Raw genomic sequence first — 80844 nt, 5'->3', positions numbered from 1 at the left:
TTCACGCTCGAAACGTATACGTTTTCACCGCCAAACGTATACGTTTTGCTCGCAAGACCTATACGTTGCGGGCAGGAAGGGTATACGCTGGCTCGAAGGAGCGCCTTACTGCGGGGTGGACGGAAGGAACTTGCTTGCTTCGATAAGCATTCTTCCCGTACCTTTGCAGACAAGTAAACGTGCTCCGTGAGCCCTATGAACAAACGACCTGCCTTGCTCCTCATCCTCCTCTCGCTGGGGATCATCCTGACCTTCATCCTCGACATCATGTGGGGAAGCGTCTCCATACCCGTCCGTGAGGTCATCGACACCCTTCTCGGACGCGGTGGCGAACATACCAGCAGCTACGTCATCCTCCACTTCCGCCTGCCCAAGGCCTTGACCTCGCTCGTTGCTGGGGCAGGTATCGCTATCGCAGGGCTACAGATGCAGACGCTCTTCCGTAATCCCCTTGCGGATACCTCGATCCTCGGGATCAATAGCGGGGCGGGCGTCGGCGTGGCGATCTACACCATGGCCTACACGCTCATCCCAGGGCTTGCCTCTACGGGGATGGTCAATAGCTGGGGGATCATCCTCTCGGCTTGTATCGGAGCGATGGCCGTCCTCTTGCTGATCTCCGCCGTGGCGAGTCGCCTACAGGACATCATCTCCGTGCTGATCGTCGGGGTGATGGTCGGCTTCCTCGCCAGCAGCGTCATCTCCATACTTCAGTACTTCAGTTCGGAGGAGACCCTCAAGACCTACCTCCTCTGGTCCTTCGGCAGTGTCTCCACGACGACCTGGCGACAGCTCTCGCTCCTTCTCCCCATCGTCGGGGTGGGGCTCTTCCTCTCCCTCCTCATGCCGAAGCAGATGAATGCCCTGAACCTCGGGGAGAACTATGCCCGCTCCGTGGGAACGAACATTCGTCTGGTGCGTCGCTCGCTCATCCTCATCACCAGCCTCATCACGGGGTGCATCACCGCCTTCACCGGCCCTATTGCCTTCCTTGGGATGGCGGTACCGCACTTTGTCCGTCTGCTCTTCCGCACGGCCGATCATCGCATACTCATCCCTGCGACGATGCTCTCGGGTTCGCTCCTTCTGCTGGTGTGCGATATCCTAACCCAAGCCCCAGGGCATCAGTTCGTCCTACCGATCAATGCCATCACTTCGCTACTGGGTGCGCCCGTCGTCATCCTTGTAGTCCTCGGGGCAAGCCACAAGAACCAGATCTTCCGCTAAGATGAACCTTCCCCCTACGATCCAGCTACACGATCTCTCCACGGGTTACCGCTCCCGCCGTGAGGAGAAGGTCATCTCTCGGCACCTTGAGCTAGCTATCGCCCCAGGCGAAGTGGTTATGCTCATGGGACCCAACGGGAGCGGTAAGTCGACGCTCATGCACACCATGGCGGGGCTCCTTCCTCCTCTGTCGGGAGAAGTCATCATCTCGGGTAAGCCCCTCTCCAGCCTCAAGATGAAGGAGCTGGCTCGGCTACTGAGCCTCGTACTCACGGAGCGCATCCCTGCGGGCAACATGGCCATCTCAGACATTGTCGCCGTCGGACGCTACCCTTATACGGGCTTCCGTGGTAGCCTCCGCCCCGAAGACAAGGTCGTCATCCATGAAGCCCTCAGAGCCTGTCACCTCGACGGCATGCAGGAGCGTCTCTATTCGACCCTCAGTGATGGGGAGAAGCAACGAGTGATGATTGCCCGTGCCTTAGCCCAAGAGACTCCGCTCATCCTCCTCGATGAGCCGACGGCGCACCTTGACCTACCCTCTCGGCTCGAAGTCACAACGATGCTCCGCTCCCTTGCCCGCAGTCTCGGGAAAAGCATACTTATATCTACGCATGAGCTTGACCTAGCTCTGGGGTGGGCAGACACCATCTGGCTCATGGATCGGGCAGGGGAGATCGTCTCAGCTGTCCCCGAAGACTTGATCCTCGACGGACATATCGAACGTGTCTTCGGCGCACCGACCCTCAGCTACAATAGGGAGCGTGGGGAATTCTCCATCCGACAGAGCGGAGGAAGGAAGATCTGCCTTCGAGGCGAAGGGCTTCGCTACATCTGGACGAGCCGTGCCCTACAGCGCCTCGGCTACGAAGTCACCGCCAGCACGGGAGCTTATCCCGAGGTAGAGCTCACCGAAGGAGCATGGGAGCTCGTCCTTCCTTCGGGTGCAAGATCAGTCTACCCTTCGATCACGAAGCTCCTCGGGGGCCTGCCTTAGAGAAACCCGCTTTCCTACAAGAGATCGCACTAAACGACTACTCCCCCACGACTCAGCACTGAGTCGTGGGGGAGTAGTCGTTTGTAGGGATAGAGGGAAGACTAATTCTTCTTGCGCTTCTTCACGAGGCGACGCACGTAGTCGAAGGTCAGCATCAGACCTGTCAGCGAAGTGACAAGGCCGATCAGCATGAAGGTCCACATAGCGATCGTCCACGCACCTGGGGTATTGACGAGGAAGGTGAACTGTAGGCGGTGGAACTTCATGAACATCCAAGCATCGATCCGCTCATTGTCGGCATACATGTGGAAGGAGCCTGTCTTCGGATCGACGTAGTATGTATGATGATCCTTCGTATCTATAGCTACTCGCCATACGGGAAGCGGGCGCTTCCCTGCTCGATGGATATAGTAGGTATCGTATTTGGTCAGGAAGTCCGTCACGTAGTGGTGCTGAGCACCGAAGACCGAACGTAGCTCATGAAGGATCTCCGTACTATCGAGGCTCAGGAGCTTAGGCTCGGTGCTACGGGCATCATAGTAATGAGCGTCCTTCCCACCTTCAGCTCTTAGGATGGGGATCCCACCCAGCGAAGTGAAGGAGAGCGAACGAAGCTCAGGTTCGCCGAGACGGAGGGTAGTGAGGTCGGTCTTATACTCGCCGAGAGCAAGGGTCTTGCCCTCTAGGCGATCGACGGGATAATCCTTGGTCTCCGTGCGAGGATAGTGCACCACCGAGAGCAAGCCCGTCAGTACCCAAGCGATGATGAGCACCCCGCCGACCGTGCCGAAGAAATGGTGCCACTGATAGCGCTTGCGTGGGAAGGGGGAGAAGAGCTTCTTAGCCTTCTTCTTGGCACGGGTACGGTAGTGGACGATCCCTAGGTAGAAGCCTGTCAAAGCCATGAACGTACCGAACGCCCCGATGACAATGATGATCCAGCGCCAGAGCTCTACCTGCGAACGGATATAAGTGAAGTAGATCCAGTGGGGGATAGCACCTACCCATGACCAGAGGCGCTCACTGCGGGTCGACTCTTGGAGTACCTCTCCCGTCACGCTAGACACATAGACTTCGTGCCCTGTGCCCCCAGTGAGGTGTAGGCGGTAGAAGGGGAGATCATCCCGAAGGCGAGCAAAGGGTGTCCACTGGTCGAGGTCATCGAGGGTGTCGATGCGCTCGATACGCTGATCCCAGCGCCCTGCTATGCTCTCTAGATAAGCCCGATCCAGCACAAGAGCGTGGAGGCTATCACCGTCGAAGGCGAGCTCACGGCGCTCTCCCTCCTCGGGACTTACGATGAGGCGAGCACGAGGATCGGCATAGGTACCTCCCGTGAGCTCCAGCCCTTCGAGGGGAAGGGTATCCAGCGCCTGAGAGGCGAGGACTGTACGGAGGCTATCGACCGAAGGGAGTGCTTCGGGTAGGCGTGCGCTATGCTTCAGCTCCTCAGCCCCCGAGTACTTGGGGTACTTGTGATAGATGAGGACGAGGCCCGAGATGAACCAAGCGACGAAGAAGATACTGAGCACCGCTCCGAGGAAGCGATGCGTCTTGGTCATGAAGCTTTTGAACGTCATAGTTGTAGGAGATGGCAGAGGAGGAGCTCACACTCGCCCCCTAGAGTCTGTAATAGGAGAAGCCCCTGGATCCCGAGGCCACGAAGGGCACCTAGGATTCAGGGGCTTCTAGAGGTGTGAAGGTCGGAGTGGCTTAGCCGTTGACCTTAGCCATGTGAGCTACGAGGTCGAGGACCTTGTTGGAGTAACCGATTTCGTTGTCGTACCAGCTGACGAGCTTGACGAACTTGTCGGTCAGAGCGATACCTGCCTTAGCGTCGAAGATAGACGTGCGGGTGTCGCCGAGGAAGTCGCTAGATACGACATCTTCGTCGGTGTAGCCGAGGATACCCTTGAGTTCACCTTCGGAAGCCTTCTTGATAGCTTCGCAGATCTCAGCGTAGCTAGCGGGCTTAGCGAGGTTGACGGTGAGGTCAACGACAGATACATCGAGGGTAGGGACACGGAAGCTCATACCGGTGAGCTTGCCATTGAGTTCGGGGATGACCTTACCTACAGCCTTAGCAGCACCCGTAGAAGAAGGGATGATGTTGCCAGCAGCAGCACGGCCACCACGCCAGTCCTTGACAGAAGGACCGTCAACCGTCTTCTGGGTAGCGGTGGTAGCGTGTACGGTGGTCATGAGACCGTCGGTGATACCGAAGTTGTCGTGAAGTACCTTAGCAAGAGGAGCAAGGCAGTTCGTGGTGCAAGAAGCGTTGGATACGAACTGCGTACCCTTGACGTACTTGTCGGTGTTGACACCGCAGACGAACATAGGGGTGTCGTCCTTAGAAGGAGCAGACATCACGACGTACTTAGCACCAGCGTCGATGTGGCCCTGAGCCTTGTCCTTAGAGAGGAAGAGACCGGTAGATTCGACGACGTATTCAGCGCCGATTTCGCTCCACTTGAGGTCTGCAGGGTTACGCTCAGCCGTGACACGGATAGTCTTACCGTTGACGACGAGGTTACCGTCCTTGACTTCTACCGTACCGTCGAAGCGGCCGTGCATCGTGTCGTACTTGAGCATGTAAGCCATGTACTCTGCATCGAGGAGGTCATTGATACCTACGATCTCGATATCGCTACGCTTCTGGGCAGCACGGAAGACAAAACGGCCGATACGTCCGAAGCCGTTGATACCTACTTTAATCATCTTATTATTTCGTTTCGTTAAACTGATTTTCCTTTATCTGGTGGGTGCCGAGGTGTTCCCTTGGATGGAGGATTGTCCTCAACGCTACAAAATTACAGAAATTTATCCACACGAGCGACGCACTTCCGTAAATTCTTTCAGAAGCCCGTCTTTCCGCCCTATTTTACCCCCGCCACCTACCCTCCTGATGGACCGCGAAGGAGGGCTCCAAGCAGGGCTTCTGAGCCCGAGAAAAATTCGCCGAAAAACCGCTCTTTTTTCGCCTCTCGATCGGCGAACTTCCGACCCTCGCAAAGTCGCTTACAATAAGGCTTTGCGAGGGGTCACGAAGAGCATCCACCGACGAGGCCGAAAAAAACCTACTGTGGGTCGCCTTACCGACCCACGGTAGGTCGTGATGACGACCCACAGTAGGTTTTTTCGGCGACCTACCGTAGGTCGCTCTGAGGGGGTAGCTCAGGCATTTCGTGTAACTTTGCATCGTCGTGGCGGAAGGCTATACCTCCCTTCACCAGCTACGGCTCATTCACCCCCGCCCTAGATATGGGCTATAAACAAAAAGACCGCTTTGAATTACATCTTCAACTTGGACATGAAGGTCCGTGACTACGAATGCGACCTTCAGGGCGTAGTGAACAACGCCAACTACCAGCACTACATGGAGCACACACGTCATGAATTCCTCGAAAGCCTCGGTGCCAACTTCGGCCAGATGCACGAGGACGGCCTCGATGCCTTCGTCACCAAGGTCACCATCTCCTACAAGAAGAGCCTGCGCAGTGGCGACAGCTTCCGCTCCGCCATTCGCTGCTCGATGCGTGCCCCTAAGCTCATCTTCCATCAGGATATCCTTCATCTGGACGGCACACTAGCTGCCCGTGGCGAAGTCGAATGTGTCGTCGTCGATCACGGCCGCCTCACCCGTGGGGAGTTCTTCGCTGAGCTCCTCAAGGATGTCCTCTCCCCCGAAGGGAAGTAAGCCCCTCCTCACTCCTCCATCCCCTAGATACTATGGCAAAGAAAATCGCTGAGACCCCTCTGATGAAGCAGTACCTGGAGCTCAAGGGTAAGCACCCCGATGCGATCCTACTCTTTCGGGTCGGTGACTTCTATGAGACCTTCAGCGATGATGCCATCGCTGCCGCCGAGATCCTGGGGATCACCCTCACTCGCCGAGCCAATGGTTCGGCGATGCACATCGAGCTGGCGGGCTTCCCCCACCATGCCCTAGACAGCTACCTTCCCAAGCTCGTGCGTGCAGGTCGCCGTGTGGCCATCTGTGATCAGCTCGAGGATCCCAAGCTGACGAAGAAGCTCGTCAAGCGAGGTATCACCGAGCTCGTCACCCCAGGAGTCGTCCTCGGGGACAACGTGCTACGAAGCAAGGAGAACAACTATCTAGCAGCCGTCTACCTTCCCTCTGGGGAACAGGGTCCAGGGAGCATCGCCTTCCTCGACATCTCTACGGGTGAATTTGTCGTCTCCGAGGGAAGCCCCGAGCATCTAGAGAAGCTCCTGAGCTCCTACCAGCCCAAGGAAGTGCTCGTCGAGCGAAGCTGTCGCAGCCTCCTCGACCGCCTCTTCTCCTACCGAGGCTTCGTCTTCGAAGTCGAGGACTGGAGCTTCGCCGTCGAGAACAATCGCCGCAAGCTCACCGCCCACTTCGGCCTGCAGAGCCTCAAGGGGCTAGGCCTCGAGCAGCGCCCTGCCTCCATCGCCGTCGCAGGGGCTATCCTTAACTATCTAGAGCTGACGAGCCACACCGAGCTCGGGCACATCACTACCCTTCGGAGCATCGACCGTCTGAGCTACATGCGCCTAGACAGCTTCACCCTCCGAAGCCTTGAGATCCTAGCTCCGATGAACCGAGAGGAAGGGAAAAGCCTCCTCGACATCATCGACCGCACGGAGACCGCCATGGGGGGACGACTCCTCAGACACTGGCTCTCCTTCCCGCTGATCGACCTCGGCGAGATCCATCGCCGTCAGCGTATCGTCGGTGACCTCACACGAGGGCATGAGCTCCGCCGCACCTTCACCGAACTCCTCCTAGGCATCGGAGACCTTGAGCGCCTTGCTTCAAAGGCCGCCGTCGGACGCATCTCTCCTCGTGAAGTGCGCCAGCTAGCCGTCTCCCTCCGACAGATCAATCAGCTCGGAGCCCTTGCCTCCAGCTCCGACTCCACGGACCTAGCCCAGCTGGCTACCCGTCTTGCCCCTACCGAAGAGCTCATCGCCGACATCGAGCATACCCTCACCGAAGAGCCCCCTTCAGCCCTCGGCCGAGGTGCTACCATAGCCTCAGGCATCAACCCTGAGCTCGACGAACTACGTCAGCTCTCCACCCACGGCAAGGACTATCTCCTTCAGCTCCAGCGGCGAGAGAGCGAGCGCACCGGCATCACTTCGCTCAAGGTCGCCTTCAACAATGTCTTCGGCTACTATGTGGAGGTTCGCTCCACACACAAGGATAAGGTACCCGAGGACTGGACTCGTAAGCAGACTCTGGTCAATGCAGAGCGCTACATCTTCCCCGAACTGAAGGAATACGAGGAGAAGATCCTAGGTGCCGAAGAGCGTATCGCTAGCCTCGAGAGCCGACTCTATGCTGATCTCCTCGTGCGTCTATCCCGCTTCATCCGTGCCCTCCAGCAGAATGCCCGCATCATCGCCGAGGTAGACTGCCTCACCGCCCTCGCCGAGGTCGCCGTGCGTGATCGCTATGCTTGCCCCGTCGTCGATGATGGTCTCGCCATCGACATCCGTGCAGGGCGACACCCCGTCATCGAGCAGCAGCTCCCCTTCGGACAGAGCTATGTGCCCAACGATGTACACCTCGACGAAGACGAGACGCAGATCATGGTCATCACAGGGCCCAACATGAGTGGTAAGTCCGCCCTCCTACGCCAGACAGCTCTGATCATCCTGCTCGCTCAGATCGGCTCGTTCGTGCCCGCTGAAGCTGCTCACCTAGGGCTCACCGATGGGATCTTCACCCGTGTAGGAGCTTCGGACAATATCTCACGTGGCGAATCCACCTTCATGGTCGAGATGCAGGAGGCTTCCAGCATCCTCAATGCCCTTACCCCACGCTCCCTCGTCCTCTTCGACGAGCTCGGTCGTGGGACGAGCACCTACGACGGGATCTCGATAGCTTGGGCGATCATCGAGTACCTCCATGACAATCCCCATGGTCGCCCCAAGACGCTCTTTGCCACACACTACCATGAGCTCAACGACCTCGAAGCTCGCCTTCCCCGAGTGAAGAACTACAATGTCTCCGCCCGAGAGATCGAAGGGAAGATGCTCTTCCTTCGCAAGCTCGTACGGGGCGGGAGCGAACATAGCTTCGGGATCCAAGTAGCCCGCCTCGGAGGGATGCCTCAGAGCATCACGACTAGAGCCTCCGAGATCCTTACCCAGCTCGAGTCCGCTCATATCCATGAGGTCACAGGCCTCGGACAAGAGGTACAGGTTAGCCGAGCTGAAGCCCCCAAGACCCTGCCCACCGAACAGATCTCTACGGGGGTACAGATGAGCTTCTTCCAGCTCGATGATCCCGTACTCTCCGATATCCGTGAGCGTCTACTCTCCGTACAGATCGACAGCCTCACACCACTCGAAGCGCTGAACAAGCTGAGTGAGATCCAGAGCCTTCTGAAGACTCCCTAATCCTAGCTTCTACCTTCCCATCAAGTGCTACTCTGCGCCTCTTTTCGAGGCATAGAGTAGTGGGTGTGTACACTCTGTTTATTCGCTTTTTTCAGTAACTTTCGGGAGCATTTTAGTAGTTTCTTAACCTAAGAGCAGGCAGAGTATCGCCAGATAGATGTACTCTATCGCCATGCGCCGGAGAGACTCAACATATTTCGATAGAGATTACATATCTTTGCTGAAACTCTCTGAGGAGTGTATGGAAGAAGTTCGTGTAGACAAATGGCTCTGGGCCGTACGTATATTCAAGACCCGCTCTATAGCGACAGATGCCTGCAAGAAAGGTCGTGTCAGCATAGGGGGGACGAGCGTCAAGCCCTCTCGTCTCGTGCAGCGAGGAGAAGTCATCTCCGTCCGCAAACCTCCGATAGAGTACTCCTTCCGTGTGCTTGACCTCTTGGGTCACCGAGTGGGCGCCAAGCTCGTGCCCCAGTATATGGAGAATGTCACACCTCAGTCTCAGTATGAGATCCTTGAGCTCCAGCGTATCTCTGGCTTCGTCGACCGAGCTAAAGGCCTAGGTCGACCTACAAAAAAAGATCGCCGTGATCTCGATCAATTCGCAGAAGATCTTCCCGAGGATCTAGACTTCTTCGACTGGGACGAGGATTGGGACTGATGCTCCCCCACATCATATATTCGTGGGAAAGCTCAGCAACGACAAACAACAAATCACAACCATAGGATGAGAATCAAAGACCAAATCTCTCTACGTAAGATCGCCGATGAGTACATCATGATCGTGGGCTCTGGAGACAGCTTGGACTATACACAGGCCGTCAGCCTCAACGATAGTGCTGCCTATCTCATAGAGAGCGTACGAGGGAAGGACTTCACCCTAGAGGACTGGGTAGAACTCCTCACTAGTCGCTATGAAGTAAGCGGGGAGCAGGCACGCGCCGACATCGAACTCCTCGTCCAGATGCTCAAGGAAACAGAGATCATCTATTGAGTACTACCTCTACGCTCTCCCGTGACGAGGAGCTTTTCCTAGAGCTCCTGAGCTGTGCCTTACACAGCGAGCTTCCTAGACCTGAGTTATTCGCAGGCCTAGAGGAGAAGTCGTGGCGTAGGATCCACCGACTGGCGACCTCACATGCCGTGCCCGCCTTCGTCGGAGACCGGATCCTCACCTTGCCAAAGGGCTCCCTGCCCAACCGCAACATGTGCCTGATGATCTTCTCGGAGATCGAGCTGACCCGACGGGCAAACACCTACCTGATCGGTACCCTAGGCAAGCTCTCCAAGCTCTACGAAGATGCAGGTCTCCCCTTCATCCTCCTCAAGGGGCTGAGCCTAGGTCAGTACTATCCCGATCCATCCCTACGCTCTGGTGGTGACCTAGATGTACTCTTCACATCCAATAGCGACTACGAGCGAGCGAACGACCTACTGACCCAGCAGGGCTTCCACCTCCACGATGACTCAGAGGTGCGCTATGGACACACGGCCTTCTCCTATGGTCGTACCGTCATCGAGAACCATGCTCGAGCAGTCTTCTTCGACCACAAGCGCCACAATAGGACCTTCGACAAGCTACTCCGTGAAGCCATAGAGTCAAGAACTCTTCTCCCCCTATCCCTCGGAGACTACACCGTGCATACGCTCCCCAATGAGCTCAATGTCGTCTATGTCTTCATCCACCTCTTCTTCCATTGGCTTCATTGGGGGGTAGGCTTCCGTCAGTTCAGTGACTGGCTTCTGCTGATGACCCGACTGAAGGATCAGCTCGACAAGGAGAAGATCCTCTCCTATGCTCGTGACCTAGATATCCTCTATCCGATGCAGCTCTTTGCCCAAGCTGCGATCCGTCACCTTCGTGTCTCCCCAAGCATCTTCCCCTTCCCTCTGCTGGAGCGGGAGGATCCCAATACCGACCAAGTGATGCTCGATGTCCTCTACAGTGGCAACTTCGGCTTCGCTCAGCGCCCCGGCAAGTCCCAGAACGTGTGGGTATCCAACTGGCGTAAGCTTGTCTTCAAAGCCCGCCGATCACGCCGTCTCTATTCCATTACCCCCATCCATGCCTCCCGCATCATCTGGGGCTCGGTCTTGGGGCATCTCTTGCTCCTCGTACGCCATCGGAGATGATCGACCTAGTACGCTTCATCCTAAGAGGACACAAGTGGGGGATCATCTTGATCATCCTCTTCGGTCTGGGGACCGTCGCCACTAACCTGGTCTTCATCTGGCTCTCGAAGTGCGTCATCGACATCGCAGCACATCAGAGAGACGGCTCCATACACACCTTCTCGATAGCTCTAGTCGTGACACTCGGGCTACAGGTACTCTTCCGTGTCATCTCGGTGCGCCTGACGAACTATACCGGCGCCAAGATGAGCAATGCCGTACAATCCAAAGTCTTCTCCCACCTCCTCTACTCTCGCTGGTCTAGCCTCGGGCAGATGCACAGCGGGGACATGGTCCTGCGCATGCTCAAGGATACAGATGGATTGGTCACCTTCTTTGTCTCTTCGCTCCCAACAGCCTTCCTTGCAGCAGCTCAGCTCGTAGGGGCATTGTGCTTGCTCTACTACTTCAGTCCGACACTGGCCCTAATCCTTGGGGTAGGGATGCCTCTACTTGCGATCTTCAGCAAGGTGTACTACAAGCGCATGCGTCACTATACCGATGAGATGAAGCAAGCGGAGAGTGAGATCACAGCACAGATCCAAGAGACGCTGCTCAACCAGACTGTCATCCGCACCTTCGAGCGTCAGGCTACCTCCATCGACCATCTGCTGATGCGCCAAGGGAAGTACCTCCGTGCGGTGAAGCGCCAGACTCTTGTCTCGGTCTTTGCGAACCTCATCATGCAAGGGGCCTTCTCCAGCGGCTATATCGTTGCCTTCCTCTGGAGCGCACGTGGTCTCTATGGTGGGACGATCACCTTCGGGCTGATGACCTCCTTCCTTCAGCTCGTGGCACGCATACAGTCTCCACTGACTACACTCATCGGGATACTCCCCTCGCTCATTGCTTCGAAGTCTTCCCTTGACCGTCTGGTGAACCTCCTTGAGTTCAAGACTGAGCTCACGGGGCGCAGGGTACAGCTCACTGGTCCCATCCATCTTGAGGTCAAGGATATGAGCTTCCGCTATGGTGAAGAGGAAAGGTGGATCTACCAGAACTTCTCCCTAGAAGCCTCCTCGGGAGAGATGATCGCTCTGATGGGGCGCACGGGAGCGGGTAAGACGACTCTACTGCGTCTCCTCCTTGGGTTAGTCCCACCGACACAAGGGTCAATCAGCCTCTCTTCAGCGACGGGCTCTTACCCAGTGAATGAGGTCACTCGAGGCAACTTCGTCTATGTACCTCAAGGCGGATCCCTCTTCAGTGGTACCGTCCGTGAGAACCTCCTCATCGGGGACGAAGATGCGACAGATGCCGACCTCAAGCGCGTACTACGCCTAGCGGTAGCAGACTTTGTCTTCGATCTCCCCAAGGGGCTAGACACGCTCATCGGGGAGCGAGGTCTGGGGCTCTCCGAAGGGCAAGCACAGCGTATCGCCATCGCTCGTGCTCTACTGCGTCCTGGGAAGATCCTCCTGCTGGACGAAGCGACCTCAGCCCTAGACCAAGATACCGAAGCTCAGTTCCTCCAATACCTACGAGCTCATGCCTCCGATAGGCTTGTGATCTTCATCACGCATCATCCAGATGTAGCGGCCCAATGTGACCGCACGCTCCACCTCTAGCGAACCTACGGAGGGTTCTCCCTATTTCTCTCATTAGAGAGGGACTTCACCCTCCTCTATATCACCCATCTTATGGCAGAAGAACTAGAAAACGAATACCTCCGCATCGAGGAAGATATAGTAGCGGCACTACGCACCGTCTACGATCCTGAGATCCCCGTCAATGTGTATGATCTGGGGCTCATCTACTGCGTGGAACTTACGGACGAACGCTTCGTCACGATCACGATGACCCTCACGGCACCCAACTGCCCCGCCGCAGACTTCATCATCGAGGATGTGCGCATGAAGGTCGAGGATGTCCCTGGGGTCAGTGGGGTAGAGATCCAGCTGACCTTCGAGCCCGAATGGAACAAGGATATGATGAGCGAAGAAGCCATGCTTGAGCTCGGCTTCCTATAAGCGTATGGACGGACGAACGAAGGTCTACTTCACGAGCGATGCACATCTGGGGTCAGGCTACCATGCTGACCCTCGGGCGGTAGAGTGCCGTCTGGTGCGGTGGCTTCAGAGCATCGAGCAGGATGCTCGGGCGGTGTACTTCCTCGGGGACATGTTCGACTACTGGTTTGAATACCGCACGGTCGTCCCACGGGGGCATGTACGCTTCCTAGGTCAAGTCGCTCTAATGGCCGACCAAGGGATCGAGATCCACTTCTTTGTGGGCAATCATGATGTCTGGTTTGCCGACTATCTAGAGAAGGAGCTGGGAGCTCAGGTGCATCATGAGGAAGCGATAGTAGAGCTGGATGGGAAGACCTTCCGTCTAGCGCATGGAGACAAGGAATATCGTGCAGTCTCGTGGACGAATAAGCTACTCTACCACCTCTTCCGTCATCCCGTCGCTCGGTGCCTCTATGCTGCGATCCATCCTCGCTGGACGGTGGGCTTCGCCCTGAGCTGCTCGTTGAGAAGCCGCAAGAGAGGCCTACGTAAGGCCACCTTAGGAGAGGTACCTCATGCCTATCAGAATGATTACTTCGAGATCGAGAAGGAGTGGCTCGTTCGCTGGACGAAGGAGTATATCGAGGAGCATCCCGAGATCGACTATTACCTCTTCGGGCACCGGCATTTGCTGGTAGACCTCGCTCTAAGGGGAGAGAAGCGGATCATCATCCTCGGGGATTGGCTTCAGTACAATTCGTTCGCCGTGTGGGATGGTTCGGCGCTGTGGATCGACCAGTTCCTCGAGGAGGAAGCTTAGGCATCCCCCACCCTCATAGTAAAGAGATCGCCCCTGCAGTCTAGCGTAGACTGCAGGGGCGATTTGCTTTAGCGCCCAGAGGGAAGGCTCGGGCGACTTACCGCTTAGGAGAAGAGGGGAGGGAGCTGCTCGGTCAGCTTGTACGCCTCCTCGTAGTGGCGGTAGAAGTGCTTCCAGTCGGCACGGCGAGCCAGCTCATAGGCTAGACGACGCTGGGCCTTGGCCTCCTCGGGGCTCAGGTGAAGCTGCTCACGGATGAGGGAGGAGATCGTCTGGATGGTCTCGAGGATGTTGGTATCGGTACGCTCCACGACGTGCACGGGAGGGCAGGCTGCTTCTGCGAAGGGTGAAGAAGCTTCTTCCTCCTCAGCCCACAGCCCGAAGCCCGCGAGTGTCGTCGTGATCGTCGGCACACCATAGCGGATACTCTCCAGCGGGGTATAGCCCCAAGGCTCGTAGTAGCTGGGGTAGATCGTGAGGTCCATCCCTTGGAGCAGATCGTAGTAGGTCTGATCGAAGATGCCGTCGATACCATTGAGGTAGCAGGGCACGAAGATGACCTTCACATGCCCTTCGGGGCGATCAAGACCACGGTGGCGGATATGGGCCACGGCTCGGTCGTTCTCGGTATTGTAGAGCCAGTGGGAGAGGCAGGGGTACTGCAAGGGGCGCTCCTGCTCTTCGGCGGGGTGCCCTAGTAGATATTGCAGTTCCGAACGAGGACCTGCTTCCCAAGCGGGGACGAGGAGGAAGGCGACGATCTCCCGCTCAGCCGTATAGCTGGCTTGGAAGTGGTAGAGCGATTCGATGAAGAGGTCAATCCCCTTATTGCGGTACTCATAGCGACCACCGAGGGAGACGAAGAAGGCCTTCTCAGGATCAATAGGTCGGGCATAGAGGCGGGAAGCTACTCGAGCCAAGAGGCGACGCATCTTCTTGCGCTTGGACTGCATGGGGGCAGTGAAGGGGGAATTGCCGACGTGGAAGCCATTGGGTAGGACGACTGGTTCACGTCCAAGGAGCTGCTTAGCCTCACGAGCGGTGAGCTTGCTGACGGTAGCGAAGACCGAAGCCTCATGGGCTGCGCACTTCTCCACAGCGTGCTTAGCTTCTACCCCCAGCTCACGTGCCATCTGATCCCCATCGTACTGGTCCATGTAGGTATAGAGCTCCTTGTCATTGCCTGCGATGGAGCGCCCGATGGTCGTAGCGTGGGTGATGAAGAGGGTGCGCACCTCGGGAGCATAGAGGCGCAGGTAGAGCAGCCCCAAGGCTGTCTGCCATTCGTTGAAGATCGCCGTGGTGGGCTCTGCAGTCCAAGCAGCGATACTTGCCATAAGGCGAGCAGCAGCTACTGCGAAGAGACCACTCTCATCATAGTCTCCATAGCCCTTATCCCCCTGCAGACCATAGGCCTGCCAGAACTGGAAGTACAGATCATCCTTCTCCTCCCAGAGTGGAGAGAAGTCCACCAAGAGCACGGGGGGCTTACCCGAGACCGCCCAATGCCCCGTCTTGACACGAAGCCCCAGAGTCGGGAGGATCTCCTTCGTCCAGCCCTCGAGCTCGGGGATAGCTCCCGGGATGAAGTCTAAGGGAAGCGACTTGCCATCGCTCGCAAGCAGAGGGCCTATGAAGCATACCTTATCGGGGTGGCGCTGGGTCATCACATCTGCACGTGAGGAGAGGACGGTATAGATCCCTCCCATCTTATTGCAGACTTCCCAACTCGTCTCGAGGATCATGATCGTTCAGTAAAGTAAGGTGGTGAATGTATATGCTATCAAGCGAGCGAACGAGAGGCTTCTCCCGTCCGTCTGTATCAAAATTAAGCATAACTCTACAATTATACACATTGAGCCACCTAAGACAGGGCTCAGAGCGACCTACGGTAGATCGCCTCGACGACCTACGGTAGGTCGCTCCTCCGACCCACAGTGGGTCGTCGAGGCGATCCACTGTGGGTTTTTCTGACCCCCTCTGAGAGCGCCCTTGCCAAGCGGGATGTAAGCACCACCGAACCGCTCTACTCCAGAGACCTAGTGCGTCCAGATGGTTTAGGGCAAAATCCGTACCTTTGTGGGACGGCTAATAGCCGGAAGACACAGAGTCCAAAGCCCTACCGATTAGCTAGCTAAAATCTGTTCTATTGATGATATCCAAGATACGCAGCCTTGGCCGATGGGTCGTGGCATCCCTTGCGCTCCTCTCTTGCTCCGCAGGATGGGCTCAGCGCCAAGCAGACAGCGTCCACTTCATTGAGGGAGTGGTCGTCAGGGAGCGTTTTGTCTCAAAGGATGTCATCCCTGCCCAAACCCTCTCGGGGCGTGAGCTCCAGCGACTCAGTGCTGTGAGCGTGGCTGATGCTCTCCGCTACTTCGCAGGAGTCCAGATCAAGGACTACGGCGGTATCGGGGGACTCAAGACGGTGAATATCCGAAGCATGGGCTCCCAGCACGTCGGGGTCTTCTACGATGGCCTCCAGCTAGGCAATGCGCAGAACGGACAGATCGACCTCGGGCGCTTCTCCCTAGACAATATGGAGTCGGTCTCCATATATAATGGTCAGCGCAGCACCATCCTCCAGCCAGCGAAGAGCTTTGCCTCCGCTGCTGCGCTCTATATGACGACCCGACGGCCCGATGTCTCAGCCACCAAGCGAGATCATCTGAAGGCCTCCCTCAAGGCGGGCTCTTTCTCCACCATCAATCCCTCCATCCTCTGGGAGCGTCGTCTCAATCCCTCCCTTGACCTCTCCCTCTCCAGCGAATACCTCTACACCTCGGGACGATATAGCTTCTCCTACAAGAAGAAGAACGGCTACGACACTACCTCCATCCGTCACAATGGCGATGTGCGCTCCCTGCGCTTCGAGGCGGGACTCTTCGGCCGTATCGACGAGGGCGAATGGCGAGCCAAGGCCTATGTCTACAATTCGGAGCGAGGCTACCCTGGAGCCTTCGTTCGTGAAGAGCCAGGGAAGTTCAAGCACGAAGATCGTCAGTGGGACACCGACCTGATGGCTCAGGGCTCGCTGCGTAAGAGCTTCGGACGCTATACGCTTCTGGTCAATGGGAAGTTCGCCTACGACTACCTGCACTACCTCTCTGACCCTCGGCTGGATGTGACGACGATGTACGTCAACAATCACTACTACCAGCAAGAGGCTTACCTCTCCTCGGCACATCAGCTAGCCCTCTCCGACAGCTGGCGACTAGCTCTGTCTTCGGACCTGCAGTACAATACGCTCTCGGCCGACCTCTATGCCTTCGCCTACCCCACCCGCCTCACGGCACTCACCGCCCTCGCCTCCGACTTCACCTACCGAGGACTCAAGGCGCAGGCGAGCCTCCTCCACACCTACGTACACGACTGGACGAAGGCCAAGGACGGACAAGCCCCCGAGAAGAGCGAGTGGACTCCTACCTTCATCCTCAGCTACAAGCCGTGGGCTCATCGTGAGCTGAGCCTAAGAGGCTTCTACAAGCGGATATTCCGCATGCCCACCTTCAACGATCTCTACTATACCTTCATCGGGAATAAATACCTCCGCCCCGAGTACACGACCCAGTACGACCTCGGGTTGGTCTATACCAAGCCCTTCAGTCGTGGTGTGCTCCGTAGCCTCGAGGTGCAGGTGGATGGCTACCTCAACTATGTCGATGACAAGATCATCGCCATGCCCACCTCCAACCAGTTCCAGTGGACGATGGTCAACCTCGGGCATGTCCGCATCCGAGGGATAGATCTAGCCCTTGAGACAGGCTGGCGCTTCGGCAAAGTTCGTGCCTCCTCACGCCTCACATATACTTACCAGCGAGCCCAAGACCTTACCGATCCCTCCGACACCTATTATGGAGGGCAGATCCCCTATATCCCTTGGCATAGTGGCTCGGCCATCGTATCTCTTGCTTGGCAAGGGTGGGATCTCAACTACAGCTTCATCTATACGGGAGAGCGCTACGATGCCAGCGCCAACATCCGAGAGAACTATACCCGCCCTTGGTACACCAGCGATCTCTCCCTCTCCCGCCTCTTCTCTCTGAAGAAGCACAGCCTACGACTCACCGCCGAGGTCAACAACCTCCTCAACCAACAGTACGAAGTCGTGCGCTCCTATCCGATGCCTGGTATCAACACCAAGCTCAAGATCGACTACACACTATGACCTCCACCGCTATGAAGACTTCATCCATCACCCGCTTACTCCTCTGGGTAGGCATCTTTGCTCTCTCCCTCTCCTCCTGCCGCAAGGAGGATGAGATCATCCCCTCTACCGAAGAACAAGGGGGGAAGCCAGAACCTGCAGGCCCTATTAAGGGCTTCTTCCTCCTCAACGAGGCAAACATGGGCTCCAATAAGTCCACCCTCGACTACTACGACTACGAGACTGGTAAGTACACCCGCAATATCTATGCGGAGCGCAATCCCGGAGTCGTCAAGGAGCTCGGTGACGTAGGCAACGACCTGCAGATCTACGGCAACCGTCTCTACGCCGTCATCAACGTCTCTCACCTCATCGAGGTCATGGACGTGAATACAGCCAAGCACATCGGGAAGATCTCTATCCCTAACTGCCGCTACATCGTCTTCAAGGATGGCTTTGCCTATGTCAGCTCCTATGCTGGCCCCGTGAAGATCGACCCCAATGCACGACTAGGCTATGTCGCCAAGGTCGATACCGCTACCCTCAAAGTCGTAGCGGAGTGCCCCGTAGGCTACCAGCCCGACGAGATCGTCATCTACGGCGACAAGCTCTATGTCGCTAACTCGGGTGGCTACCGCGTCCCCAACTACGACAAGACCATCTCCATCATCGACCTGAAGACCTTCACCGAAGAGAAGAAGGTCGATGTGGCGATCAACCTCCACCGCCTAGAGCTCGACAACTACGGGAAGATCTGGGTATCTTCTCGTGGGGACTACTATCATGTCCCCTCGAAGATGTTCGTCTTCGACCCCAAGACCGAGAAGGTGACCAAGACCCTCGATGTCTCTTGCTCCAACATGACCCTCTCCGGAGACTCCCTCTTCGTCTACAGCACCGAGTGGAGCTACCTCACTGGGGAGAATACCATCAGCTATACCGTCATCGACACCAAGACCCAAAAGGTCATCGACCGAGACTTCATCAAGGACGGCACAGCTAAGGATATCAAGATCCCCTACGGCATCGCTACCAATCGGGAGCGTGGTGAATTCTATGTCACCGACGCTAAGAACTATGTCACCCCAGGCAGACTCCACTGCTATGATCTCAAGACCGGTACACGCAAGTGGTCCGTCAAGACGGGTGACATCCCTGCACACTTCGCCTTCACACGCAAACAACTTCAACCCAAAGACCCCAAATAGCTATGAAACCCATTCATTCCTGGAGCTCCCTCCTGATGGCGCTCCTAGCTCTAAGCTCTGTCGCCTTCGTATCCTGTAAGAAGGATGAGGCTCCCAAGCCTCCCGTCATCCCACCTGTCCCTGTCTTCCCTAAGCCAGAGGTCAATCCCAACGCTACGCCTTACATCACTCGAGTCCTCGAGTATATGCCAGCCGTTGGGCAGTTCACCAACAAGCTCCCCGAGTACGAAGACGGGGATACTCAGGAGAAGATGAACGAGAAGGCGCTTGAATACCTCGCCGACAACCAACGTAGCCTCGTCACCCTCGGTGGCTTTGGTGGTTACATCACCGTAGGCTTCGACCATACCATCCTCAATGTCCCAGGCAAACGTGACTTCCGTGTCCTAGGGAATGCCTTCTATGGTGACCAGAATGAGCAACCCTACGATGGTGGCAGCTGCGAACCAGGTGTGATCATGGTCGCCTACGACGTGAACCGCAACGGTAAGCCCGACGAAGACGAATGGTATGAGATCGAGGGTAGTGCCCACGTGGATCACACTAAGGAGCCTTGGTACAACCTCGTGAAGTCTGTCCCAGGCTCGGACATGAACTTCTACCGAGACTACGAGATGACCTACGAACGTCCTACCAAGGAAGAGATGTCTCCCGACACGGGTGTCCCCTTCGTCGGGATCGTGCAGTACGTACACTGGACGGACAATAAGGGGGGCTCCGGTTGGCTACCTAAGAATACCTTCCACAGCCAGTCCTATTACCCCAAGTGGATCAAGGGAGATAAGCTCACCCTCCGTGGTACACGCCTCCCACAGAACGCCCGAGACCAGAGTGGGGTAGGGCGCTACTATGTCCTCTTCAAGTTCCGCTACGGCTATGTAGACAATGAGAAGAACGACCTAGCCGACTCCGCTATCGATATTGACTGGGCCATCGACAAGTATGGTCGCAAGGTGCATCTCCCTGGCATTGATTTCATCCGCATCCACACGGGGATCAACCAAGTCAATGGTTGGCTCGGCGAATGCTCGACCGAAGTCGCAGGGGTCAATGACCTCCACCTCCTCAACGAGGACATCCCCACTAGATAGACAAGGCAAACCTAAATTCACCATAACATGAATAAGAAACTCCTCCTCGCTGGGATCGCTGGTATCCTCAGCCTAGCAACAGCTTGTAAGAAGGATGATCCTTCGCCCAAGCCTACCCCTACTCCCACTCCTCAGCCTGGATTTACGATCGAGGCTAAGACGACGAGCCTCCTGCAGTTCGACACAGTGCGCCTCTCTGCTCAGGGAGCTAAGGCTGATGCCAAGCTCACTTGGGTAGTCAATGGTAAGGAAGTCGCCGAAGGCAAGGACTATGCCTTCACTCAGCCCCGCACTGGAAGCTACAAGGTTGATCTTGTCGATAAGCGCAATGGGGGCAAGGTAAGCAAGGACTTCTCTGTCGCCGCTCGCTTCACCTCGGGAGCCTTCCTCCTCAACGAAGGGAACATGAGCAATGAGACGGGTACACTCACCTATATCGATGCCTCGAAGAAGTTCGTCCTCGATAGCGCCTACATCCGTGTCAATGGCACGAAGCTGGGTAATGTCTGTCAGGATATGGCTTTCGCCAATGGTAAGGTCTACATCCTCTCTCAGAATGGACCTAAGAATGGCGGCGAAGGGATGCTGACCATCGCTGATGCTAAGACGCTGGAGAAGATCAAGATCATCAACGATCCTAAAACCGCTGCCGACTGGCCTACACATATCGCGGTCGTCAATGGTCGCATCTACCTCAGAGGTAACAGCGGGATCTATAGCGGTACGGAGGATGGACGCTTCAACCTCATCCCTGGCACGGATAAGGCCAATAAACTCCGCATGGCTACCATCGGTGATCTCGTCGTAGCGACGACTTCGACTAAGAAGCTCCTTGTGCTCCAAGATGGGCAGGTGAAGCAGACATTCGCTCTTCCCGAAGGCTCTCCCTCGGGGCTTGCGCTTGCTCCTAATGGTCAGCTCTGGCTCTCTTACTCCGAGCCCAACACCCTTGCCAAGCTAAGCGTATCAGCTTCGGAGGTCAAGATCCTCGAGAAGCATACCACGACTCAGTCTCTATCTAAGGGATGGACGGCGACCTCAGCGATCTTCGCTCAAGACAATCAGATCTTCTTCACGGAGCAGAAGCCTGTCATCTACCGCCACGACTTCTCTAAGAATGAAACCAAGGAGATCGTGGATATCCTGAAGCTAGACTCTGAGGCGAAGATCTACTACAATAGCCTCGGTGTAGATCCCAAGACGGGACATATCTACTTCGCTTCCTTCGGGGACTGGGGCACCTACAAGAAGAACATTACCCTCGTCCTCAATCCCGACGGGAGTCTCCTCTTCAAGCGTGAGAAGGTGAATGCCTTCCCCGCAGGCTTCTACTTCATTCCCTAGCAACCCGCTCCCCTAGCGAGCGCTTGGCATAGAGCTTCGGTCTCTGTGGCGCAGCACTCGCCTAAAAGCAACAGAGTATTCACCGGACGCTTTGGCCTTATCCCTTTCGGGGGCTAAGGCCAGAGCGTGCCTTGAGTAATAATCGTTCACTAAATTATAATCACCTTTCGATGAAGAAAACTCTTCTATCTGCACTGACGCTCCTCGCCATCGGCACGGGGGTCTCCAGCTGTAGCAAGGGCGCACAGGATGCCCCACGCACAGAAGGACTCGCTGCTGAGACAGAGCTCTCTGCACCTCTCTCCGGCTCGCTCCAGACCGATAGCCTGGCGCTGGTCGATCTCTTCAACGCCCTCGACGGGATGAACTGGTCCAACTCCAACTACTGGGCGAGCGAACAGCCCGTAAGTAAGTGGTACGGTGTCCGTGTCTCCACTGTCGCTGGTCAGCCTCGTGTCACCGCCCTCTATCTCGGTGCGAATAAGCTCAAGGGCTCCATCCCTGCATCCATCGGTCAGCTGACGGCTCTTCGCACACTCCAGCTCCAGTACAACCGTGAGATCTCGGGAAGCATCCCCGAGGAGCTCTTCCAGCTCACTCGCCTGAACTCGCTACGTCTGCGCTTCACCAACCTCACGGGCGAACTGCCCGCTGCCATCGGGCAGCTTAAGGAGATCGATACCCTCGATCTAAGCAACAGCCGCTACGATCTCAGCCAGTGGTGGGATGGCAATCCTAAGACTGCTCGTGAGCATCGCCCCAACGGGTACACGCTCTCTGGTAAGCTCCCTCGTGAGATCGGTCAGCTGACTAAGGCTCGCTACATCGACCTCTCCTTCCAGGGCTTCACGGGCGAACTTCCCGCTGAGCTGGGCAACCTCTCGGCTCTGCGCTACCTCTCCATCTACGGCTGTCACTTCACTGGTGGCATCCCCGCAGAGCTTGGCAGACTGCAGCGTCTGGAGTACCTCTCCGCAGGACTCAATGAGCTCTCTAAGCCCCTGCCTGCAGAGCTAGGTAATCTCGCCAACCTCCGAGAGCTGATGATCAGCTACAACAAGCTCTCTGGTCAGATCCCCGCCTCTCTGGGTCGTCTGAAGAAGCTCAAGAACCTCAACCTCGAGCACAACAAGCTCTCGGGCCAGATCCCTGCTGAGCTTGCTGGACTTGAAGGGCTCTATCAGATCTACCTCAACGACAACCAGCTCACCGGTACGATACCCACTGACTTCGGTGGTGCACAGCAGAACAATCTCCTCTGGGTGGACCTCCGCAACAACCAGCTCACTGGTAGCATCCCCGCTCGCATCAAGCGCACGCTGCCTGATGCAGAGAAGTACGCCAACGTCCTAGGTCTCCCTAGCTACGGCTACACAATCTTTGCTCTCTCTGGCAACAAGCTCACGGGCGCTATCCCTGCTGAATACCTCGCCTATCCCAAGACGCTGAAGCACCTCGTGCCCCAGCAGGAGGGCTACGGCTTCACCAACGAGCCTAAGTAATTAGACCCGCACAGTCTCTCCCTCGGCGCAAGCTAGCCCTGAGGGGGAGACTGCCCCTTTACTTTTCCAACCAATTCATCACTATGATCAAGAAGTTTCTAACTCTGGCCTTAACGCTTACCCTAGGCCTTAGCTCATGTACCTCGGATGACGTGACTCCCGTCCTCCCCAAGAGCGGGATCAAGATCGACAAGGGTGTCCTCTCTGCTTATCCAGAGAAGGAGATCATGCCCTCGGAGCTTGTCTCTCTGCCTGAAGTCACCGAGATCGCAGATAAGGTCTTCGAAGGCTACAAGACCCTCAGAACTCTCAAGGCTCCTAAGCTCACCAAGATCGGAGCAGCAGCCTTCAAGGGCTCTTCGCTCAAGAGCCTTCACCTCGGTGCTACCGTGCCAACTGTCGGCGAAGGTGCCTTTGATGGTACTTCCGAAGAGAAGGATCTCGTCGTACCTGCAGAGAAGGTCGCTGACTTCATGGACTTCGCTAAGAAGTATCAGTTCATGACGATCAACGGCACTCCTCTCCCAGGCACTCAGATCGAGATCGAGAATGGTGTCCTCCTCAACTATCCTATTGACAAGACTCCTGCCGATGGCGTAGTCAAGCTCGAAGCTTCTGTCAAGGAGATCGCAGATAAGGTCTTCGAAGGGAACACTCGCCTCAAGGAGATCCATGCTCCTGGTATCAAGAAGATCGGTGCTGCTGCCTTCAAGGGCTGTATCGGTCTAGTTAAGGTAGACTTCGGTGGCGCTCAGCGTCCTCCCCTCGCTATCGACGAAACTGACAAGGACTTTGGCACAGCAGAAGATGCTTTCTGGAATACCCCAGAGGACAAGGTGCTCGTCTTCAACGAAGCTAACAACCCCAACTTCCTACAGTACTTCGAGTACATCGCTCGCCACCACTTCGCTAAGCTTGATGGTATCAAGATCCCAGCAGAACTCGATAGCAAGGCATTCAATGTCAAGGATGGTGTCCTCAAAGGCATCAAGAACCAATACTACCTCGCTGGTCAGGGTAAGAACGGTGTCCTCGTCCTTCCCTCCAGCATCAAGCGTATCGAGGGCGGAGTATTCGGTGACAAGTTCCAGAACTTCAAGGCCATCTATGCAGAAGGTGTAGAAGAAATCGGGAACTATGCCTTCAATGCTACGGCGAGCCTCAACTATGCTCACCTGCCCAAGCTGAAGAGAGTAGGAGAAGGTTGCTTCCTCGATAACGCTTCACTCGATGCTGTGAACTTCCCCAAGCTGGAAGAGATCGGGCATATCTGCTTCAATGGTGGCTCTAACATCAGTGGCAATGGTCTCAAGATCACCTACATCAGCCTACCTGCTGTAAAGAAGATCGGTCGCGGTGCTTTCCATGGCAATTATAAGAACTCTGGTGTTGCTGTCCTCCTTGGTGCTATGCCCGAGGTAGACTTCAACCCCTACAGCGACGATGATCCTTTCCATGATGGTCATGTGGCCTTCGGTCAGATGAAGGATCCCGTCCTCTACGTGACCCCTGCAAACAAGGAAACCTATCAGATCACCGACGGTAAGTGGAAGAACTTCACCGTCAAGGACCTGAAGTAAGTCCTTCATGAGGAAGGCGAGGTAGCCCACGAGCGTGGCTACCTCGCCTTCTTACTTTTCTTTCCTCTGTATATACCTCAGACTATGAACTACCGCATCTTTGGAGTGGTGCTTGCGCTCGGTCTGCTTACGGCTTGTGGCGACAAGTCCACACCCCTACCAGAGCCCCAGCCGAAGCCTACTCCTACCCCCACACCTACACCACCTCCCACACCACAGCCCCCCGCCTACGAGGGTTACCAAGGCTATACCATCCTCTTCAACCAAGGACTGGCCTCCGTCTTGACGAGCCAGCCTTCGGAAGTCGGGGTATCGCCCTCGCTTTTCCTCCTCGACCGGAAGGGCGAGCAGCTCACGAGCGTCTTCTCCGAGAAGGGGGCAGAAGGCAATAGTGACTTCGAGGGCAAGGGCGAGATCTGCGAAGGCACGCTGAGCCGTGCTGGAGACTATCTAGCTTATCTAGCGAAGTACGACTTCACGGGCTCCAAGCATGCTTCCCGTCTTTTCCTCTTCGACGCAAAGACGATGAAGATCGTCAAGAACCTCCTTATCCGCCAGCCTAACGACGGGGATGAATGGGTACGCCAATCCTTTACGCTTAGCGATGGATCTACCTATCTCTCCTTCGACAAGAAGCACTACTACCGCCTCGATGTCGAGACGGGTGAGATGAAGCCACTTACGGGGATCTGGGGCTTCGCTTCGGGCGGAGCGTCTTGGGAGGATCATGGGTACTTCTTCGTTCGCTACGGTACGGAAGCCTTTGCCTTCGATAAGGGGAGTCTTGCTGCCCGCAAGATCCCCATCGCCCTCTCGGGCGCTACGATCAAGGAGGTCCTGCGAGCAGGCGAAGAGTGGCTCGTTCTGAAAGACAGCTCCGCTCGCTACTACCTCTTCTCCATGAAGGAGGGGAAGGTCGTGGCTCGCTTCACCCTCACCGAGCAAGTCGGCCGAAGCATCTGCTATGATGCCCGCTCCCAGCGCCTCTATTATTCGGGGAGCACCTCGGACCAAGGGGGCTCCGATGCCAAGGAACGCAGTGTCTACACAGCGAAGCTCACGCTCCCGAGCGAAGAGAATAAAGTCCAGGGACTCGTGTCTACTCGCTACTACACCATCGCAGGGCGCACGGAGGCGGACAATAGGCAGGGCTACAAGATGCAAGTCGGGTTCAACCCCGACCTCGATCAGCTCTTCGTCTCCTACCTTGACCAAGGACGCTCGGGTCCTCTCCTGCATGACCTGACGAAGGTGCTGGTCTTCTCGCTCTTCAAGGAGGACAATGTCCCCGCTAAGAAGCTCCGTGAGCTTGATCTGCACTATGCAGCCGATGTGAATGCGATCTTCCTCAACGGTCGTCGCCCCTAGTTCATCCCAAGTCTTAGTGTCCTAAGACCAGCGAGGCTACGTCACAAGCACCCTTAGCTTGTGGCGTAGCCTCGCCTCTTTGATGCGGCAGTCTATCTCTCATACAGGTCATGGGGGGAAGCAGGGAGCTTCCAGAAGGATACCCTCGTCGATCTGGGAGATCCATCAGTAGGATAGCTTAGGCGGGAGCTAGTTACTTCTCTAGGACTAACCTCACTCCCCCGAGCCTATTATTTTGCGTATCTTGCCCCCGCTCTTGACTAAGCAGAGCACGCCTCACAAGATGCTTCTACGACTCCTCCTTCCCCTGCTCCTCCTCTGGAGCACGAGCCTCTCGGCTCAGGGCTTCGACTCGCTCATGCGTGCGCATGGCATGGTCGAGGTCACCCAGCTTGCCCCGCATATCCGTGTCGAACTGAAGTACGCTACCCGAGACAACTTCATCGGGGAAAATATGTACGGCACACTCAAGAAGGCTTACCTTCACCCCAACCTCGCTCGTGCCCTGGCCCGTGCTCAGCAAGCCCTCGAGGCAGAGCTCCCAGGCTACCGCTTCCTCATCTACGACGCTGCTCGCCCCCAGAGCGTCCAGCGACGGATGTACCAAGCTGTCGCTGGCACACCCAAGAAGATCTACGTAGCAGCACCCGAGCGAGGCGGACGGCACAACTATGGGGTCGCTGTCGACCTCACCATCATCGACGACAAGGGCAAGCCCCTAGATATGGGAAGCCCCTTCGATCACTTCGGTGAGGAGGCTCACCTTGGCAACGAAGAGGCTCGTGTACGTGCGGGGATCTTCTCCGAAGAAGTGCCACGCAATAGGGCGCTCATGCGCCGTCTGCTGGGGGCTGAAGGCCTGCGCCCCTATGACAAGGAGTGGTGGCACTATCAGGAGCGTATGTCTATGGGAGAGGTGCGCAAGCGCTATCGGCTCCTCGCCTTCTAGTCCCGCCGTGATGGCGGAGCTATGAGCGCTCCCCTATGGGAGCAATAGATAATAAAGAGCTAGCGCTCGGGATGGATCATCCTGAGCGCTAGCTGTACTGGGTAGCTGAGCATACAGCACCGAGCCGTAGGGGCTAAGCACATGCTCTGGGAGGCGCTACCTAAGAAAAAACCTATCCTTCGGAAGGCGAAGGCTCGGACTAGCCAAGGATCTCCTTCTGGAGACTGCCTACGAGACTACTTGCACCGATGCGGAAGAAGCGATTGTCGAGCCATTCCTTGCCGAGGATCGCTTCTACCAGCGTGTAGTACTTCACAGCCTCTTCGGCCGAACGGATACCCCCACTGAACTTCACCCCACGCTGCTCGCCATACTTCTCCTTGTACTCCTTGAGGACGGAGCAGAGGATGTAGGCAGCACGCAGATCCGCACCTGGATATTCCTTCCCCGTAGAAGTCTTGAGGAAGTCAGCCCCAGAGAAGAGGGCAAGGATGCTGGCTCGGCGAATAAGTTCGGGCTCCTTGAGCGCACCCGTCTCGAGGATGACCTTGAGGTGAGCACCTCGAGCCGTAGCCTTCTGTTCTTCGATCTCGGTAGAGGCTTCGAGGTAGTCGCCCGAGAGGAAAGCACCTAGATTGAGTACGATGTCGATCTCGTCGGCACCAGCAGCGACGGCAAGCGCCGTCTCGGCGATCTTCACTTCGGTGAAGCTCTGTGATGCGGGGAAGGCACCACTGACACAAGCGACTTGGACCCCCGAAGCAGTGAGCACCTCACGCACGGTCTTGACGAAGTTGGGGTAGACGCAGATAGCAGCGACCGAAGGGACATCCTCCGTCCCCTCGAAGTCATTGACAGAGCCGACGAGCTGAGCCACCTTCTCTTCGGTGTCTGCTCCTGCCAGCGTGGTGAGATCAATGGTGGAGTGAAGGAACTTCTTCACCTCACGGGTGTTGTTGCGCTCATAGCCCTCTTCGAGGATCTTAGCGATACGGCTGTCGATCTCCTCTAGGGAGAGAGCGGGGGCGAAGGCTTCAAAAGCCTCGGTGTACTTAGTTAAGTTTGTTTCTACCATGGAGTAAACTATTGCTTAGGTTCTATTTCTTCTTCGGTGGCGGCTAGCTTGGGGTTAGCACGATGGCGATCTCGGTCTCGCTGGGTCTTCTTCTCGATATTCTTCATCAGAGCGCTATGGAGATCGACTCCCGTCTGATTAGCGATGCAGAGGAGCACCCAGAGTACATCTGCCAGTTCATCATCGAGCGTCTTCCCCTCATCGCTCTTCTTGAAGCTCTGATCACCATAGAGGCGAGCCATAAGCCGGGCGACCTCACCCACTTCTTCGGTGAGAATAGCCATATTCGTCAGGGGGGAGAAGTAGCGTACGCCGTAGGTCTGTATCCATTCGTCGACGAGGCGCTGAGCATCAGAGAGGGTCAGTCTGCTGTCCATCGTGTAGGTATTGTCGAAGCTGTATGTCTAGCCGGAGGAGCCTTGCTCCTATCCCACAAAGATAAGGGAATACCAGCGAGTGGCTCTACCCGCCCCCGTGAGGAGCAGTCGTCCATCCTCTGGGAGGTCTCTAGACAAGGGCTCGAAGGCACTACTGTTTCCTCCTGAGAGGCACTACTGTTACCACTTCGGAGGCGCTACTGGTACTAGGTGGCTATCTCTAGGAGAATAGGGTCAGAAGAAAAGAGGTTTCGCTAAACGTCTCTATTCTAATAAATTTAAGTAATCTCACCTTGTAGCATATCGAGAAAAATACTCGTACATTTGTCCTAGAGATAGCCTCTATCTTCTAAGCCGTAGCCCATACACAGGAGCCTAACCCTCCTATCACCGACAGACGCTCGCTTACTGTAAGCACACGCCCGCCATAACACATCAAGCTCGTGTACCCAAGGCCCACCATCTTCACAGTAATAGTGATCTTCTCCTTATCACTCCTAGCGTTCTTCATTTCGCTCTCACTGCAAATGATGAACCACCTCTTCTTGGGGCATCGTCCAGGGATGATCGTCCTCTCCGTGGTCCTTCCTCTGGTCATCGTCTTCATCCTAGCACAGCTAGCATCTCGGCAGTATGGTCAGAGCGCCTGGATCATCACTCCTGCTGCCCTGCTGATCTCTACAGGGCTCATCTCCCTCCTTTTCTCCCTACTCCACTACTTCTGATCGGGAGAAGCCGGCTCCTAGGCAGCGAGGGTGACGAGCTAGGAGCTAAGCTATCGATCGGAGCGAGACGATCTCGGGAAGTTCGCAGAGTGAGGGAGCACAGCCCGTGCCTCCTAGCGGAGGCTCGTCTGTCTGGCTAGCTCCACGGGAGAGGAGTCCGTGCCCCTTGGGAGCGATTTCCCCGCCCGCTTGCTGGGGGCTCATGTCTGAATTATTCCCTATCTTCGTAAGTCAATAGATAGTGGTATAATCCTTTATATATTAGATCGAGATGCAAACAGTAGTTAGCGGTATTCGCCCCACAGGCAACCTTCACCTAGGAAATTACTTCGGTGCCGTACGTGCCTTCATCCAGATGCAAGAGGAGTACAAGTGCTTCTTCTTCATCGCTGACTGGCATTCGCTCACTACACATCCCCATCCCGACGATATCATCCGCAGTACCAACACGATCCTAGCAGAGTATCTGGCCTGCGGTATCGACCCAGAGAAGGCCACGATCTATGTACAGAGTGATGTACGTGAGGTGCTCGAGCTCTACCTCTACCTCAACATGAACGCCTATCTGGGCGAACTAGAGCGTACGACCTCCTTCAAGGACAAGGCTCGCCAGCAACCCGACAACGTCAACGCTGGTCTGCTGACCTATCCCTCTCTCATGGCTGCAGACATCCTCATGCACAAGGGCGACAAGGTACCCGTGGGCAAGGACCAAGAGCAGAATATGGAGATGGCACGTAAGTTCGCCCGTCGCTTCAACACGATCTACGGTGTGGACTTCTTCACCGAACCTCAGTCCTTCTCCCTCGGGGAGCGTGCACTGAAGGTGCCTGGGCTCGACGGCTCAGGGAAGATGGGTAAGAGCGAAGGCAATGCGATCTACCTCATCGACGACGAGAAGACCATCAGCAAGAAGGTCATGCGTGCCGTCACCGACGCAGGTCCTACGGAGCCCAACAGCGAGAAGCCCGAGCCCATCCAGAATCTCTTCACGCTCATGGAGATCGTCTCTGCCCCAGAGGTCTATCAGCACTTCGACGGGCTCTACAACGACTGCGCTATCCGCTACGGCGACATGAAGAAGCAGCTCGCCGCAGATATCAATGCCTTCTGCGCCCCTATCCGTGAGCGTATCCTCGACATCCGTGAGGACAAGGAGCTCCTCTCCCGTGTGGCTCGTATCGGTGCCGAGAAGGCCCGTGAATCCGCTGCCAAGACCATAGAAGAGATCCGCCACATCATCGGCTTCCGCCCCCGCTAAATCAGACTCATAAATAATAAGATCCTATACAGATGGAACTAATCGGAAAGATCGTCCAAGTGCTCCCCCTTCAAGAAGGAGTCTCCAAGGCCGGTAACCCCTGGAAAAAGCAGGAATACATCCTCGAAACCCTCGGCACGCAGTACCCCCGCAAGGTCTGCTTCAACCTCTTCGGAGACAATGTCGACAAGTTCCCCATGCAGGTGGGGCAAGACGTGACCGTCTCGATCGACATCGAGAGTCGTGAGTTCAACGGACGCTGGTACACGGATGTCCGTGCTTGGAATGTCCTCAACGGTGTCCAGCTCCCTGGTGCTCCCGTAGCGGCTCCTGCTCCTGCCCCAGGCTTCGGAGCGCCCGTAGCAGCACAGCCCGTCGCTGCTGCTCCTGCACCCGCAGCGACAGTCCCCACGGCGGCCGACGACCTCCCCTTCTAGCCGAAGCGTAGCTCGAGCTACCCTCGGTCAAGTATGACCCATTAGACTACATACAGCAGAGTGAAAGCGTAGTCTAATGGGTCTTCTTTGAGTGTACCCTCGAAGATCTGACTCTATCTCCCCTAGGCCCTCTATCCCCCACGCTCGCTGATGCACCTGATGCTCCTAGCCGTAGGCAAGACCGACAGCCGTCATATCGAAGAGCTCACCAAGCTCTATGCCGACCGCCTACGCCACTACCTCCCCTTCACCCTCCAGATCATCCCCGACATACGACGCTCCAGCAAACTCTCCCCCGAGCTCCAGAAGCAGGCCGAGGGAGCGGAGATCCTTCGTCTCGTGGCACCTACGGATCGTCTGGTACTCTTCGACGAGCGGGGACGGGAGTTCTCTAGCACGGCCTTCGCCTCCTACATCGAGCGGGTGATGGTCTCGGGGGAGCGTAGGATGATCTTCGTCATCGGTGGGCCTTACGGCTTCTCCGATGAGGTCTATGCACGAGCCAATGACCGAGTCTCCCTGAGTCAGATGACCTTCTCCCACCAGATGGTGCGCCTCTTCGCCGTGGAGCAGCTCTACCGAGCGCAGACGATCCTCCGTGGCGAGCCTTATCACCATGAGTAAGGCTCTCTATTAGCCCCTGATACTGACTACTTCGACCCCGACACACCATGCAGCTATGGGACCGACTTAGGAGTATGATCCGCTCCTTAGGCCAAGGCTTCTACTACTGGATCTTCGTCTTGGCCCTCCTCCTGCCGAACATCATCCTCTCGATCGTGATGCAGCAGCCGACCATCGGCCGTGTGCTCAACATCCTCTTGATGCTCCCCCTCTATATGCTTCTCCTCTTGATCGCTAAGCGACCAGGACGCATCTACTGGGGACTGGGCGTGCTCGTCCTCCTGCATGCCTTCCAGCTGGTACTGCTGACGATCTTCAGTGGCTCGGTAGTCGCCGTGGACATGATCCTCAATCTCTTCACCTCAGAGCCCGACGAAGCTGGAGAGCTACTCTCCAACATCCTCTGGCCCATCATCGGTGTCGGCGGGCTCTACCTCCTGACCTTCGTCCTAGCCTGGCTCTCGGCTCGTGACCGCAGAAGCCTCACCCCTCGCTTCCGCCGACGTACAGGACTCATCGCCCTCCTCTGCCTCCTCATCGCCCTACCTACCTACATCGGGGCTAAGAGACGCTTCCCCTATCTACACCTGCGGGCAGAGGTCTATCCCATGAGCGTCTTCTACAATATGTATCTGGCGACGAAGAAGCTTCATCAAGTCCTCCACTACGACCAGACGAGCGAAGACTTCACCTTCCGTGCCCAGTCGGAGCGCCCAGCAGAGGAGCGTGAGGTCTACGTCCTCATCCTCGGCGAGACCTCCCGTGCCCATAGCTGGAGCCTCTACGGCTATCCTCGCCCCACGACCCCTCGGCTCGACAGTCTGGACAAGAGCAGTCTCATTGCCTTCTCAGACGTGCTCACCCAGTCCAATACGACCTACAAGAGCATCCCCATCATCCTCTCCCATGTCAGCGCTTCTACCCCAGACGAACTGCCACGGGTGAAGGGCATCCTCGCTGCCTTCCGTGAAGCAGGCTTCTACACCGCCTACATCACCAACCAGCCAGGGAACCACAGCTATGTGGATTTCTTCGCCATGCAGGGCGACGAGCATCACCCCATACGCAAGGAGCTCCGCAAGACCAAGCGCCGACTCTACGACTCCGATATGCTGCCCTATCTGGGTCGCCTGCTCGCCAGTGATCACCCTAAGCTCTTCGTCGTACTCCACACCTACGGCAGCCACTTCAGCTATCGTGATCGCTACCCCGAGGAAGAGAACTTCTTCCCCATCAACCAGCGCTATTCGGGCTCGAAGGCCGACAGCCTCATGCTCCGCAATGCTTATGACAATGCGATCCGACAGACGGATAAGTTCGTCGCCTCGGTGATCCAAATGCTGGACTCTGGCGACCGAGCAGCATCTATGCTCTATATCTCCGACCACGGCGAAGATGTCTTCGACGATGATCGGGAGCGCTTCTTGCACTCATCGCCCGATGTCTCCTACTACCAGCTACACATCCCCCTCCTCCTATGGAGCTCAGACCGCTGGAGAGAGGCTCACCCCCAGCTCTTCGCCTCGGCACGAGCCAACGAGCGAGAAGCCATCTCCTCCAATGCCGTCTTCCATACCCTGCTGGAGCTAGCAGGCATCCGTACACCCTACCGAGACGATCAGCATTCGCTCGTCAGCTCTAAGTTCCGTGGGGGGACACGCTTCTACCTCAATGACCGCTACGAGTGCGTGCCCATCGAGGATCTAGACCTGCATGAGGAGGACCTACGGCTCTTCAAGGAGAAGGGACTGAAGATCACTCCCCGCCCCTGCCGCTAGCGCTGAGGAAGTAGGACTCCCTGATTATGAGTCAGGTGCTCTATAGCACCTCCAAAGAATAAGCACCGAGCAATGTATCGCTGAATACATTGCTCGGAGCTTATTTATATAGGTGTACTTCTTAGCCTGCTCTAGCCATTGTCTCGGAGACACTCCAGAGCGGACTACATCTCGGCACTTATCTCGCTACATTATATTACTCTTCGGAGGTAAAAAGAAAGAAAAAGAAAAGCCTTCTTTTCATCCCAAGTGAAGTGTAAATGTTATTTTATATAAATTTTTAAGAGATAGGCACTTAGCCCCTCCTTTGAGTGAAAGAAATACCTACCTTTATACACCCCTTTATCACTAACTAAATACAAACCTATGAAACGAATGAAGACTGTCAGTAGTCTACTCCTCCTAGGGAGTTTGCTACCTGGATTCGCCTCTACTGAGGCCAGCGCTTCGGAAGCACAGGCTCCTCGAGTCGAGGCACAAGCTCAGCAGACGAGTGCCCTCACAGGGACCGTCAAGGACTCCAAGGGCGAACCCATCATCGGGGCCTCGGTCCTCGTCAAGGGCGTAGGCAAGGGCGTACTTACCGATCCTAAGGGTCACTTCTCCCTCAAAGGCATTAAGCTAGGATCCGAAGTCACCATCTCCTGCGTCGGCTATAAAAGCCAAACTCTTCGCTGGACAGGCGCTGCCCTCGAAGTAGTACTAGAGGACACAGCTACCCAGCTCAGTGGTGTCGTCGTCACCGCCCTAGGGATACGCCGCGAACGTAAAGCCTTAGGCTATGCCATGCAAGAAGTCAAGGGCGATCAGCTCATGGCTGTACGCGAACCCAACATCACCAACGCTCTCTCCGGTAAGGTCTCCGGGATCCAGATCATCAAGGGATCCAGCGGCCCCGGCTCCTCCTCCAAGATCGTCCTCCGTGGGAGTAGCTCGCTCTCAGGGAGCAACCAGCCTCTGATCGTCGTCGACGGTGTCCCCTTGGACAACACCACCGGTACTACCAACAACGACTTCTGGAACCCCTCATCCGATATGGGTAACGGTCTCTCCGACATCAATGCCGACGATATCGAGAGCATGACCGTGCTCAAGGGTGCTTCTGCTGCTGCCCTCTACGGCTCACGTGCCGGTAATGGTGTCATCCAGATCATCACCAAGAGCGGGCGCAAGAACAAGGGCCTCGGTGTCACCTTCTCCTCCTCGGTAGGTATCGAACGTCTCTTCATGAGCCCCAAGCTCCAGAGCGAATTCGGTCAAGGTACCGAAGGGGCCTACAAGGACAATGTCTCCACCAGCTGGGGTCCCCGCATCGAAGGACAAGAGTACACGAAGTGGGACGGCACGAAGGCTCGCATGCAGGCCTTTGACAATGTCGCCAACTACTTCCGCTCAGGGGTAGACCTCACCGAGAACCTCGCCTTCTCTCAGATGTACGATCGCACCTCGATCTATTCGTCCGTGACGCGCACCGACAATCAGAGCCACATCCCAGGCTCTTCGCTCGGGCGTACGAACATGACGCTGCGTGCTACGACCAAGTTCGGCCCCAGTGATCGCTGGAGCACCGACACCAAGGTGCAGTACATCCGCTCCTTCGTGCAGAACCGTCCTCTCAATGGGCGCAATGCTTCGAATGCCTTCTATACCATGTATTCCCTACCCCGTAGTATGGATATCCGAGACTTCTCAGACGCTCGTACCCCTCAGGGTGCCATGCGCTGGTATGGTGTCGGTAGCCAAGTGAACCCCTACTGGGCAAGTAAGTATAACCTCAACAACGATACCCGTGACCGATTCCTACTCAGTGCTGCTCTGAAGTACAAGATCACCGACTGGCTCAATGCCGAGCTCCGCTTTGGCTCTGACCAGTACTCCACCCGCATCGAGCGTAAGACCTACTCGGGCTCTCCTATCGTAGGCGGTGGAGGTAAGTACGAGACGGAGCAGATCAAGTTCTACGAGAATAACTACAGCTTCCTCGTATCAGCGCACAAGGATAACCTCTTCGGTAAGCTCGGAGCATCTGCCTCTATCGGGGGTAACCTCATGGAGCGCAAACACCATGGCCTCAAAGCTAGTGTCGGTCAGCTCATCATCCCTGACCTCTTCTCCTTGACCAATGGGATCAATAAGCCCGACAACGTAGAGACCTTCAGTCACAAGAAGATCAACTCCCTCTACGGGACGATGCAGCTCAACTGGGATGGCTACTTCTTCGTCGATGGGACGCTGCGCAATGACTGGTCTTCCTCACTAGCTAAGGCCAACCGCTCCTTCCTCTATCCTTCGCTGAGCTCTTCGCTCGTCATCACCGACCTCCTACGCAAGCAGGACATCGAGCTCCCCGAGTGGATCTCCTTCGCCAAGGTCAGAGCTTCGATCGCACAGGTAGGTAATGACCTCGAGCCCTATCAGCTCTACAGTACCTACAAGATCGAGAAGGATCCCAACGGTGGGACGATGGCCAATGTCGATAACACCCTCTACAGCGACAAGGTCCGCAGCGAGCTCATCAAGTCTCGTGAAGTGGGCTTGGAGCTCCGACTCTTCGACAACCGTCTGGGCTTCGACTTCGCTTGGTATCGTAGCAATGCGACGAACCAGCTCATCCGCCTGCCTATGGACCCTGCCAGCGGCTACGATGCGAAGATCATCAACGCTGGGGACATCCAGAACGAGGGCTTCGAACTCATGATCAACGCTGACATCCTCCGCAGTGAAGCCTTCAAGTGGAACGCTCAGCTCAACCTCTCCCACAACGAGAACCGCATCATCAAGCTCTACCAAGGCAACGGACAGGATTCGCCCGTCACAGAGTACGACCTCGGTACCTATGACAACTTCCAGATCCTAGCTCGCGAAGGTGGTAAGTACGGGGAAATCTGGGGCTCGACCTTCAAGCGTGTCGAAGATCCCTCAAGCCCCCTCTACGGTAAGATCATCACCGATGCCGACGGTCTGCCTATAGCTGGCGAAAGGAAGAAGCTCGGTGATCAGCAGCCCGACCTACTAGCAGGGCTTACCAACACCTTCTCCTTCGCAGGCTTTGACCTGAGCTTCCTCATCGATGCTCGCATTGGCGGTAAGATGTTCTCTGGGACGAACCACGCCCTCCAAGCCAACGGTTCGTCTGCCAACACGGCGGTCAACGGGCGTAAGAAGTTCGTCGTCGATGGTGCCATCGAGAAGAACGTAGGTGGGAAGAAAGTCTATGAGAAGAACACGACCGAAGTCACTCCTGAGGACTACTGGGGTGCTATCTCTGGGCGTAGCGGTAACCTCGGGATCAACGAAGCCAATATCTTCGATGCTACCAACGTCCGTCTGCGCAACATCGCTCTCAGCTACACGCTCCCACAGAGCCTGCTGAAGAAGACCCCTATCACCAGAGCTAAGCTAGGCTTCTCCTGCAACAATGTCTGGATGATCAAGAGCTACATGAACGGTGTAGACCCTGAGTCCGTCTTCGCTACTGGATCGAACGCTACTGGGTATGAATTCGCTTCATCTCCTACGACTCGCTCCTTCCTCTTCAACATCACGCTTGGCTTCTAGCCGCCCTTATACGCATATAGATCATGAATAAGAAGAATATGCTCCTGGCGGGTCTAGCCTCTTGTGCTATGCTCAGCCTATCTACCTCCTGCCGAGACTTCGATGATGTCAACAACAACCCCGTGGCAGCCGATAGAGAGCAAGTCCTACCCGAATACCTCATCAACCGTGGGATCATGGCTGCTCAGCTCAATCCTCACGTGGCTGAGCGTGCCTTCGTCCTCTACTGGAAGACAGGGGGACACCAGCATCGCTCTGGTGGTCTCTCCCTCGGGGGATACAATGATGGCTGGAGCTGCGACTACTACAGCCGCGCGGCTACCCAAGGGCTCAAGCCTCTCTATGAAGCTATCCGCCTAGCAGAAGAGCGCATCAAGGATGGCTCTGCTCGCCCCTTCGAGAGCACCATCCTCTCAGCAGCTCGTATCTGGCGTGCCTACCAGCTCTCTGAGATCTGCGATATGTTTGGTGTCGTAGCTATCGATGGCTATCTGGGGAACAATCCTACCTATGTAGGAGCTAAGGAGGCCTACACCTTCATGCTCAAGGAGCTGAAGGAAGCCTCCGAGACGCTCAAGACTTCTCCTTCGCCCAAGCCTTCGGATCAGTCTCAAGTCACCTCTCTAGACTATGCCTACAGCTACAATGCAGCTAAGTGGCGCGCCTTCGCTAACTCGCTCCGTATGCGTCTAGCTATGCGCCTCTCTGAGGTAGACCCAGATATTGCTAAGTCGAACTTCGAGGAAGCAGCTGCCGCTGGTGGTATCCTCCAGGCTAGTGATCGCCTTGAGATCCAAGAAAAGGACGGCTGGGATGACCTCACAGGTGTCATGAGCCGTCAGTGGAATCATCAGATGATCTCTCCGACGTACAACAACCTCGTGCTCGGTCTCGGGGGTGTCACTTCAGAGAAGCAGCTCCCCGAAGAGCGCTACAAGAAGCACATCAAGGCTGCTAACTACCTCGGTATTCGCTACCAGTCCCACTTCCCTCTGACCACGACAGACCCCTCTCGAGGCTTCTACTTCGATGGGCTTCCTAACACGATCGACCCTCGTGCCTACAAGACCTTCATCATCACGGGCGATACGCTCAACTCTGAATTCTGCTTCTACCCATCTTGGGCACCTGATGCAGCTAAGAAGACAGAGTATAGCCTCAAGAAGGTCGGCGAAAGTGATCAGGAGCTCGAGAAGATCGATACTCGATTCACTTGGAACACTTGGGTCAGTGGCTCCTGGGGTACGCTCAGTGCTATCAATGACCTGCTGCAGGTCGGTACCATGCCTCGCCTAGCGAACAAGTACCGCAACAGCAAGAGCAAGCGTATCTTCTTCGCAGAATGGGAGACGTACTTCCTCCTAGCCGAAGCTTCCATCCGTGGCTGGCATGTCCCTATGTCCGCTAAGAATGCCTACGAGGCTGGTGTGAAGGCAAGCTTCGCCTACCACGGTGCAGGCTTCGTCAGCGAATACCTAGCGTCTACCGACTACAACCGTGTAGGTACCTCCGTCGCTTGGGATCATACCGCAGAGCCCAATGCTACGGTGGAGATGACGTACACCGACGGCTATACGAAGGCAAAGGGTAACTATACCTACCGCTACCCAGAGATGAAGAGCCGTCTCTATACCAAGGCTATGAATGACCATCTAACGAAGATCATCACGCAGAAGTTCATCGCCAATACTCCTTGGCTACCACTGGAGACTTGGAATGACTTCCGTCGCCTTGGCCTCCCCTTCTTCGAAACACCTGCTGTAGAGAAGCCTCTGGACAATATGCCTCAGCTCTCCTCGAGCAACTTCGAGACGGTCTCCATTGACTTCTTCCCTCAGCGCATCCCTCTGCCTAGCAATATCGCTAGTGGCAACAAGCAGGGACACGAGACTGCTGTCAAGGCTCTCGGTGGCGAGGATAAGGTCTTCACCCCCATCTACTGGGCTAAGAAGAAGTAATCGCTCTTCTCCCATCCCTAGTAGTTAGGACAAAGAGAAGCCCCCCTGAAGCTACGTGCTTCAGGGGGCTTCTTTCCTTATATAGCATCCTCAGCGAGTATCTCTTCTCTAGGGGAGCAGGAGCGAACTATCCCCGTAGCTTAGGAAGCGGAAATCATGCGTGAGGGCATAGTCATAGACACGATGCCAGTCCTCACCGATCAGTGCCGCGATGAGCAGAAGGAGCGTGCTGTGAGGCTGGTGGAAGTTCGTCACCATCCCTCGGATGATCCGGTAGGTATAGCTGGGTGCGATGATGATGCTCGTGGGGAAGACCAGTGTCTCCTCGCCATGTCTCTCGAGGTAGCTAAGGAGTGCACCGAGCGCTGCATCTGCCGTCAGCTCTTCCTTAGGCTCGTCACCATAGGGCTGCCACTGCTCCACATGAAGCTCCGCCATCGGAGTCTCGGGATAATGATGGAGGTAGACACCTAGATGATAGAGGCTCTCCAGCGTACGCACCGAGGTTGTGCCTACAGCGATGATATGCCCGAGGTTTCTTCGGAGCTCCTCGATGGTCTGACGACTAAGGCTGATGAGCTCTGCGTGCATCTCATGCTCCCCGATCTGCTCGGCCTTCACGGGACGGAAAGTCCCCGCCCCTACGTGTAGTGTCACATCTAGTACAGGTACGCCCCTTTGGCGAAGCTCTTCGAAGACCTCGGGAGTGAAGTGCAAGCCTGCCGTAGGAGCAGCTACCGAACCAGCATGCTGGGCATAGACCGTCTGATAGGTCTCTAGGTCCTTCGCCTCCGTCTCACGACCAAGGTAAGGAGGGATGGGAAGGATGCCCATGAGCTCCAGCAGTTCTCCGAAGGTATAGCGATCGTTATCCCAGGAGAAGCGCACTTCTGCCTCGCCCGTACGCTCAGCAGTGAGGAGCACTTCGCCTAGCTCATCGCTCTGGATAAGACGTGTTACACGGGAGCCGACCTTGAAGCGCTTAGCATTCCCCACAAGGCAATGCCATGAGCAGGCGTGACGCTCTGTGAGAGCTAGCTCATAGGAGGTAGGACTTGCTGGGTCAAGGCAGAAGATCTCGATACGAGCACCTGACTCCTTCTGGAAGAGGAGACGTGCACGGATGACCTTCGAATTGTTGCGCACCAGCACCGTCCCCTCGGGCAAGAGGCTGGGTAGATCACGAAAGGTAAACTCTTCGATCTCCCCCGAGCTATAGCGAAGGAGCTTAGAGCTACTTCTATCGGCAAGGGGGTACTTAGCTATGCGCTCATCTGGCAGGGGATAGTCGTAGTCGGCTATCTGAATATCTTGGGGTCGGATCTTCTTCTCGTTCATGCTTCTAAGGGGCTCATTAGAGTGGCACAAAAGTACACAAAAGAGAGGGGATGCTCCCCAGAGAGTGAGGGAGCCATACACTTACTCAGTCAAATGAAGTAGTAACTACTCTCATCTCTTACCCAAAAACATCAGAGCCCAAGCGAGTAGATCGCTTGGGCTCTGATAGAAGCTAATATACTTAAGAAAGGGCCTACGTTATTCTACGCTGAGATACCCCAACTCAAGTATAAAACGATAGAGGCTACGAGGAGATAAAAAGGCAAGGTAGAAGGAGAGTTCATTGCCTTAATAGTATTACACAGCTGAACAAATCGATCTCCTAGATCACCAACCTTGTACAGAAGGTCAATGTATTCCTCCGTCTCCTTTGAAAGGCTTTTAAGAAACTTATTCTGAACGCCGATGGTGATTCGCTCTAAGCCCAAGTAATAGCAGTCTAATAAGTATAGCAATATCACTGGTATTAAACAAAGCAGAGGATTAGGGAGCTGAATCTGCTTATCTACCAATAGTACTAACATGGCTGTAACAAGGGTGACAGTCCAAGTCTTACAGCTTGCACTATTTCCTGCCATACGGTTGAGGATCCCCTGGAGCATGGATATATACCCCTGTACTGCAGGGCTATCTAAGCGAGATAGTTTATTACTCATTTCTACTTAAGGGTTTAATGCATATAAGCGGTCTAAGTGCTTGTGAGGAGGGCTCACCTTAAATGAACGTGCAGCCCATTTCATCAAACTATCTGAGTCTATCTTCGTAAGATGGGCCACAGGTGCTTCATATGCGATCATAAAACCAAGACTCCTTCTTTCCGCAAGCTCTGACACTGGGCGCTTCCCTTCCTTTGGTCGTCTCCTTATTGTCCTAGCTATCTCGAGTTCTGACTGGATCCAATTAGATTGAGTCTTCCCATCACCATGTATGGAATTCGATGTATTCAAGAAGAACAGACACTCCGTCACGTCTATCATTTCCCTGATAGCACCATTCAGCATTGTATGGACATGGCTACGTATCGTATCCTCCAAAGCTTTATGTTCCTGTGGATCGTTAGCTTGTACAGCCCCTTTTAATAGCTGTTCTGAAAGCTTGTCGAAGTATCCCCAAGCACAAGAATCAACAAAGGGAACCAGTCTAAAGGTCTCATACAACCATCCAGCTAAAGCTAGAGCAAGTTTTTCATCTTGGTGAGAGTGTGATATAAACACATCAGCCTTGATTCTAGGAAACCAGTATTCTTGTAGTCTAGAACCATCAACAGAGCCGTCTTGTAAGATGAAATCAGACATCTGGAAATGATCTATAGCACGATTCATTCTGGTACGATTCGAACTAAAGAGATTATAGCCTCTATCTACGTACATAGAAAAACGATCGTTGAAGATACCCGCTTCTGTATCCAACGCTAATTGAAACCCTCTGTGCATACTGACTTATATGTTACTTTATGACTAGGTAAGGCAAAGTTAGCTATTTCACCCATTGAATACTAATAAGATTACACTACCAGCCTCTTCCATTTGGAGATCATACTAGCTCATTTCAGGATGTATAGGCTTCATCCCGAGCTGGGGCTAGCCAGCTTTGCTCCAGAGGGCTGGAGGCTTTTAGCTAACTTTGTGAGCAAGAGATCCAATCGAATATATAGACGAGATGAAGCAAAATCCAAACTATACATACCAAGAGGCTTCTCAGCGCCTTGATGCGATCGTCCGACGCATTGAGCAGGAGAGCCCCGATGTCGATGAACTTACAGGCCTCGTAGAGGAGGCGGTACAGCTCACGAAGTTCTGCCGAGAGAAGCTCACCAAAGCTGATAAGCAACTCTCTAAGCTCATGGCACAGCTCAGCGAAGAGCCTGAGGAAGGAACGAATGAATAAAGAGCGCTACGCCATCATCGTCGCTGGAGGTCGAGGCCTGCGCATGGGTGGGGAGCTGCCGAAGCAATTCCTTTCCCTCAGCGGGAAGCCCGTCCTCATGCGCACCCTAGAGCTCTTCGAGGGGGAGGTCAGTCGTATCATCTTGGTACTGCCCGAGGATCATATCCCCTTCTGGCAAGAGCTCTGCGAGCAATATCACTTCACCCTATCCCACACCGTAGCCCTCGGGGGAGAAACTCGCTTCCACTCCGTACGCTCGGGGCTTAGCCACCTGCCACAGGAGGGGCTAGTAGCCGTACATGATGGGGTACGTCCCTTAGTCAGTAGTGCACTCATCCGTCGCTCCTTCGAAGAGGCTGAGCGAAGTGGTGCTGCCCTACCCGCCTGCCCCGTAACAGATAGCCTAAGACTTCGCCAAGATGAGGGGAAGAGCGAAGCTGTCGATCGCTCCCGCTATGTGGCAGTACAGACCCCACAGACCTTCGACCTTGGGCGACTACAGCAAGCTTACCAGCAGGATTACTCTCCCCTCTTCACGGACGATGCTTCGGTCTACGAAGCTGCCTCACTTGGCTCCATCACCCTCATTGATGGCGAGGAGACAAACATCAAGCTCACGACCCCTCGTGATCTGCTCCTAGCCGAACTACTCCTTCGTGAGAAGTAGCCTTCTTCACTAGGAAGCTCCCTACTCTATCGATGCCTCAGGACTTCTTCCATACCCCGCTTACCTTCCTACCCAGTGTCGGTCCTCGACGAGCTAAGGTGCTCGCCGAAGAGCTCGACCTATATACCTATCTGGACCTGCTGCACTACTTCCCGACGAAGTACGTAGATCGCTCCCGTGTCTATACCATACGTGAGCTACGGGGGGAGATGCCCTATGTCCAGCTACAAGGCTATATCCGTGACTTCAAGGAGGTAGGTGAAGGGCGAAAGAAGCGCCTCGTGGGTTACTTCTCCGACGGTACGGGGACGATCGAGCTGGTATGGTTCCGCTCCCTCTCGGCCATTAGGCATCTCTATGCTGAGGGGCGTATGTACATCATCTTCGGCAAGCCCGTCTACTTCAACGGTGCCTACAGCATCACCCATCCCGAGATCGATGATGAGTCGAAGGCGGAGCAAGTCAGTGGAGGGCTCATGCCCGTCTATCCTCTCACAGAGAAGCTCCGTCGTGCTGGTATCGCCAGCCGTCAGATGCGCCAGCTCCTCTACATCCTCAAGGAAGCCTGCCTACCCCATATCAAGGAGACGCTCCCCGAAGAGGTGATCCAGCGAGCTCGACTGATGTCCTATGCCGAGGCGATTGATCAGATCCACTTCCCCCAGAGCAAGGAGGGGCTGGAGGCAGCACGTAGGCGACTGAAGTTCGACGAACTCTTCTTCATCCAGCTCCGCCTACTGAGTATGAAGCGGGAGCGTAAGACCTTAGTTCCTGGCCTTCCCTTCCCTCGGGTGGGCGAAGGAGTGAAGGGGCTCTATGCAAGCCTTCCCTTTGATCTGACGGGCGCACAGAAGCGAGTCATCCGAGAGATCCAGAGTGATCTCGTCGGAGGCAAACAGATGAATCGCCTTATTCAGGGGGATGTAGGTAGCGGTAAGACCCTCGTAGCACTCTTCTCCATGCTCCTTGCCCTAGATAATGGCTACCAAGCCTGCATGATGGCTCCTACCGAGATCCTCGCACGCCAGCACTATGCATCACTAAGGGAATATCTAGAGCCGCTAGGCATCGAAGTAGGCCTCCTCATCGGCAGTACAAAGAAGCGGGAGCGACGGGTACTCCTCGAGGGGCTGAGCGAAGGGAGCCTTCGCCTCATCGTCGGAACGCATGCTCTGCTGGAGCCCATCGTACAGTTCCACCACCTAGGTCTTGCTGTCATCGATGAGCAGCATCGCTTCGGGGTCGTCCAGCGCTCGGGGCTGTGGCAGAAGGGTGAGAGCTACCACCCACATATCCTCATCATGAGCGCTACGCCCATTCCCCGCACGCTGGCGATGACCCTCTATGGGGATCTAGATATCTCAGTGATCGACGAACTGCCACCAGGTCGCAAGCCCATCGAGACCTACCACCAGAGCGAGAGCCACATGTATGAGGTCTATCAGTTCCTCGGAGCGCAGATCGCCGAAGGGAGGCAAGCCTATGTCGTCTTCCCGATGATCGAAGAGAGCGAAGAAGCCTCTATGCGAGCTCTAGAAGAAGGGGTACGCAGGTACACGGAGCACTTCCCAGAGCTGAAGATCGTCCATGTGCATGGCAAGATGAAGCCCGAGGAGAAGGATGAGGCGATGCGAAGCTTCAGTTCGGGTGAAGCTCAACTGCTACTAGCTACGACGGTCATCGAAGTAGGTGTCAATGTGCCCAATGCCTCCGTCATGGTCATCGAAGGGGCTAATCGCTTCGGACTCTCTCAGCTCCATCAGCTCCGTGGCCGTGTAGGTCGTGGTGCTAGCCAGAGCTATTGTATCCTAGTCACGGGCAATGAGCTTGGCGAAGAGGCCAAGCGACGTATCGCCATCATGGTCGAGACAAATGATGGCTTTGAGATCGCCGAGGAGGATATGCGTCTCCGGGGATTTGGGGAGATCGATGGTACCCGTCAGAGTGGCCAGCAGCTCAGTCTACGCATTGCCAATCCCGCCCTTGATGGAGCGATGGTCCAGTACACCCGAGAGCTCGCCGAGAGCATCCTCACTGAAGACCCCGAACTGAGCCTTCCCAAGAACTCCCTCCTAAGGCATCGCCTCCAAGAGATCTACTACGAGCGCCCGAACTGGAGCCAGATCTCCTAACCCCCATCCTCAAGTCCCAGCAGGATCACTACCAATATCCCCTTAAGGGCGACCGCAGAAGTGCTAGCGGTTGCCCTCCTATCTATACGCCTTCTTTGCTAGAGACATACTCCTCTGTAGACTGGAGTAGGGAGGTAACTACATTCCTGAATAAGAGGCTAATTTATTCGACTGATGAACTAAATTTAGTAGCCTTGTTGAGTAGTAAACGGCACGAATGAAGACACTATTTCAATACAAGCTTTTAAAGGAAATTGATCTAGGAGATCATTTCTTTGATAGCCTACGTCAGGACTATGATGGTTTTGATGCTTGGTATAGGCGCAAAACTGACGAGGGCAGACAAGCTTTCGTCCTATATGGAGACCAAGGACTACAAGCTTTCATCTTCATCAAAAGCGAGATTAATCAGCTCATCAATGATGTCGAGCCTCCGATTGACCCTTGCCGTCTACTCAAAGTGGGGACACTTAAGATAGAAGCTCACCAAACAAAGCTGGGTGAACGTGCTCTGAAAATCATATTTGACCAAGCCCTTTCCTATAATCTTGAGGAGATCTATCTAACTACCTTCCCAAAGCACACACAGCTTATCCAACTCCTGCAGACCTATGGCTTTCAGATGTACGGACGGAAGAATGATGAAGTCGTGCTCATCAAGAAGATGAACTCTTCTACAGGAGATATCAAGCTTGATTACCCACGCTTTAGCTTAGACAGACGAGCATTCTTACTTTCAGTGATGCCTGAGTATCATACGAGACTATTCCCAGATTCTATATTGAACAACGAGCAGGCACGCTCAAAAGAGCTCATTCAAGATTGCTCACACACGAACAGCATACGAAAGGTCTACATCTCGTGGAATAAAGAGATCACAACTTTGAAGAGAGGTGACCTCCTCGCCATCTATCGAACGAGTGACCTGCAAGCTCCTACCCACTACAGAAGCGTAGTAACTTCCATCTGCACCGTAACCAGTGTAGTTGCAAAAGGTCACTGGCGCTCATGTGAGGACTTCCTCAAGGATGTGTATCCCTATAGCGTCTTCTCTAAGGAGGAATTGACACACTTCTTTGGGAGGCAGAACTTCTATATCATCCATATGCTTTATAATTGTGCCCTCCCTGAGAGAGTCACTAGAAAAAGCCTAATAGAGGAAGCTGGTATGGATGGACAGCTACGCTGGGGCTTCCTTCCTCTAGCAAACGAACAATTCAAGTATATTCTTAGCAAAGGAAATGTCAGTAAAGGTTTTATTATCGATTAAGCCAGAGTTCGTCGAGCAGATTGCTTCGGGAGCTAAGTGCTTTGAGTATCGCAGAGTCCTATACAAGCGAACAGGTATCAAACGTATCGTGGTCTATGCCTCAAGCCCCGTCTGTCGTATCGTCGGAGAGATAGAGGTAGGCGAACTATTAACTGATACGCCTGAGGCTCTCTGGGAGCGTACCAAAGAAAAGTCAGGTATTAGTGAAGACTTCTTCCTCTCATACTTCTCAGAGAGATCCCACGCTCACGCTATCGAGATAAAAGCATTCCATCCCTATCGTACTCCTAAAAGGCTAGCAGATAAGTATCCCAACACCACTCCTCCGCAATCCTTCTGTTACCTCTAAAGAAGATTAAGAGCAAGCCCCTAATGCTGATCAGCATTAGGGGCTTGCTGTTTGTAAGGACTTACTCCTAACTATTATACTTCGTCTTACTGAGAGCAAAATCATGGGGGTAAAAAGAGACCCATTCATGGGTCACCGGAGGGAGGCATGAATGGGTCACCTTGGCGACCCATGATGGGTCGTTAGTGGGGTATATGAATAGGGGAGGAGGTTCCTTCGTCTCAGAGGAGGGAGCGTAGGGTAGTAGCTAAGTAGTCGAGGGCCGAAGGATCAAAGCCCTTGGGAAGGGTAGGGTACTCCATCGGCGAACCTGTAGTCGAGGGGAGGAAGAGGTGATTGAGCTTGGGGAAGACCTTCACCTTGGCCTTGGGCTGGAGACGAAGGAGCTCCGTAGCATTGGAGGGTAAGACCTGCTTATCCATCTCCCCGAAGAGCCCGATGACGGGACAGCGAACAGAGCGCCATGTCCCCTCAATATCCAGCTGAAGAAGTTCCCGTAGATAGGGCGTGAACTGCCCCATGATCTGCGTGCGTATCGTAGCGTACATCGTTGTATCCGAAGTCATGACAGGGAGGAGTCGCTCGACGACCTTAGAGGCCTTCGCCTTCACTTCATCAAGCGAAAGGCGCTTGTCCTGCATTAGGCCGTAGACCTCAAGGTTCCCTTTGCGTAGGGTGGCACGCTCCTCGTCACTCTTTCCTCCCAGCAGGCTAAGGGCATCCATCTGATCAGCTAGGATCCGATCCATACCAAAGACTGGACCAGCGAGCGAGACAATACCAGCAAGCGAGCGGTCTTGGCTTGCCACCTTCGAGGCAATATAGCTCCCTTCGCTGTGGCCTAGGAGGAAGATTCGCTGAGGATTCACTGCCTTGTGCTCCTTCATAGCCTTGACCGCCGCCTCGGCATCCCGTACGAAGTCCTGCACATGCGAGGCCATGAAGATCCCCGTGCTCTTACCTACACCTCGGTCGTCGTAGCGGAAGACGGCAAAGCCCGCCTCCGTGAGCCTCCGTGTGATGTCTAGGAAGGGCTTATGACCGAAGACCGTCTCATCCCGATCCTGAGGACCACTGCCCGTGATGAGGATGAGCGTAGGGTAGGGGGCTTTACCCTCCTTCGGAAGGGCAAGCGAACCAGATAGGACGACGGAAGAGCCCGATACGGGGATCGTCAGTTCCTCCTCAGTGTACGTAGTGGGGGCGGACTTAGTATCCTCGGCCTTCGCCACCCGTCGAAGCGAGAGGGGAAGGCTCATACCGCCCTGCTCGAAGGTGCCCACCAGCTGATCCTCCCCGTCCCTCAGCGCCGTATAGCGAAGATGAAGGGCATTGAGTCGGAGGAATAGGCTATCTCCCCGCACCTCTACCTCATCGGCACGCAGGGCATAAGCACCTTGGTCGGGGCTATCCAGAGAAGCCGACCAGCGCCCCGCTTCTTCGGTAAGGTGAAGGATGAGTCGTAGCTTCCCCATAGGGAGGGATAGCTTCCCCTCCCAGTCTCCACTGAGGGAGGTCTGCGCTGCTAAAGCGAGGGGAAGGAAGAGGAGCACACAGAGTAGCTGAAAGATACGTCTCATTATTGCAAAAGAATAGGTGAATTAGGAGCGAGTCGACTGCCGTAGGTAGCGATTCATATAGTAGGTAAGGAAGAAGTTCTGCCACGCTATGTAGCCAGCGATCCCAGGAGCTACAAGGGGGTGCATGAAGGAGATGCAGAGCCAGAGGGTAAGGGCCGTGTTCTTCTGCCCCATAGCCTGTCTGCAGGCGACCTCCTCGACCCCTATCCACTTCGATAGGGGAGGGCCTAGGGTGAACTGTAAGGCGCAAGCAAGGAAGCCCACCCCAAACGAGGCTACGAGGAGTAGGGGATTACCTCCCCCTTCTTCGGAAACGAAGGCTACGGCCTTCCCGAGAATGAAGATGAGCGAAGAGAGCCAGAGCCAGTAGGTCAGGGTACGATGTGGCCCTGGCGTTCGCCCCCGACGCTTCATCAGATAGCGCACGAGCCAAGCGAGCGTGATGGGTAGGATGACCATACGTGCTACCAGAAGGGCTATCTGCCCCGAGAGCGTCCAGAAGGGGAGCTGGCTGTGATCATCCAGCAGAGGAAGTAGGAAGGGAGCGAGGAAGCAGATCAGCCCGTGCGTCAGTATCGTATAGCCCGTAGCGAAGCCCGTATCCCCCTCCATGAGGCTAGTCATCGCCCCCGCTGCCGTAGCTGCTGGAGCGAGGAAGCACATGAAGAGGCTCGTAGCTATGAGGGGATTCCAGAGGGAGAGCAGGAGATACAGCCCGCCCCCGAGCCCTAGGTGTAGCGCCAGCAGGACAAGGTGCTTCGGTCGGGGTGCCACGGCTCTCAGGGGCATATTGAGCACAGCGAAGAAGAGCATCGCCGAGATGATCCAAGGGAGGATCACCGCAAAGGGTGCTGTCACCCGCCAGAGCACGATCCCCAGCGTGATGAAGCAGAGTGGGGCATAGCCCTTGAGCCTGTGCCAATCGACCCGAAGCATTTACTTAACCTCTAGCAGTGAAGGATCAGCGATCACCCGCTCGATAGCGGTACGGATGGAGCGAAGACCGAAGTCCTCAGCTCGGAGCTCCTCAGGGCGGAGGAAGACCAGCTCGCCTACATCATCTAGGGCCTGAGCTCCCTCGAAGCTCACCACCTCTACACGGTAGAAGATATCTGCCGTATAGACATCGATGCCCGAGTAGGGGTAGATATTAGGTAGGGAGAAGAGCATACGCACCGACTTAGCCTCTAGAGCCGTCTCCTCACGCAGTTCTCTTACCACGGCGGACTCTACCCCTTCCTCGGGGTCTACGAAGCCTCCAGGGAGGTCTAGCGTGCCTCGTGCGGGCTCTCTAGAGCGACGTACGGTGAGTAGTCGCCCTTCCTCGTCGAGGATGAAGCAGGCGACGGCTGCTGCTACATTGTGGTAATAGGAGAGGTCACACTTCGGGCAGTGGATAGCACGCCCATGGATATGCTCTAGCCCTGATGCCCCACAGCGAGGGCAGAAAGTGAAGCTCGAGAGCGGATGCTGGATCATAGAGGTAAGGATGAAGGCTGAGCCTAGAGAGCGGATAGCTATTCGGAGGAAGCGAAGACAGCTCATCCAGCTGGACGAGTGTCGGTCTTTCGCTTGGGTGGGTACAGATCTTCCTACTTAGCGAGCGGTGAGTGCCCTACTTAGCGAGGGTACGGGGCTCAGTCTAGGCGAGCGGTGAAGGGGAGGGGAGTGGGTAAAAGTAAAAGAGCTAGTCGGGACTAGCTCTTCTACTTCATTCGTATTTCTATTCGGGATAGATCGGAGGCTTAGATCTACTTTGCTTCCCAGCCAAGGGCACTAGCCCCTAGGACTGCAGCATCGCTCTCCTTGAGCTGAGAGACGAGGAGCTTGGTCTTGCCTTGGTAGATCTTCAGGAGGTTCTTCTCCATGTGGTGACGGATGGGGTTCATCAGGAGGTCCCCAGCCTTGGTAAGCCCACCGAAGAAGATGATCGCTTCGGGAGAAGAGAAGGTGACGAAGTCAGCGCAAGCCTCACCAAGGATAGCCCCCGTTGATTCGAAGATCTCCAGAGCAAGCGCATCGCCTGCACTGGCTGCATCGAAGACATCCTTAGAGGTGATCTTGTCTATATCCAGCTCACGGAGCTTGCTCTCGTCGGAGCGGATGGTGAGGTACTCACGTGCCGTACGTGCTACACCCGTAGCGGAGGTATAGGTCTCGAGACAGCCCTGACGACCGCAGCCACACATACGACCGTTGCGTCGTACGATCATGTGACCGAGCTCTCCAGCGAAGCCGTCGTGCCCGTAGACGAGCTGTCCACCCACTACGATACCGCTACCGACACCTGTACCGAGGGTGATGACGATGAAGTCCTTCATCCCACGTGCAGCGCCATAGGTCATCTCCCCGATAGCAGCAGCGTTAGCATCATTGGTCAGAGCGACGGGGATACCCAGACGATCCTGAAGCATCTGAGCCAAGGGGATCTTTCCCTTCCAAGGGAGGTTAGGTGCGAACTCGATGCAGCCGTTGAAGTAGTTCCCATTAGGAGCTCCGACACCGATACCACGGATCTTGTCCTTGCCACCTACCTGCTCGATGAGCATGTTGATACCGGCGACGAGATCATTAAGGTAAAGTTCGATATCGATGTGCGTCCCCGTCTTGATCGAAGCATTGACGACGACGTTACCACGAGCGTCTACGACACCGAAGACCGTGTTGGTGCCTCCGAGGTCTACACCTATTACATAGGGTTTTTCCATGAGTTGATGATGTGTCTACTGTGAGATAAATAGTTTCTTCTTAGGAACAAAGATAGTAGTTTTCGCGGATCAGCCGTGAGGGAAGTACCTAGAGCTTCGGAGAGGCTCTTCCCCTTGGCCCAGCACTTATCCCCCGAGCTTAATATAAGGGTATAAAAGAGAGAAAGAATATATAATCTCTATATACCCTATTGTTAATATAGGCTGTGGAATCGTGGGTAAGCATGGTGGGGGATTCTGGGGAGGGGTAAGGGAATACACGTACTTATCCTAAAGCTATCCGTAGCCTACCCACAGACGATACACAGGAGACTTCGCCCTCTGTATCGGTGCTGGAGGGGAATAAGCGGAGATAGTCCACAGCTCGGGGGGAGGAAGAAGAGCTTGGAGTAGATAAGCTGCTGTGTATGTCGTTGGGATAAACGGGTGACTTATCTACACCCTCGAGGGTACGCCTAGGGAGGGGTCTTCCGACCTCTTGAGGGGGAGTGAATTTATCCCAAGGTTATCCCACGGCTATACACCCTCTAGAGCGACCTATACACCCCTACTTTTGGTCTCATCAAAAGACTCAGCCCACATCATGACAAGCACGATGTGGGCTGATAATTAGGGAGCGATAGGGCTCTAAAGCTAGAAGCGTTGTTTTCTTCATTCAGTTCTACCTAGAGTTCTATGGCTAGAGGTACTGATCTTTAGATCTAGTTCTAAGTGGAGCTCCAAAGCTAGAACTATGGAGCTTCTGAGCCGAGACTTAGGTAGTACTTTTAGGGAAGAAGTCCAGTATCCTATTGGTGGAGGAAATTGAGGATGGCTTCAGCTGCTCGGGGTGCACTCTTCTTTCGACCCATGAGGCTCTGGAGCTCCTTGAGATCATGAAGCATCGCCTCACGTGCAGGTGCCTCTTCGGGGAGGATACAGGTGAGGGTAGAGAGGATCTGAGCCGAATGCACTCGGTCGGCTAGAAGCTCGGGGACGACAGCTTTACCGAGGATGAGATTGACCAGCGAGAAGTAATCTACTTGGAAGTAGCGTTCGAAGATCCATCGAGCTATTCGCTTACCTCCCATCCGATAGCAGACGACCATGGGAAGACCCCAGAGTCCTGCCTCGAGAGTCGCTGTACCCGAGGTGACGAGGGCGGCATGAGCTCGCCTCATGAGCCCGTATGTGTCCCCGAAGAGAATGGGCGTATCGGGATAAGCACCGAGGTAGGGACGATAATCCTCCTCCGTAAGTCCTGGTGCTCCAGCGATGACGACCTGCCAGCCTGAGGAGGCATAGGGTGCTGTCGCTAGAAGCATCTCACTGAGGTTGTGCTGGAGTTCGGAGCGGCGACTCCCTGGTACGAGCAGGATCATCTGTTCCCGCCCGACGGGCTCGGGATGAGCCTCTAGATAGCTTAGCTGGGCATCGACACAAGGGTTACCTATATAGATCGTCCTTAGGCCACGCTCCTCGAAGTAGCTTACTTCGAAGGGAAGGATACTGAGGCTAAGATCTACGTAGCGCCGAAGGGTCTTCACCCGACTCGAGCGCCATGCCCACACCTTGGGGAGAATGTAGTAGACGATGGGGATGCCTAGCTGACGCTTCACAAAGGGCAGGATGAAGCGGAAGTTGAAGTCAGCGTAGTCTACGGGGATGACCACATCGGGCTGGAAGGAGCGGATCGCTTCCTGCACCCTATGACCTATACGGGTGAGCTTGCGGAGGTTCTTCAGCACGCTGACGATCCCCATGAAGGCTACCTCTCGGTAGTGAACGAGGGGAGCGACACCGGAGGCCTCCTGCATCTTGTCCCCACCCATGAAGGCAAACGAAGCCTCTGGATCACGCTCCCCCAGTGCTCGTATGAGCGCTGAAGCGTGCAGATCACCAGAGGCTTCGCCTGCGACTAAGAAGTAGCGCATAGTCTAGTGCTGTGTCTGTGCCAGCGTGGTCAGCTCCTCGATCCAGCGATGGTTCGTACAGTCGAGCTGCAGGGGCGTGAGCGTAGCCCAGCCTTCCTGGAGGTAGTGCCAATCGCCCGTACTGGGATCTTGACCTGGATCTTGGCGACCCGTGAGCCAGTGGATCTTCTTCCCCTTGCCATCCTCAGAGTGTACGAACTCTTCAACGAAGCGGCCTACGGTCATCGGGCAGACCTTGAGTCCTAGGGGCTCGGTCTTGGGTACGTTGAGTGAGAGCATCGTCTGCCAAGGCAGGCGGGTGTGCTGCATCAGCTCTACCACACGAAGCGTATAAGCGATGCTTGCGGTGAAGTCAGGCTTCCAAGCCGTGTCATCGAGCGATACTGCCAGCGAAGGGATACCGTAGATACAGCCCTCACGAGCAGCGCCTAGCGTGCCCGAATAGCTGACGCAGATGCCCTCGTTGCTCCCGTGGTTGATGCCCGAGATGATGAGGTCAGGACGCTGGTCGATGAAGAGGGTATTCAGAGCGAGCTTCACGCAGTCTACGGGAGTACCTTCGCAGCTGTAGATCTCGAGATCCCCGTCGCTGTGGCGGTGCTTGAGCCGTAGAGGTTGGGTCGTGGTGATAGCGCCAGAGAAACCCGACCGTGGTCCATCTGGAGCGACGATAGTGACTCTACCTAGGGAGAGCATAGCCGTAGCGAGCTCTTGGATCCCTGCGGCTCGGAAGCCATCGTCATTACTCAGAAGTATATGCATTCAGTGTTGATTAGGTCCTACTTAGTAGAGGGCTTGATGACCTTCTTCAGACGGACACGATAGTAGAGAGAAGTATAGCTGTCGGTACGCTCAGAGGTACTGGTCGTATTGTTGAGGTACCAAGGGATGACGATGGTGGCCTCAGCACCCTGGTGGAGGTTCTGCACGGCGATCTGTAGACCTACGGGTAGGTTCGCCACGGGTTCCTGATCGATAGCATTGAGGTCGAGGGTCTGACGCAGACGGGTAGCCTGGAGCTTGTCCTTGATCCAGTCGGTGGTACGGTAGGTATCACGGAAGAGCTGGACTGCATCCGTGTAGTCTACATCGATGCTCTTGTCGCCCTCCTTCTCTACCTTCATGTAGACGAAGGCGCTGCCTCCGATGCCGGGTACAGTGACACGTGTATAGGCACTGTCAGCGAAGCTACGGAAGGCCCGCTCATTCTCACTGCGTCGCTCTTGTTCCATATCGATGGTGCTATTGCAGCTCGAGAAGCCAACGAGGGACATGAGGGCGAGGCTCCCTAGGAGGAGGCTCTGTAAAGTCTTGCTAGTCATAGAGGCAGGTGATAGGGTGAGGGGGTTAGATCTTGCGAAGGAGACTCTTGAGGGAGGTCGCTTCGTGGAGGCGCTGGGAGAGGGCTTCGATAGCTACTCGCTCCTGCTGCATGCTGTCACGATGGCGCAGGGTGACGGTGCCGTCCTCCATCGTCTGATGGTCGATCGTCACGCAGAAGGGCGTACCGATGGCATCCTGACGGCGGTAGCGCTTACCGATAGAATCCTTTTCGTCGAGCTGGCAGTTGAAGTCGAACTTCAGTTCGTCGTAGATAGCACGAGCCTTGTCGTCAAGACCGTCCTTGCGCACGAGAGGCAGGATAGCGAGCTTGACGGGGGCAAGGGCTGCAGGCAGGCGAAGTACCGTGCGCTTCTCTCCACCCTCCAGAGCTTCCTCTTCGAAGGAGCCACAGAGGAGGCTGAGGAACATACGGTCTACCCCGATGGAAGTCTCTACGACGTAGGGCACGTAGCTCTCACCGAGTTCGGGATCGAAGTACTGCATCTTCTTGCCACTGAACTCCTCGTGACGCTTCAGGTCGAAGTCCGTACGGCTGTGGATACCTTCTACCTCCTTGAAGCCAAAGGGCATCTCAAATTCGATGTCGGTAGCAGCATTGGCATAGTGAGCCAGCTTCTCGTGGTCGTGGTAGCGATACTTCTTGTCGCCGAGACCGAGGGCCTTGTGCCAGCGCAGACGAAGATCCTTCCAGAACTCGAACCACTGGAGCTCCTCGCCAGGACGGACGAAGAACTGCATCTCCATCTGCTCGAACTCGCGCATGCGGAAGATGAACTGACGGGCGACGATCTCGTTGCGGAAGGCCTTCCCGATCTGAGCGATCCCGAAGGGCACCTTCATGCGACCCGTCTTCTGTACGTTGAGGAAGTTAACGAAGATCCCTTGAGCGGTCTCGGGGCGCAGGTAGACCTTCATCGAGCCTTCGGCCGTGGAGCCCATCTCGGTGGCGAACATCAGGTTGAACTGGCGCACCTCTGTCCAGTTGCGTGTACCGCTGACAGGGCAGACGATCTCGCAGTCGAGGATGATCTGGCGCAGACCCTCGAGGTCCGAAGCGTTCATCGCCTCGGCGAAGCGCGTGTGCACTTCATCCCACTTAGCCTGATACTCGAGGACACGGCCATTGGTCGAGCGGAACTGAGCCTCGTCGAAGCTCTCACCGAACTTCTTCGCTGCCTTGGCTACTTCCTTATTGATCTTCTCTTCGATCTTCGCTAGGTGATCCTCGATGAGTACATCGGCACGGTAGCGCTTCTTAGAGTCCTTGTTGTCAATGAGGGGGTCGTTGAAAGCATCTACATGGCCCGAGGCTTTCCAGATCTTGGGGTGCATGAAGATAGCTGAGTCGATCCCTACGACATTGGGAGCAAGGAGGGTCATGGCCTCCCACCAGTAGCGCTTGATATTGTTCTTGAGTTCGCTCCCGAGCTGACCGTAGTCATATACGGCTCCCAGACCGTCGTAGATCTCGGAGGAGGGGAAGACGAAACCATATTCCTTACAGTGGGCGATTACCTTCTTGAAGAGGTCTTCTTGCTGTGCCATGAGCAGATCGTTGTATTCTATTTAGCTATTGGATTGTACTAATGGATTTCTGTAGCGACCACGGAGGACGCACAGCCCACAAAGGTACATATTATCCACTACTTGCTTCGCTAGCGCCCGTGTAACGCTCCCATGAGCTCTGTGGGGGAAGCTTGTTCTCTCCTCGAGAGGCGCTACTGGTACTTCCCGAGAGGTGCTACTAGCGCCTCTTCAGGGGTACTACTGTTGCTCCTTGTGGGGTACTACTAGCGGCTCCTTGAGGGTATTATTTATCAGGCTGAAGACTATTGCTTCTCCAGACTTAGATGAAGGGACTATCAGTCTAAAAGGGGGATAGACGGCGATTCATGTCAAGAGGATTTGAGGCATGGACCTCCTTGCTGAGGAATAGCCTATCGAGTGGAGGGAGCATGTGTCTGGGAGAGATCTATTAGTAACACTTCTTATTATTTAGGAAACACATTACCTTTGAGTCATCTAATCCTTATAACATCATTACGCAATGGATCTCGTTACGTTCGGAGAGTATGCTCTCAAAGTACTTTTACCAGTTGGACTTCGGCTCAAGAAGCTCTACACCTCAGAAGTTGATAGTGGCATTACGGAGGCCTTTGATCTCGCACTTAGTGATTGGTCCGAGCACGACCCCACTACGAACGATAAGCTCCGTCTAAGGAATGCATTGGAGGAATATATCCAAAGTGCAACAAGCTACGAAGATCTTGATGAGGATACCAGAGCATTCATTGACTTCTTCCAGAGAAGACTGAGCGAGCAACCAGCTGCCCACAACTACCTGATGATGCTCAGAGCAGACAAGCTGGAAGAACAAGGGGTGCGGGATCTTCAAGAGCATCACAAGACACAAGACTTATTACAGAGCATCATGAGTACACTGAAGGAAGAGGACATGTCTCCCGAAGAACTTCAAGCTCTGCTCAAGGAACTTCCACTCAAGGAAGGACTTGAGCAGACAGAGTCGACACTCGGGGAGATGCTCAAGAAGAAACGTATTCCTTCAGAGAGAGTGAAGGGGCTCGTCTTAGAGTTTGTCCGATTTCTCTTCGAGTATACCGACAGGGTTGACGAAGAAGCTAGACATCTAAGAGAGGCCGGATATAACTATCTTGCTGAGACCCTAGAGGAGATTAAAAGAGTACTAACTGGCGAGAGCAAGCAAAGCCTAACTGCTGTCTACGAGAAGTACCAGGAGCAAGCACGAGAGGGCGAGATCAAAGTCCTCAAGGAGCTGATTGAGGGAGCTCAACTCCAGTTCTCCTTCGGGGAGGCTTGCAAGTTCTACAAGCGTCTGATTGAGCTGGCTCCTACGGTAGATCATCACTTCGAGTATGCTCACTTGCTTCAAAGCCTCAATAACTTCAACGAAGCTAGAAGCCACTACGAGGTGGCACTACAGGTCCTTCGCTCTTTGGCTGAACATGATCTCGAGGCCTACACTCCAGCAGTGGCTACAACCCTTAATAACTTGGGTACCTTACTCAAAGACACGAATGAGTTTGAGCAGTCTCAGACTTATTATGAGGAGGCCTTACAGCTCTATCGCTCTTTGGCCTCTCGTAATCCTGAGGCCTACATTCCAGATGTGGCGATGACCCTTAATAACTTGGGTATCTTACTCAGCGACACGAATGAGTTTGAGCAGTCGCTGACTTACTACGAGGAGGCCTTACAGCTCTATCGCTCTTTATCAGCTCGTAATCCCGAGGCGTACACTCCAGCAGTGGCGATGACCCTTAATAACTTGGGTGCCTTACTCAGAGACACGAATGAGTTTGAACAGTCTCAGACTTACTATGAGGAGGCTTTGCAGATTCGTCGCTCTTTGGCCTCTCGTAATCCCGAGGCGTACACTCCAGCAGTGGCTGCAACCCTTAATAACTTGGGTGCCTTACTCAGCGATACCCATAATTTTGAGCAGTCTCAGACTTACTTTGAGGAGGCTTTGCAGATTCGTCGCTCTTTGGCCTCTCGCAATCCCGAGGCGTACACTCCAGCAGTGGCGATGACCCTCTATAACCTTGTCTTCCTCTATATTAAACTCGAGAGAGAAAAGGATGCAGAGGGAGCTTACCAAGAGGCGTACGATATTTACCAGAGACTAGCTCATAGTCATCCCATCCCCTACGAAATCGACTATGCCGAGATCCTTGTAATGGGCGCTTATTTACTGGATAGGCAGAGGAAATATCTAGAGGAGGCAAAAGCAATCCTAGACAGATATCCCGAGCATCCCCGAGCTCGGAAGATTTTGAGCTCTATAGAGTAGTTTGTTAAGAGGTGATTGTCGCCTGCCGTTTGGGCTTCCTGTTTTATTGGATAGAACTTCCCCATAGGAAGTATAATGTCTTGCTTGTAGCTTTAGTATTTAGGTTAAGAGGCTTGTGAGGAGTACCGTAGATTAGGTTCTCTCCTCGTGCATTTGAGGGTGACATCTGTAAATCTTGTGGTATCATCTCTTAGCCCTGCATGGAGTGCTACATGAAGCTCTGGAGGAGATGCTCGTTCATCCCGTAAGGAGGCGCTAGTAGTGCTCCACGGGAGGTAACAATAGTAAGGGTAGGGGACGAATAACAAGTACTGAGGAGAAGGGCTAAGCTCTTCGCCCAAATACTTCTATATAAGCCTAGGTATCAGCGTGCTTGGAGAAGGAGAAAAGGCAAGGGGGATGCCTCGGACAGCTGTCGAAGCATCCCCCTTGATGAGGAACGGGTAGGAGGCAGTGGGTTTAGCCCGCCTTCACCCGAAAGGTCTTGAGTAGAGCCTTGACCTCGGGATCAATACGGCGGGACTCGCAGATCTTCTGGATGGCCTTGTTGTGCACCCAAGGGGTGAAGCGCCGATCAGCGAGGTAGGGGTGAGTCTCTTTGGGGTAGAAGGTGTAGCACTCCGCTAGAGCCCACGCTAGAGCCATCTGCACGTAGTAGCCTTCGTTCTTGACCGCTAAATAGAGGGGAAGGAGCTCGCCGATGTGCTCGGTATCTATGAAGTACTGCATGAGGGCTACCACGCCGAAACGCACCCGATACTCCTGGCTGTGCTGGAGGTAGGGGACGAAGAAATCCCAGAGCTCTCCTCCGTGCTCCCTGAGGAGCTTCTTCGACTGGGGTAGAGCGAAGGAGTCACAGACCGACCACGAGTGGATGACCTGCACCCAGCGCTCCAGATGCTCTAGATAGGCGGGGAAGTCATCCACGGGGAGCATCCCGAGGACAAAGCCATGGAGGATACGAGCCTCCATGAAGTCCTCTCTGGGGGAGCGCTCACCTCGCTCAGCCTCCTCAAGGTATGCCGAAGCGCTACCACTTCGCACGATGTGCTTGGCGAGTGCTCGGAGGTCAGGGAGCCTTACCCCTAGCACCCCAGGGATACCAGGATGGAGACGTTCGGTGAAGGGCTTATTGCCCCGCTGAGCGAGCTCGAGGAGATGCTCCGTGATGCTTCGATCATCGATCCGATAAACACTAGACATAAGACTGAGGAGAGGTGAAAGAGGAGGAAAAAGAAAACCCCACCTTTGGCTTCGCTGCCAGCGAGGTGGGGTGAGGATTAGTCGAGTAGTAGGTGATTGGAGTCTTCTATCCTAGAGATCGTGCCCTTGAGGGTGATGGTGCCTCTATCGCTCTCCTTGTCTGAGTAGAGGTGGGAAGTGAGGAAGGCTTGACAGGTGCGCTCCTTGAGATCCAAGACTTGACTGACGGTCGTCCCATCGTCTTCTACCCAGTTGACGAAGAAGACATGCGTGCCTATACGCACAGCATGATAGGTGTCCTCGCCCTCTTTGTAGCCGTGTACAGAGTCCTGACTACTCCAGAAGAGATAGCGGGGGGAGAGGTATTCGACGACCGAACTATTCGAGGCAAACTCCAGATAGAGACGCTTGCCTACAAGGGTCGTGTCTGTAGCTTGGATCTCCTTGCGCTGTACCTGACCCGTCCGATGCTTCTTCGAGCCTGAGCCCGAAGAGCAAGCAGCGAGGAGGCCCAAGAGGCTCATCCAGCAAAGTAAGAAACGGATACGCATAGTAGCAGGAGAAGTAGAGTCGTATAGTCTGTAGCCCGAGACTAGCGCCGAGAGAAGAGGCGGGCGAAGAAGCCCCGCTTATCCTCTTCCTCTTCGAGAGCTAAGAGATGCCAAGCCCCATCCAGCGCTTTCCCAGCGCGGATGCGGTGATAGATCGTGCCCCAATCGGGGAGACCTCCGAAGCTACGGTCATCGATGAAGAGATCGGCCTTGAGCTTACGAGAGAAGCCACTTCCCGTGGCATCTTCTTCGGGGAAGTCTCGATTGATGGCATAGAACTCCACTCCACGATCCCGGCACCATTCGACGGCTTCATCGAGGAGCTTACCCTCACGGACCGTCCAGAGAATGAGTCGATGACCCTCGCGGATGAGCATCCTAAGGGTCTCGGTAGCAAAGGGGAGTTCGTCACCTATCTTGGGGTATCGATGGCGTACGATCGTGCCATCGAAGTCTACAGCTATGATCATTGGTTAGTAGTAAAGTGAAGGAGTAGGGATCAGAAGCCAGAGAAGCGGATCACATTGTCCGCTGGTTCGTCTTCTTCCGTACCCTTGTCGGTGGGAGTAGCCTCCACACTGGGCGAAGGCTTGACCTCAGAGCTGGTCGTGAAGGTCGTAGGCGAGGTATAGCGCTGAGACTCCTCAGGCTGGGGAGTACGTAGCTCAAAGCTAGAGAGCTGACTACGCTCCTGACGATCACGGAGGCTATTTCCCGCCCCCTGATGAGCGATGCGGATGGCACGATCGGAGCTCTTCTCTAGACGCTTGCTCTCAAAGATCCGGTGATCACGGCGGTAGGAGGGAGTCTCCTCGATGATGATCAGCAGGTCTTCGTCATCAAGCTCGTCGATCATGAGGGCGACAGGCTCGGCCTTGCTTCGCTTGGTCGCTGCATGTCCGTAGACACGCTCGATGAGTCGCTGCTGCTCGTCCCGCTGCTTCTCCTCAGAGATCTTCGTCACCGGATCCTTGCGCTTAGCACTCGTGGGCATGAAGATGTCCTCGTCGAAACCAAAGCCCGAAGCAAGGATCGTCACGGCGATCTTACTACCCAGATCTTCCTTGAAGGCAGTACCGTAGATGGTCTTGACTTCGTCAGAGAACTCCTCTGTGAAGGCTTGTAGCTCCGTGAGTTCGGGGATCGTCAGCGGTGCATCAGGTCCCTCATAGACGTTGATCAGGAGCTGGCGAGCCTTGCTGATGTTATTGTTATTCAAGAGGGGCGAATTGAGCGCCTCTTGGATGGCTACGGTCATACGTTCGGGACCCTCAGCATAGCCCGTATTGATCACGGCCACGCCCCCATTGCGCAGGGTCGTATCGACATCGGCAAAGTCGAGGTTGATCTTACCGCTGATATTCACTAGGTCAGAGATACCACGGGCTGCATTGCTCAGGGTATCGTCGGCCTTGGAGAAAGCTTCGCTGACGGTGAAGTCCTTATATACCTCGATGAGACGCTGGTTGTTGATCACCAGCAGGGCATCTACGTTCTGGCGCATCTGCTTGACCCCTTCGAGGGCTTGGAGGATCTTTGCTGTCCCCTCGAAGAGGAAGGGGATGGTGACGATCCCGATGGTCAGTAGCCCTGCCTCCATCGCTATCTTGCCGATGACGGGAGCTGCACCAGTACCTGTACCACCACCCATACCAGCAGTGATGAAGACCATACGGGTCTCCCCAGAGGTAAGCGCTTCGCGGATGACTTCCTTACTCTCAAGCGCAGCCTCTCGGGCACGCTCGGGCTTAGCCCCTGCACCTAGCCCTTTGGTGACCGTAGGGCCGATGGTGATCTTGTCCTCTACGGGGCTGTGGTAGAGCGCCTGAGCATCGGTGTTGCATAGGAGGAAGGATACCCCAGGGACAGAGCCACTGGTGCACATCTTCCCGACGGCATTACCACCGCCGCCACCTACGCCCACGACCTTGATGAGCTGCTTGATCTCACTCTCGCTATACTGGAAGGCTAAACTTCCTCTTTCGATTGTATCCATTGTCGTCTGTAGAGTATGGGCTACTAATAGTCATCACCTGATTCTGCTCCGAAGAAATCCTTAAAGCCCTTGTTGAGGCGATCCAGAATAGAAGGGCCCTTGCTCTTATTGGGCTTCGTCTTCTGAGGCTGGGGATCATCGTACTCATCATAGTCATCCTCATCCTCCTCATCGAGGGGCTGAACTTGACTGATCGTCGTGTAGGTGTAAGTCTCTTCCTTGAAGATCTCCTGTGCAGGCTCGGGTTCGGCTACCTTGGCTGGCTCAGCAGCAGGCTTGCTAGGCTCTTCCTCCATAAGTGAAGAGAGCGAACGGAGCTCGAAGGAGACTCCTGGCTCCTTGGCTTGGAAGGCAAGGGCGATCTCCGTCATATAGCCCTCCACAAGCTCCTTGTCGCTGCCTTCCTCGTAGATATCTCGGCGGAGAGAGGCGGGGCGGTACTCGGGAGAGAGGCGACGCAGTGTCTCGTAGAAGTAATTAGTGCGGGTCACGCCACCGGCGAAGACAAAGCCCTTGGAGATACTCTCCGCACAGCCTGCTTCACGGATGATACTGACCACGTTGCTCAGGATCTCCAGCACTCGGGCGCTGACATACCTATTGACTTCGAGCTGGGAGAAGCGCTTGGTCGAGCTACCGTCCACAGAAACAGCTTCGATCTCCTGATTGTGCGGGATGGAGAGATTCATAGATCCACGCTCGATCTTGAGCCGCTCTGCATCGGACTCCAGCAAGGGGATCGAGAGCTGAGTGAGGTCGCGTGTCACATTGTTCCCACCCAGCGGTAGGACTAAGAGTGCCACAGGGAAGCGCTCCTGATAGATAGCTACTGAGGTCGTACCTCCACCGATATTGACATAGGCACAGCCCAGAGCCATCTCTTCCATCGTCATCGTAGCGGAGGCTTCGGCGATCGGAGTGGGGAGGATACCTAGGAGGCGTAGTTGCAAGCGGTCCTCGATCGTCTCACGTACATTGACGATGATATTCTGTCGGGCGACAATGAGCAGATACTGCGCCTCTAGACGGCTGCAGCGTACTCCTCGGGGATTAGGCTCACGCTTGCCATCACAGCGGTAGCGAGGATCGGTGACCGAGAGGATCGTCATGCCTGGATAGCTGGCATCGTTGACTTGATCCTTGAGCGTCTGGAGGTGCTCGGGAGTCACCACGCAGCCTTCGGGACCGAGGTCGATGAAGGCATTGTAGCGCTCGGAGCGCATGGAGCGGCACTCAAGCCCTACATAGACCCCTTCGATCCTAGCCTCTTCGGGGAGCGAAGCACTAAGCACATCGAGGAGCGAACCGATACGCTGTGCAGCCTCTTCGATGTTGTGAATAGAGCCCTGACGTACGCAGCCGTTGGTGGGGATACGGTGTGCCACGAGCGGGAGTACACGTCCCTGCTGTGACTTGGTGGCGAGCATCCCGGAGAGATAGGAGCTCCCTATGTTGATGACGGCATATATGCTATCCCTATGTTCGTTCATTTCTTTTGTGGATGGTTAGGTTTGCTCTTGGATGGCTCGGGTTTAGTGGGCTTCTTGGGAGAAGTAGGCTTAGGAGCTTGGGGCTTCTTTGCCTCTTTCTTTGGCTCCTTTTTAGGGTCTTTCTTTGGCTCTACGACCTTAGCTTTTGCCTTATCCTTGCCTTTGTCTTTCGTTTGCTCTTTGCCCTTGTCCTTGCTTGGAGTTTTTGCCTTCGCTGGGGTCTGAGTCTTCTCCTTCGCTTGGGGTGTAGGTGCTGGAGTCTTCTTAGGCTCGGCGCTTACCGCTGGCGAAGGAGTAGGCGAGGGAAGGGGAGGGCGGATAGCTTCGCCCTCGTCGTCGAGGAGCTCTCCTACGGGAGCATAGCGATCACGGGCGATGACTTGGTTGCTGTAGTCGAGGTTGACATAGGAGAAGGCATTCATCCCTCGTTTGGGGAGTACGCTCTCGGCGAAGATGCGCCACTTGCGGAGCTTCTCTGCCCAGTTGGGGCTTCGGCCGATGATGACCCGTGTCGTGCCTATACGAGGGATGAGTACGATCCCTTCGGTGCGATCCACATAGACCTGACCGAAGTAATTGGAGAAGTACTCATCCTCACGCAGTACCTGCATCAGATCATAGACGGAGCTGGTAGCCTGCTTGAGGTCTACATCACCCGAGACGATGGGTAGGTAAGCGGCGAAGGAAGGCTTGACGCTGATGGTACCCTTGCCCTGTGTGACGTAGTAGGTCTTACCCGAAGGCTCCTGCACGATGTACAGGGGGCACTTCTCCGTAAGGCGTATCTGCACCGAGGAGGAGGAAGGGGCTACGAAGGCCTCTGCCTTCTTGTAGATGGGGATGCTAAGCAGTGTGCGCTCGATGAGGCGAAGGTCGATGGAGTCAAGACGCTTGCCCTGCAGCTGAATCCCTCGACGTGCTAGTTCGTCAGCGATGCGGTCAGGGGTGAGGAAGAGCGGGTCGCCTCCGGTCTCACTCTTCACCTCGATAGCTACACGACGGCAGCGATCACTGGCTGTCACCTTCGGAGTGCTCAGTGCCAGATAGACCAAAGCTCCGAGCATAGCGAGTGCTAGGAGCGAGAGGAGGATATTACGAGCGAGGATCTTCTTGTTCATAGGCGCTGGCGGATCTCTTCGGCGACTTGAGGCACGAGACGATCGATGTCTCCTGCGCCTACCATCAGGATGACTTCAGGGAGCTCTTGACGGGAGCGTAAGTGGGGGAGGAGTCCTTCCTTGGGGAGGACAACGACATCTTGATGCTCCATGTGCTCAGCGATCAGATGGGAAGTGACTCCAGGGATCGGCAGTTCACGAGCAGGATAGATATCGAGCAGGATCACTTCGTCGAGCTGGTCGAGGCTACGGGCGAACTCTCGGTAGAAGTCCTGTGTACGGCTATAGAGATGGGGCTGGAAGATCCCGAGGATCTTGCGGTCGGGATAGAGCTGACGCACGGAGCGGATGCTGGGGTCAAGCTCATTGGGGTGATGCGCATAGTCATCGATGAGCACACATCTGGGATCATCGACGAGGCGGTCGAAGCGTCGGTAGACCCCACGGAAGGAGGCCACGCCTTGACTCAGTTCATCGAGATGAGCACCACAGAGGTAGGCCACAGCCATCGCCGCTACGGCATTCTCTACATTGATGAGCAGGGGTACACCGAGCTCTACGTGAAGCGTCCCCTCAGGCTGCCCGTCTAGAGCGGGATAGTGCCAGTCGAAGAAGAGGTGTCCGTCACGTATGTCGATATGATCTCCTCGGAAGTCTGCTTCTTCGTCACCTGTGGTATAGGTGAAGAGGCGTGTACCCTCCTTCAGCCTTGGAGTCACGGGGATGCCCTTCTTCATCACCAGCGCACCCTCGGAGGAGATGAGCGAGGTGAAGTGCTCGAAGCTCTCACGATAGGCTTCGGGGGTATGGTATATGTCGAGGTGGTCGGGGTCTGCCGAAGTGATGACTGCGATGTAGGGGGAGAGGTGATGGAAGGAGCGATCGAACTCATCCGCTTCGATCACCGCATAGTCACTCTTCTCAGAGATGAGGCAGTTGGTCTTGTAGTTGTTGGAGATCCCCCCGAGGAAGGCATGACAGTCTACGTGGCTCGAGCGCATGAGGTGAGCCAGCAGTGTAGAGGTTGTGGTCTTACCATGGGTACCAGCGACGCAGAGTCCACGCTCACGGCGGGTCAAGTCGCCTAGGAGCTCTGCTCGCTTGATCACCCTGTTACCTTGGTTGATGAAGAAGTTGAGCTCCCGATGATCTCGAGGTACAGCAGGGGTGAAGACGACCAAAGTATCTGGACTGCGGAAGGGCTCTGGGATGAGCTCGGGATCATCTTCGTAGTGGATCAGTGCACCCTCTTCGGTGAGTGCCTTGGTCAGAGGCGAAGGTGTCAAGTCATAGCCCGCTACGACATCCCCTTTGCTGAGGAAGTAGCGTACCAGCGCACTCATGCCTATGCCACCGATACCGACAAAGTATAGCTTCATGCTGTATCTCTATTTTACCATTTTACGCAAAGGTACAAAGAAAGTAACACTGAGCCTCAAGACCCTTATATTAAGCGTATAAGTGGCTCCTTGCGCATGGAGGGGGCATACCAATCGCTAAGGAGTACAAAGCCCAGAGGCATCAGCACAAGCTACGTGCTGATGCCTCTGGGCTTCTATCTGTACTCAGGATAGGGTGGGGGATTACTCCGCCTTACCCGAACCTAAGTGATAGTAGGCGCAGTGCGGGTATTCGTAGAGGTCGAGCCCGAGGTAGTTGATATTTGTTCGGTAGACACGGCTACCGTCTTCTGTATAGCTCTCTACTGGGAGCAATCGGAAGTAAACCCGTGCATAGAGCGTATGGACATTATGCCCCAGTGTCTCTGAGCGCTTCTCATAGCTTTCGGATCGCTCAGCAGGTACGTTGATGAAGGGGACGCTCTGCTGCGTGGCTAGGTAGAGAGAGACCTTATCGTCGCCCAGAGTGGAGAGGAAGGGGACTGCAGGCCCATGTAGCTCGCTCCAAGGGTAGCCAGAGCGTGTGAAGTCATATTCTTCAGTGACGAGCTGATGCCGTGCATAGTAGGTTCGGTTCAGATCGAACTTCTCCACGGCTTCCTTCAGCTTCTCCAGAAGAGTAGCCCGCTGTCGCTGGTACTCGAATGGATTGTTCGTAGCGCTATTCGATGACTCGCCATTCCCCAGGGATTGAGCGTATGCCTTGATCGCTACGTCCGTGTACGTCGTGTAGCCCGCCTTGATGAGTGCAGGGACATAGTCCTGAGGGAGAAGCTCCACGGCCTCTGGGTAGAGAGTCGTGTGCTCTACGGGAGCGGTCACGATTTCTCCCTTCTGCACGGCCTCATGGAGGTAAACGACGAGACTATCCTTCGGATACTGAGGGAGGCTCAAGAAGTACAGGGTATCTGGCTCGGCGATGATATCCCCGAACATATCCTTCTTCGAGGGAATGATGTGCTTCTCCAGTTTACCTTTCGCAAAGGCGGGTATCTTCATATCGCCCTTAGTCCAACCCATCGTTTGGTACCTCTCCCCTGGTGTATGGGGCAGGCCAATCGTGAGGCTATCTCCTAGATGGAAGGTCTGTCCTGCGGCGGTCGTGACGGCTGTCTGTGCTAAGCTACTACCGCCACCAAGCAGAAGAACCAAGAGTAAATAGAGGTAATTGCGCATAGCTGTATTGGGTTGGTTTACTTAATAGAAGCTTTACTACCACTCCCCTTCAAGATCTCCTTACGCACTTCAGGGTCAGTGATCTCTTTGATGAGTCGGTCCACATGCGTACAGGGATTGTGACTACTGTAGTCGGTATCTCGGTAACTATTCCGAAGCTTCTCAGCATTCTTTATCGCTTGCCCTTGATCGCCATGCTCAGCGAGGATGGAGTGCATGGGGGAGCTACCCTTGCCATACTTAAAGTCTGGCTTACACTTCTGTATTTCTGTCTCGAGGGTTGCCGTACACCTATCCCGTGGAATAGCGGTATTCTGATACCTGAAGTGGAGGAGGTACCAGAGTTCGAAGCTTTCATTTGACCAGGCAACATCAAACCCAGCGTCTGTTGCTTCTCTGATCGCTTTGTTGAAATCAGGGAAATCATCCTTATCGAAGACAAGCCAGCAACGGTCAAAGGGTATTTGCCTTCTAGCCCTGATACTTTTGGCTTCTTCTAGCAGGCGGGTCGTACTCATTCCACAGCCTTGGACTACCGAGTCTTTAGCTATACCTACGACTTCACTCCCTGAGCAGGCTGCTTGAACCTCCTTAATGAGGGCTTTGAAGTAGTCCGTAGAAGACTTCGTATCCTCGGATATGATAAGGAAGCGAATAGCGATCTCACGCGTGTCAATACTACGCCCTCTAGAGAATCCTCTACGAGGTTGATTATTCCGTCCCATACCTTATCGTTGCACTTTTATACGAGGTATTGCCCCGTAACGTCCATTCACATACTGCTCTGTGATGTCCATAGAGGGGTCGAAGTCCTTGAACTCGATGTGGGAGTACAATTCTGTAGCTTCAACGGGGCTCTTCTCTGTAAACCATATCTCATCTCGGCGTACGTAGTCTAGATGTAGCTGGTTGGTATCGTGTGTTGTGAAGACCAGTTGAGCTCCAAGAGGATTCATCTTAGGATTAGTGAAGAGCTGTACAATAGCTCTCGTTAGGAGAGGATGGAGCTTGGCATCCAGTTCATCGATCACTAAGAGTCTACCACTCCAGATGGTTGTGAAGATAAGTCCAAGAAGCTCTGTTATCTTCTGAGTCCCTTCGGACTCATTATGCTCTATGTTGAAGACCTCTTTTCCAATAATCTCTCCTTGTCTATTATATCTATTATGTGTGGATTCGACTTTGAGGGAAGTCTGCTCTTCCTTGAGGGAGGGCTTTTTGAGCCCTTCAGGTGTGTCTTTAGGCAAGGCAACAGATACCTCTTTTACTGATAGCTCCGTGATGCCCATATCTATATTTGAGAGGAACTCCAGAACCATATCTATGAAGAGACCCTTCTTTTCCTCTATTAGCTTTTCCTTATCCTTAAGTAGGGTGGAGATTACCTTTATATATTGTTTAATTTGTGAGGTGCTAACAAAGGTTCCCCGATTGAACCAAGAGATAATCTGTTTGGATTGTACCCCATTGAGCTGTGCTATGAGTGAGAGGAAGAGTCTATTGCTATTGAGCGTATTCTCTTTATCCTTTCCTTCAGGGAAAGACTTTCTATTGACTCGAACTTTATCCTCATGTCTGCTAAAGAGCTCTATTTCTCTGCCATCCCCCTTCTTTCTATAGAGCCACTCATCTATTATGATCTTGTCAGTGAAGGAGAAGCCATAGCGATAGTGTTGCCCTCGTCCATCTATCTCATTGATAAGAAATTCAACCTCAAACTCCGTGCTGTTATTCCTAGATTCTTCATCTAGTAGGAAGGGTTCATACTCATCCAGAGTATCGTCTGGGTTGAGACGCACTGAATTAAGTACCATCTGTCGCATCATCCCGAAGGCCCGAAGAATGTTACTCTTACCGCTGGCATTGGCACCAAAGAGAAGGGCTACAGGGAGGATGGGGATACCATACTTGCTACGTATCAATGACTCTTCATGGGGGAGACCTTCTACGGCCATCAGGCTGAATACCTGACGCTCTTTGATCGACCTGTAGTTAGTTACGGCAAAGTTGAGAAGCATAGTCTTTGTTTCTTTCTGTTGGGGGCACTATTCCCTGATGTTGCAAAGATACGATAAGCTACCTATCTGCATGCTCGGGGAGCGTGGTGGCGGAGGTCTAAAAATCGAGGCTCGGCGGAGGGCGGACATCCTATGGAAAACTTTGGGGAGATCTATGCAGAGAAAGGGGGTTGGAATTATCCATCAGGATAGAGCTCTGCGAGACCCCTCTTTTGCGACCTATGGTGGGTCGCTCCGAAAACCTACTGTGGGTCGGTCGGTCGACCTACCGTAGGTCGTCAAGGCGACCCACAGTAGGTTTTATTTTGGGGCTCCCTTGGGGCGGTTAGATAATTCTGTTTTGGGATAAGTCGGGAGGTAAGGTTCGGAGGCTACTTCTCTAGTAGAGAGATAGGTAATTTATTATCTGTACCTTTGCGCCCTAGAAATTAAGTCATTCACATAATATTTTATTGAAAGAAGCTTTAACTCATGATCGTAACCAAGCGAGCCAACGAGCCCGTATGGACTAATATCTACGCCTATGCACAGCTCCCCGAAGAGCTCCGTAGACTAGATGAACTGGCACACAACCTCTGGTGGGTATGGAACCCCAAGGCTCAAAACCTCTTCCGCCGTCTCTCCCCCGAACTCTGGGAGGCTACTGAAGGCAACCCCGTCACGCTCACGCGTCAGCTCTCCTCCGAAGAGATCGCTGCGCTCATCGCAGATAAGAGCTTCATGGCCGAGCTCGACGATGTATATACCGACTTCCGTGCCTATCTAGCTGAGCCCGCTGATACGAAGCGCCCCTCAGTAGCCTACTTCAGCATGGAGTATGGTCTGACGAACATCCTCAAGATCTATTCTGGTGGTCTGGGTGTCCTCGCAGGGGACTACCTCAAGGAGGCCAGCGATAGCAATGTCCGTCTGACGGCTGTGGGCTTCCTCTACCGCTATGGTTACTTCACCCAGACGCTTAGCCCCGAAGGCCAGCAGGAAGCTACCTACGAAGCTCAAGACTTCTCACAGCTCGCCATTGAGCAGGTCTTCGAAGCCGATGGCAAGACCCCTATGATCCTCGAGGTGCCCTACGCTACGCACATCGTCTTCTGTCACGTGTGGAAGGTCAATGTTGGGCGTATCAGCCTTTACCTCCTCGATACGGATCTTCCTCAGAACAGCGAATGGGATCGCCCCATCACCCACAAGCTCTATGGTGGTGATTGGGAGAACCGCCTGAAGCAGGAGTTCCTCCTCGGTATCGGTGGTGTCCTTCTGCTGAAGAAGCTCGGCATCTCGAAGGATGTCTACCACATGAACGAAGGGCATGCAGCCTTCATGAACGCTCAGCGCCTCGTGGACTATGTCGAGGGCGAAGGCCTTCCCTTCGACGAAGCTATGGAGCTCGTACGTGCTTCTTCTATCTACACCTGCCACACGCCCGTGCCTGCTGGTCATGACTACTTCGACGAGGAGCTCCTTGGCAAGTACCTTGGCCATCTGCCCGCCCGCCTCGGCATCTCGTGGCATGACTTCGTGAGCCTCGGCCGTGAGTGCCCCGAGAGCAATGAGAAGTTCTCCATGAGCGTCTTCGCTCTGAATACTTGCCAAGAAGCGAATGGCGTGAGCCTCCTACACGGCAAGGTCTCTCAGGAGATGTTCGCTCCCGTCTGGAAGGGCTTCTTCCCCGAAGAGCTCCATGTCGGCTACGTCACCAATGGGGTGCACCTTCCTACGTGGGCTTCAGCAGAGTGGCAGGAATTCTACCGCAAGCACTTCGGCGAAGATTACCTCAAGCACCAGACGAGCGAAGATACTTGGGCTAAGGTCCAGAATATCCCCAACGAAGAGATCTGGAACACCCATCAGACCATCAAGCTGCGCCTCGTCGAGCACATCCGCTCCTTCTATGGAGAGAAGTGGATCCGTAACAGCGGTGACCCCGAGACGACGGTCTCTGTCCTCGACGGGATCAACCCCAACGCTCTTCTCATCGGCTTCGGTCGTCGCTTCGCTACCTACAAGCGTGCACACCTGCTCTTCACCGATCTAGAGCGTCTGGAGCGCATCGTCAACAATCCTAAGTACCCCGTGCAGTTCCTCTTCACCGGTAAGGCTCACCCTGCCGATGGTGGTGGTCAGGGACTCATCAAGCACATCCTTGAGATCAGCCGTCGCCCAGAGTTCCTCGGTAAGATTATCTTCCTCGAGAACTACGATATGCGTCTGGCTAGCAAGCTGATAGCAGGGGTAGATATCTGGATGAATACACCTACTCGTCCTCTCGAAGCTTCTGGTACTTCAGGTGAAAAGGCAGAGATGAATGGTGTCCTCAACCTCTCCGTCCTCGACGGCTGGTGGTACGAAGGTTACCGCAAGGGTGCTGGCTGGGCGCTTACCGACAAGCGTACCTACAGCAATCAGACGCTGCAGGATAAGCTCGACGCTACGACCATCTATGACCTCCTCGAGAAGGAGATCGTACCTCTCTACTTCAACCGCGAAGGGAAGCCCTATTCTGACGCTTGGGTACAGACGATGAAGAACTCAATGAACTTCATCGCTCCTCACTACACCATGCGTCGTATGATGGACGATTACTTCGATCGCTTCTACACGGGTCTAGCTGCCCGCTCGGCTCATCTCCATGCCCATGGCAACAAGATCGCTCGTGAGCTCGTCCAGTGGAAGCGTGCCGTAGCTAGCGAATGGGATAGCCTCCGTATCGTCTCTGTTGAAGATTCGGCTAACTCCTCCAATGTCTCCAACGAGCGCTTGACGGGTACCAACGAGACTATCCGCCTCGTCCTTGACAAGGCTAATCTCACTTGTGACCTCGATGTAGAGCTCGTAGATGTTCGTGAAGAAGCCGATGGTAAGCTCCGTCTCGTGGCTAAGACTCCACTCCGCCTCGTAGAAAAGGAGGGCACGAAGGAGGTCTACGAACTTGCCTTCACGCAGTCTCGCCCAGGGCTCTACAAGCGTGCGCTACGTATCCTGCCTACGCACCCTGAGCTTCCTCACCGTATGGACTTCGCCCTTGTCCGCTGGGTGGCACTTCTGTAAGCGCTCAGACTAAGAGTAGTCACTTATAGCAAAGCCCCCACCTCATACCGAAGGGTATGGAGTGGGGGCTTGCTGTATTTATTCGGTTGGGCTTTACCGATCTATGCGGTAGAGGGCTCTCTATATCCCTTGGGATGAAGTTTTACTCGTGGCTCGCAGGGTCGATGGGGTGGGGGAGTGCTCTGTGGGCTTAGTAGAAGGCCTATGAGGTTCGTTCTTGGCTCGTGGGCTATCCTTCCTTGTCGGAAGCCTTCGGATAGAGCCCAAGGGCCTCTGCTTCACGGAGCATGAAGGCATAGGCGGGCTCGTACTCGTTGGGGATAGTCCCTTCGAGGATGGCATCCTTGATAGCATCCTTGATCAGACCTACTTCGCGGCAAGGGGTGAGCGCAAAAGTATCCATGATCATCTGCCCAGAGATGGGGGGCTGGAAGTTGCGTATGCGGTCCTTCTCTTCGATGTCTACGAGCTTCTGGCGCACCAGCTTGTAGTTGTCGAGGTACTTGCGTACACGCTGGGGATTCTTGCTGGTGATGTCTGCTTCTACGAGGAGCATCAGATCATCTATATCATCTCCAGCCTCGAAGAGCAGGCGACGAACAGCTGAGTCCGTCACTCCTTCGTCCACGAGTGTGGCAGGGCGCATGTGTAGATCTACGAGCTTCTCTACGTAGTGCATCTTGTGATCCAGCGGGAGGCGCAGGCGACGGAAGATCTTTGAGACCATCTTCATGCCGATGAAGTTGTGGTTGTGGAAGGTCCAGCCGAGTCGTCTGTCGAAGCGCTTCGTGCGTGGCTTACCGATGTCGTGTAGGAGAGCAGCCCAGAGTAGCCAGAGGTTCATCTCTTCTCCAGGGCGGGCGGTAGATAGAGCCTTGGCCATATTGTCTACGACCTTGTAGGTGTGGGTGAGGTTGTCCTTATGCCCGATGCCGTCACGTGTCTCTGCTCCCTTGAGCTCGAGGAGCTCGGGGAAGACTTCCGCCATGAGTCCCGTCTGCTCGAAAAGCTCCAGACCTATGGATGGGCGAGGGGAGAGGAGGATCTTATTGAATTCCGTAGAGATGCGTTCGGCTGAGACGATCTCGATACGCTTAGCATTGCGTCCGATGGCCGCGAAGGTGTCGGGATCAATGAAGAAGCCCAGCTGTGAGGCGAAGCGGATCGCTCGCATCATGCGAAGGGGGTCATCACTGAAGGTGATATCTGGATCGAGCGGAGTGCGAAGGGTCAGCTCTTCGAGGTCGGTAAGTCCGTCGAAGGGGTCAATCAAGGTGCCGAAGGTGTCTGCATTGAGGGAGATCGCCAGCGCATTGATCGTGAAGTCTCGGCGCTCTTGATCTTCTTGGAGCGTGCCATCTTCGACGAAGGGCTTGCGGCTGTCGGGGCTATAGCTCTCCCGTCGAGCTCCCACGAACTCTAGTTCGAGGTCTCCCTGCTTGACCTGTGCTGTACCAAAGCGAGCGAAGGTGGTGATGTGCGCCCCCCGTCCGAGTCGTCTTGCTACAGCCTGTGCTAGGTCGATACCTCGACCAATGGAGACGATGTCGATGTCCTTCGAGGGACGATAGAGGAGGAGGTCGCGTACATAGCCCCCGACGATGTAGGCATCTACCCCGAGTTCGTCTGCAGCTTCTCCTATGAGATGAAAGAGGGGAGTATCGACCTTGTCGTAAATCAAATCTTCGCTAAGCATCCGTGATCTTGTTCTTGTTCTTTTCGCCTGCAAAGATAGGCATTCTGCTACGTTGGTCGCTCGGGTGGATGCTCCACGTGGAACGGTTGCAACCCCTCGTCTACTTTCCTAGCTCATCGAGGACTCGGTCTTTCTCTGTGATGGGGCGAAGGGGGTGACAAGGATTGCCAACGGCGATGGTGTTTGCTGGAATATCTCGAGTCACTACGCTGCCGGCTCCGATCACTGCTCCTTCGCCGATCGTCACGCCTCCTAGGATGGTCACTGAACCACCGATCCAAACGTTGTCGCCAATGGTTACAGGTTTTCCTTGTTCGTAGCCGGTGTTTCGTTCTTCGGGGAGTAATGGATGGGTAGGGGTATAGATGCTGACGTTGGGTCCGATGAAGACGTGCTTACCTATCTCAATACGTCCTGCATCAAGGGCGGTGAAGTTGCTATTCACGAAGCTGTGGTCTCCTATGTGGATGTTCGATCCGTAGTCGAAGAAGATGGGTGGTACGAAGTGGCATCGCTCGCCCATGCTCCCTAGGAGTGAGCGGATAATCTCTTCGGCTTCCTCGTGTTTGTCTGGGGGGAGGGCATTGTAGCGCTGGATGAGCGTCTGTGCTCTGAGGCGTTCTTCGTGAATCTCGGGGTCGATGGCGCAGAAGTAGAGTCCTGCTTGACGGTGTTCTTTTTGGGTCATTGTTTGAGGGGAAGGGTGGGGGAGTGAGTACGCTTTCCGCAAAGATACGATAAGCTTTGGCTTTGCGTCGGGAGAGGGTGTTGGTCTTCACCCGTGATAATCCTCGGGTTTGCTTTGTGTGGTCTATTTATTCTGATGAAGAGAGAGCGGGGGTGTCGTGTACCCTCGCTCTCTCTTGTTTGTTGGCTTGGCGATCTTTTTGATTCCTACGGTTGCATCGTGAAGGATCCGAGGCGCCGTAGTGGCTCTTTCTTGAGCTTGATGATCTTGGTCTTCATGCCGGTATTCTCGATCATGTTGCCCGACGTGATGGACTTTTTGCCTGTGATGTAATTGATGCTCGTCTTTTCTCCTTCGCCAGTCATACGGTTGTGCCAACCTGTCTCTTCGCCGATGAGGTAGAAGTCTCCCGACTGGTAGCGGTATCTGTAGGTCGTACTACCCGTGTCGGCGGTGCCCATGCTCGACCAACTGCTGATGTTGAAGTCGACAGCGCCCTTGGGGGTGACAGAGAGTTCGACGCCGATCTCGGTATATTCGTCCTCACGATGTGGGACGGCCTCCTTCCATACATTGAATCTTTTGTAGACGCCTGTGGGTGATCCGAAGTAGACGGCAAGAATAGCGGGGTTGAAGTCGTACTCATATCCGTCGTCTCTCTTCTTGAAGTACTCGGGGTCATTGGGGTGGGCGATGAGGATAATATCCTCGATGCCGTCCTTGTTTAGGTCGCCGGTGGCACGTTGTGCCTCCCAGCCTTTCGGGAGTAGCTCTTCGAGGCTATGTCCTTCTCTTGCGAGCTCTGGCTTCTTGCTCTTCTGTGCCATTGAAGGGCTTGAGCTTAATGCGAGTAAGACTCCCATTGTCAGGGATAGTAGTAATGCTTTCCTTTTCATAGTGCGTGCTGCTTTGGCTAAGGGGTTAGAATTATTGCGTTGTTGAGTTGCTCTATGGTTGTGTGTGGGTGGGGCGGTGGTGGGATCTTCCTCCTTGCTGCTTTGCTTGGGTTGGGAAGGATCTGATTGCTTCAGTGTGAAGATAAATAGAAATTCCCGTATCCAGCTCTTTAGCTAGCAAAGAGGGATGCGGGAGGGAGGGAGAGGGCTGTGTTCCACGTGGAGCACATGCGTTCTTTTCCCAAGGGAATAGGGGTAGAGCGCTGGGGCTTACTCTCTGGCTTTGCTGTCGAGCCAGATCGTCACGGGGCCATCATTGATAAGGGAGACCTGCATATCTGCTCCGAAGCGACCTGTGCCCACCTTGCGTCCGAGACGAAGCTCAAGGGCTCGGATGACTTCATTGTATAGTGGTTCGGCGACCTCAGGGCGGGCAGCTCGGATGTAGGAGGGGCGGTTGCCTTTCTTCGTCTCGGCCATAAGGGTGAACTGTGATACGGCGGTGATATCCCCTTCTATGTCGAGGACGCTGCGGTTCATCACGCCTGCTTCGTCGTCGAAGATACGAAGTTGGGTTGCCTTCTTCACTAGGTATTCGATGTCTTCGGCAGTATCTTCGGGGGAGATTCCGATGAGAATGAGCATGCCGAGTCCGTTGCTTTGGGCTACTTCTTCGCCTCCGATATGGACGGCTGCAGAGCGTGTTCGCTGAATTAGGAAGCGCATGAGGGTGATGGTGGTTTATCCTTCGGGGTGGAAGGCGGTGTAGATGATGCGGGCTTTGGAGGGGCCGACGGCTGTGGCGAGCTCATCGAGGGAGGCGGAGGATATGCCCTGCACACTGCGGAAGTGTTGGATCAGTGCCTCCTTTGCCTTAGGACCAATGCCCTTGATGTAATCCAGTCGGGAGTCAAGCTGGCTCTTGCTGCGCTTATCCCGATGGAATGTGATAGCGAAGCGGTGTACTTCCGCTTGGATCTGCTCGAGGAGGCGGAAGACGGGGCTGTGATGGCGAATAGGGATCTCACGGAGGAACTCGTCGCCATAGAGTAGGGCAGAAGTGCGATGCCGTTCGTCCTTGACAAGTCCAGCGACAGGGATCTCCAGCTCCAGCTCCAGCAGAGCTTCACGGATCGCCCCCACTTGTCCCTTACCTCCATCGGCTAGGATGAGGTCGGGAAGGGCTTCTTCTCCATCCTTCATACGCTTGTAGCGACGGGTGACGACCTCTCGCATGGAGGCATAGTCGTCGGGCCCTTCGACGGAGCGGATGTTGAACTTGCGGTAATCCTTCTTCGATGGGCGACCTCGCTTGAAGACGACGCAGGCGGCGACGGGATCAGAGCCTTGGATATTGGAGTTGTCGAAGCACTCGATATGTAGGGGGAGCTTGTCTAGATGAAGTAGCTCCTTGAGTTCGGTGACGATCTGCATGAGGCGCTGGTCGGGATTGAGTCGCTCAGCACGCTTATACTTGTCGAGCTTATACTGGCGGACGTTGCGCTCGGAGAGCTCAAGGAGCTTCTTCTTGTCGCCTCGCTGGGGGATGGTGATCGTGACATTAGCATCGTCCTGCCAGCCTGGATCGAAGGGGAGGATAAGCTCCTTTGCTCGGGAGGCAAAGCGCTGACGAAGCTCGGTGATAGCCGAGGCGAAGAGCTCTTCACGTGTCTCGCCCTCGAGGAGACTGCGGTACTCGATGGTGTAGACCTGAGTGACCATACCTTGGGTCAGGTGCATGAAGTTCACATACGTCGCCCCATCTTCATCCTCCTCGAAGCTGAAGACATCGACATTGTGGATGTGGTGGGGGGCTACGGTGTGCTTGACTTGATAGTTCTCGAGGTACTGCAGACGCTCCTTGTAGATCTGCGCTTCCTCGAAGCGAAGCTCCTCGCTCAGCCGAAGCATCTCGCCTCGGTAGAGGTCGATGACATCACGGAGGTTGCCACGTAGGAGGGAAGTGATCTCACGGACATTCTGATCGTAGTCCGATTCTGTCTGGAGGCCGATGCAGGGAGCCTTGCACTTCTTGATATGGTACTGCAGGCACTCTTTGTACTTCCCTTGGGCGATCTTGTGTGGGGAGAGGTCGAGGTCGCAGGTGCGGATGGGATAGAGGTCACGCACCATATCGACGGCGGCATGCGCCATCCCAGCATTGGGATAGGGGCCAAAGCGCAGAGAGCCATCCTGCTTCGGACGGCGCTCTACACGTATGCGGGGGAAGGGTTCGTGATGGATGACGACCTCGGGATAGGTCTTGTCGTCCTTGAGGAGAATGTTGTAGCGGGGCTGATGCTCCTTGATGAGGGCATTCTCAAGGATCAGGGCTTCGGCCTCGGTGCCGACGACGACGTACTCAATACCACGGATCTGGCGCACCAAGAGCCGTGTCTTGGAGCTCTGTACATCACGCTGGAAGTAGCTACTTACCCGACGACGCAGGTTCTTCGCCTTGCCGACGTAGATGATCGTGCCGTCCTGCCCGATGTACTTGTAGCACCCGGGAGACTCTGGAAGGGTGGGGAGGATCTTGCGGATCTCTTCGATCGTCATGGCGGGAGGGCAAAGTGGGTGGAAGTCCTATCGTCCTGCTAGGACAAGTAGGACGCTGACATCGTGGGGGGATATACCAGGTATGCGGGAGGCTTGGCCGATGGTGACGGGGCGGATGCTCTCGAGCTTCTGCCGTGCTTCGGTGCTAAGCGCCTGAATGCTGGTGTAGTCGATGCCTTCGGGGATGAAGACATACTCCAGACGCTCCAGCTTCGCTGCTTGCTCCCGCTCTCGCTCGATATAACCGCTGTACTTGATGAGGATCTCAGCGCACTCGATGAGCTCTGCACGGCGGCTCTCGGAGAGCTTGTCAAGCTGACGCTGGAGGGCGGGGATATAGGTGGCGAGCTGGAGGATGCTGAGCTGAGGGCGTGAGACAAGGTCGATGAGCTTGCATCCTTGGCGAAGGGGGACGAGCCCCGCTGCCTCTAGATGGGGATTGATCTTGTCGGGACGCACGGAGAAGCCTTGGATGAAGGCGATAAGCTCATCTCGTAGCTGGATCTTCTCCTCAAGGAGCGCAATACGCTCTTGTGTAGCTAAGCCGATGGCAGCAGCCTTCGGTGTCAGACGAACATCGGCATCGTCCTGACGAAGGAGGATGCGGTATTCTGCCCGAGAGGTGAACATGCGGTAGGGCTCATCTACACCCTTGGTGACGAGGTCATCTATGAGCACACCGATATAAGCCTCGGAGCGGCTCAAGGTGAAGGGTGCTAAGCCTCGTACCTGCTGGTGGGCATTGATCCCTGCTAACAGTCCTTGTCCTGCGGCCTCTTCGTAGCCCGTGGTACCGTTGACTTGTCCTGCGAGGTAGAGCCCACTGATGACCTTGCTCTCCAGCGTATGGTGAAGCTGGGTAGGATCGAAGAAGTCATATTCGATGGCATAGCCAGGGCGGTAGAGACGTACATCACGGAGCTCGGGGATCTGGCGGAGTGCTTCGAGCTGTACCTCTAGAGGGAGCGAAGAGGAGAAACCATTGATGTAGTACTCATTCGTTCGCTCACCCTCGGGTTCGAGGAAGAGCTGGTGCTGTGGCTTGTCAGCGAAGGTCACGATCTTCGTCTCGATGCTGGGACAGTAGCGTGGCCCGATGCTCTGTATCTGCCCGTTGTAGAGGGGAGAGCGGTCAAGCGCCTCACGGAGTACAGCGTGGCAGGCTTCGTTGGTATAGAGCGTGTAGCAGGGGAGTTGCTTGAGGCGGGACTTTGGGGTGTCGAGGAAGGAGAACTTATGATGGTCATCTTCTCCCTCTTGTACACCGAGCTCTTCGATATGCAGGCTACGAGCGTCGATGCGTGGAGGTGTACCCGTCTTCATTCGGTCGGTACGAATACCCGCCTCACGGAGCTGCTCGGTGATCCCGTAGCTGGCAGGTTCGGAGACACGACCTCCGGGTAGCTGAAGCTCTCCGAAGTGCATGAGTCCACCGAGGAAGGTGCCAGCGGTGAGGATGACCGCCTCTGCCGAGAAGGATACCCCGAGGGCGGTATTCACCCCTCGTACTCGTCCCCCCTCTAAGCGAAGGGAGGTGACGGTGTCTTGCCAAAGGTCGAGGTTGGGCTCTGCATCTAGTTCCTCCCGCCATGCTTCCATGAAGCGCACCCGATCACTCTGTGCACGAGGGCTCCACATCGCTGGACCTTTGCTCCGATTGAGCATGCGGAACTGCAGGGCGGTGCGGTCGGTGATCACCCCCATACGTCCACCCAAAGCATCGATCTCGCGCACGATCTGCCCCTTGGCGATCCCACCCACGGCGGGGTTGCAACTCATCTGCCCGATCTTATTCATATCGGGCGTGATGAGTAGGGTCTTCGATCCTAGGCGAGCGCAGGCAGCAGCGGCTTCACAGCCAGCATGACCTGCACCGATGACGATGATGGCGTAGTCCTGCATGGCGGGCATCAGACGTTGAATCGGAAGTGCATGATGTCGCCATCCTGCACGACGTATTCCTTGCCTTCGACGGCCATCTTCCCTGCTTCCTTGACAGCGGCTTCGCTACCGTAGGTGATGAAGTCCTCGAACTTGATCACCTCGGCACGGATGAAGCCCTTCTCGAAGTCCGTGTGGATGGCTGCAGCGGCACGGGGAGCCTTACTCCCCTTGGTGTAGGTCCAAGCACGTACCTCCTGCACCCCTGCGGTGAAGTACGTCTCTAGGTCAAGGAGCTGATAGGCAGCACGGATCAGACGGCTCACGCCCGACTCCTCTAGGCCGATCTCTCCGAGGAAGAGCTGGCGCTCTTCGTAGGTCTCTAGTTCGGCGATCTCGCTTTCGATCTTAGCGGCAACGACGAGGAGGTTAGCTCCCTCTTCTTGGATCGCCTCACGTACCTTTTCGACATAGGCATTACCCGTGACGGCGGAAGCCTCATCTACATTACACACGTAGAGGACGGGCTTGCTCGTCAGGAGGTAGAGCTCACGGGCGACCTTCTGCTCATCCTTGGTCTCGAAGGTGACGGTGCGGGCATTCAGACCCTGCTCCAGCGCTTCCTTGTAGCGGGAGAGTACCTCGTAGGTGAGCTTAGCGGTCTTGTCGCCACCCGTCTGAGCCTGCTTGTAGACCTTCTGAATGCGTGCCTCTACGGTCTCTAGGTCCTTGAGCTGAAGTTCGGTGTCGATGATCGCCTTGTCACGCAGGGGATCTACGGAGCCGTCGACGTGGGTGATGTTATCATCGTCGAAGCAGCGCAGGACGTGGAGGATGGCATCCGTCTCACGAATGTTGGCTAGGAACTTATTACCAAGCCCTTCGCCCTTGCTCGCACCCTTCACAAGGCCAGCGATGTCCACGATCTCCACGGTAGTGGGGACGATGCGCTGGGGGTGTACGATCTCTGCAAGCTTATTGAGGCGCTCATCGGGGACGGTGATCACACCGACGTTGGGCTCGATGGTACAGAAGGGGAAGTTGGCGGACTGTGCCTTCGCGTTAGAGAGGCAGTTGAAGAGGGTAGACTTCCCGACGTTTGGGAGGCCTACGATACCGCATTGTAATGCCATTATGTTTATTGATTTATATACTTAACTATGAACTGCAAAGATAGCGAAAAGCCAGGAGCTGATCCCGGACGGCCTCTGCCCTGCACCCCGCTCAGTCTCCCCCCTCATGGAAGGAAGAATCTCTCACCGCTTCGGGAGCCCTCTCCCCAAGGGGATAAAAAACGACCCACGGTAGGTCGTCGATGCGACCCACAGTGGATCGGTGAGACGACCTACCGTAGGTTTTATCAGCGACCTACCGTAGGTTTTTTTCGGGTCCTTCGTGTGACCCTGCGAGAGCCCGCTTGTAGAGCGGGTTTGCGACACTTGTAGATAGATGCCGTTTGAAGCCTGTTTTTGGGGGAAGAACAGCCCCTTTATTTCGGGGTGAGTATTGAGGAACTTTGAGGGGAGGATGGGATGAGTTTGGAGGGGGATAATACGAGGCACGG

Annotated in this window: 64 protein-coding genes; 31 read left to right on the top strand and 33 right to left on the bottom strand. The window is 55.0% G+C overall.

Annotated elements, in window-relative coordinates; translation table 11 throughout:
• Nucleotides 1–195: 195 nt before the first annotated feature.
• Together Q0336_RS00885 and Q0336_RS00880 are read left to right on the top strand one after the other, a co-directional pair.
• Nucleotides 196–1227 (top strand): iron ABC transporter permease, encoded by a 1032-nt coding sequence (locus tag Q0336_RS00885; protein ID WP_298524409.1) that lies wholly within the window; start codon nucleotides 196–198, stop codon nucleotides 1225–1227.
• A 1-nt stretch (nucleotide 1228) separates the two neighbouring features.
• Nucleotides 1229–2224 carry an ABC transporter ATP-binding protein gene (locus tag Q0336_RS00880; RefSeq protein WP_298524405.1) on the top strand — a complete coding sequence of 332 codons (996 nt, stop codon included), beginning with the start codon at nucleotides 1229–1231 and terminating at the stop codon, nucleotides 2222–2224.
• Between the two features lie 101 nt (nucleotides 2225–2325).
• Here the strand turns inward: Q0336_RS00880 and Q0336_RS00875 are convergent, their stop codons facing one another.
• A complete protein-coding gene (locus Q0336_RS00875) occupies nucleotides 2326–3786 on the bottom strand; it encodes a PepSY domain-containing protein (protein WP_298524402.1) in 1461 nt (486 codons plus the stop codon).
• A gap of 151 nt (nucleotides 3787–3937) precedes the next feature.
• Complete coding sequence (gene gap / locus Q0336_RS00870) at nucleotides 3938–4942, bottom strand: type I glyceraldehyde-3-phosphate dehydrogenase (protein WP_021667644.1); 1005 nt, start codon at nucleotides 4940–4942, stop codon at nucleotides 3938–3940.
• A 592-nt stretch (nucleotides 4943–5534) separates the two neighbouring features.
• Here gap and Q0336_RS00865 point away from each other — a divergent pair.
• The 8 genes from Q0336_RS00865 (at nucleotide 5535) to Q0336_RS00830 (ending at nucleotide 13558) form a co-directional block, all read left to right on the top strand.
• Nucleotides 5535–5921, top strand: coding sequence for an acyl-CoA thioesterase (locus Q0336_RS00865; protein WP_298524424.1), 387 nt, complete (start codon nucleotides 5535–5537; stop codon nucleotides 5919–5921).
• A gap of 32 nt (nucleotides 5922–5953) precedes the next feature.
• Entirely contained in the window at nucleotides 5954–8614 is a 2661-nt protein-coding gene (gene mutS, locus Q0336_RS00860) for a DNA mismatch repair protein MutS (RefSeq protein WP_298524398.1), read from the top strand.
• 241 nt (nucleotides 8615–8855) lie between these two features.
• Entirely contained in the window at nucleotides 8856–9275 is a 420-nt protein-coding gene (locus tag Q0336_RS00855) for an RNA-binding S4 domain-containing protein (RefSeq protein ID WP_298524395.1), read from the top strand.
• 66 nt (nucleotides 9276–9341) lie between these two features.
• Nucleotides 9342–9608: a PqqD family protein gene (locus tag Q0336_RS00850; RefSeq protein ID WP_298524392.1), complete on the top strand. Its 267-nt coding sequence runs from the start codon at nucleotides 9342–9344 to the stop codon at nucleotides 9606–9608.
• Nucleotides 9605–10747 (top strand): nucleotidyltransferase family protein, encoded by a 1143-nt coding sequence (locus tag Q0336_RS00845; RefSeq protein ID WP_298524388.1) that lies wholly within the window; start codon nucleotides 9605–9607, stop codon nucleotides 10745–10747. The genes Q0336_RS00850 and Q0336_RS00845 overlap by 4 nt, the downstream gene beginning before the upstream one ends.
• Nucleotides 10744–12354: an ABC transporter ATP-binding protein gene (locus Q0336_RS00840; RefSeq protein ID WP_298524385.1), complete on the top strand. Its 1611-nt coding sequence runs from the start codon at nucleotides 10744–10746 to the stop codon at nucleotides 12352–12354. The genes Q0336_RS00845 and Q0336_RS00840 overlap by 4 nt, the downstream gene beginning before the upstream one ends.
• Before the next feature lie 72 nt (nucleotides 12355–12426).
• Entirely contained in the window at nucleotides 12427–12756 is a 330-nt protein-coding gene (locus Q0336_RS00835; protein WP_298524382.1) for an iron-sulfur cluster assembly protein, read from the top strand.
• A 4-nt stretch (nucleotides 12757–12760) separates the two neighbouring features.
• The gene (locus tag Q0336_RS00830; RefSeq protein WP_298524380.1) at nucleotides 12761–13558 is read left to right on the top strand and encodes a UDP-2,3-diacylglucosamine diphosphatase; all 798 of its coding nucleotides are present in this window, start codon (nucleotides 12761–12763) and stop codon (nucleotides 13556–13558) included.
• A gap of 104 nt (nucleotides 13559–13662) precedes the next feature.
• On the opposite strand, the gene Q0336_RS00825 is transcribed toward Q0336_RS00830, so the two are convergent.
• Entirely contained in the window at nucleotides 13663–15303 is a 1641-nt protein-coding gene (locus Q0336_RS00825; RefSeq protein ID WP_298524376.1) for a glycogen/starch synthase, read from the bottom strand.
• A 407-nt stretch (nucleotides 15304–15710) separates the two neighbouring features.
• Between Q0336_RS00825 and Q0336_RS00820 the strand changes: the two genes are divergently transcribed.
• From Q0336_RS00820 to Q0336_RS00785, 8 genes are all read left to right on the top strand, one after another.
• Nucleotides 15711–17726: a TonB-dependent receptor gene (locus Q0336_RS00820; RefSeq protein WP_298524373.1), complete on the top strand. Its 2016-nt coding sequence runs from the start codon at nucleotides 15711–15713 to the stop codon at nucleotides 17724–17726.
• Nucleotides 17727–17737: 11 nt separating this feature from the next.
• Entirely contained in the window at nucleotides 17738–18913 is a 1176-nt protein-coding gene (locus tag Q0336_RS00815) for a YncE family protein (protein ID WP_298524421.1), read from the top strand.
• A gap of 2 nt (nucleotides 18914–18915) precedes the next feature.
• Entirely contained in the window at nucleotides 18916–20004 is a 1089-nt protein-coding gene (locus Q0336_RS00810; RefSeq protein WP_298524370.1) for a PKD domain-containing protein, read from the top strand.
• A 27-nt stretch (nucleotides 20005–20031) separates the two neighbouring features.
• Entirely contained in the window at nucleotides 20032–21348 is a 1317-nt protein-coding gene (locus Q0336_RS00805) for a DUF5074 domain-containing protein (protein ID WP_298524368.1), read from the top strand.
• Between the two features lie 170 nt (nucleotides 21349–21518).
• On the top strand, nucleotides 21519–22850 hold the full coding sequence (locus tag Q0336_RS00800; protein WP_298524365.1) for a hypothetical protein: 1332 nt from the start codon (nucleotides 21519–21521) through the stop codon (nucleotides 22848–22850).
• An 83-nt stretch (nucleotides 22851–22933) separates the two neighbouring features.
• Entirely contained in the window at nucleotides 22934–24430 is a 1497-nt protein-coding gene (locus Q0336_RS00795; protein ID WP_298524363.1) for a leucine-rich repeat domain-containing protein, read from the top strand.
• An 84-nt stretch (nucleotides 24431–24514) separates the two neighbouring features.
• Nucleotides 24515–25798, top strand: coding sequence for a hypothetical protein (locus Q0336_RS00790; RefSeq protein ID WP_298524360.1), 1284 nt, complete (start codon nucleotides 24515–24517; stop codon nucleotides 25796–25798).
• A 283-nt stretch (nucleotides 25799–26081) separates the two neighbouring features.
• Nucleotides 26082–26747, top strand: coding sequence for a M15 family metallopeptidase (locus Q0336_RS00785; RefSeq protein ID WP_298524355.1), 666 nt, complete (start codon nucleotides 26082–26084; stop codon nucleotides 26745–26747).
• Nucleotides 26748–26946: 199 nt separating this feature from the next.
• Here Q0336_RS00785 and deoC read toward each other — a convergent pair whose 3' ends face one another.
• Entirely contained in the window at nucleotides 26947–27822 is an 876-nt protein-coding gene (gene deoC / locus Q0336_RS00780; RefSeq protein WP_298524353.1) for a deoxyribose-phosphate aldolase, read from the bottom strand.
• A gap of 8 nt (nucleotides 27823–27830) precedes the next feature.
• A complete protein-coding gene (locus Q0336_RS00775) occupies nucleotides 27831–28187 on the bottom strand; it encodes a nucleotide pyrophosphohydrolase (protein ID WP_298524418.1) in 357 nt (118 codons plus the stop codon).
• 539 nt (nucleotides 28188–28726) lie between these two features.
• On the opposite strand from Q0336_RS00775, the gene Q0336_RS00770 reads away from it, so the two are divergent.
• Nucleotides 28727–28924, top strand: a complete 198-nt coding sequence (locus Q0336_RS00770; RefSeq protein WP_298524349.1) for a hypothetical protein — start codon at nucleotides 28727–28729, stop codon at nucleotides 28922–28924.
• 45 nt (nucleotides 28925–28969) lie between these two features.
• Here Q0336_RS00770 and Q0336_RS00765 read toward each other — a convergent pair whose 3' ends face one another.
• Nucleotides 28970–29128, bottom strand: coding sequence for a hypothetical protein (locus tag Q0336_RS00765; RefSeq protein WP_298524346.1), 159 nt, complete (start codon nucleotides 29126–29128; stop codon nucleotides 28970–28972).
• 67 nt (nucleotides 29129–29195) lie between these two features.
• Between Q0336_RS00765 and trpS the strand changes: the two genes are divergently transcribed.
• The 6 genes from trpS (at nucleotide 29196) to Q0336_RS00735 (ending at nucleotide 38540) form a co-directional block, all read left to right on the top strand.
• Nucleotides 29196–30185 carry a tryptophan--tRNA ligase gene (gene trpS / locus Q0336_RS00760; RefSeq protein WP_298524343.1) on the top strand — a complete coding sequence of 330 codons (990 nt, stop codon included), beginning with the start codon at nucleotides 29196–29198 and terminating at the stop codon, nucleotides 30183–30185.
• Nucleotides 30186–30217: 32 nt separating this feature from the next.
• A complete protein-coding gene (locus Q0336_RS00755) occupies nucleotides 30218–30622 on the top strand; it encodes a DUF3127 domain-containing protein (RefSeq protein ID WP_298524340.1) in 405 nt (134 codons plus the stop codon).
• Between the two features lie 150 nt (nucleotides 30623–30772).
• Complete coding sequence (rlmH, locus tag Q0336_RS00750) at nucleotides 30773–31246, top strand: 23S rRNA (pseudouridine(1915)-N(3))-methyltransferase RlmH (RefSeq protein WP_298524337.1); 474 nt, start codon at nucleotides 30773–30775, stop codon at nucleotides 31244–31246.
• A gap of 74 nt (nucleotides 31247–31320) precedes the next feature.
• Nucleotides 31321–33024 carry a phosphoethanolamine transferase gene (locus Q0336_RS00745; protein WP_298524334.1) on the top strand — a complete coding sequence of 568 codons (1704 nt, stop codon included), beginning with the start codon at nucleotides 31321–31323 and terminating at the stop codon, nucleotides 33022–33024.
• 366 nt (nucleotides 33025–33390) lie between these two features.
• Complete coding sequence (locus Q0336_RS00740; protein WP_298524332.1) at nucleotides 33391–36582, top strand: SusC/RagA family TonB-linked outer membrane protein; 3192 nt, start codon at nucleotides 33391–33393, stop codon at nucleotides 36580–36582.
• A gap of 23 nt (nucleotides 36583–36605) precedes the next feature.
• The gene (locus Q0336_RS00735) at nucleotides 36606–38540 is read left to right on the top strand and encodes a SusD/RagB family nutrient-binding outer membrane lipoprotein (protein WP_298524329.1); all 1935 of its coding nucleotides are present in this window, start codon (nucleotides 36606–36608) and stop codon (nucleotides 38538–38540) included.
• Between the two features lie 108 nt (nucleotides 38541–38648).
• On the opposite strand, the gene Q0336_RS00730 is transcribed toward Q0336_RS00735, so the two are convergent.
• Nucleotides 38649–39878 carry an S-adenosylmethionine:tRNA ribosyltransferase-isomerase gene (locus Q0336_RS00730; RefSeq protein ID WP_298524327.1) on the bottom strand — a complete coding sequence of 410 codons (1230 nt, stop codon included), beginning with the start codon at nucleotides 39876–39878 and terminating at the stop codon, nucleotides 38649–38651.
• Between the two features lie 662 nt (nucleotides 39879–40540).
• Nucleotides 40541–41173 (bottom strand): hypothetical protein, encoded by a 633-nt coding sequence (locus tag Q0336_RS00725; protein ID WP_298524322.1) that lies wholly within the window; start codon nucleotides 41171–41173, stop codon nucleotides 40541–40543.
• Between the two features lie 364 nt (nucleotides 41174–41537).
• Between Q0336_RS00725 and xseB the strand changes: the two genes are divergently transcribed.
• From xseB to Q0336_RS00705, 4 genes are all read left to right on the top strand, one after another.
• Nucleotides 41538–41765: an exodeoxyribonuclease VII small subunit gene (xseB, locus tag Q0336_RS00720; RefSeq protein WP_296955880.1), complete on the top strand. Its 228-nt coding sequence runs from the start codon at nucleotides 41538–41540 to the stop codon at nucleotides 41763–41765.
• On the top strand, nucleotides 41758–42432 hold the full coding sequence (locus Q0336_RS00715) for a 2-C-methyl-D-erythritol 4-phosphate cytidylyltransferase (RefSeq protein ID WP_298524319.1): 675 nt from the start codon (nucleotides 41758–41760) through the stop codon (nucleotides 42430–42432). The genes xseB and Q0336_RS00715 overlap by 8 nt, the downstream gene beginning before the upstream one ends.
• Nucleotides 42433–42464: 32 nt before the next feature.
• The gene (gene recG / locus Q0336_RS00710) at nucleotides 42465–44564 is read left to right on the top strand and encodes an ATP-dependent DNA helicase RecG (protein WP_298524315.1); all 2100 of its coding nucleotides are present in this window, start codon (nucleotides 42465–42467) and stop codon (nucleotides 44562–44564) included.
• A 217-nt stretch (nucleotides 44565–44781) separates the two neighbouring features.
• Entirely contained in the window at nucleotides 44782–45834 is a 1053-nt protein-coding gene (locus Q0336_RS00705) for an N-acetyltransferase (RefSeq protein WP_298524312.1), read from the top strand.
• 570 nt (nucleotides 45835–46404) lie between these two features.
• Here Q0336_RS00705 and Q0336_RS00695 read toward each other — a convergent pair.
• The 8 genes from Q0336_RS00695 to Q0336_RS00660 all read right to left on the bottom strand — a co-directional run bounded on the left by Q0336_RS00695 (nucleotide 46405) and on the right by Q0336_RS00660 (nucleotide 55273).
• Nucleotides 46405–47763 carry an alpha/beta hydrolase gene (locus Q0336_RS00695; protein ID WP_298524306.1) on the bottom strand — a complete coding sequence of 453 codons (1359 nt, stop codon included), beginning with the start codon at nucleotides 47761–47763 and terminating at the stop codon, nucleotides 46405–46407.
• Nucleotides 47764–47784: 21 nt separating this feature from the next.
• Nucleotides 47785–48699 carry a sodium Bile acid symporter family protein gene (locus Q0336_RS00690; protein ID WP_298524303.1) on the bottom strand — a complete coding sequence of 305 codons (915 nt, stop codon included), beginning with the start codon at nucleotides 48697–48699 and terminating at the stop codon, nucleotides 47785–47787.
• Nucleotides 48700–49242, bottom strand: coding sequence for an NUDIX domain-containing protein (locus tag Q0336_RS00685; RefSeq protein ID WP_298524415.1), 543 nt, complete (start codon nucleotides 49240–49242; stop codon nucleotides 48700–48702).
• A 272-nt stretch (nucleotides 49243–49514) separates the two neighbouring features.
• Nucleotides 49515–50471 (bottom strand): ROK family protein, encoded by a 957-nt coding sequence (locus Q0336_RS00680; protein ID WP_298524298.1) that lies wholly within the window; start codon nucleotides 50469–50471, stop codon nucleotides 49515–49517.
• A 788-nt stretch (nucleotides 50472–51259) separates the two neighbouring features.
• On the bottom strand, nucleotides 51260–52384 hold the full coding sequence (gene lpxB / locus Q0336_RS00675) for a lipid-A-disaccharide synthase (protein ID WP_298524296.1): 1125 nt from the start codon (nucleotides 52382–52384) through the stop codon (nucleotides 51260–51262).
• Between the two features lie 3 nt (nucleotides 52385–52387).
• Nucleotides 52388–53146 carry a 5'/3'-nucleotidase SurE gene (gene surE, locus Q0336_RS00670; RefSeq protein ID WP_298524293.1) on the bottom strand — a complete coding sequence of 253 codons (759 nt, stop codon included), beginning with the start codon at nucleotides 53144–53146 and terminating at the stop codon, nucleotides 52388–52390.
• A gap of 17 nt (nucleotides 53147–53163) precedes the next feature.
• A complete protein-coding gene (locus tag Q0336_RS00665; RefSeq protein WP_298524290.1) occupies nucleotides 53164–53706 on the bottom strand; it encodes a hypothetical protein in 543 nt (180 codons plus the stop codon).
• A gap of 25 nt (nucleotides 53707–53731) precedes the next feature.
• The gene (locus Q0336_RS00660) at nucleotides 53732–55273 is read right to left on the bottom strand and encodes a glycine--tRNA ligase (RefSeq protein WP_298524287.1); all 1542 of its coding nucleotides are present in this window, start codon (nucleotides 55271–55273) and stop codon (nucleotides 53732–53734) included.
• Between the two features lie 502 nt (nucleotides 55274–55775).
• On the opposite strand from Q0336_RS00660, the gene Q0336_RS00655 reads away from it, so the two are divergent.
• Nucleotides 55776–57560: a tetratricopeptide repeat protein gene (locus Q0336_RS00655; RefSeq protein ID WP_298524284.1), complete on the top strand. Its 1785-nt coding sequence runs from the start codon at nucleotides 55776–55778 to the stop codon at nucleotides 57558–57560.
• Between the two features lie 459 nt (nucleotides 57561–58019).
• Here Q0336_RS00655 and Q0336_RS00650 read toward each other — a convergent pair whose 3' ends face one another.
• From Q0336_RS00650 to Q0336_RS00605, 10 genes are all read right to left on the bottom strand, one after another.
• Nucleotides 58020–58763, bottom strand: coding sequence for a DNA alkylation repair protein (locus tag Q0336_RS00650; RefSeq protein WP_298524281.1), 744 nt, complete (start codon nucleotides 58761–58763; stop codon nucleotides 58020–58022).
• Between the two features lie 77 nt (nucleotides 58764–58840).
• Complete coding sequence (locus Q0336_RS00645; protein ID WP_298524279.1) at nucleotides 58841–59314, bottom strand: MoaF N-terminal domain-containing protein; 474 nt, start codon at nucleotides 59312–59314, stop codon at nucleotides 58841–58843.
• Between the two features lie 41 nt (nucleotides 59315–59355).
• Entirely contained in the window at nucleotides 59356–59784 is a 429-nt protein-coding gene (locus Q0336_RS00640) for a BT0820 family HAD-type phosphatase (protein WP_298524276.1), read from the bottom strand.
• A gap of 29 nt (nucleotides 59785–59813) precedes the next feature.
• Nucleotides 59814–61310 carry a cell division protein FtsZ gene (gene ftsZ / locus Q0336_RS00635; RefSeq protein ID WP_298524272.1) on the bottom strand — a complete coding sequence of 499 codons (1497 nt, stop codon included), beginning with the start codon at nucleotides 61308–61310 and terminating at the stop codon, nucleotides 59814–59816.
• 23 nt (nucleotides 61311–61333) lie between these two features.
• The gene (locus Q0336_RS00630; protein ID WP_298524270.1) at nucleotides 61334–62800 is read right to left on the bottom strand and encodes a cell division FtsA domain-containing protein; all 1467 of its coding nucleotides are present in this window, start codon (nucleotides 62798–62800) and stop codon (nucleotides 61334–61336) included.
• A complete protein-coding gene (locus tag Q0336_RS00625; protein ID WP_298524265.1) occupies nucleotides 62797–63918 on the bottom strand; it encodes a hypothetical protein in 1122 nt (373 codons plus the stop codon). The genes Q0336_RS00630 and Q0336_RS00625 overlap by 4 nt, the downstream gene beginning before the upstream one ends.
• Nucleotides 63915–65297 carry a UDP-N-acetylmuramate--L-alanine ligase gene (gene murC, locus Q0336_RS00620; protein WP_298524262.1) on the bottom strand — a complete coding sequence of 461 codons (1383 nt, stop codon included), beginning with the start codon at nucleotides 65295–65297 and terminating at the stop codon, nucleotides 63915–63917. The genes Q0336_RS00625 and murC overlap by 4 nt, the downstream gene beginning before the upstream one ends.
• 204 nt (nucleotides 65298–65501) lie before the next feature.
• Nucleotides 65502–66494 (bottom strand): hypothetical protein, encoded by a 993-nt coding sequence (locus Q0336_RS00615; protein ID WP_298524259.1) that lies wholly within the window; start codon nucleotides 66492–66494, stop codon nucleotides 65502–65504.
• 17 nt (nucleotides 66495–66511) lie between these two features.
• Nucleotides 66512–67219: an RloB family protein gene (locus Q0336_RS00610; RefSeq protein ID WP_298524256.1), complete on the bottom strand. Its 708-nt coding sequence runs from the start codon at nucleotides 67217–67219 to the stop codon at nucleotides 66512–66514.
• A 3-nt stretch (nucleotides 67220–67222) separates the two neighbouring features.
• Entirely contained in the window at nucleotides 67223–68512 is a 1290-nt protein-coding gene (locus Q0336_RS00605; RefSeq protein ID WP_298524253.1) for an ATP-binding protein, read from the bottom strand.
• 471 nt (nucleotides 68513–68983) lie between these two features.
• Between Q0336_RS00605 and glgP the strand changes: the two genes are divergently transcribed.
• The gene (glgP, locus tag Q0336_RS00600) at nucleotides 68984–71560 is read left to right on the top strand and encodes an alpha-glucan family phosphorylase (RefSeq protein ID WP_298524250.1); all 2577 of its coding nucleotides are present in this window, start codon (nucleotides 68984–68986) and stop codon (nucleotides 71558–71560) included.
• A 229-nt stretch (nucleotides 71561–71789) separates the two neighbouring features.
• On the opposite strand, the gene Q0336_RS00595 is transcribed toward glgP, so the two are convergent.
• The 7 genes from Q0336_RS00595 to ychF form a co-directional block, all read right to left on the bottom strand.
• Nucleotides 71790–73256 carry an HD domain-containing protein gene (locus tag Q0336_RS00595; RefSeq protein ID WP_298524247.1) on the bottom strand — a complete coding sequence of 489 codons (1467 nt, stop codon included), beginning with the start codon at nucleotides 73254–73256 and terminating at the stop codon, nucleotides 71790–71792.
• A gap of 100 nt (nucleotides 73257–73356) precedes the next feature.
• Complete coding sequence (locus tag Q0336_RS00590) at nucleotides 73357–73944, bottom strand: sugar O-acetyltransferase (protein WP_298524244.1); 588 nt, start codon at nucleotides 73942–73944, stop codon at nucleotides 73357–73359.
• A 206-nt stretch (nucleotides 73945–74150) separates the two neighbouring features.
• Nucleotides 74151–74771 carry a hypothetical protein gene (locus tag Q0336_RS00585; RefSeq protein WP_298524241.1) on the bottom strand — a complete coding sequence of 207 codons (621 nt, stop codon included), beginning with the start codon at nucleotides 74769–74771 and terminating at the stop codon, nucleotides 74151–74153.
• Nucleotides 74772–75110: 339 nt separating this feature from the next.
• Entirely contained in the window at nucleotides 75111–75566 is a 456-nt protein-coding gene (gene dtd / locus Q0336_RS00580) for a D-aminoacyl-tRNA deacylase (protein ID WP_298524236.1), read from the bottom strand.
• Nucleotides 75567–75581: 15 nt separating this feature from the next.
• Complete coding sequence (gene uvrC / locus Q0336_RS00575) at nucleotides 75582–77399, bottom strand: excinuclease ABC subunit UvrC (RefSeq protein ID WP_298524233.1); 1818 nt, start codon at nucleotides 77397–77399, stop codon at nucleotides 75582–75584.
• A 27-nt stretch (nucleotides 77400–77426) separates the two neighbouring features.
• On the bottom strand, nucleotides 77427–79301 hold the full coding sequence (mnmG, locus tag Q0336_RS00570; RefSeq protein WP_298524412.1) for a tRNA uridine-5-carboxymethylaminomethyl(34) synthesis enzyme MnmG: 1875 nt from the start codon (nucleotides 79299–79301) through the stop codon (nucleotides 77427–77429).
• An 8-nt stretch (nucleotides 79302–79309) separates the two neighbouring features.
• Nucleotides 79310–80413, bottom strand: coding sequence for a redox-regulated ATPase YchF (gene ychF, locus Q0336_RS00565; protein WP_298524230.1), 1104 nt, complete (start codon nucleotides 80411–80413; stop codon nucleotides 79310–79312).
• Nucleotides 80414–80844 lie beyond the last annotated feature (431 nt).

The sequence above is a fragment of the uncultured Porphyromonas sp. genome (genome assembly GCF_938039215.1).
GTDB lineage: Bacteria > Bacteroidota > Bacteroidia > Bacteroidales > Porphyromonadaceae > Porphyromonas.
This window is presented reverse-complemented; position numbering and strand designations above follow the sequence as displayed.

Coding starts and splice junctions, on each gene's coding strand:
- Q0336_RS00885 (WP_298524409.1), top strand. CDS start 196: ATGAACAAACGACCTGCCTTGCTCCTCATCCTCCTCTCGCTGGGGATC.
- Q0336_RS00880 (WP_298524405.1), top strand. CDS start 1,229: ATGAACCTTCCCCCTACGATCCAGCTACACGATCTCTCCACGGGTTAC.
- Q0336_RS00875 (WP_298524402.1), bottom strand. CDS start 3,786: ATGACCAAGACGCATCGCTTCCTCGGAGCGGTGCTCAGTATCTTCTTC.
- gap (WP_021667644.1), bottom strand. CDS start 4,942: ATGATTAAAGTAGGTATCAACGGCTTCGGACGTATCGGCCGTTTTGTC.
- Q0336_RS00865 (WP_298524424.1), top strand. CDS start 5,535: ATGAAGGTCCGTGACTACGAATGCGACCTTCAGGGCGTAGTGAACAAC.
- mutS (WP_298524398.1), top strand. CDS start 5,954: ATGGCAAAGAAAATCGCTGAGACCCCTCTGATGAAGCAGTACCTGGAG.
- Q0336_RS00855 (WP_298524395.1), top strand. CDS start 8,856: ATGGAAGAAGTTCGTGTAGACAAATGGCTCTGGGCCGTACGTATATTC.
- Q0336_RS00850 (WP_298524392.1), top strand. CDS start 9,342: ATGAGAATCAAAGACCAAATCTCTCTACGTAAGATCGCCGATGAGTAC.
- Q0336_RS00840 (WP_298524385.1), top strand. CDS start 10,744: ATGATCGACCTAGTACGCTTCATCCTAAGAGGACACAAGTGGGGGATC.
- Q0336_RS00835 (WP_298524382.1), top strand. CDS start 12,427: ATGGCAGAAGAACTAGAAAACGAATACCTCCGCATCGAGGAAGATATA.
- Q0336_RS00830 (WP_298524380.1), top strand. CDS start 12,761: ATGGACGGACGAACGAAGGTCTACTTCACGAGCGATGCACATCTGGGG.
- Q0336_RS00825 (WP_298524376.1), bottom strand. CDS start 15,303: ATGATCCTCGAGACGAGTTGGGAAGTCTGCAATAAGATGGGAGGGATC.
- Q0336_RS00820 (WP_298524373.1), top strand. CDS start 15,711: ATGATATCCAAGATACGCAGCCTTGGCCGATGGGTCGTGGCATCCCTT.
- Q0336_RS00815 (WP_298524421.1), top strand. CDS start 17,738: ATGAAGACTTCATCCATCACCCGCTTACTCCTCTGGGTAGGCATCTTT.
- Q0336_RS00810 (WP_298524370.1), top strand. CDS start 18,916: ATGAAACCCATTCATTCCTGGAGCTCCCTCCTGATGGCGCTCCTAGCT.
- Q0336_RS00805 (WP_298524368.1), top strand. CDS start 20,032: ATGAATAAGAAACTCCTCCTCGCTGGGATCGCTGGTATCCTCAGCCTA.
- Q0336_RS00800 (WP_298524365.1), top strand. CDS start 21,519: ATGAAGAAAACTCTTCTATCTGCACTGACGCTCCTCGCCATCGGCACG.
- Q0336_RS00795 (WP_298524363.1), top strand. CDS start 22,934: ATGATCAAGAAGTTTCTAACTCTGGCCTTAACGCTTACCCTAGGCCTT.
- Q0336_RS00790 (WP_298524360.1), top strand. CDS start 24,515: ATGAACTACCGCATCTTTGGAGTGGTGCTTGCGCTCGGTCTGCTTACG.
- Q0336_RS00785 (WP_298524355.1), top strand. CDS start 26,082: ATGCTTCTACGACTCCTCCTTCCCCTGCTCCTCCTCTGGAGCACGAGC.
- deoC (WP_298524353.1), bottom strand. CDS start 27,822: ATGGTAGAAACAAACTTAACTAAGTACACCGAGGCTTTTGAAGCCTTC.
- Q0336_RS00770 (WP_298524349.1), top strand. CDS start 28,727: ATGATGAACCACCTCTTCTTGGGGCATCGTCCAGGGATGATCGTCCTC.
- Q0336_RS00765 (WP_298524346.1), bottom strand. CDS start 29,128: ATGAGCCCCCAGCAAGCGGGCGGGGAAATCGCTCCCAAGGGGCACGGA.
- trpS (WP_298524343.1), top strand. CDS start 29,196: ATGCAAACAGTAGTTAGCGGTATTCGCCCCACAGGCAACCTTCACCTA.
- Q0336_RS00755 (WP_298524340.1), top strand. CDS start 30,218: ATGGAACTAATCGGAAAGATCGTCCAAGTGCTCCCCCTTCAAGAAGGA.
- rlmH (WP_298524337.1), top strand. CDS start 30,773: ATGCACCTGATGCTCCTAGCCGTAGGCAAGACCGACAGCCGTCATATC.
- Q0336_RS00745 (WP_298524334.1), top strand. CDS start 31,321: ATGATCCGCTCCTTAGGCCAAGGCTTCTACTACTGGATCTTCGTCTTG.
- Q0336_RS00740 (WP_298524332.1), top strand. CDS start 33,391: ATGAAACGAATGAAGACTGTCAGTAGTCTACTCCTCCTAGGGAGTTTG.
- Q0336_RS00735 (WP_298524329.1), top strand. CDS start 36,606: ATGAATAAGAAGAATATGCTCCTGGCGGGTCTAGCCTCTTGTGCTATG.
- Q0336_RS00730 (WP_298524327.1), bottom strand. CDS start 39,878: ATGAACGAGAAGAAGATCCGACCCCAAGATATTCAGATAGCCGACTAC.
- Q0336_RS00725 (WP_298524322.1), bottom strand. CDS start 41,173: ATGTCTGATTTCATCTTACAAGACGGCTCTGTTGATGGTTCTAGACTA.
- xseB (WP_296955880.1), top strand. CDS start 41,538: ATGAAGCAAAATCCAAACTATACATACCAAGAGGCTTCTCAGCGCCTT.
- Q0336_RS00715 (WP_298524319.1), top strand. CDS start 41,758: ATGAATAAAGAGCGCTACGCCATCATCGTCGCTGGAGGTCGAGGCCTG.
- recG (WP_298524315.1), top strand. CDS start 42,465: ATGCCTCAGGACTTCTTCCATACCCCGCTTACCTTCCTACCCAGTGTC.
- Q0336_RS00705 (WP_298524312.1), top strand. CDS start 44,782: ATGAAGACACTATTTCAATACAAGCTTTTAAAGGAAATTGATCTAGGA.
- Q0336_RS00695 (WP_298524306.1), bottom strand. CDS start 47,763: ATGAGACGTATCTTTCAGCTACTCTGTGTGCTCCTCTTCCTTCCCCTC.
- Q0336_RS00690 (WP_298524303.1), bottom strand. CDS start 48,699: ATGCTTCGGGTCGATTGGCACAGGCTCAAGGGCTATGCCCCACTCTGC.
- Q0336_RS00685 (WP_298524415.1), bottom strand. CDS start 49,242: ATGATCCAGCATCCGCTCTCGAGCTTCACTTTCTGCCCTCGCTGTGGG.
- Q0336_RS00680 (WP_298524298.1), bottom strand. CDS start 50,471: ATGGAAAAACCCTATGTAATAGGTGTAGACCTCGGAGGCACCAACACG.
- lpxB (WP_298524296.1), bottom strand. CDS start 52,384: ATGCGCTACTTCTTAGTCGCAGGCGAAGCCTCTGGTGATCTGCACGCT.
- surE (WP_298524293.1), bottom strand. CDS start 53,146: ATGCATATACTTCTGAGTAATGACGATGGCTTCCGAGCCGCAGGGATC.
- Q0336_RS00665 (WP_298524290.1), bottom strand. CDS start 53,706: ATGACTAGCAAGACTTTACAGAGCCTCCTCCTAGGGAGCCTCGCCCTC.
- Q0336_RS00660 (WP_298524287.1), bottom strand. CDS start 55,273: ATGGCACAGCAAGAAGACCTCTTCAAGAAGGTAATCGCCCACTGTAAG.
- Q0336_RS00655 (WP_298524284.1), top strand. CDS start 55,776: ATGGATCTCGTTACGTTCGGAGAGTATGCTCTCAAAGTACTTTTACCA.
- Q0336_RS00650 (WP_298524281.1), bottom strand. CDS start 58,763: ATGTCTAGTGTTTATCGGATCGATGATCGAAGCATCACGGAGCATCTC.
- Q0336_RS00645 (WP_298524279.1), bottom strand. CDS start 59,314: ATGCGTATCCGTTTCTTACTTTGCTGGATGAGCCTCTTGGGCCTCCTC.
- Q0336_RS00640 (WP_298524276.1), bottom strand. CDS start 59,784: ATGATCATAGCTGTAGACTTCGATGGCACGATCGTACGCCATCGATAC.
- ftsZ (WP_298524272.1), bottom strand. CDS start 61,310: ATGGATACAATCGAAAGAGGAAGTTTAGCCTTCCAGTATAGCGAGAGT.
- Q0336_RS00630 (WP_298524270.1), bottom strand. CDS start 62,800: ATGAACGAACATAGGGATAGCATATATGCCGTCATCAACATAGGGAGC.
- Q0336_RS00625 (WP_298524265.1), bottom strand. CDS start 63,918: ATGAACAAGAAGATCCTCGCTCGTAATATCCTCCTCTCGCTCCTAGCA.
- murC (WP_298524262.1), bottom strand. CDS start 65,297: ATGAAGCTATACTTTGTCGGTATCGGTGGCATAGGCATGAGTGCGCTG.
- Q0336_RS00615 (WP_298524259.1), bottom strand. CDS start 66,494: ATGCGCAATTACCTCTATTTACTCTTGGTTCTTCTGCTTGGTGGCGGT.
- Q0336_RS00610 (WP_298524256.1), bottom strand. CDS start 67,219: ATGGGACGGAATAATCAACCTCGTAGAGGATTCTCTAGAGGGCGTAGT.
- Q0336_RS00605 (WP_298524253.1), bottom strand. CDS start 68,512: ATGCTTCTCAACTTTGCCGTAACTAACTACAGGTCGATCAAAGAGCGT.
- glgP (WP_298524250.1), top strand. CDS start 68,984: ATGATCGTAACCAAGCGAGCCAACGAGCCCGTATGGACTAATATCTAC.
- Q0336_RS00595 (WP_298524247.1), bottom strand. CDS start 73,256: ATGCTTAGCGAAGATTTGATTTACGACAAGGTCGATACTCCCCTCTTT.
- Q0336_RS00590 (WP_298524244.1), bottom strand. CDS start 73,944: ATGACCCAAAAAGAACACCGTCAAGCAGGACTCTACTTCTGCGCCATC.
- Q0336_RS00585 (WP_298524241.1), bottom strand. CDS start 74,771: ATGGCACAGAAGAGCAAGAAGCCAGAGCTCGCAAGAGAAGGACATAGC.
- dtd (WP_298524236.1), bottom strand. CDS start 75,566: ATGCGCTTCCTAATTCAGCGAACACGCTCTGCAGCCGTCCATATCGGA.
- uvrC (WP_298524233.1), bottom strand. CDS start 77,399: ATGACGATCGAAGAGATCCGCAAGATCCTCCCCACCCTTCCAGAGTCT.
- mnmG (WP_298524412.1), bottom strand. CDS start 79,301: ATGCAGGACTACGCCATCATCGTCATCGGTGCAGGTCATGCTGGCTGT.
- ychF (WP_298524230.1), bottom strand. CDS start 80,413: ATGGCATTACAATGCGGTATCGTAGGCCTCCCAAACGTCGGGAAGTCT.